Below are 108166 nucleotides of genomic sequence, written 5' to 3'. Positions count from 1 at the left end.
CGGTCAGGCGCTTTTCTTCCCTGACCAACGCGTCGATGTCGCTGACGCCATGTTCCATTGCGATGTCCACCCTTTTCAAGCGGTGATCCGAAAGATGCGGATCAGGCTTGGGCTGTCCCTTTTGTACGCAGGTTCAAGTAAGTATTTGTAAATACGACATTTTTTAGGTCGTTTCCTAAAAAGTCCATCGTCTTCAGCAAACCTGCGTTCGATCCGATTCAAACTTAGCCGATTAGGCCGGCCTACGGGGTGAAAACCTTCAGTTTGAGTTAATTCCACATCCACGCGGCAAGGTTTCGTTAATACCGTTGCAGAAGTGCAACACAAGGATTGCACCAAGACGACATCGGACACAAGGTGGGGGAGCCTCAAAGCCTGTTGGTGGTGAACGGTGCCGAGGCGTTGAGCGGCCGGAAAATCGGAATCGATTTGTGCTTCGCTGCCCACGATTCGGAAAGCATGATGTGTAGATTCAACGTGTTAGAGGACGCGATCGCTCTGATCGCCTGTCAGTTGCCGTAGCGCGAGGCGATGTCGCGCGACAGCGTTTCGCCTTCCTTCATGTAGCGGCTGATGGCTTCCGTCGCTGACGCAGTGCAGTGCGTGTAGGTGCCGAAGGACCGGTAGCCGCGGTTGAAGCTGGCGATGAAACGGGCACGCCGCTCGGGGTCGGGGTTTTCCGATTCGATCAGCTTTTCCACCTCGGCGCGCCACTGGTCGCCCTTCTCGCCGCACAGATTGCGCAGGAAATGCAGCGAGCCAAGCACCTCCGCCAACCGCATCAGTCCGGGTTCGAACGGCGCCTCTGCGCTAAGCGCCGGCCGTGCCCCGAGGGCCGTGCTGGCGGCGAGACAAGCAGCGAGGAACAGCGAGGCGCGGGTCATAAGTCTATGTGGCCAAACAATTTGTCGCCTGCAAGGCGATTCTCGGGGTCATGCCCCGGCATTGCTCAGCAATTCTTCGGCCACCGCAAACACCGAATCAGCGAGTGGCAGCGCCGCCATTTCGCTGAGCGTGTAGAAGGCAGCGGTCTCGGCGTCATCGCTGGCCACCGCCTCGCCACCGGCATAGGTGGCGCCGAATACCGTCAGGAGATAGTCGACCGGGTGGTCATCGCCGCTGCCGTCGATGTGAATTTCGCGAAGCGGCCGGTAAGCGGTTGCCCGCAACCCGGTTTCCTCCAGCAATTCGCGCTGTGCCGCCTGTTCCAGCGTCTCGCCTGCCTCGACCTTACCGCCCGGAAAAGCATAAAACCCTTGCGAGGGCTGCCGCGCCCGCTTGACCAGCAGCACCGTGTCGCCGCGGACGATGGCGACCGAGACCGCCGGCAGTTTCTTTCGCATCTCGTCCATGGATTCCGATCGTTCGCCTGCAACCGTTGTGGACCGGCTGGCTTCAGACAGCTTTAGCGGTTGCGCAACGCCGGTTCCATCGCCACTTTTGCACCGGAGCAGTTCAAACGGCAGGACCAATCGATCATGTGCGGACGCTTTGCCTTGACCGCCACGCCGGACCAGACCGCCGCCTTTCTCGGTTTGGCGGAGCTGGAGGATTTTCCGGCCCGCTACAACATCGCGCCGACGCAGCCGGTGCTGATGGCGCTCGCCGGCGCCCCGCGGGTACCGGGCTCGAACCTGCCCGACCGGCAGCCGATGCTGGTGCGCTGGGGGCTGATACCCGCCTGGGTCAAGGACACCAGGGAGTTTCCACTGCTGTTCAATGCGCGCTCGGAAGGGGCAGCGGAAAAGGCTTCATTCAAAGCCGCCATGCGTCATCGACGCGCTCTGGTGCCGGCATCCGGCTTCTATGAGTGGCGGCAAGCCAAGGAGTCGGGCGGCAAGAAGGGGCAGCCGTTCTGGATACGCCCGAAGCATGGCGGGCTTGTCGCCTTCGCCGCGCTGATCGAGACCTATGCGGAACCGGGCGGCTCGGAAATGGACACCGGCGCCATCCTGACCGTCAATGCCAATGCCGACATCGCCCATATCCACGACCGCATGCCGGTGGTGATCCATTCCGGGGATTTCGCCCGCTGGCTGGATTGCCGTACGCTCGAGCCACGCGACGTGGCCGATCTGCTGAGGCCGGCACAGCCTGATTTCTTCGAGGCGATTCCGGTTTCCGACCTCGTCAACAAGGTCGCCAACACCGGACCGGAGATTCAGGAGAGGGGCGTCGTCGGGCCGGAGCCCGAGAAGGTCAGGCGCCAGAAGCCCGGCGCGGACGACAGTCAGATGACCTTGTTCTAGCAGAGGCTGCTATCGCCGGGCGCATATTGGCGCCCGCATTTACCGGCCACCGGCCGGCTGCACACCAATTCAGGCAGCGCGCGGCGATACGATCTTCTGTGCCGGCTTTTTCTTCTTCGCGGTGTGGAGAAGGGCGGCGACGATCGCGGCCGGGCCGATCGCTCGGTACTGATTGGCAAGCGCCGGTTGCTGGGCGCGGTTGGATTCCTGCTTGGTTCGGAGCATGTCTTTCTTCCCTGGTAACATTTTCGTGTCTGCGTTTGCGGGCCGAATCCGACCGAATCGTGGCGTCTGGTGAACTAGCCGGCGAATGTTTCATGACTGTGCCGACATGTTTAATAAAATGTTTCAGCGCGCGATTACCTGTGATGCACCGACTCTTTTGCCGGAAGTTGCGACTTGACGGCAACACTGGGCAAGGCGATAAAGCCGCCCATGAAAACGTTTTCCGCCATTTGTGGCATTTGCATTATTGGCTAGCTTCGCGCTGGTCCGGACGTTTTCGCCTCATCTTCCTTCTAGAGTGGACAAACGCCCCGGCCAGCAGGCTGGAGTCCGATTTGCGCCTTGGTGCAAGGGGGACTCCCTGATCAACGGACCGGGAAGGCACGAATGTCTGACGCATCGAAGGGCCTGCAACTCTACAACACGCTGACGCGGAGCAAGGAGGGTTTCTTCCCGATCGATCCGCGCAATGTGCGCATGTATGTCTGCGGTCCAACGGTCTACGACTTTGCCCATATCGGCAATGCGCGACCGGTGATCGTCTTTGACGTGCTGTTCCGTTTGTTGCGCCAAGTCTACGGCGAAAAGCACGTCACGTATGTGCGCAACATCACGGATGTCGACGACAAGATAAACGCCCGCGCGCTACGCGATTTCGGCGACGAGATCGCGTCGGGAAAACTGTCGCTGAACGAGGCGATCCGGCGGGTCACCGAAAAGACCGCCGACCAGTTCCATAGGGATGTGGCGACGCTGGGGTGCCTGGAGCCGACGGTCGAGCCGCGCGCCACCGAGTTCGTCGAGCCGCGTGCCGATGGCAAGGCCGATATGATCACCTTGATTCAGCGCCTGATCGAACGCGGCCATGCCTATGTCGCTGCCGGTGAAGTGCTGTTCGACACCGTCTCGATGCCGGACTACGGCCAGTTGTCGAAGCGCAATCTCGATGAGCAGCAGGCAGGCGCCCGCGTCGCCGTCGACGCGCACAAGAAGAGCCCCGGCGATTTCGTGCTGTGGAAGCTGTCTTCGCCGGAAGAGCCGGGCTGGGACAGCCCATGGGGCAGGGGCCGGCCGGGCTGGCACATCGAGTGCTCGGCAATGTCGGCCGCCTATCTTGGCGAGGTCTTCGACATCCATGGCGGCGGCCTCGACCTGATCTTCCCGCACCACGAGAATGAGATCGCCCAGTCGCGTTGCGCCCACGGCACCGACGTGATGGCCAAGGTGTGGATGCACAACGGCTTCCTGCAGGTCGAAGGACAGAAAATGTCCAAGAGCCTGGGCAATTTCTATTCGATCAACGAGTTGCTGGAGACGGAGACTTTTGGCGGCCGCAAATGGCCGGGCGAGGTGCTGCGGCTGGCGATGCTGATGACGCATTATCGCGAGCCGATCGATTTTTCCGTGCGCAAGCTGGAAGAGGCGCAAAACACGCTGCGCAAATGGAAGCGGGCAGCCGATCTGGCACCGGCGGCGGCACAGCCTCTGCCGGCGGGAGTCGTCGAAGCCCTGTCGGACGATCTCGCCACCTATGCCGCCTTCCAACTGCTGACTCAGTTGGCCGGCGAGGCTGCCGACGGCAACGCCGCCGCCGCATCTCTGAAGGCAGCGCTTCTGTTTCTCGGCTTCGATGTTGCATCGGCCGATGTCGATGAGGGCGGTGTCGCCAAGGCGATCGCCAATCGCCTTGCCCTGATCGCCGCCAAGAACTGGGCCGAAGCCGACCGCATTCGCGACGAGCTTCTGGCGCAAGGCGTGCAGTTGAAGGACGGCAAGGATCCTGTCACCGGCGAGCGCGTGACGACGTGGGAGGTGAAGCGGTGAGGGTGGGGCTGGAAGTCAGGTTGGCGAAAGCGCTGATGACAGCCAATCTCCCCCCTTGCGGGGGAGATGTCCGGCAGGACAGAGGGGGGTGGGAAGGATCGCTAACCTCCCGCTTAATCCAACCGAAAACCAACCGAGGGACGTGGCTGCAATTGGTTGACAGGCCGGAGGGACAGCACCCCCCTCTGTCCTGCCGGACATCTCCCCCGCAAGGGGGGAGATCGGCCGTCATCCCTGACTTCGCCAATCACGAAGGCAGGGGTGCATGATGGGTCACGACCTCGTTCCGCTGCGCCAGCGCAAGAATGCAAAATCCATGCGTCGCGTCATGACCGATGCCGAGCTGAAGCTTTGGAACGAATTGCGCGCTCATCGGCTGATGGGGATGAGCTTTCGCCGGCAGGTACCGATCGGACCTTATATTATCGACTTCGCCTGTTCTGCCCATCGCCTCATCGTCGAGGTGGACGGCAGCCAGCATGCAGATGCCGAGCATTTGCGTCATGACGAGGCACGAAGCGCCTACTTGAAAGCGAATGGCTGGACCATCCTGCGCTTCTGGAACGACGACGTCATCCGCGATATCGACAATGTCTGCCAGCATATCGTGATTGTGGCCGGTCTGGCCGGCGCCGATATGCCGGCAAGCGAACCAGCAAGGGAGGCAGTTTCATGATCGACCATCTCGGCATCACCGTTTCCGATTTCGACGCCTCGAAGGCCTTTTACGACAAGGCGATGGCGCCGCTTGGCGCGTCGCTGCTCTACATGGTGCCGCAGGAATACACCGGCGGCGACAAGGTCGGCGGCTATGGCCGCGACCGGCCGGTGTTCTGGCTGCATGCCGGCAAGGACAAGCCGAAGGACCATCAGCACGTCGCCTTCACGGCGCGCAGCCGCGCCGAGGTTGATGCCTTCCATGCCGCGGCCCTCGCTGCCGGCGGCAGGGACAATGGCGGGCCGGGCCTGCGCCCGCACTATCACCCAGACTATTATGGCGCCTACGTCTTCGATCCCGACGGCAACAATGTCGAAGCCGTCTGCCATGCTCCGGAGTGACGCGCGATGAGCCTCGACAACCGGCCGGTCTATACAGGCGGCTGCCAGTGCGGCGCGGTGCGCTTCCGCGTCGAGGGCGCGCTGGGCGATGCCTCCATCTGCCATTGCCGCATGTGCCAGAAGGCGTTCGGCGCCTTCTATGCGCCGCTGGTCTCGGTGCGCGGCGCAAAACTCGACTGGACGCGCGGCCAGCCGAAATATTTCCGCTCGTCCAACCATGTCAAACGCGGCTTTTGCGCCGATTGCGGCACGCCGCTGACCTTCACCGCGCCGGACGGCGTCGGCCTCGCGATCGGCGCTTTCGATGAGCCGCAGGAGATCGCCCCGCTGATCCAGTGGGGCACCGAGGCAAAGCTGCCCTATGTCGACACCATCCCGCAATTGCCCAGCGAGGACACCTCGGCCGACCTGTCGTCGGCGCCCTATCTTGCCGACCTCGTCTCCTATCAGCACCCCGACCACGACACCGAACAATGGCCGCCGGAGGAAAAATCATGACCGAAACTGTTCGAACCGGCGGCTGCCAATGCGGCGCCGTGCGCTTCCGCATTCGCGGGGCGCTCGGCCGCCCCTCCATCTGCCATTGCCGCATGTGCCAGAAACAGTTCGGCTCGTTCTTCGGCGCATTGGTGACGGTGCCGAAGGACGGCGTTGAATGGGTGCGAGAGGAGCCGAGCTATTTCCAGTCGTCGGTCAACATCGATCGCGGATTCTGCGCCCGCTGCGGCACGCCGATGACCTACCGCCAGCCCGGCGGGCTCGAGATCGCCATCGGCGCCTTCGACGATCGCTCGGATCTCGCGCCACAGATCCAGGTCAACTACGCCGCGCGGCTGCCCTGGGTGGAGACGATCTTCGATAAGCCCGTTCATCAGGACCCCGATTACTACGCCCGGCAGGAATCGATCATCTCCTTCCAGCATCCCGACCACGAAACCTCAGACTGGCCAGCACACGGTTTGCAATTATGAGCAGTGAACTGCGCACGCTTTATCCCGAGATCGAGGCGTTCGAGTCCGGCATGATCGATGTCGGCGACGGACACCAGGTCTACTGGGAGCGCTCCGGTACCAGGGGCGCCAAGCCGGCGGTGTTCCTGCATGGAGGGCCGGGTGGCACCATCTCGCCAAAGCATCGGCGGCTGTTCGATCCGAAGCTCTACGATCTCGTCCTTTTCGACCAGCGCGGCTGCGGAAAATCAACGCCCAATGCTTCGCTCGACGCCAACACCACCTGGCACCTTGTCGCCGACATCGAGCGCCTGCGCGAAATGTGCGGCTTCGACAAATGGCTGGTGTTCGGCGGCTCCTGGGGTTCGACGCTGGCGCTCGCCTATGCCGAAACACACCCTGACCGCGTCAGCGAACTGGTGGTGCGCGGCATCTACACGCTGACCCGGGCAGAACTCGAATGGTATTACCAGTTCGGCGTGTCCGAAATGTTCCCCGACAAATGGGAGCGCTTCCTGGCGCCGATCCCGGAAACCGAGCGCGGCGACATGATGGCCGCCTACCGCAAGCGGCTGGTCGGCAGCGACCGCAAGGCGCAGATCGAGGCCGCCCGCGCCTGGAGCCTGTGGGAAGGCGAGACGATCACGCTGCTGCCCGATCCGGAAACCAGCACCCCGTTTGGAGAAGACGACTACGCCATCGCCTTTGCGCGCATCGAGAACCATTATTTCGTCCATGCCGGCTGGCTGGAGGAGGGGCAACTCTTGCGCGATGCGTACAAGCTGAGCGACATCCCCGGCACCATCGTCCATGGCCGCTACGACATGCCGTGCCCGGCGCGCTACGCCTGGGCGCTGCACAAGGCGTGGCCGAAGGCGGATTTCCATCTGGTCGAAGGCGCCGGCCACGCCTATTCGCAGCCGGGCATCCTCGATCGGCTGATCCGGGCGACGGACCGGTTTGCGGGGAAATGACGATGCCAAGCCCCACCCCCCTCTGTCCTGCCGGACATCTCCCCCTCAGGGGGGGAGATTGGCTTTCATGTCAGCTTTCGCAAATTTTCCACGCCGCAGAAGAGGGCAGGACATACCAACTGCCGATCTCCCCCCTTGAGGGAGGGATCCGCAGTTGGCCAGAGGGGGGTGTTCAAGCGCCCACGGGACAATGAAAAAACAACGCCTCTATCTCTTCGACACCACACTGCGCGATGGCCAGCAGACGCCGGGCATCGACTTTTCCGTCGAGGACAAGATCGCCATCGCCAAGCTGCTCGACGAGTTCGGCATCGACTATGTCGAAGGCGGCTATCCCGGCGCCAACCCGACCGACACCGCCTTCTTTGCCGAGCACCGGACAGCCAGCGCCAAATTCGTCGCCTTCGGCATGACCAAGCGGGCAGGGGTGTCGGCCTCCAACGATCCCGGTCTTGCAGCACTCGTCCAGTCGAAGTCGGACGCCATCTGCTTTGTCGCCAAGAGCTGGGACTATCACGTGCGCGTCGCGCTCGGCTGCACCAACGAGGAAAACCTCGAGGCGATCAAGGCCTCGGTCGAGGCGGCGATTGCGGCGGGCAAAGAGGCGCTGGTCGACTGCGAGCACTTCTTCGACGGCTTCAAAGCCAATCCCGACTATGCGCTGGCTTGTGCGAAAACAGCCTACGACGCCGGCGCGCGCTGGGTGGTGCTGTGCGACACCAATGGCGGAACGCAGCCGTCGGAGGTGCGCGCCGTCGTCGGCAAGGTTCTTTCGTCCGGCATCCCCGGTGACCATCTCGGCATCCATGCCCATGACGACACCGGCCAGGCGGTGGCGAATTCGCTGGCCGCGGTCGAGGCTGGCGTGCGCCAGGTCCAGGGCACGCTGAACGGCATTGGCGAGCGCTGCGGCAATGCCAATCTGATCTCGATCGTGCCGACGCTGGCACTGAAGCCGGCCTTTGCCGACCGTTTCGAAACCGGCATTTCGGCGGAGGCGCTGACCGGCATATCGAGGCTGTCGCGCGCCTTCGACGAATTGCTGAACCGCGCCCCGGAAGCGCAAGCGCCCTATGTTGGCGCGTCCGCCTTCGCTACCAAGGCCGGCATCCACGCCTCTGCTCTGGCCAAGGAGCCGGCAACCTATGAGCATGTCGAGCCGCATGCCGTCGGCAACCGTCGCCGCGTCATGGTCTCGGACCAGGGTGGCAAGGCCAATTTCCTCGCCGAGTTGAAGCGGCGCGGCATCGACATGCCCAAGGACGACCACCGGCTCGACGCGCTGATATCAGTGGTCAAGGAACGCGAGGCCGAGGGCTATGCCTATGAAGGCGCCGACGCCAGCTTCGAGCTGCTGGCGCGCAGGATGCTGCACGGCGTGCCGGAATTCTTCAACGTCACCTCCTTCCGCTGCATGGTCGAGCGCCGCTTCGACGCCAACGGCCAGCTGAAGACGGTCTCCGAGGCGATCGTCAAGGTGGTGGTCGACGGCGAGGAGAAGATGTCGGTGGCCGAGGGGCACGGCCCGGTCAATGCGCTCGACATCGCGCTGCGCAAGGATCTCGGCAAATTCCAGAGCGAGATCGCCGACCTCGAACTCGCCGACTTCAAGGTGCGTATCCTCAATGGCGGCACCGAGGCGATCACCCGCGTGCTGATCGAATCGCATGACGCGACCGGCGCCCGCTGGTGGACGGTCGGCGTCTCCGAAAACATCATCGACGCCTCGTTCCAGGCGCTGATGGATTCGATCGTCTACAAGCTGATGAAGAACCGCGACATGGCCGGATTGGTCGCGGCGGAGTGAGGCAATGGGCTTCTCGCTCAGTTGGATGGGCTTTCGCGACTACAGCATAAAGGAAGCTGCGGCCTTGTTCGGGCGCGAGATCGGTAATTCATCCGAAGGTTTCGACGGGCCGATAAACGCCTATGCCAGCGAAAAGAACTGGGCGATCGTCATTCTCCAGCCCTGCAGCTTTCCGAACCCACCTTACCAATATCTGGCGGCGATTTCCGAAGGGCGGGAAGTCACTATCGCGCACATAGAAGAGCATCTGATGTTTGCGCGCGCAGAACTATGGCGGGACGGAAAAAATATCTGGAAAGTCTGGCACAGCGGCGACAAGGACATCAGGGATCTGCATGCCCTGGGCGATCTTCCCGCGTCTTTCGAAGCGCTGAAGCAGCAGTGTTTTTCAAAACAGGATGGAGAAGATTCCAAACCTGCCGCGTTCGATTTTGTTTTTGACATTCCTGTCGATCTTGCGGTGGAACTGACGGGCTTCAGGCACGATCAAGGTGCACCGGACAGGGTGTTTTTCAAACTCAAGGAGAAGCCCGCTCAACGCTAAAATTGGGCGGCACTTGAACCATCACCAAAAGTCCATTGATCCATCAGAAATTTGCGATGGTCTTGGGCTGGCTGCTGGCGCATAGCGTTGGGCCATGGCCACACAAGCAATTCAGATCGAAGCAGACGCCAAGGCCCGTCGCGGCTTCCTGCTGGCGCTTGGCGCCTATCTCTTGTGGGGGATGCTGCCGTTCTACATGAAGGCGGTCGCGCATCTGCCGCTGGCCGAGGTCATCGCCCACCGCATCGTCTGGTCGGTGCCGATCGCCGCTGCCGTTCTGATCTGGGCCGGACGCACCGCCGATTTCAAGGCCGCAATTCGCTCGCCCCGCACGATTGCAATGGCGGCGCTGACGGCGGCGCTGATCTCGGTCAACTGGGGCATCTATGTCTGGGCGATCGCCGTTGACCGCACCGTCGAAACCGCGCTCGGCTACTACATCAACCCGCTGGTCAATGTCGTCGTCGGCGCGCTGTTGCTTGGCGAAAGGCTCGACAGGCTGCAGATCGCAGCGGTGGTGCTGGCGGCTGTTGCGGTCATGGTGCTGACCATCGAGGGCGGCAAACTGCCCTGGGTGTCGCTGGCGCTGGCGTTTTCCTTTGCGGCCTATGGCTTCTTCCGCAAGACGCTGCCGATCGGCCCGAGCCAGGGCTTCCTGCTCGAAGTGCTGCTGCTTTCCGTGCCGGCGCTCGGCTACATCATTTTCCTGATCGCCGACGGACAGGACCATTTTGTCTCCAGCAATGCTACCGACACCGCGCTGCTCATCGGTTGCGGCCCGGTCACCTCGGTGCCGCTGTTGCTGTTTGCGTTCGGCGCGAGGCTCTTGCGCCTCTCCACCATCGGCATCATGCAATATATCGCGCCGACCATCGTGTTCCTGATCGCCGTGCTGATTTTCAATGAGCCTTTCGGCACCACCCAGGCCATCGCCTTCGGTCTGATCTGGGCAGCCCTGGCGATGTATTCGTGGTCGATGTTCCGCGGCCGCGAAATCCGGCCGGCGGCGCCGGCTGCAAGGTAAGGGATTCCCGATGTACGTGCTGCATATCGCCAACAAGAACTATTCCTCATGGTCGCTGCGACCGTGGGTGCTGATGCGCACGCTGGACATCCCGTTCGAGGAGCAGCTGACGCCGTTCCCGACCGGATCGAGTTGGAGCCTCTACCGGCCGTTCTCGCCCAGCGGCCGGGTGCCGTGCCTGACCGAAGATGGCTGGGCGGTGTGGGATTCGCTTGCAATCACCGAATATCTCGCCGAGCGCCACCACGGTGTGTGGCCCGTCGAAGCCAGAGCGCGGGCCTGGGCGCGCTCGGCCGCCGCCGAAATGCATTCGAGCTTCACCGCCTTGCGCAATGCATGCCCGATGAATTGCGGCCTGCGCGTCGAGCCGTTTGCGATGTCGGAGGCGCTGAAGCACGACCTCTTCCGCCTCGGCGACTTGTGGAATGACGGCCTTGCCCGGTTTGGTGGGCCGTTCCTGGCCGGCGATCATTTCACCGCTGTCGACGCCTTCTTCGCCCCGGTGGCGTTTCGGGCGCAGTCCTACGGGTTGTCCTTCGACGGCGCGGCCGCCGCCTATCCGGCGCGCTTGCTCGATCTGCCGGCGATGCGCGAATGGTATGACGCAGGCCTTGCCGAGACATGGCGCGAACCCGACCACGAGGCGGAAGTCACCGCCGCCGGTACCATAGTTGAGGATCTTCGCGCGACAGCGTGAAAGGCAGCGCCTTACATCCCCCGGCCGAGCCGCCTGACAAACAGAAAGACGATCCCCGCGACAACCAGTGATATCAGCGATACCACCCAAAAACCCATCGGCGTGTCGACCAGCGGCAGGCCGCCGACATTCATGCCGAACAGGCCTGATATGATTGTCATAGGCAACAGCACCGCCGTCATCACCGACAGCATGTAGAGCAACTGGTTCGACTGCGTCGTCAGCTTGGCCATCAACTCGTCCTGCAACAGCCGGGCGCGCGCCTGCAATTGCTCGCCGTCATGATGCAGCGTGTGCGCGCGGTGCGAAAGCCGTGCCGCCATGTCGTTGATTGTGTCCGGCAGGTCGTTGCGGTGCGAATGGTCGAGATGGCGGAACAGGCTGGTCAGCGTCGCCATCTGCCGATGGATGACCACCAGATGCCGGCGCGCATCGACCAGCGCCTGCCGCTCATTGTGCCATGCGTCGCAGACGATGCGATCCTCGATGCCGTCGAGCGTGTCGCCGAGGCCGCCGAGCTCCGCCGCCATGCCGTCGAGCGACTGGCCCATGACCGCTTCGATCAATTCGGCCGGCGAGCGGAACTTGCGCGCCCCGTTCTCGATCGCCTTGCGGATATTGTCGACCGATTGCAGCGGCTGCTTGCGGGCGCCGATCAGCATCGTATCGTTGAGGGCGAACCGGAAATGGCCGAGCCCGCGCGCTTCCGCAGAATAGTCGTGGCGCAGGTCCGGCAGGTCGCCATAGAGCCAGTCATCCTCGAGGTCGATGTGGCAGCCATGGCCGGCGGACAGGAAGGCTTCGCGCACCGGCTGCGGCAGCGTCGGCTCGGTGGCGATCTCGTGGCGGGCCCGCATGTCGGAAAGCTGGTAGCTGCGCCATGTCCACTGCGCTTGCGCCGCATCTTTCGTCCGCGCGCCGTCGGCGGTGAAATGATAGATGAAGAACAGCCCGTGCTCGTCGGGCAGGTAAGGCGACAGGTCGGTGCCTTCCGGGTTGAGAGCGATGTTCATGGTCGCTTTTGCCAGGTTCTCGAATATGGCGGCGCGCGGCCGATTGCGAATTCCCTAGCACGGGCGAACCCGGTTTCGTGTGACGGTTTCTTGACAGCCGATCACAGTCTGTCGATCACCGGCAGACGGCCGGCGGCGCCATTCGCCGCCAGGCCAAGCGCCGAAACGTTGGTTCAGCGCTTCGGTCCGAAGCCGGGATAGGGGGCGAGCGGCACCACGGCGGCGATGTCCATCATGCCGGCCTTGACCAGCGGCAAGGTGCCGAGATGCTGGCGCACGTCCGCGTCGCTGCCGGCCTCGAACATCATGCCGCTGCCTGGAATGTCGCCGCGGTTCCAGACCTGGCGCACCGCGCCCTCGGCATAGAGCGTGCGGCGCTGCTCGGCCTCGCCGGGCAGCAGCGGCGCGAAATCGGCATCGGTGAACTTTTCGGTGTTGCGGGTGAGAAGGGCAAAGAACTGCATGGCGGTCTCCTGTGGTTGGAATGGCGAAACTATCGCTTCGACTGGCCAGACTGTCTAAGACTGACTAGGCTAAAGTTGAGACCTTGTGGGACTTAGTGCATGGAGGAAACATGCTCGACCTGCGCCAGATCCGCTATTTCGTCGCCGTCGCCGAAGCCGGCAATGTCGGCCGTGCCGCCGAAGCGCTGCACATCTCGCAGTCGCCGCTCAGCCGCCAGATCATGCAGCTAGAGGAGCAACTCGGCGTCACCCTGTTCGAAAGAGCCAAGCAGCGGGTTCACCTTAATGCCGAAGGCCGCGCCTTCCTGGTCGAGGCGCGCGCGCTGCTGGTCAATGCACGGCAGCTGGAGGAACTCGGCCGCAACCTTGCGAGCGGCGCCGTCGGCCGGCTTGCCATCGGCTATGTCGAGGGCGCGGTCCATGCCGGACTTGTCAGCCGGATGCTGCGGCAGTTCCGCCGCGACCGGCCGGATTTTCATCTGCAGTTGAGAAGCCAGCGTTCGGCAGCGCAAGTTGAGGGGCTACGCCAGCGCGTGCTTGATCTGGGATTCCTATATGGACCGCCCGCTGCCGACGACCCTGACATCGCCGGCATGCTCGTCAGGCGCGAGCCGCTGGTGCTGGCGATGCCGGAAGGCGATCCGCTTGCTGATATCGCCGACATCCAGCCGCACCATCTCGATGGCCGCATCTGGATCACCGTGGTGCGCCAGCCCGACGACACCAACCGCGGCCAGTTCCTGGCCGCTTGCGCCAAGGCCGGCTTCCTGCCCGACATTGCCTATGAAACGGCCGATCCGTTGACCTCGCTTGGTCTGGTCGGCGCCGGGCTCGGCCTGGCGACGGTGCAGGCCAGCTTACGCAGTGCCGCACCGCCTCAGATCGTGTTTCGCGAATTGCCGTGGCTCGAACGTACCGTCTCGATCCATCTCGCCTGGCGGCGCAACGACCGGCGTGCGGTGATCGCTGATCTGCGTAGGGCAGTAGGGCAGTAGGGCAGTAGGGCAGTAGGGCAGTAGGGCAGTAGGGGAAGCTCTCCAGCCAATTCACATACTGCCTTACTGCCCTATTCCCGTACTCCCCTTACATCTTGTCGATCACCGACTGTACGCCCTCGGTCGGCGCATCGACCGACGACCCTGCAACCATGATGGCGGCGACGATCGCTTCGGGGTCCTCGACCACCAGCGGCTTGACCCGCTGCGCGGTGTGGATGAAGCCCTCGCTCGACATATGGTCGAGCAGCGCCAGCATCGGATCCCAGAATCCCTTGATGTTGGCGAACACGATCGGCTTGCGGTGATGGCCGAGCTGGCCCCAGGTCATGATCTCGACGATCTCCTCGACCGTGCCGATGCCGCCCGGCAGCGCCACAAAGGCGTCGGATTTCTCGAACATCTTGTGTTTGCGCTCGTGCATGTTGTCGGTGATCACGAGCTCGTCGAGCCGGTCAAGCGCGGTTTCGGTTGCTTCCCTGTTGATGAGGAAGCGCGGAATGATGCCCGTTACTTTGCCGCCGGCCCGCAATGCGCCTTCAGCGACGGCCCCCATAATACCTTTGGTGCCGCCGCCATAGATCAGCCGCAGGCCGGACCTGGCAAGCGAACGGCCAAGCAGGTGTCCGGCCTTGGCATAGGTTTCATCGCGGCCTGGAGACGAGCCGCAATAGACGCAGACGGATCGAATCGTGTTCATACGATGATTGGTGATTGGGTCTGAAAGCGTGGTCAAGCCCCAGAGGGTAACAAGCCCGGGCTTTTTCTTGTCGGACTCAGCAAAACAGGCTAGACCGGCGTTAGGTGGCTAAGGGGCAGCAGGGACATATGGCAATTAATCCTCTGAAGGCGTTTCTGTTCGCGGCGGGTGGGACCGTAGCGGCCGCGGGAACCGCCTATGTATCGGGCGCACTCGACCCGTATCTCAATCAAACGCCGCCGGCTGAAATCGCGGCGTTGACGCCGCCGGCAGCCAAGCCGGCCGATCCGGGAACCGAAGGCCGGCTGCCGGCAGCGCCCGCCGATGCGACGGCACCGGCAGCACCTGCTCCTGGTACGGATGCCACGGCGCCGGCAGCGCCCGGTGCTGATGCGGCGGCTCCGGCAGCACCCGCAGCGCCGGCTACGACCGGCCCGATCGCGCCGAGCTTCGATATTGTGCGCGTCGAAGGCAACGGCTCCATTGTCGTCGCCGGCAATGCGGCGCCCAACGCCAAGGTCGAGATTCTCAACGGCTCGGTGGTTCTCGGCTCGGCAATCGCCGGCCCCGATGGCGCCTTTGTCATTGTTCTCGACGATCCGCTGAAGCCTGGCGATTATACGATCGCGTTGCGCTCGACGACCGGCGATGTCGTCACCCCCTCGGTGCAGACCGCTGTCGTTTCCGTCCCCAAGGATGCGGCCGGCCAGGTGCTGGCCATGGTCGAGGAACCCGGCAAGCCGGCCGAGCTGCTTACCGTCCCGGCGCCCGAGACGAAGCCTGCCGCGCCGGCAGCCGGCGACCAGGCGGCTGCTCCGGCCACCGAGGCGCCTGCCACCACACCACCAGCTACGGCAGCTGAGCCCGCTACGGCAGCTGAGCCTGCGGCACCGGCGCCGGCCGTGGGGGAAACCACGCCCCCACCAGCGACCGCAGCACCGGCAACGCCGCCCGCAGCTGTTGTGGCGGAACCCAAGATCGTCGTCGAGGCGGTCGAGATCGACGGCAACAAGATCTTCGTCGCCGGCCTCGCCGATCCCGGCCGCAAGGTGCGCGCCTATGCCAATGATATCCTGCTCGGCGACGCGCTGACCTCGCCCGACGGCCATTTCCTGGTCGAGGCGACGCGCGACATTCCGGTCGGCACCTACACCATCCATGTCGATGGCCTCGACGCCGACGGGGTGAAGGTGGTGGCCCGCGCCGCCGTGCCGTTCGAGCGTGAGCCGGGCGAGTCGGTCGCCGCCGTGGCGCCGGCCGCGCCCAAGCCCGCCGAAGTCAAGCCGGCTGCACCGGCGACCGCGGCCGAAGCGCCCGCCGGAACCGAGCCGGCCACGCCGCCTGCGGCCGCTGATGCGACAGCCCCTGCGGCACCCGCCGCCGACGCGCCGGCTCCTGCTGCCGAGGCTCCGGCCGAGGTGGCGGCAGCGACGCCGCCGGCCGATGTGCCTGAGACGGTGGCGCCCAAGCTCGAACATGCCGACGGCGCCGTCATCATCCGCCGCCATGACACGCTGTGGCGGATTTCGCGGCGGGTCTACGGCCACGGCGTCCGCTACTCGACCATCTACCTCGCCAACCAGGATCAGATCAGCGATCCCGACCGCATCTGGCCGGGGCAGGTATTCAAAGTCCCGGAAAAGTCGAAGGAAGGCGAAGCCGCCGACCTCAAGGCGATGGGCGACCAGATGACGACGCCTCCGGCCAAGACGAACTAGTTCTATGTCGATTGAAGCGACGGCGCCCGCCTCCATCACGAGGCGGGACGCCTGCTCTCCAGAACGGGGTGTCTTGATCCCGCGAGATCAGGTCGCGTGCCGACGAAGAGCGAGGACGCAGCTTGTCCTGGCTGGACGATACGGCCTTAGCGATCAGCGCTCCCAACGTGATCCGAACGCTGCCTCGGCTTCTGAAGCAATCGCAAGCCATAGTGCGCAACGAACATGCAGAGCCCGATGATCGCCACGTGGTGCACGAAAAAGGCTGCCGTCGATGTCTGGAAATCCCAGAATTCGATCGTCATCTGCATGAACAGTTTTGATCCGACATTTACCGCAAACAGGCTGTGAACGCCGTATGCGGCGATCAGAGTAGCCAACCCACGCAGAACAAAAGTGCGGATTTTGCTCTCGGCGGTTACGCCAAGCCTGCTGTGCACCACGCCCATGATCATCGACCAATGCAGCCCGAGATGGATGGCGGCTGTGACCAGCGCCAGATAAGCAGCAAGCGTATGGATTTGGCGTGCGGTGAAGCTGCTGGTCAAAGGCAGGAAGCTGAAGACCGTCTGCGAGATGATTACGCTGGTCACCAGCAACGCAATCATGGTGGCCAGCAGCGCGAGGTTGACCATCTTGGTGGCAATCCCACGCGCCTCGCGCCGGCCTTTTGTTATGGCACCGTACCAGCGACGGTTGAAGATGTTGTGGGCAATCAACAACAGGAACATGGCCGTGCCGATGATCTCATGCGTCGCGTTGTCTAGCCAGTAGTAGGCGAGGGCGGCCATCAGCAGGCCGGCTGCCACAAAATCCAGCACCAGACGCAACAGGAACAGGGGTCTCACGGCAGGTAGGCCCGCATTCGGTCGATTGTGAACATGAAGTCGTTGCTTCTCTGCGATGAGTGGCACGATTGGCATCGCGAAGGGTTCGAACTTGCCATCACCTGCATGGCCGTATCGAATTGCTGGAACTGCCAGTCGCCGGTCCGCCGCTCCTCGTCAAAGTCGAGGCCCCAGCCCTCGCCTTTGTGCATGACGAAGTAGCTGCTCAGTTCGTAGTTGGTCCAGATGCCCAGGACTATCTGCGTACCGGGTGGAAGTGGCTTGCCGGACTTCGCGATCTCTAGCGTTTCCGGAGTCGCGAACGCTTCCTCCTTGGAAGAGCCACGGTCGTAAGTCGCGTAGAGCACATACTTGTCGAAGTTCTCGGGAAATGTGACGCGGTTACTCTCTGCCCTGACACTCAGCCCGGACAGCGCAAGAATGCAGCCTGTGGCGACAATTAGGGGAAGACGTTTGACATCGATCATCGTGCTCATTGTCTCTCGTCGTCCTCTTGCCGATGCCACAGCATGTGGCCCGGGGAACAAATAGCGGAGGACGAGCATGCTGATTAGGCGCTATAATCCGCATGTAGTTAGAAACGAGGTTCATAAATGAGAAAAGGCGACTTCAGTGAGCTGGCCATGTTTATGGCGGTCGCCGAAGAAGGAAGCTTTACACGCGCAGCCGCAAAGCTTGGCCTTTCCCAGTCTGCCCTAAGCTATGCCGTCCGCATGCTTGAGGAGCGGCTGAAGGTCAGATTGATCTCGCGAACGACGCGCAGCCTGTCGCTGACTGACGCGGGAGAAAGGCTGCTTCATAGCCTGCGTCCGGCATTCGACCATATCGATAGTGAAATCGCTCAGCTTACCGCACTTCGCGACAAGCCTGCGGGCACGATCCGCATCACGACCTTCCGCCATGCCGCAAGAACGGTGCTCTGGCCTGCCTTGTTGAAGCTCCTGCCGGAGTATCCGGACATCGCTGTCGAGATCAATGTCGATGAAGGGCTTATCGACATCGTCGCCGGCCGGTTTGACGCCGGCATCCGCGTGGGGGAGCAGGTCCAGAAGGACATGGTAGCGGTTCGGGTGAGCGCGGATATCCGCATGGCGGTGGTAGGCTCGCCATCCTACTTTGCCGACCGGGAGGTCCCACAAACGCCGCGTGATTTGAGCAACCACAATTGCGTAAGCTACCGACAGAGCGCCGGGGGCGGGCTCTATGCCTGGGAGTTCGAGCGCGATGGTGTTGAGCTTGAGGTCCGGGTCAACGGGCCGCTCGTCATCAACGACAACGAGATGCTGGTAAATGCCGCGCTGGGCGGACTGGGACTGGTCTACACATTCGAAACGCAGGTTGCCCAGCATGTTGCAGACGGACGTTTGATCCGTGTGTTGGAAGATTGGTGCCCGCCATTCTCCGGCTATCACCTCTATTATCCAAGCAGGCGACAACATACGCCAGCCTTCGCCGTCCTGCTCGAAGCGCTTCGCTACAAGGGCTGATGGAGGCCGGGAATCTTGTCACGGCTCATTTATAAATCCCCTTTCTAACTGCATGCGGATTATACGGGCTAATCAGATAGGACGTTAAGGTCTACCTCCCTGTTCATCGACAACGGGAGTTAGATATGAGCAAGGTCTGGTTCATCACGGGTGCCGGCAGCGGCATCGGCGCCGCCACTGCCAGGGCGGCCCTGAAGGCAGGCGATCGGGTAGTCGCGACCGGCCGCAATCTCGACAAGGTCCGTAATGCCCTGAGCGATGTCGCAGGCGACAAGCTTGCGTTCGTTCAGTTGGACGTCGCCAACGAGGCACAGGCGAAGGCTGCGGTCGACGAGGCGATGAAGTCGTTCGGTCGCATCGACGTTCTGGTCAACAATGCGGGCTACAGCCTGCTCGGTAACTTCGAGGAATTGAGCACCGCTCAAATCGAGGGGCTGATCTCGACCAATCTGTACGGGGTGATCCATGTCATGCGTGCGGTCCTCCCCGTCATGCGCAAACAACGGTCAGGCCGGATCATCAACATCAGTTCACTGGCCGGGATAATGGGCTTCAAACACTGCGGGGCCTACAGCGCCGCCAAGTTCGCGGTCGAAGGCCTTTCCCTTTCGATGGCCGAGGAGGTCGAACAGTTCGGCATCAAGGTCGTGGTGGTCGCGCCGGGCTTCTTCCGCACGGACCTGCTAGATGCGCAGAACGCCAAATATAGCGCCAACACCATCGAGGACTACGCCGCTGAAGGCAGCGCCGAAGACATGTGGTCGAGCTATGACGGCAAGCAGCAAGGTGATCCCGCCAAACTCGGCGACGTCTTCGTGAAGCTCGCTGGGATGGAAAATCCGCCACGGCAGTTTCTGGCTGGCAGCGACGCCCTTGCGGCGTTCAAGCCGGCCCTCGAAGGGCACCTAGAGGAACTGCGCGCCTACGAGAACCTGTCCAGGTCGACAGATGGTTCTTTCTGATCACGGAAACCCTCAAAACCAAAGGAACTGGTACAGTGAAGAAACTCGTTATCGGCGCGGCCGCAGCCGCGGCCCTCACCATCGCTCTTGCCGCAACCGGCTATGCTCAGGACACGCAGGCGCCCGGCTACATGATCGCCAACTACACGATCAACGATCGGGCCGGGTTCAAAAAATACATGGAGGAGGCGGGTCCGCTGGCTCCGAAATTCGGTGGCAAGATCATCGTCTTCAATCTGAATGCGACCGCTGTGGAAGGCCAGCCAAAAAAGGTCATGGCCATCGCCGAGTTCCCGAGCCTGGCCGACGCCCAGCGCTTCTACAACTCGCCGGAATATACGGCCGCGCGGAAGTTCCGCGTCGCCTCGACCGAAGGCTCGGTCATCATCACCGAAGGCTTTGTCGCCCCGAAGCAATGACCACCGACTAGGGCGGGGTGCAACGATCATCGCACCCTACTCCTCAAATTGCCGCCGATATCGACGTTTCAACCATCAAGGAGACCCACATGGGCAACCAGCGCGACACTACCGTTCAGCAGGAAGGCGCGCCTTCGAATGGCCGCCGCCAGCTTCTGAAAGCCGGCGCGGCGCTCGCCGCTCTCCCCATCATCGCCGCCTCATCTGCAGTTGCAACGGCTGCGGACAACCAAACGACAACGGGTGCAACTATGACCGACGCAAAATCCCAAGACTTCATCAATGGCATAGCCGACCTGATGGCGCATTCGACCCGCACGCCGATCCTGCGGTGGCCGAACGAATACGGCCTGGACTACGAGGAGATTTTCTTCCCGGCGCTGGATGGCGTGACGATCGAGGGCTGGTTCATTCCTGCCGACTCCGACAAATTGCTCATCTTCAATCACCCCATGCCCTGCAACCGCTATGGCTATCCGGGCCATCTGGAGCCCTGGACCAATTTCGGCGGCTTCGAAGTCAATTTCCTGCCGGAATACAAGCTTCTACATGATGCCGGCTACAACATCATCACCTACGACATGCGCAACCACGGCCGTAGCGGAACAGGCAGCGGCGGCATCAATGGCCATGGTGTGCTGGAATATCGTGACGTGATCGGATCGTTGCGCTACGCGAAATCCCGGCCCGATACCAAGGACATGAAGACGGCCCTTTACAGCCGTTGCCTGGGGGCCAATGCCACCATCGTTGGCATGAAAAAGCACCCCGAAGAATTCGCCCACATCAAGGCGATGATAGCCTTGCAGCCGGTGTCGCCGGCGGTGTTCGTCCAGACGGCGATGGAGAACCAGAAAATCGCAAATGGTGTCAAACTGTTCGACGTGGCCTTTCACAAACAGACCGGCTTTCACCTCGCTGACGTCTGGCCAATGGAGTATGCCAAGGCGGTAACGGTTCCGACACTCGTCGCGCAGGTCCGCAATGATTTCCTGACCAAACTCTCCAATGTGCAGGAAATCTACGACACCATCTCCTCTCGGGACAAGAAACTCTTCTGGATCGAAGGGACGGACCAGCGTTTCGAAGGATACAACTACTTCGGCAAGAACCCACAGCTGGTGCTGGATTGGTTCGACACCCGCGTTTCATAACCTAGCAGCCGATCTGCCCATAAGGGCAGCTTGCCCTGGATACGGTCATCGTTTATCGCCGATGGACGATGACCGAATCCCCCCTCGAAGCTGATGGACGCCGCGCGGCCGACAAATGCGCGCCAGGCAATTACGTCCCCGACAGCCGCGCCGTTGCCGCCCGCATGGCTGCCCTTTCGCATCCGGCGCGCATCGAGATCCTCAAACATCTCTCGGCCAGCAGTTCCTGCTGCTGCCGCGAGGTCGTCGACCATCTCGACCTGGCGCAGTCCACCGTTTCCCAGCACCTGAAGATCCTGGTCGAGGCCGGGCTGGTGCGCTTTGCGCCCGACCGCCAGCGCTCTCGCTATGAGGTCGACCGCGCGGCGCTTGCCGATGTCTCCGCATCGGTCACGGCGCTCGTCAATTCCTGCTGCTCCGGCCGCTAGGCCATGATCCCGAACCGAAGATCCGCGTATAGCGAAAAGTGGAAACCGGTTTTCCGAAAAGATCATGGCCAATAAGACATAAGAAGAAGGCACCAGAAAATGGCCGAAAAAACCGTCTCCGCCGATTCCTCGACCCTCAGGACCTTGCGCAATCTGTGGCCGTATATGTGGCCGGCCGACCGCGCCGACCTCAGGGCGCGGGTCACCTGGGCGACGCTGTTGCTGGTCGTCGCCAAGCTGACGCTGGTGGCCGGTCCGTATTTCTTCAAATGGGCGACCGACGCGCTGGCCGGCGACGCCAGATCGGCGCCGCCGCTGCCGGCCTTCCTGCTGGCGCCGGTCATGCTGGTCATCGCCTACAACGTCGTGCGGCTGGTGCAGCTCGGTTTCAACCAGCTGCGCGATGCGCTGTTTGCCCGGGTCGGGCAACATGCGGTGCGCCAGCTCGCCTTCCGTACCTTCGTCCACATGCATGAACTGTCGCTGCGCTTCCATCTCGAGCGGCGCACCGGCGGCCTGTCGCGCATCATCGAGCGCGGCACCAAGGGCATCGAGACGATCGTGCGCTTCATCATGCTCAACACGGCGCCGACCATCCTCGAATTCGCGCTGACCGCCGGCATCTTTGCCGTCACCTATGGCTGGAAATACGTGGCGGTCGTCGCCGTCACGGTGCTGCTCTATGTCTGGTTCACCGTCAGGGCGAGCGACTGGCGCATCTCGATCCGCCGCGACATGAACGACAGCGATACCGACGCCAATACCAAGGCGATCGACTCGCTGCTCAACTACGAGACGGTCAAGTATTTCAACAATGAAGGCATGGAGGCCGAGCGCTTCGACCGCTCGATGGCGCGTTACGAGATTGCCGCGACCAGGATCTGGACCTCGCTCGGTTGGCTGAACTTCGGCCAGGGCATCATCTTCGGCCTCGGCACGGTCATCGTCATGTGCATGTCGGCGCTGGAAGTGCAGGCAGGCACGCAGACGGTAGGCGATTTCGTCTTCATCAACGCCATGCTGATCCAGCTTTCAGTGCCGCTCAACTTCATCGGCTTCATCTATCGCGAAATCCGTCAGGGGCTGACCGACATCGAGCACATGTTCGACCTGCTCGACGTCCCCCAGGAGATCGTCGACAGACCGGACGCGAAGCCTTTGGCCGTCGGCGCCGGCAAGGTCGAGTTCCGCGACGTGCATTTCTCCTACGATCCCAACCGCAAGATCCTGAAAGGCATCAGCTTCGAGGTGCCTGCAGGAAAGACGGTTGCCATTGTAGGCCCATCCGGCGCCGGCAAGTCGACGATTTCGCGGCTTCTGTTCCGCTTCTATGATATACAGAGCGGGGCCGTGCTGATCGACGGCCAGGATATCAGAGACGTGACCCAGGAGAGCCTGCGCGGGGCGATCGGCATGGTGCCGCAGGACACCGTGCTGTTCAACGACACCATCGCCTACAACATCAGCTACGGCCGCATCGGCGCCAGCGAGGAGGATGTGCGCAAGGCCGCCGAACTCGCCCAGATCGGCCCGTTCATCGAACGGTTGCCCGACGGCTATCGCTCGATGGTCGGCGAGCGCGGGCTGAAACTGTCCGGCGGCGAAAAGCAGCGCGTGGCGATCGCCCGCACCATCCTCAAGGCGCCGCCGATCCTGATGCTCGACGAGGCGACCTCGGCGTTGGACAGCCACACCGAGCAGGAGATCCAGGCGGCACTCGACCTCGTCAGCCAGGGCCGCACCACCATCGTCATCGCTCACCGGCTGTCGACGGTGATCACGGCCGACGAGATCATCGTGCTGCAGGACGGCCAGATCGCCGAGCGCGGCACCCATGCCGCCCTGATGCGCGAGCGCGGGCTCTATGCCTCGATGTGGGACCGCCAGCGCGAGGCCACCGAAGCCGAGGAGCGGCTGCGCATTGCGCGCGAAAGCGACGAGCTGGGCGTCGTCGTGCGCCGGCGGACTTCGGAGGTGAGCTAGCGTACGAACTGCCAATCTCCCCCACGAGGGGGGAGATTGGCAGCGTCATCCGTCGCGTCATCCATACGAAAAAATCCCCTTGACCTCAACTTAGGTTGAGCTCGCAAACCGTCTCTGAGCCCTTGCGAAGGCCATCGTTCGAGAACGGAGACAGATCGAAATGAGCGAAACAAATCAAAAGCATGGCAGCGTGTTCCGGGTCGACAAGTTTGTCGTCCCGGCTGCCGCTCGCGAAGAGATCCTCACCAAGGTCAGGACGACGCATGAACTGCTGCGCCGGCAGCAAGGCTTCGTCCAGGATTTCCTGCTCGAACAATTCTCGGGTCCGGGCGAATTCAACCTCGTCACCATCGTCGAATGGGAGAGCCAGGCGGCTGTCGACAACGTCGTACCGATCGTCAAGGCAGCGCATGAGCGCGTTGCCTTCAATCCGCAGGAGACGATCGCCCGGCTCGGCGTAAGGGCCGACATCGCCAATTATCAGCGGTTGCCCGAGCTGTAAGAAGGCCATCCCGCCCCTTGTGCCGGCGCCTCGACGCTGAGCACCTGGCCGGTGCGAGCGTCGCTGATCATGTGTTCGAAGCCGCGCCATTCGGCGGCGGTGATGAACAGCGTCTTGCTGTCCGGCCCGCCCAGCATGCAGGCAAAGCAGCCGCGATCGGCGTCGACGCTTTGCAGCATCCCTCCGCCTTCGTGCACCCGCACGCAATGCCGGTTGGGCACGTCAGCATACCAGACGGCGCCCTCGGCATCGATGCAGATGCCGTCGGGAAAGCCGTTGCCGAGATCGGCCCAGACCCGCCGGTTGGCAAGGCTGCCATCGGCGGCGATATCGAAGGCGGTCAGCCGGTTGGCGTGCGATTCGGCGACAATCAGCGTCCTGTTGTCAGGCGTCACCGCCATGCCGTTGGCAAAGGCGATGTTTTCGGCCACCTGCCGGATCGTCCCTTCAGGTGTGATCAGCACGATGGTGCCGGGGCCGAAATGCTGGCCGGCAGCCGGCGCCGGCCCGCCGCCATTGACGTAGATATTGCCGCGCCCGTCGACGACGATCTCGTTCCACGGGCTCTTTGACAAATGCCTGAGATCGGCATGGGTGACCAGCGTTCCGTCGGCTTCCTGCCGCAGCAGCAGCCCTTCACGGCCGGAGACGACAAGCAGGCGTCCATCCGGCAGCCAGTCGATGGAATAGGGCAGGACGGCCGGCACGGTCAGCACGATTTCACTGTTGCCTTCGGCATCCACAGCGACGATCTCGCCTGTGCCCCAATTGCAGACCCACAACCGCCCGCCATGCCAGCGCGGGGATTCACCGAAGGCGAGGCCATTCATGACGATACGCGCTGGTTTGGTTGCTGATTTCTGCGACGGCATTGCGAACTCCTCGGTTTGGTTTCGGCGGAGCGCTTCGCCTCCCATTGGTAGGTCGGTGCAAAGCGCCGTGTCATCCAAGGACGGGCGAGGGTGCCTCACTCCGACAGCAGCAATGGATTTTCCGGATGGTTGGATCGGTCCGGTCCGATATCGGGGCGGGTCCCACCTAAGGCCGGCCTAGCCGATTGTTGCGTTGCGGCGAGGGGGTGTTTCCGCTATTGAGGCCGGACCTGAAACAGGGATTGCCCCCATCTCATGAGCCTCGTCGACACGATCAAGAATGTGTTCGTTCCGATCCATCGCGAGGGCTATCCGTTCATCGCCGCCTTTGGTGCGGGCACACTTTTCCTCGGCTATTTCTCCTCGATCCTGTTCTGGGTCGGCCTCATCCTGACCGCCTGGTGCGTCTATTTCTTCCGCGATCCCGAGCGCGTCACGCCGGTCGACGACCGGCTGGTGGTAAGCCCTGCCGACGGCATCATCTCTGCGGTCGGCCCGGCCGTGCCGCCGCGCGAACTTGGCCTCGGAAACACCGAAATGACCCGCATCTCGGTGTTCATGAATGTCTTTTCCTGCCACGTGAACCGCGCCCCAGTGCGTGGCCGCATCTCCAGGATTGAGCATCGCCCGGGCAAATTCCTCAACGCCGAACTCGACAAGGCCAGCACCGAGAACGAGCGCAACGGGCTGATCATCGATAGCCCCAACGGCACGGTCGTCGCCGTGCAGATCGCCGGCCTGGTGGCGCGGCGCATCGTCTGCTGGGCCGAGACCGGCGGCAACATCGCCATCGGCGAGCGTTTCGGGCTGATCCGCTTCGGCTCGCGCGTCGACGTGTTCCTGCCTCTGGCTGCGACGCCGCGCGTTGCCGTCGGCCAGACGGCCGTCGGCGGCGAAACTGTGCTCGCCGAATTTGGCGGCGTAGCCGGAACGCCGCTGGTCAGGGTTTCTTAAGCGATGGGCGCGCCATTCAAGAAATTCGAGGCGCATGGCAGCGGCGGCCCGCGCATCCGCGAAATCCCGATGCGCATGGTGCTGCCCAACCTCGTCACCGTGCTCGCCATCTGTGCTGGGCTGTCCGGCATCCGCTTCGGCTTCGAAGGCCGCTTCGAGCCGGCGGTGGTGATGGTGCTGCTGGCCGCCTTCCTCGATGGTATTGACGGGCGCCTGGCGCGGATGCTGAAGGCGACTTCCAAATTTGGCGCGCAGATGGATTCGCTGGCCGACATCGTCAATTTCGGCGTCGCGCCCGCTTTGGTGCTGTACGCCTTCTTGCTCGACCGCGCCGGCTCGCCGGGCTGGATCGCGGTCCTTCTGTTTGCCATAGCCTGCGGGCTGAGGCTTGCCCGCTTCAACGTGCTGGACGAGGACAACGACCGTCCGATCTGGCAGAGCGAATATTTCGTCGGCGTGCCGGCGCCGGCGGGTGCCGTGCTGGTCATGCTGCCGCTTTATCTGTCGTTCCTGCGGGTCGGCATTGAGCCCAGCCGTCCCGCCGCCTTCGTCGCCACCGGCTTCACCATTCTGGTCGCCTTCCTGCTGGTCAGCCGTCTGCCGGTCTATTCCGGCAAGAGCCTGAAAGTGCCGGGCGACAAGGTGCTGCCGATCATCCTTGCCGTCGTGCTCTACGTCCTGCTGCTGATGACCTATCCCTGGTACACGCTGACCGCGTCGGTCGCCGGCTACCTGCTCTTCCTGCCGTTCAGCGTGCGCGCCTACACGAACCGCGCCAAGCGCGAAGGCGAGAAAGTGCCGCCCTCGGATATCGGCTGACGCTTACCTGACGCGGCTTTCCACGCCTGGTGCATGACACGCGGCCCTGTCGGAACCTGCCGGGCATCTTGACCGTTGTGTCTCAACGGGCGACCAGGAGCAGCCGTCGCGCGATGCTGGCAGGCATCTCTCACGGAAACGCTTCACCGAAGATCGCGCAAGCTTTCATCAGGGGCAGGACCTGAAGAAGAGCGAGGAGAAATGGCTGTCATCCTCATCGGTGCGTTGCTCACTGTCGCTGGCGTTGTTTACATAGCGGGCGCAGTCCTCGGGCGCGGGCGGCTCAGCGACCCCAGGCCCTCTCCCGCGACGCCGGATCGCCCGACACTTGAGCCGCGGCGGCGCGGGCTCGGTTTCTTCGGCCTGTCGCAGAACTGGCCGGGCTTGCTGATGATGGGGCTCGGCCTTATCCTGTTGCTGTCGGCGGTGGTCGTCTAGACGAGGTCTGCAAAACTCTTACGCCGCAGCGCTCAGCCCCAGCCGGTCGATCGCCAGCCTGCGGGTCGAGACGTAGTCGGTCTTGCCCGAGCCAAGCACCGGGATTTCCTCAACCTTGACGATGTCGTTGGGCACCATCAGTTCGGCCGCACCTGCCTGCTTGCCGAACTTGCGCAATTCATCGGGATTGGCGTCGTCGGCGGTGGTGACCAGCACGATGCGCTCGCCGCGCCGCTTGTCCGGCACTGCCACCGCCGCGTGGCGCTCTTCCGGCCACAGCGACTGCACCAGCATCTCGACTGCGCCCAGCGACACCATTTCGCCGGCGATCTTGGCGAAGCGCTTGGCGCGGCCGCGAATGGTGATGAAGCCTTCGCGGTCGACCGAGACGATGTCGCCGGTATCGTGCCAGCCGTCGAGCGGCTGCAATTCGCCCGGCCGGTCTGATGTCATGTAGCCCATCATCAGGTTCGGCCCGTCGAGCCACAACCGGCCGGCGTCGCTGATGCCCTCGACCGGTTCGAGCTTCATGCGCATCGCCGGCAAAAGCCGCCCCACCGTGCCGTCGCGGCCATGGATGGCGGTGTTGACGGCGACCACGGGTGCGGCCTCGGTCAGCCCGAACCCTTCGATGATCTCGGCCTCGAAGCGCTCGCGATAGACGCGGCGCGTCTCGGGCTTCACCGCTTCGGCGCCGGCGACGACGAAGCGCAGGCTGGAGAAATCGCCGTCCTTGGCGGTGCGCGCATAGTTGGCGAGGAACGTGTCGGTGCCGAACATGATGGTCGGCCGCACCTTGCGGGCGATCTCAGGGATGATCTTGTAGTGCAGCGGCGAGGGGTAGAGGAACAGTCTTACACCAGTCACCAGTGGCAGGATGGTGCCGCCCGTCAGCCCGAACGAGTGGAACACCGGCAGCACGTTGAGCAGGATATCGGAGGGCGCGATGGTGATGCGCGCTTCGGCCTGCATGGCGTTGGCGAGAAGGTTCTTGTGCGACAGCACCACCGCCTTGGGCGTGCCTTCCGAGCCCGAGGTGAACAGGATCACCGCTGGTTTGGCGCCGTTTTGCGGCTGCAGCGGCCAGCGCCACCGCAAGGCCGCCGCGAGCTTATCCAGCGCGGTGACGCTTTCCCGCACATCCTCCAGCCACAGCAGCCTGGCGCCGCCCTTCTCGACCGCCGCGACGATGTCGACGAGGTCGGCCTTCTCGATGAAGGCGCGGGACGACACAACGGTGCGTATCACCGCCGTGCGCACGGCGGCGGTGACGCTGGCCGGACCGGCGGTGTAGTTGATCATCGCCGCCACCCGGCCGGCCGACAGCAGGCCGACAAACGACAGCACCACGCCGTTGGCGTTGGGCAAAAGCAGCCCGACCGCTTCGCCCGGCGCCGTCACCGCCTCGAAGCGGCGGCCCAGCACCCGCGCGCCGATGAACATCTTGCGGTAGCTCAGCGCGCCTGAGATGACGTCCTCGATGATCGGATGCGAGGCGCCGACCCGGTCGGCGGCGTCGCGCATGGCCAGGAACAGGCCGCGATCAAGGTCAGTGCTGAAAAGCCGAGCCTCGGCGACACGGTCGAACAGCGCATTGGCGTTCGAGGCCTGGTCTGGGTTTCGCGCCGCCAGTTCGGCGATGGTCATCGGCTCCAGCACGCTGATCGACAGTTGCGGAAACCGGTGGCGCGGCGCCTTGTCCGCCGGCGTCAGCGATACCGGCAAACTCCGCGCACCGCCGACGAAGATCGGCACGATGCTGGCATCGGCCTGCATGGCGATGCGGGTGACGGCGCGAAACAGGCGAAATGTCTTGAGGTCAGGCTCGACGGCATCAGGCAGGTAGACGGCCAGCCGGCCCTTGCCCTTCAGCACCCTTACCAGCCGGCGGCTGACGAAGACATGTTCGGCGTTGAAGGCGATGGTGCGGCCAAGCTCGCGCCAGGGTTCCAGCCAGGGCGACCGCGCCGAGACATCGTCGAGTATGTGCAGCGTATCTTCCGGCAGCAGCGACAGCATCAGCGCCGGCTCGATGCGCGACTGGTGCGAGATGACGTAGATGACCGGCGCCGGTGCAGCACGCGCGATCTTCATGCGGTCGTCGGTGATCCGGTAGGCGAGCTTGAACGGCACGTAGAGCAGCGCCTGGGTAAAGCGCAGGCCGAGGCGGAATTTTTCCACCACGCCGATCAGCAGCCAGGCCACGACGAGACCCGCAAGCAGCGCCAGTGTCAGGACCATGCCGCTCTCTCCCAACGTCCTCCACGCCGCGGCTCTTTGGCGGCCGCTTCGGGGCAGAGCCTAGCGGAAGTGCGGGCAAGGTCAATGTGGAGCTTTCTCCTTCTCCCCGTTCACGGGAGAAGGTGCCCGAAGGGCGGATGAGGGGCGGCACTGTCTCTCAAGCCGCCTTCAATCTCCCGCTGATGAAACGAAACTCCTGCGTCTTGCCGCCATAGCCGTAGGCGGCGGCCGGCACTTCATGCACGAAGGCGTAGCTTTCCTCATGCACCTTGCCCAGCAGCCGGCCGAAAGCGGAGAAGATCGCCTGGAGATAGGCTTCCAGTTCGAGCTTGGTGTTGGTGCCGTCGACCACCTTGATGTCGAGCCAGAACGTGTTGGTGCCGTGCTCGGCCAGCGACTTGCCGCCGGCAAACCAGTGCTGCGGGTCGAAATAGCTGATGGCGACCGCGGTGATGGTCGGATCCTTGCGCAGATGCGTCGCGGTCAGTTCGGTCACTTCCCTGGCGATGGAGGCGGACAATGTGGCATCGGGCTTGCCGGTGACGCTGACATTGATGATCGGCATTTTCTTGTCTCCTGAGTTTGCGGCGTTCTGTTCGCCGTTGGGGAGATAATCTCACAGTCTATCAATCAAAAAAATCGAATTGTTTTTAACTTACACTTCGATAATATCGAACTATGCAAATGCTCGATCCAGACCTTCTCAAAACCTTCCTCGCCTTCGTCGACGGCGGCTCGCTGGCGCAAGCGGCGTCGACTGTCGGCCGTTCTCCGTCAGCGGTGACGGCACAGATGCAACGGTTGGAGGAGATCGTCGGCGAGCCGCTTCTGTTGCCGCAGGGACGCGGGCGCGGCCTGACGCCGGTTGGCGAGGATCTGATCGGCCACGCCAGACGCATCCTTTCGGTGCACAGCGAGGCGTGGCTGGCGCTGAAGGGCGCGCGTGCCGACGGTCGCGTCGCCATCGGCACGACGCAGGACTTCGCCGACAGCGGCCTGCCGGATCTGCTGCGGGCCTTTGCCGTCAGCCATCCGCGCGTCAGGATCGAACTGCGCGTCGGCCGCTCCGCCGAACTGGCAGCGGCGCTACAGGCCGGCTCGCTCGATCTTGTGATTGCGATGCGCCAAGCCGCCACGCCGGACGAGGTCGGTGTGCTCAGGGAGCCGATGGTGTGGCTCTGTTCGCAAAAGGGGTTGGTTTCGCGCCAGGACGAGGTTCCGCTGGCGTTGCTCGATCCGCATTGCGGCTTTCGCGACGCGGCGATCGCAGCACTCGATGCTTCCGGCCGCCGCTACCGTATCGCCGCCGGCAGCGCCAGTCTGGCCGGGCTGCGCACGGCGGTGAATGCCGGTATTGCGCTGACGTTGCGGACGGCGCGCTTCGCACATTCCGGCATTGTTGAAGCGCCGCGCGATTTTGGCCTGCCGCCGGTTCCGGTTGCCGAATTTGCCATCCGGCTGCGCGATGGCGCGGACCGGCCGGCGCAGGATCTTGCCGCGCTGTTCAGCGGCAATCTTGCTTTGTCCGTAGCGCCTGCCTGAACCCACAAAGAAAAAGCCGACCTTGCGGTCGGCTTCAAAGTAGGACGGGCCGAGGGGTTTGGGGGACTTGGGGGTGGCCCGTCACAGCATGAATGCCTGAGTCCGATAATGGTTCCGTGACTTCGAAAATTTTTTTCACGGACAGATTTTCCTGGGATCAGAGCGCCGCGCCCCGCCTGGCCACCAGCCAGTCGCGTCCGGCATGGGCGAACACCGCGCACAGCACGATGGCACCGCCGATCATGCTGGCGGCTGGCGCAATCTCGCCCAGGAACAGGAAGGCGAACAGGATGGCGAACGGCACTTCGGCGGAGCCGAGCAGGCCGGATTCGGCGGCAGGGATGAGCCGCGCGCCCTCCGTCCACAGGATAGAGGCCAGCGCGAAGGATGCGCCGAAGGTGGCCAGAAGCACGGCATCCCGGGCTGAGACCGCCAGCGGGTCGGTGACCAACCAGCCGAATACGAACAGCAGGAACGCCGACACAGCACCCGCCCAAACCACCGGCGTGTCGCGGAAAGCGCGCACCATGATCATGTAGAGCGCGCTGCCGATCGTCATCAGCAGCGCCAGCCCGTCGCCGAACAGATGGCCGGTGCCGAAGCCGGACCACACCATGATTGCCACGCCGCACAGCGACACCGCGGCGGCGGCAAGCGTCTGCATGCGGAACCGTTCGCCGACCAGCAAGAAGGCGAGCAGCGCAGTGACGAAGGGCGCGGTGGCATAGATGATCGCGACATTGGCGACGAAGGTGAATTTGAACGCCGAGATGAAGGCGATGCTGGCCAGCGCCCCTTCCACCGCGAGCAGCCAGCCGCGCCAGCCGAGCCGCATGCTTTCGCGTCCGCCGGAGCGGCGGCGGCGCCACAGCACATAGAGGCTGATCAGGATCGCGCCGACAAAGCCGCGCCAGCAGGTGATGGTCAGCGGGTCGGCATGGATCGACTTGGTCAAGACGCCGGTGAGGCCGAAGACAGCCGCCGACGACGACACCAGGATGATGCCAAGGGTGCGCTCGGCGGCGAGGTCTGTGGTGCCTGGCATATCTGCGGTTTCTGTCATGTCACCAGACTACGCTGCCCTGTCCTGACACCATCCCGTCAGCAGTCGCATCCTACAGCCGCTTGCGGAAATGCTCGCTGCCGATGATCAGCAGGCCGGCAGCAACGATCAGCGCCGCACCAAGGAACACTTCGCGGCGCGGCACGTCGCCCCAGATCAGGAAGCCGAGCGCAAAAGCCCACACCAGCGAGGTGTATTCGAAGGGCGCCACGATCGACACCGGCGCCCGCTTCATGCCTTCGAACAGCATATACTGCGCGACGCCGCCGAGCGCGCCGACGCTGAGCAAAAGCAGCAACTGCTCTTGGTTGGGCGCCTGCCACAAAAACAGCGCCGGCACCGCCGAAAACACCAGGAAGTAGAAGTTGTTGAGGATGAGCTGGATCATCGTGCGTTCCTGCATCGCGGTCTTGCGCAACAGCACGACGGCGATGCCCCACAAAAGAGCGGCGGCCAGCACCAGCAGCACCGGCACAGAGAGGCCGAGATGGGTCGGGTCGCAAGCGACGAAGACGCCGGCAAAACCGATGAGCACCGCCAGCCAGCGCAGCATCGGCACTTTTTCGCCGAGCATGATCACCGAAAGCACGGTGACGATGATCGGCGCGGCGTAATAGACGGTGGTGAGTTCGGCAAGCTGCAGGCTGCGCGCGGCGTTGTAGTAGCAGAGCCACGCCGCCAGCGTGAAGGCGCTGCGCACGAACATCGGCCGCACGATCGGCGAACGAGCCGTGTCAGCAAGCAAGCGGCGTCCGCCGATCGCCGTGCAAGCGACCAGGATAGTGATGCTGCGGAAGAACATGATCTGCCAGACGCTCATGCCGACGACCAGAAGCTTGATCGAGGCATCCTGCGTCGAGAACAGGAAATAGGCCGCACCGGTGAACAGGATGCCGGCAAGCACCCTTTCGCGGGTTTCGAGAATGGCGATATCGGCCATGCGGCGTCGGCCTGAAGATGCGAGAGACATGTTGCGGCCCGAAACACCAGGCACCGCGTGATCAGGCTACACGGGCGAAACCTTGCGCGGCGCTACGCCAGCGGCCGGCTTGCGTTGGGGCAGGGATTCCTTGGCGAGCCGCGCGTCGCGATGCTCACTGCGTCGCCTGGTAGAGTTCCGAAGCGGCCTCCTTCAGAGCGCGACGGCCGTCGGATCTGAAATACATCATGTGGCCACCCTCGATTACATCGAGACGGATGGGTCTGGCATTGGCGAGCGACGGGACTTGGTTCACAAGGTAGCGCGAGGCCAGATAGGGCGTGACGAGGTCGGTGTAGCCGTTGACGATCACGACGCCGAGCGCAGGGTTCAGCGAACGTGCTCGCTGCAAATCGTCCATCACGCCGGCATAGCCTTGCCGCGAGGTGCCGTAGTCCCAATTGTGGCTGATCTCCCCGTTGAGCAGCCGATAGCTGACATCGGTGTGGAAATTCAGTTCGTCGCGGGCATAACCGACGAAAGCCGAGGTCAGCACCGGCACGCTGCGGTCGAGCACCGGATCCGGGCCGGCGATGCGAGCGCTCTCGGGCGCGATGTCGGCCGTCGCGATCGTGCCGTCATAGGGGCTGAGCACCTTGCCGCTGGCGCGGGCAAACTCCCTTGCGAACAGGCCGGTCGGGATGCGGGCGAAATTCCGCTGGACGAGTTCGAGCGGCAGTCCGGTAATCTCCGCCACGCGCCGGCTCGCCAGCCGCCCGCCCTGCTCCAGCCCGCTGACGAGCGCCGTGAGGTAGTCGCCCAGCGCATAATGTTCGACCTCGGCGAGCTTCTCCCGCAGCGCATCGCCGCTGACGCCTTCGGCGCGCAGACGCACCGCCGCCATGGAGGGGAGTTCGAGCGCCCAATGCAGCGGCTCGAATTCGTCCGGCTGGACAAGCATGAACTCCAGCGCTGGCGAGATCAGCACGATGCCGTTCGGACTGATGCCGACATCCTCTTGCAGCGTCCTGGCCAGCAGTGCCGCCCGAAACCCGCCATAGCTCTCACCGGCGAGGAAGAGCGGCGATCCGGTGCGGCCGTTCTGTGCAATAAAGAGCCGGATGAAAGCGCCCATCGAACTGGCATCCTGGTTGACGCCCCAGAAGCTGCTCGTATTCTCGCCCTCTGCCTCGCGACTGTAACCGGTGCCGACCGGATCGATGAAGACGAGGTCGGTCATGTCGAGCCAACTGTCCGGATTGTCGATGAGTTTTTGCGGCGAAGGCAGGAACTCCCCGTTGGCCGCGGTGGCGATTACGCGCGGGCCGACCGCGCCGAGATGCAGGTAGGCGGACGCTGCGCCCGGACCGCCGTTGAACACGAAGGTGATGGGGCGCTGCGGCCCCTTCGCGGCGTCGCCCAGCGGCTGCAGCGTGTAGGCGACATAGAAGATCTCCGCCGTGACCTCGCCCTTGCCGGAAAGCAGCGACAGCGTGCCGGCCTTTGCCTGATAGTCCAGCTTGCGCCCGGCGACGGTGATCGAATGGCTGGTGGTCTGCGGCGGCGGCAGCAGCGACAGCACGCCGCCTGCAGGCGCCGGGCGCTCCGCCGTTTCAGCGAGGCCAGGCTGCGCAAAAGTGGCAAGCATCAGCAGGGTAAGCGAGATCAGTTTCAGCTTGAGCAGCATGATGCCTCCACGGGAACGCCTCCCGATAGGTATGGTCGGGGCGATCGAAGTCAAAGAGAATGACGGCAGGTCAGAGGGGGGGCGCTGTCCCTTTGCCGTATCCAAGGGCCAACAGCCACCTTGGATTCGCTCACATGCAGCGGCAGACAGTGCTATCAAGGCACGAAAGACCACGAGAAGGATTGGGCATGGACGCCACAGCACTGAAGGCCATGCAGGCGCCGCTGAAGGACGCCTATCGCGTCGATGCTGCGCGCGCTCTGATCACGCTTCGGGCCAAAGGTTCGATCGACGACCAGTCGATCGCCTGCAAGGTCGAGACGGGCAGGGCGCTGGCGGTGGCCGGGCTGCATCCGGCGACCGGTGGCTCCGGGCTCGAACAGTGCTCGGGCGACATGCTGCTGGAGGCGCTGGTGGCTTGCGCCGGCGTGACGCTGAAGGCGGTGGCGACAGCGCTGGAGTTCAAGTTGGGAGCTGTGACGGTCGAGGCCGAAGGCGATCTCGACTTTCGAGGCACGCTTGGCGTAGCCAAGGATGCGCCGGTCGGCTTCCGTGCCATCCGGCTGAATTTCAGCCTCGATACCGACGAGCCGCAAGAGCGCATCGATGCGCTGATCAAGCTGACCGAGCGCTATTGCGTGGTGTTCCAGACCATCAACAGCAAGCCGGAATTGACGGTGTCAGCGCAGCGCTGACAATCTCCCCCTTGAGGGGGAGATGGCCGGCAGGCCAGAGGGGGTCGGTTCGACTGGGCTCAATGGCCTGCGGCAGCTGGAAGTTGGGGCCTGCGGCAGCTGGAAGTTGGCGCTCTACGCGCGGCGACCCCCTCTGTCGCCTTCGGCGACATCCCCCCCTCAAGGGGGGAGATAAAAATTACTGCGCCGCTGGTTCTTCGGCGTCGCCTTCGTCTGCGAATGGCGAGGCGCTAGGCACGCACTGCACCGACCAGCCGGCCGGCGTGGGCTGCTTCTGGTATTCGGTGACGGCCGACGTGCACTGTTCGCGGGTGTCGAAGGTGCTTGGCAGCACCACCATGCCGCCTTGCGGCCCGGCGATCACCAGATACCAGACCAACGCTACGCTCGGAGCAGCCATGGATTTCCTCGCTCTGCTTGTTGTGGGAGTCGGGCGACCCTATCAACTCCGGGCGGACGGCGAAAGCGCAGCCGGGGGGCGCTGCCGCGCCACGGCATCACAGCCGCGTGATGTCAGGCCTAACTCCGGCGCCGGTCAGTTCGCGGCAAAGCAGTAGAACAGGCCGTCGCCGCCAGTGCCTCTCAACGCCTCCTGGCTGCAGCCGCCGCGCGAGGCATGCGAGGAATTCCAGGATTTGGCGGGCGCCGAATCGTCGAGGCCGACGCGATCATGATGGCCCACCATCGCCACGCCCTCGGCCCCGCTCATCGTCCAGTCGCCGCAGGTCTGGTCGGCAACCTTCGTGCCGTCGGGCTTGGAGCCGGTCAGCACGTCGTGCCGGTTGGGCTTGTCGCCACGGCCGTTGACCACCTCGCCCTTCTCGTTCAGCGCCGTCTCCTTGGTGATGGCGTTGGCGTCGCTGTGCAGCGAGGCGACATCGTCGGCGATCTTTACGCCCTTGGCATTGACCCACGGCCCCTTGCCGATACGGTCGCGTGCGTCCGCGTCGCTGGTCGACAGATAGGCAGCCCAAGTCTTGCCGGTGACGCCGGCGGCTTCAGCCAGCGACCCGCAATGGGCGTCGGCGCCCTTGAGGCCACCGAGATCGGCGCCCTTGCCGGGGCCGACGCTGGTGACGAAGAAACTCATCGCTGCATCCTGCGAGGAGGCAGCACCGGCGGCAGCCAAGAGGGCGGTGGCGGTGACGAGAAGCAATCTGCGCATGACGGTCCTCCGTTGTTGAGTGATTTTCGAATGGTACATTCGAACAACGTCGGCGGTGGCGCAATTCTTCCGGCAAAAATGTCTGGGTGGCTATTCCGGCTGCCGGTAGGCAACGAAGCGGTTGTGCTTGGCCTGGAAGATCAGCCCGGTTTCCTTCAGCGTCGGGCTGGCCAGCGGAACAATGCGCTTGGCGATTTCCGAGGGGTGCGGCAGCGTTTCCGGATCCTCGCCGGGCACCGCTTGCGCCCGCATGGCGGTGCGGGTGGCGCCGGGATCGGCGGCGTTGACCCGGAGCGGCAAGTTCTCCGCCTCATGCGCCCAGGAGCGCATCATGGCCTCGACCGCCGCCTTCGACGCCGCATAGGGGGCCCAGAACGCGCGCGCCGAATGCGCGGCGTTGGAGGAAAGCAGAATGGCGCGGCCGGCATCGGAAAGCCTCAGTAGCGGGTCGACCGAGCGGATCAGCCGCCAGGTCGAGGTGACGTTGATGGTCATCACCTTCTCGAAGGTTTTCGCCTCGACATGACCGATTGGCGAGATGACACCGAGCACGCCGGCATTGGCGACAAGGATGTCGAGCTTGCCCCAGCGCTCGTGGATGGCGCCGCCCAGCCGGTCGATGCCGGCCATGTCGGCGAGGTCAAGCGGAACCAGCGTCGCTTCGCCCTTGCCGGTCTTGGCGCGTTCGGCCTTGATCTGGTCGTCGAGTTCTTCCAGCCCGCCGACCGTGCGGGCAACGGCAATGACATGAGCGCCGGCGGCGGCAAGCTCTCTGGCGATGAAGTAGCCGATGCCGCGCGAGGCGCCGGTGACGACCGCGATGCGGCCGGAAAGGTCGAGGGCAGGGGTCATAAGCTATTTCTTGGGTTGCTGGTCTAAAAACGACAGCTGAAGGAAGGAAATCAACTGCTTGGCGGAATTCTCATCAAGAGGAACAAAAACCGTCGAATCACCGCCAATGGCTTTGACGACGACGTATCTGTTGAGGGTCTCGCTTGACTGTCTGACTTGGCAAAAAAGAAACCCGTTGCCGAGAGGCGTATTAATATCGGCCTGGGCGTCTATCTGATCTTTGAGCAAGGATTTCGAAAACGAGAATGAATCACTGAGGTTCTGCCACAAGCCCCTTCGAGTGCTCATGTCTCACCTCCCTCCGGAGCTGGAAATCCTACGCCCCGCTTGTCGCCAGCAGCGACAGCGTGCGCACATTGTCGTGGCCTTCGAAGTCAAGCAGGCGGGTCGGGTATTGGCCGGTGAAGCAGGCGTCGCAGAATTGCGGCTGCTCGTTGTCGCGGCCGGCCTCGCCGACGGCGCGGTAGAGCCCGTCGATCGACAGGAACCCGAGCGAGTCGACACGGATGAACTCGGCCATTTCCTCGATCGACATGCGCGATGCCAAAAGCTTGGACTTCTCCGGCGTGTCGACGCCATAGAAGCAGGAGGCGCGCGTCGGCGGCGAGGCGATGCGCATGTGCACTTCCTTCGCGCCGGCATCGCGCACCATCTGCACGATCTTCTGGCTGGTGGTGCCGCGCACGATGCTGTCGTCGACCAGCACGACGCGCTTGCCCTCGATCATGCGGCGGTTGGCGTTGTGCTTGAGCTTGACGCCCATATGGCGGATCGAATCGCCCGGCTGGATGAAGGTGCGGCCGACATAGTGGTTGCGGATGATGCCGAGTTCGAAGGGAATGCCCGCGGCCTGTGAGAAGCCGATCGCTGCCGGCGTGCCCGAATCCGGCACCGGCACGACGATGTCGGCCTCGACCGGGCTTTCTTGCGCCAGCTCAGCGCCGATGCGCTTGCGCACCTCGTAGACGTTGCGGCCTTCGACCGAGGAATCCGGCCGGGCGAAATAGACATATTCGAAGATGCAGAAGCGGGTTTTCTGCGGCTCGAACGGGAACAGGCTCTCGATGCCCTTGGCTGTGACGACGACCATCTCGCCGGGCTTCAGGTCGCGCACGAACCGTGCGCCAATGATGTCGAGCGCGCAGGTTTCGGACGCCAGGATCCAGGCGCCGTCGAGATCGCCCAGCACCAAGGGGCGGATGCCCAGCGGATCACGGCAGCCGATCATCTTCTTCGACGTCATCGCCACCAGCGAGAAGGCGCCTTCGACCTGGCGCACCGCATCGATGAAGCGCGAATTCAAATCGCGTTCCTTGCTGGTGGCGACCAGATGCAGAAGTGTTTCGGTGTCGGAGGTCGACGAGAAGATCGCGCCCTGCTTCTGCAACGCGCGCTGCACGGTCATGGCGTTGGTCAGGTTGCCGTTATGGGCGACGGCGAAGCCGCCATCGGCGAGCTCGGCGAAGAAGGGCTGTATGTTGCGCAGACCGGCGCCGCCGGTGGTGGCATAGCGGGTGTGGCCGATGGCGCGGTTGCCTTGCAGGCTGTCGATGACACGCTGCTTGGTGAAGGTGTCGCCGATCAGGCCGACATGGCGTTCGACGTGAAATTGGCTGCCGTCATAGGAGACGATGCCGGCCGCTTCCTGGCCGCGGTGCTGCAGCGCATGCAGGCCGAGCGTGACGATGGCCGCGGCGTCCTGCCGGCCGAAAATGCCGAACACGCCGCATTCGTCATGAAAGTGGTCGTCGGCTTCGGCGGAAAGCACGTCGTCTGCGTCTGCCTTCGAGTCTGCCATTGGGGGCTCAAGCTCCGCTAAAATCGCCATATAAGGTGATAGTGCGTCGAAAGCAACGCATGCCGTACGCCGTTCACATGATCGTCAGTCCGGAGCAAAGCATCCTTTGCTCTTGATGGCGCCCGTTTGGCGAGCGCCATCTTGTCCATATCAGTTTGCCGGCGCAGCCGGTGCCGGATTGGCCGGGGCCGGAGCGCTCTCGGCCGGCGGCGCATCGGTTTCGCTGTCGTCAGGCGCCGGCGCATCGGCATCGTCGCCGGTTGCCGGCGCATCCGCTGCCGGTGCATCGGCTGCTGGCGGCGTCTCGGGCGCGGCCGGCTGATTCGGGTTGAGCTTCTTCAGGATGGCGTTTTCCGGATCCTCGGGCAGCAGGCTTTCAAGCTTGGCGCCGATCTCCTCCAGCAGCGGCCGCGACTTGGCGTTGGCGACCCAGGCGGGGGCCTTGGCGCCGGCCAGCCAGTTGAAGAACAGCAGCGCGACAGCAACGACCAGGATGCCGCGCGCCGCGCCATAGAGGAAGCCGAGCGTGCGGTCGAGCGCGCCGATCCTGGAATCGATGATCCAGTCGGCGAGCTTCATGGTGATGACCGAAACGACGATCAGCGCGACGATGAAGACGACGCCGGCGGCTGCCGCCATGGCGGCTTTTTCATTGTCGATATAGGGCTGGATGTAAGGCAGCACCGGCTTGTAGAAGAAGAAGGCTGCTGCTGCCGCCGCCGCCCAGGAGACGACGGACAGGACCTCGCGTGAAAAGCCGCGAACCATTGCGAGCATCGCCGAGACCAGGGTGAAGCCGACGAGAATTCCGTCAAGCAGTGTAATCGGCATGTCTTTCGCCCCACTCCGATCTCTTTTTCACGACTCGGGCGAGCCGCGTCACTCTTCTTCGTCGGCGCGGCTGCGCCGTGAGCCCGCTATTCGCGCCACGAGATCGGCCAGCTCGGTGGGTTGGAAAGCGCGGGCTCCGATCCCCCCGGCCCCGATACCACCAACAACGTCCTCGCTGCCCAAGGGCAGAACCGCGCTTCCGAAACCCAGCTTTTCGGCTTCCTTGAGGCGCTGTTGCGCATGCGCAACTGGCCGCACGGCCCCCGAAAGGCTGATTTCGCCGAAATAGACGCAATCAGCGGGAAGGGCAAGTCCGGTGAGCGAGGAAACCAGTGCTGCCGCCACCGCCAGGTCGGCGGCGGGTTCCGAAATGCGGTAGCCGCCGGCGACATTGAGATAGACGTCATGGGTGCCGAAACGCACCCCGCAATGGGCTTCGAGAACGGCGAGGATCATCGACAGCCGCGCCCCGTCCCAGCCGACGACGGCGCGGCGCGGCGTGCCCAGCGACGACGCCGCCACCAGTGCCTGGATCTCGACCAGCACCGGCCGCGTGCCTTCCATGCCGGCGAAAACCGCCGCACCCGGCGATTTCGCATGGCGTTCGCCGAGGAAAAGCTCGGACGGATTGGCAACCTCGCGCAGGCCCTTGTCCGACATTTCGAAGACACCAATCTCGTCGGTCGGCCCGAAGCGGTTCTTGACCGTGCGCAGGATGCGGTAGTGGTGACCGCCTTCGCCCTCGAAGTAGAGCACCGCGTCGACCATGTGCTCGACGACGCGCGGGCCGGCGATCTGGCCTTCCTTGGTGACATGGCCGACCAGCACGATGGCCGCGCCTGTGGATTTCGCATAGCGGATCATCGCCTGGGCGGAGGCGCGCACCTGGGTGACGGTGCCGGGCGCCGAATCGGCCATGTCGGTCCACAAGGTCTGGATCGAATCGAGGATCACCAGGTCCGGCCGCTTGCCGTCGGCTATCGTTGCGAGGATGTCCTCGACATTGGTCTCGGCAGCAAGCTCCACGGGCGTGTCGGCGACGCCGAGCCGCTGCGCGCGCAGCCTGATCTGGGCGACCGCCTCTTCGCCCGAGACGTAGACGATGCGGTGGCCTTTGGCCGCCAGTGCCGCCGCCGCCTGGGTGAGCAGCGTCGACTTGCCGATGCCGGGATCGCCGCCGACCAGAAGAGCCGAGCCGCGGACGAAACCGCCGCCGGTGGCGCGGTCGAGCTCGCCGATGCCGGAGACGATGCGCGGCGCATCCTCTATGTCGCCGGACAGCGTGGTCAGTACCACCGCGCGGCCCTTGCGTGCGTTGCGGGTGTTGGCCGGGCCGGAGCCGATGCCGCCCGATGTGCCTTCCTCGACCAGCGTGTTCCACTCGCCGCAAGCATCGCATTTGCCGGCCCAGCGCTGATGCACCGATCCGCAATTCTGGCAGATGAACTGGACGCGCGATTTGGCCATCAGATTGATGCTGGTTGGAAGCGGCGGAGGCTTGGCGATCCTGCCCACCCCCCTCTGTCCTGCCGGACATCTCCCCCGCAAGGGGGGAGATTGGATATCGCTGCCGTTTTCGCCAACCGCCGACGTTGCAGGAGGGGCGACGCCCGCAAAGCTGCCGATCTCCCCCCTTGCGGGGGAGATGGCCGGTAGGCCAGAGGGGGGTGTGACGGAGCGCGAGGGTAGGTCAAAAGCTACTCAAACCGATCCGGCAAATGATGTTCCTCGGCCAGGTCGGAGAAGCGGGTGAACTCGCCCTGGAAGGCGAGGCTGACCGAGCCCGTTGGGCCGTGGCGCTGCTTGGCGACGATGACCTCGGCCTTGCCGCGCATCTCGTTCATCTCGTTTTCCCACTTGATGTATTCGTCGGTGCCGGGCTTCGGCTCGCGGTTCTTCAGATAATATTCCTCGCGGTAGACGAACATCACCACGTCGGCGTCCTGCTCGATCGAGCCCGATTCGCGCAGATCCGAAAGCTGCGGGCGCTTGTCGTCGCGGCTTTCGACCTGACGCGACAGCTGCGACAGCGCGATGATCGGCACCGCCAGTTCCTTGGCCAGCGCCTTCAGCCCGGTGGTGATCTCGGTGATTTCCTGCACGCGGTTCTGCGAGGCCTTGGCGCTCGAGCCCTGCATGAGCTGGATATAGTCGATGACGATGACGTCGAGGCCGCGCTGGCGCTTCAGCCGCCGCGCGCGTGCCGCCAGCTGAGCGATCGAGATGCCGCCGGTCTGGTCGATGAACAAAGGCAGTTTCTGCATGGTCTGCGAACAGGCGACCAGCTTTTCGAAATCCATCTCGCTGATCTCGCCGCGGCGGATTTTCGACGACGGGATTTCGGTCTGCTCGGAAATGATGCGGGTGGCGAGCTGTTCCGACGACATTTCCAGCGAGAAGAAGCCGACAACGCCGCCATTGGCCGCCTTGAACGACCCGTCGGCCTGCTGCGCCGGCACATAGGCCTCGGCAATGTTGAAGGCCATGTTGGTGGCAAGCGACGTCTTGCCCATGCCGGGGCGGCCGGCGATGATGATCAAATCGGACGACTGCAACCCGCCCATGCGGCGGTCGAGATCGCGCAGGCCGGTGGCAACGCCCGACAGGTGCCCGTCGCGCATATAGGCGGCATTGGCCATGTCGACGGCGGTTTTCACGGCATCGGTGAAGCTCTCGAAGCCGCCATCGTAGCGGCCGGTCTCGGCCAATTCGAACAGGCGCCGCTCGGCATCCTCGATCTGCTCGGACGGCGACATGTCGACCGGCGCGTCATAGGCGATGTTGACCATGTCCTCGCCGACGGTAATCAGCGCGCGCCGCGTCGCCAGGTCATAGATGGCGCGGCCATAATCGGTGGCGTTGACGACGGTGACGGCTTGAACGGCCAACTGCACGACATATTGCGCCACCGTCATGTCGCCGACCTTTTCGTCGGCCGGCAGGAAGGTCTTCAGCGTGATCGGCGTCGCCACCTTGCCCATGCGGATGAGTTCGGCCGAGACCTCGAAGATCCTTCGGTGCAGCGGCTCGTAGAAATGGCCGGACTTCAAAAAGTCGGAGACGCGGTAGAAGGCATCGTTGTTGACGAGGATGGCGCCGAGCAGCGCCTGCTCGGCCTCGATGTTGTTCGGTGCCTCGCGATAGAGCGGTGTTTCCGCCACGCCGAATTTTCGCGCTGCTTCTGCCATGATGTCCCCGATTTCGATCCCGCTTCTCGATATCAGAACGGGACAAGTCGGTGATGACTTATCTGCACCAGTACCTGCCCAATCAGCCTTGATGCCCACAATTCACAGCCAGGGCTTTTCGGTGGAAAGAATCCTGATTGACTCGAATCGAGATGGCGAGCCTAGCGTCTTCGAAACAAGAACAAAACAGGAAAATTGGCCGCGAGCCCGACTTGCCCGCCGATCGGATGATTGGCGGCGCGAACAGTTCGTGCTGGAATGCCTCGGCCGGCATGGGTGAGCAGGGAGAAGTGTCGTGACGGTTGGACGTATGGCCTTTTCGGGAGTGTTGCTGACGGGCATCGCGATGTTCTGCACGACGGCGTGGGCGCAGAGCCTCCCGGTCAAAGATCAGGTGGAGCTGTTTGCGGCGGCAAAGCAGGGGCTGAGAACCGGAATTGCCCGCAAGACCAGGGAAGTCGACGCCCGTCCGGCGCTGCCCGGCGAAGTGATCGTCACCAGGATCAAAGGCGAAGGCATCGAGACCATCTCGAAGCCGGCCGCGGCCGGAGACTGGGTTGTGCGCAACCGCTGTCCCGAAACCGGCAACGAGGAGATATTGGTCAAGGCGGAGAAATTTCCGACCCGCTACGGCGAGCCGCAGTCCAAGCCGGATGCGCAGGGCTACCGCGCCTTCAAGCCGCTCGGCGGCGACATGGGCTATTTCATCGTCTCCAAGGAGATCGGTGACTTCACCTTCACCGCGCCCTGGGGCGAAGCGATGGTTGCCAGAACCGGCGACGCCATCGTTCAGGTGCCTTCGGATCCGAGCGACACCTACAGGATTGCCGCGGCGTCCTTCGCTTGCACCTATGAGATTGTCACCCCGGCCAAATGAACCGACGGTCAATCGCCAAACGCATCGCCCCAGTCCAGCCGCCGTGCGACCTTGAACCTCTCGCCATCGCGTTTGGTGAACAGTTTTTCGCCGGCACTGCCGTCCGGTTCGCAGAGTTTCAGCAAGACCTTGCCAGAACCCGATTTCGGCGGCGCGATCACCCGCGCTTCTTGGGAAGATGCTGGCTGTCGGGAGGCGGCAACAAAAATAAACTTCTCGTCCTCCCACGGCACGTCGGCGTCCTTGGCCAGCCGGTGCAGGCGCGAGCGGGCGACACGACGGGCGAAATGGCACCAGTCGGGCGGGCTGATAGGGCAGGGCGCGTCATGCGGGCACGGAGCAAGAACATGGGCGCCGGCCGCGATCAGTTGCCGGCGCACGGCAAGGATGCGCTGCCATCCGGCCGGCGTGCCCGGCTCGACGATCAACAGCGTGTCAGTGGTCAACTGCCAGAGCCGGTCGATGAGCCTCGGCAGCGATGCAGGTGCGATCTCGTCCAGCACATAGGCGCAGGTGACCAGATCGGCGGGCTTCAGATCGGCAAGGTCGATGGTGACGTCGCCGGCCAGCCAGCTGATGTTGGCGGTCATCGCGTCCGCGGCGAGCATCTCGCCGACCCGGCGCACGGAGGCACTGGCTTCCAGCAGCACCGCCTGTTCGAGGTCGGGCCAGAGATCGACCGTGGCCCAAAGCACCGTACCAGGGCCGGCCCCGACATCGAGCAAGGTCTTTGGCGCATAGTCCGGCCGGGCCTCGCTCAGCGCGTCGAGGCTGGCGCGGACGGCGGCATAGGTCGCCGGCAGCCGCGTCGCCAGATAGGCTCTCACCGCCATGTCTTCGGCCATGTGCAGGCGGCCGTCGCGCAATTCGGCGCGGTAGCGGTCCGACAGCGTTTTTGCTGCCTGCTTGAGCACCGGCAGCGGCACTTTTTCGAGGATGCGCTCGACGCCTTGTCGCAGTGGAACAGGCAGTTCCACGGCTCAGGCTCCGCGTGGTGCGAGCAGGATGACCGAGGCGCCGACGATGCAGAGTGCGGCCCCGGCAAGGTCCCAGCGGTCGGGACGCACACCTTCCACCAGCCACAGCCAGCCTAGCGAGGCTGCGATGTAGATGCCGCCATAAGCGGCGTAGGCACGGCCGGCGGCTGACGTGTCGACCAGCGCCAGCAGGAAGCCGAACACGGCCAGCGAGACGAGGCCGGGCGCCAGCCACAGCGGCGATTTCTCCAGCCGCCACCACGCCCAGAACGAAAAGCAGCCGGCGATTTCGGCAAGCGCAGCAGCGATGTAGAGGAGATAGCTCATCAAAAAGGTCTCGCGAGAACGAGACCTTTTTCATGTTTGGGCAGACAATGGCAAGAACAATGGCCGATTGGCCCGCCAGGCCTTCTATTCCGGATCGGCAACCTTGCGGCGACGCGTCGGCTTGGCGACGGGCTGCTCCTGCCGATGCCCCAGGTCGCGCATGTCCAGCGCCTTCTCGCATTTGGCCATGTAGTCGCGCGCCATCGGCAGCGTGTCGTTCTTCTTGGCGATCTGGATCTGGAAGATCACCAGGTCCTGCCAGCGGAAGGCGGCTTCCGAGGCGGCCAGATAGAATTCCCACATGCGGCAGAAGCGCTCGTCATAGATCGCCTTGGCCTTTTCGCGGTTGGCGGCAAAGCGCTGGCCCCAGTGCTTCAGCGTATCGGCATAGTGCAGCCGCAGGATCTCGATATCGGTGACGATGAGGCCCGACTTCTCGATCGCCGGCATCACCTCGGAAAGCGAGGGGATGTAGCCGCCCGGGAAGATGTATTTGCGGACGAAAGCGCTGGTCGCCCACGGCACGCCGGAGCGGCCGATCGTGTGCAAGAGCATGACGCCGTCGGGCTTCAGCAGCGTCGCCGACTTGTCGAAGAAGGTGCGGTAGTGATTGACGCCGACATGCTCGAACATGCCGACCGAAACGATCCGGTCGAAACGCTCGTTGAGTTCGCGGTAGTCCTTCAGATCGAAGTGCACCCGGTTTTCCAGGCCTAGCGCATGGGCGCGGTCGGTGGCGACGCCATGCTGCTCGGTGGATAGCGTCACGCCCTGCACGTCGACGTCGAACGCCTTGGCGAGATAGATGCCGAGCCCGCCCCAACCGGAGCCGATGTCGAGCACCGTCTGGCCGGCCTTCAGCCTGAGCTTGGCGGCGATATGGCGTTTCTTGGCCGCCTGAGCCTCGTCGAGCGTCATGTCCGGCTGCTCGAAATAGGCGCAGGAATACTGCATGTCGTCGTCGAGGAAGAGCCGGTAGAGGTCTCCCGACAGATCGTAGTGGCGCTGCACGTTGCGGCGCGCCCGCGCAGCGGTGTTGATCTGCTGCAGGCGCCGGAAGGCGTGGCGCAGGCCCTCGATCGCCTTCGACCAGGTGGCGTCGATGCCGCCACTGCCCATGTTCTGGAAGGCGATGCGCATGACACCCAGCACGCCGCCCTCGAGAATATCGAGTTCGCCGTCCATATAGGCTTCCGGCACGGCCAGCATCGGGTCGAAGGTGATGGCGCGCTCGGCATGCGCGGTCTTGATGTGCATGTGCACCGGCTCACCGCTGCCGTCGCCGAAAACCACTGTCGCACCCTTCGGGCCGGTAACCCTGAGATTGCCGGTGCGCACCAGGCGATCGAGAACGCGTTTGAGCAGAATATTCATGACCAATTGTCCCCTTTCGGTCAGACAGGCTGTCTTATTCTGCAACAATATATGGGGTTCGAAAAGTTCCGTTTGGCACAAAAATGCCCGGGCGAGAGGCCCGGGCATTGGTCCACAAAGGCTGGATAACGACAAAGTGATTAGAGCGTTGTGATTAGAGCGTAGCTCCAACCCCTGCGCCGTATGATCAGGCGTTGTCTTCGCCGCCCTCGAACTCGGTGTTCGGGTCGAAGAAGTTTTCCGGCCGCGCATTGTCGTTGATGTCGTCGCCATAGATGGCTTCGGCGGTCGTCAGCGTCTCGCCCTTCGACTGACGCTCGGCTTCGTCGGCCGTGCGGGCGATGTTGAGCGTGATGGTGACCTCGACTTCCGGATGCAGCGCGATCGCCACATTGGTGAGGCCGATGGTCTTGATCGGCTGGTTGAGCAGGATCTGGTTGCGGTTGACCGAAAAACCTTCCGCAGTCAGCAGGTCGGCGATGTCGCGGGTCGACACCGAACCGTAGAGCTGGCCAGTTTCACCAGCCGAACGCACGGCGATGAAGCTCTTGCCGTCGAGCTTTTCGGCAACCTGGGAGGCTTCCGACTTGCGCTCGAGGTTGCGGGCTTCGAGCTGGGCGCGCTGGCCTTCGAACTTCTTCTTGTTGGCTTCGTTGGCGCGCAGCGCCTTGCCCTGCGGCAGCAGGAAATTACGGGCGAACCCGTCCTTGACCTTGACGGTATCGCCCATCTGGCCGAGGCGGGAAACGCGTTCGAGAAGAATGACTTCCATGGTTTTGTTCCTTCAGTTTGGGTGCCAATCCATGGGATCGGCGCCGAATTGTCTGGAACAGGTCAGGAAGCTGAGTGGCGTTGCCGCCTGTGTCGCTGTCCTGCCTGTCGCGGCAGTTAGGGGCGTATCAGCCCCAACCCGGGATTTGATGTTCGATCCGGTCGCGCCCGTCGCGGCCGATGAAAAAAGCGGGCGGCGAACCGCCCGCTCGAAAGTCTTAGCGAACCACGTAGGGCAGCAGGCCGAGGAAGCGGGCGCGCTTGATCGCCTTGGCGAGTTCGCGCTGCTTCTTCTGGCTGACGGCGGTGATGCGCGACGGCACGATCTTGCCGCGCTCGGAAATGTAGCGCTGCAGCAGGCGGACGTCCTTGTAGTCGATCTTGGGCGCATTGGCGCCGGAGAACGGGCAGGTCTTGCGGCGGCGATGGAACGGGCGCCGGGTCGGGATCTGATTGATGTCGACCATTATTCTGCACCCCCTTCAAAGCCTTCGCGCGGACGGCGCGGACCACGATCGGCACCGGCGTCGCCGAATGAGCGCGGCGGACGATCGCCACGGTCGCCGCGGTCACGGTCGCCGAACGAGCGCGGACCACGATCGCCACGGTCACGGTCGCCGAAGCCGCCGCGTTCCGAGCGCTCTTCGCGCTTCTGCATCATGGCCGACGGGCCTTCCTCATGCGCCTCGACCTTGACGGTCAGGAAACGCAGCACGTCTTCGGACAGGCCCATCTGGCGCTCCATCTCGTTGAGCGCGGCCGGCGGGCAGTTGAGGTCCATAAGCGTGTAGTAAGCCTTTCGGTTCTTGTTGACCCGGTAGGTGAGGGACTTCAATCCCCAGTTCTCGACCCGGCCGACGGACCCGCCATTCGCGGAGATGACACCCTTGTACTGTTCGACAAGCGCATCGACCTGCTGCTGCGAGAGGTCCTGCCGGGCAAGAAACACATGTTCGTAAAGAGCCATTATGTATCAGTGCCTTTCTTCGTTTCTCTCCCGGTTCCCGGCGGCAAAAGCCTCTGCAACTTCTCTGACCCGCTGATCCCTTGAGGGGCGGGGAAGAAAGGAGCATTACGAGACGGTCGAGAGCGGAGACACGGGAGGCGGAAGCGCTTCTGGCTTCACACGAAGGTGTTGCAAACCCACGGCCCTCCGTTCAGCCCCCAGCAAGGACCGGCAGATTGCGGGCGTCTATACAGCAATCCGGCTGGAAGGCAAGCGCAAGCGGCGTTCCAGGCAGCGTCCTTGGCGTCGCAGGGCCGAAAAACGCCGGCTCAGCTTGTGTGGGTGACGGGCTTGTCCAACGTTTCGGGGAAGAAGTCGGGCGCCGCGCGCCGCTTGCCGAACATCATGTCGTATTGCAGCAGGCGGAAATCGTTGATCGCCGGATCTATCTTTTTCTGTCGCGCCCAGTCGGGCGTGGCAGCGCCCGTCGGCGTCAGAAGCAGGTTGCGGTCGACGACGCGGTAGCGCTCGCGCAAGGCGCCGAGGAAGCCGGTGTAGTAGGGGTGGCTGATGCCGGCCATGGTCAGGATATGGTAAGGCAGGAAGGCCGGGCTGACCGCGCCCATATCCTCGGCCGGACCGGTGCGGTTCGACCACAGGATCAGCGGTGTCTGGTGATGCTCGAGGGCGGCCTCAGGCGACGGTTCCTTGCGCGGCGCGACATTGTCCTTCATGAAACCGGTCTCGACATAGACGGGTCCGAGCGGCGGCAGATGGTCGCCGAAAAAGGCGATGACCGTCGGCCGCTCGCGTTTCTTCGCCCATTCGATCAGTCGCTCAAGGCCGCGGTCGGCGTCGGCAGAGCCTTCCGCGTAGCTCAACAGCGATTCACGCGCCCACGGGCTGATCGGCGCCTCGACCTTATGGGTCGGATTGTAATAGCGATACGGCTCGTAGGGGCCGTGGTTCTGCAGGCTGACGGCGAAGAAGAACACCGGATCGGCGCTGGCGTCCGCCTCGCGGATGATCTCGTCGGTCATCGCCGCGTCCGATGCTAGCGGTCCGCGCTTTTGCAACGGCGGCAACGTTTCCTCGGACTTGAAGTCGTTGAAGCCGAAGTCGGCGTAGACCGCGCCCCGGTTCCAGAACCAGTTGGTGCCGGGGTGGATGGCGCGCGCCCTGTAGCCCTGGCTTTTCAGGAACGTCGCCATCGAAGGGGTCGCTGAGCGCACATATTGCTGGTAGGGAATGCTGCCCGCCGGCAGGAAGGCATTGGAAAAGCCGGTCAGCGCCTCGAATTCGATGTTGGCGGTCATGCCGCCGAATTCGGGTGAGAACATATAGCCGGAGCGCAGCGCCCGCACATTTGGGATCGGATCGGGCGTGATGGTGACGCCGGGCAGCTTGGTCGCATCCCAGAACGATTCGCTCATGACGATGATGATGTCGGGCTTCTCGTCGGGCATCGAGGCCGTCACCGCGGGTCGGTCGATCGCCGCGATCGCCTTGTCGGAATAGCCAGGCGGCGCCGAGACATGGGCCATCGGCACGTTGAGCGCGAAGGCCAGAGCAAAGCCATTGGAGGCGTAGTTTTCCTTCTGGTCCCACATGATCGGGATGATCTGCAGCCGGTCGCGGGTCCACGAAAAGGTGGCGTAGTCCATGATCGAGACGACGAAGGCGAGCAGCGGCACGGTCAGCGTCAGCCGGGCGAGGCGGCCCTTGTGGCTGAGCGCTGGCACCCGGCGGCGCCACAGCCGCCAGCCATAGACCAGCAGCGCCAGGCCGCCGACAATGCCGACTGCCATGATGATGGCGGTTCCCGGGCGGTCACGCACCAGCAGCGGCATCAGCGCCATGATCTGGCGCGAATAGAGGAAATCTGTCGGATAGAGCGGATCGCCAAGATAGAGCGACTTCTGGTGGCCGACGACGGCCAGCGCCAGCGTCAGCGGCGCGACGATCATCAGGCTCTGGTAGCTGCGGCCGAGCACGGCGTCGAGGCCGATGAGGACCAGCGCAAAGATGAGGATGGTGGTCCAGCCCGGCTTGAAGGGCTGCAGGAAGAAGCCGACGGTGCCGGCAAAGTCGCCGCGCACGATCAATTCGATCGCAAACACGAGGATGGCGGCAGCGAGCAGGCTGAGGAGGCCATAGCGGATTACGGGCCATTTCCGCCCCGGCAGATAGCCGGTGGCCGGATCGCCTTCCAGAAACTGTGGCGCGGCATTGCCTGCGCCTTTCCTAGTCATTGCCACCTTAAAATCCCCGGCCCGTAACGCACGCGTCACTGAATTGTCATCGAACTGTCACGCAAAGCTAGCGCCTGTGGCGAAAATAAGAAGAGCCAGCAAACGAATCGTGAGCGATTTTCATCATGAGTGATCGCCAAAAAGCCTTTTGGATCAGACACTCGGCCAGCAACGCCGACGTCAGGCCGGGCCACAGTGGACTTGACTTGGCTGCCCGCCTTGCGTCACAGGCAAGGAAAACCAGCCGTTTGGGAGCCGCACATGGCCGTCGCATTCACCTTTCCGGGACAGGGCAGCCAGGCTGTCGGCATGGGCAAGGACCTTGCCGACGCCTTTGCGGAATCGCGCCGGATCTTCGAGGAAGTCGATGAGGCACTTGGCGAAAACCTGTCGAAGCTGATCTGGGAAGGGCCGGAAGAGACGCTGACGCTGACCGCCAATGCCCAGCCGGCGCTGATGGCGGTATCGCTAGCGGCGATCCGGGCGCTGGAAGCGCGTGGCTTTTCGCTGAAGGACAAGGTCGCCTATGTCGCCGGCCATTCGCTCGGCGAATATTCGGCACTTGCCGCCGCCGGTTTCGTGTCCGTCGCCGATGCCGCCCGGCTGTTGCGCATCCGCGGCAACGCCATGCAGGCGGCGGTGCCGGCCGGCGAGGGCGCGATGGCGGCGATCATAGGGCTGGAGCAGGCGGATGTCGAAGCCGCTTGCGCGGAAGCCGCCAAGGGCTCGGCCAAGGTTTGCCAGATAGCCAACGACAATGGCGGCGGCCAGTTGGTCATCTCCGGCGCGAAGGCCGCGGTCGAACTGGCGGCGAAGCTGTGCACGGAAAAGGGCGCCAAGCGGGCGCTGATGCTGCAGGTCTCGGCACCCTTCCACTCGGCACTGATGGCGCCCGCCGCCAATGTCATGCGCGAGGCGCTGGCCGGCGTGACGAAGAACGCGCCGGTCGTTCCCGTCGTCTCCAACGTGTCGGTGACCCCGTCCAGCGATCCCGACGCGATAGCCAGCCGGCTGGTCGAACAGGTGACCGGCCGCGTGCGCTGGCGCGAAACGGTGGAGTGGTTCGGCGCGAACGGTGCTACGACGCTTTATGAAGTGGGCGCCGGCAAAGTGCTGTCGGGACTGGCGCGGCGCATCAACCGCGACATCGCCACCGGCGCCGTCGGCACGCCGGCCGATGTCGAGGCGGCTCTGGCAGCGTTGGGGTGACCCGCTCGTCCGCATAGAGGCTCCCCGGGCTTGAATTGCCGGCCTCATCGCGATACATGAATACATGTATTCACAAGGAGAGCAGTATGCCCACCTCGATCCGACTTGCTCCCGAAATCGAAGAGCGTCTGGATTTTCTGGCGAACAAGACCGGCCGCAGCAAGGCTTACTATCTGCGCGAGCTCATCGAACGTGGGCTCGAGGACGTGGAGGACTATTACCTCGCGGCCGAAGTCCTGGAGCGGATCAGGAGCGGCGAGGAGGAGGTCGTGAAAGCCGAGGATTTCTGGCGTGGCCTGGACGCTTGAATATGCCCGCTCGGCGCGCAAATTCGTCGAAAAGTTGGATCCGCAGACACGTCATCGTATTCGCGACTTCATCGAGAACCGTATTGCCGTCCTCGATAATCCGCGCGAACTCGGCAAGCCGCTGAAGGGCCCGCTAGCGACCTTCTGGCGATATCGCGTCGGCGACTATCGGATCATTTGCGATGTCCAGGATGACCGGCTCGTCATTCTGGTGGTAACGATAGGCCACCGCGGCGACGTATACAGATAGAGGCTCGCTGGCTGAGTTTTCGGGAAAAAAGAGGATATGACATGTTCGAACTGACCGGCCGCAAGGCGCTCGTCACCGGCGCATCGGGGGGCATCGGCGAGGCGATCGCCCGGGTGCTGCATGCGCAAGGCGCCATCGTCGGCCTGCACGGCACGCGCGTCGAGAAACTGGAGACGCTGGCCAATGAGCTCGGCGACCGGGTCAAGCTGTTCCCGGCCAACCTTTCCAATCGCGACGAGGTCAAGGCGCTCGGTCAGAAGGCGGAGGCCGATCTCGAAGGTGTCGACATCCTGGTCAACAATGCCGGCATCACCAAGGACGGGCTGTTCGTGCGCATGGCGGATGCCGACTGGGATTCGGTGCTCGAGGTCAATCTGACCGCCGTCTTCCGGCTGACCCGCGAACTCACGCATCCGATGATGCGGCGCCGGCACGGCCGCATCATCAACATCACGTCCGTGGTCGGCGTCACCGGCAATCCCGGCCAGACCAACTACTGCGCTTCCAAGGCCGGCATGATCGGTTTTTCCAAGTCGCTGGCGCAGGAGATCGCCACCCGCAACATCACCGTCAACTGCGTCGCCCCGGGCTTCATCGAATCGGCAATGACCGACAAGCTCAACGACAAGCAGAAAGAGGCGATCATGGCGGCGATCCCGAGCCGGCGCATGGGCACCAGCGCCGAAGTGGCGTCGGCCGTCGCCTATCTCGCTTCCAACGAAGCCGCCTACGTCACCGGCCAGACCATTCACGTCAATGGCGGCATGGCGATGATCTAACAGTTGCGGGAAACACCCCATTTCGCCTTGGACGCGCGCCAGTTTTCGTGTAATGCGGCCCGCAACCCGGCGGTTCGGGCAAAAACCGGTCTGTCGCCATTGCGTTTCCGGCAGGACCATCTTTCAGCTTGATTAGCGGCATTCTGCCCGCTAACGAAGACAAACAAACAAAAGACGAGGATGCCCCAAATGAGTGACACCGCAGAGCGCGTCAAGAAGATCGTCATCGAACATCTTGGCGTGGAAGCCGACAAGGTGACGGAGCAGGCAAGCTTCATCGATGATCTGGGCGCGGACAGCCTCGACACGGTCGAACTCGTCATGGCGTTCGAAGAAGAATTCGGCGTCGAGATTCCCGACGATGCGGCCGAGACCATCCTGACCGTCGGCGATGCCGTGAAGTACATCGACAAGGCTTCGGCCTGAGGCTTTTCGCAGGCAATACCGGGGAGGACCTGCGATGAGGCGTGTCGTCGTCACGGGCCTTGGCCTGGTTTCGCCGTTCGGTATGGGCTTCGAGCACAGCTGGAAGGCCCTTCTGACCGGCCGCAGTGCGGCCAAGCGCGTCACCGAGTTCGAAGTGGAGGATCTTGCCTGCAAGATCGCCCACGTCATTCCTCGCGGTGACGGCTCCAACGGCACGCTCAATCCCGAAGCTGTGCTCGAGCCGAAGGAACTGCGCAAGATCGGCGACTTCATCCTTTACGGGATTGCGGCCGCCGACGAAGCGCTCAAGGATTCCGGCTGGGAGCCCCAGACCGAGCAGGAGCGCTGCGCGACGGGCGTCATGATTGGCTCCGGCATCGGCGGCCTTGAAGGCATCGCCGAGAACGCCATCATCCTGAAAGAGCGTGGCCCGCGCCGCATCAGCCCGTTCTTCATCCCTGGAAACATCATCAACCTCGTATCCGGGCAAGTGTCGATCCGGCACGGGCTGAAAGGGCCCAACCACGCCGTCGTCACCGCTTGCTCGACCGGCGCGCACGCCATTGGCGACGCCGCCCGGCTGATCATCTTCGGCGATGCCGACGTGATGCTGGCCGGCGGCGCCGAATCGCCGGTGACGCGGCTTTCGCTCGCCGGCTTTGCCGCTTGCCGGGCGCTGTCCACCGAGCGCAACGACACGCCGGAGAAGGCATCGCGTCCCTATGACCGCGACCGCGACGGCTTCGTCATGGGCGAGGGTGCCGGCGTCGTCGTGCTGGAAGAGCTCGAACACGCCAAGGCGCGCGGCGCCAAGATCTATGCCGAGGTCACCGGCTATGGCCTGACCGGCGACGCCTATCACATCACCGCGCCCGCCGAAGACGGCGACGGCGCCTTCCGCTGCATGACGGCGGCGCTGAACCGGGCAAAGCTGACGCCATCCGATATTGACTACATCAACGCCCACGGCACCTCGACCATGGCCGACACGATCGAGCTCGGCGCCGTCGAGCGGCTGGTCGGCAATGCCGCGTCCAAGATTTCGATGTCGTCGACCAAGTCGTCGATCGGCCATCTCCTGGGTGCGGCCGGTGCCGCCGAGGCGATCTTTTCGATCCTCGCCATCCGCGACAACATCGCGCCCGCCACCATCAATCTGGACAACCCGGAGCGCGAAACCGCGATCGACCTGGTGCCGAACACGCCGCGCTCCCGCCAGGTCGACGTCGCACTGTCCAATTCCTTCGGCTTCGGCGGCACCAACGCCTCACTCATCTTCCAGCGCTACAATGGCTGACCGGTTCGCAAACAGCCTGTCGTCAATTTTGCCATATTCGCCCCTACTCTGCCCAAGGGGATTCGTCGCAAGAGATGGTAGGGCGCTATGAACACAAATCCGGCGGGCAACGGAGAATTCGGGCAGCGACAGGCTGCGCCTGGTCCGATCGTGCCGAAGACGGCCAGCGAGGCATTGCGGCCTGAAGCCGGCACGCCGCCGCCCAGGCGCTCGCGCGCCTCGCGCAGCCAGATCGTCGTGTTCATGAACTTCGTCATCTCTTCGGTGGTGCTGATGGTTCTGGCGGCCGGCGTTGCGCTCTATTTCGGCAGGCAGGAATTCTACGAACCCGGTCCGTCGGCCAATGGCGACACCTTCCTGGTCAAGCCGAACACCGGCGTCCAGGACATCGCCGAACAACTCGAGCGGCGCGGACTGATCAGCGACGCCCGCGTCTTCCGCCTTGGCGTGCGCGCCTTCGGCAACGATTCGGCGCTGAAGGCGGGCGAATATGAGATCAAGCCGCAGGCCTCGATGCGCGACATCATGGAAATGCTGAAGAGCGGCAAGTCGGTGATGTATTCGCTGACCATTCCCGAGGGTCTGACGGTCGAGCAGGCGATGGAGCGCATTGCCGATCAGGCCGCGTTGACCGGCGACATGCCGGCGGCCATGCCGCTGGAGGGCAGCCTCGCCACCGATACGCTGCGCTTTACCCGGGGTGCTACGCGCCAGCAGATGATCGACAAGCTTCTGGCCGACCAGAAGAAGCTGGTCGACGACGTCTGGCAGCGGCGCGCCCCCGACCTGCCTTTGGCCAATGTCGACGACTTCGTCACGCTGGCATCGATCGTCGAGAAGGAGACTGGCAAGGGTGATGAGCGCTCGCGCGTAGCCGCCGTCTTCCTCAACCGGCTGGCCAAGGGCATGCGGCTGCAGTCCGATCCGACCATCATCTATGGCCTGTTCGGCGGCAAGGGCAAACCCGCAGACCGCCCGATCTATCAGTCGGACATCGAGAAGCCGACGCCCTACAACACCTATGTGATCAACGGCCTGCCGCCGACGCCGATCGCCAATCCCGGCCGCGCAGCACTGGAAGCCGTCGCCAATCCGTCGAAGACTGATGACCTCTATTTCGTCGCCGACGGCACCGGCGGTCACGTTTTTGCGGCGACGCTCGACGAGCACAACGAGAACGTCGCCCGCTACCGGGTGCTGCAGAAGAAGCAGGCCGAGGATGCCGCCAAAGCCGGAGCCGCCAAGGTGGAAGGCCAGACCGATGCTCCCGCCGATGCTGGCGATGGCGACGCCGGTGGCGATGCAGGGGCCGCGCAGTAGCGCCTGACGATTTTGAAATTGTCCCTTGTGCGTCCGTTTGAACGCGCCAGGGACGCTCTAACACTTTGAAAGAGCGCCCAGCGCCGTATTGAGCGCGCATGGGCGCTCCGGCATATTGAAGCCGTGCATGATCCGGTCTGCAGCCGCATTCGGGATCATGCCGCCAGGGGGACGTGCGGGAACTATGAATTTGCAGAGCATGACCGGTTTCGCGCGCGCTGTGGCCGAACATGACGGCACGTCGATCGCCTGGGAGGTCAAGTCGGTCAACGGCAAGAGCGTCGAGGTCAGGCTGCGGCTGCCGCAAGGTTTTGAGCGGCTGGAGCCGGCCGTCAGGCAGACGGTGCAGAAGCGCTTTGCACGTGGCAACTTCCAGGCGACGCTGACCATCGGCCGCGCCGCCGGCACGCAAGCGCAGCCGGTGGTCAACGAAGCCTTCCTGAAAGATCTGGCGGGGCTTGCCAAGCGGCTGCAGGAGCAGTTCGGGGTCGCACCTGCGACAGCCGACGGGCTGCTTGCGTTGCGCGGCGTGCTCGACATCCCCGAAAGCAGTGAAACCGAAGAGGCGCGGGCCACGCTCGACACGGCGATACTGTCGGCACTGGAAGTGGCGCTGGGCGGGCTGGAGCAGTCGCGCCAGGGCGAGGGCGCGGCACTGCGTTCGCTCTTGTCCGGCCACATCGACGCCATCGAGGTGCTGACGCTGCAAGCAGAGGCTGATCCGTCGCGCGAGCCGGCGGCGATCCGCTCGCGGATCGCCGAGCAGGTCGCGCTGTTGATGGATGTGTCAGCCAATCTCGACGCTGGCCGCCTGCACATGGAAGCGGCGTTCCTTGCCACCAAGGCAGACATCCGCGAGGAGATCGACCGGCTGAAGACGCATGTGGTGTCGGGCCGGGCGCTGCTGGCAAATGGCGGCGCCGTCGGCCGCAAGCTCGATTTTCTGGCACAGGAATTTAACCGCGAATCGAATACGCTGTGCTCGAAGTCGAACGCTGCGGCAGTGACCGCCATCGGGCTGGAGCTCAAGGCAGTGGTCGACCAGTTTCGCGAACAGGTCCAGAATCTGGAGTAAACCCCGATGGCCGCCAAGGATGTAGGTTCCCGCATTCGCCGTCGGGGCCTGATGCTCGTGCTTTCGTCGCCGTCCGGCGCCGGCAAATCGACGATTGCGCGCAACCTGCTGGAAAGCGATTCCAGCCTGGAACTATCGGTCTCCGTCACCACGCGGCCGCGCCGCGGCAGCGAGATCGAGGGTGTCCACTATCACTTCCGCACCATGCGCGAGTTCGAGCGGCTGCGCGATTCCGACGAACTGCTCGAATGGGCCGAGGTGCACGGCAATTGCTACGCGACACCGCGCGAGCCGGCCGAACTGGCGCTGGCGCAAGGCCGCGACATGCTGTTCGACATCGACTGGCAGGGCGCGCAGCAGCTCAAGGAGAAGATGCGCGCCGACATCGTCTCGATCTTCATCCTGCCGCCATCGATGAAGGAACTGAAGGCACGGCTGAAGCGCCGCGCCGAGGACCAGGAATCTGTGATCGAGACACGGCTGAAAAACGCCCGCAACGAGATCGAGCACTGGAAGGAATACGACTTCGTCATCATCAACGACGATCTCGACCGCGCCTTCGCCGAGGTGCGCGGCATCGTCACCGCCGAGCGGCTGAGGCGCGACCGCCGGCCCGGCTTGTTCGATTTCGTCTCAGGGCTGCTCGACGAGAAGACGGGTTGAACTATCCGACCAGGGATTGCAGGCCGCGACAAGCCGCCTTTGGCGTCGATACGTCTAGTTAGGACGGGCGGAGGTCAGGCCAAAACGTGTGCAGAGGCCAGGGACGCTGTCGAAGTCCAGGTCCAGTTGGTATTTCCGCAGCAGCTCGGCGGATTTCGTCCTGTCCGGCCAGATCGGAGCCAATTCGCGGAAATAATCCTCGAAACCTGCCGGCGAATACACCTCGATGATTTCGCATGGCACATCGCCCGCGTTCCAATATGTGTGCCACTGACCGCGCGGTTTGAACACCCATGTGCCCGGTTCGGCGATGACGACATCGTCGCCGAGCAACGCACCGAGTGTGCCGGTCAGCAGGAAGGAATACTCATCCTCGCGATGGTGCCGGTGCAACGGCGCCGCCAGCGCGCGCGGCGCCAACGGATGCTGGATGACGGAGAAGCGCCGGTCCGTATGGACGCCGTCGATCTTCCAGTTGATGCCGAAACCGCCCAGGTTGAAGCGAGCACCGGCCCCGGGTGGAATGACCACCGGAGCCGAATACGGGGCTGGCGTCGAAGGCGGGAGGATGGTGGGGACAGTTTTCACCTGGCCAAGCTTGGTGGTTCCAACGTTCGAACTGGACAATGCGTGTACCATTTCATCCTCCCAGAAATGAGTGTACATGGCCGTTCATCCATTTATAGGTGATGTGCAGACTCCTGTCAATATCGGTGATCACATGAGTTCATTGAAAGAGAAAAAGCGCCCCTATCGATTGCAGCGCCGCGCCGCGAAGCAGGCCGAGACCCATCTCGTCCTCGCTCGCGCGGCTTTCGACCTGCACAGTTCGATCGGTCCAGCGCGAACGACTGTCAGCGCTATCGCCGAGAAGGCGGGCGTGCAGCGGCTGACGGTCTACAGGCACTTTCCCGACCAGGATGCGATCTTCTCGGCCTGCACAGCCTACTCCTTCGCCGAGGACCCGCCTCCCAACCCGGAGACCTGGCGCTCAGTCGCCGAACCGGAGACCCGGCTGCAGACGGCGCTGTTCCAGCTCTACGGCTACTACAGCCGCAAGCGGCGGCTCCTCGCCAATCTCTATCGTGACGCCGAGGTGCCCGTTGTAGCCGCGGCACTCGTCCGCCGACGGGAAGTCCTGGGCAGGGGTGTTGCAATCCTGGCGGAGGCTTGGCCCGGAATGGATGTCAAAACCGACCGTCTCCTTGTCGCCGCGATCGGTCACGCGGTGGACTTCACGACGTGGCAGTCGCTTGTCGAGACCCAGGGGCTGTCGGAAGAGGAAGCAGTGGGGACCATGCTCAGCCTCGTCCGCAGCGTCAGGTCAGGGGGTGTCGGGCTTGCCTGACACACAGCTGGCAGGCATCAAACCGCGTTGGTCAGCCGCACGAATTCCTCGACGCTCAAGGTCTCCGCCCGCCGCGTCGGATCGATGCCGGCGCGGGTCAGCAGGGCCTCGCCGCCGAGGCTTTTCACGCTCTGCCGCAGCATCTTGCGGCGCTGGCCGAAGGCGGCCTCGGTGACGCGGCCGAGTTTCTTCACCTCGGTGGGCAGCGGCCTGTCGCGCGGCACCAGATGCACCACCGAGGAGGTGACTTTGGGCGGCGGCGTGAACGCTTGCGGCGGCACGTCGAAGGCGATCCTCGCCTCCGTCCGCCAGCCGGCCAGCACGCCGAGCCGGCCATAGGGGTCGCTGCCCGGGGGGGCGACGATGCGCTCGGCCACCTCGCGTTGGAACATCAGCGTCATCGAGGCATAGAAGGGCGGCCACTCGGCGACAGTCAGCCAGCGGATCAGCAGCTCGGTGCCGATATTGTAGGGCAGGTTGGCGACGATCTTCACCGGGCCCCTGCTTCCAGGCATATCAACGCCTGACGCCGCTTCGGCAAGGGCAGCGAAATCAGTCTTCAGCGCATCGCCGGCGATGATCTCGAGCCGGCCCGGATAGTGGTCCGATACCTCTGCCAGCGCCGCCAGGCAGCGCTCGTCGCGCTCGATGGCGACGACGCGTCGGGCGTCGGCAAGCAGCAGCGCCCTGGTCAGCCCGCCGGGGCCGGGGCCGACCTCGATCACCGTGCAGTTGGTCAGGTCGCCGGCGGTACGCGCGATCTTGCCGGTCAGGTTGAGGTCGAGCAGGAAATTCTGGCCGAGCGCCTTCTTCGCCTGCAGCCCATGGCGCTCGATCACCTCGCGCAGCGGCGGCAGCCCGTCAATGCTCATAAGGTTGGGCTCATAAGGTTGGGGCTCATGCGGCCACAGCCTTCGTCCCAGTGTCGGCAAGCCGTCGGGCGAGCCTCAGCGCCGCGATCAGGCTGTCGGCGCGCGCTATGCCCTTGCCGGCAATGTCGAAGGCAGTGCCGTGGTCGGGCGAGGTGCGGATGAAGGGCAGGCCAAGCGTGACGTTGACCGCCTCGTCGAAGGCCAGCGCTTTGGCCGGGATCAGCGCCTGGTCGTGATACATGCAGATCGCCACGTCGTAGCCGGCCCGCGCCCGCGCGTGGAACAGCGTGTCGGCCGGTAGCGGCCCGAAGGCGTCGATGCCTTGCGCCCGCAACATGTCGATTGCCGGGCGGATGATGCGCTCGTCCTCAGCGCCCATCGCGCCGCCTTCGCCGGCATGCGGATTGAGGCCGGCAATGGCCAGCCTCGGCCTTGCTATGCCGAAGCGACTTGCAAGATCGGTGGCGGTGATGCGGCCGGTCGCGACGATCAACTCTGTGGTCAGCGCCTTCGGCACTGCGGCTAGCGCAATGTGGATGGTGACCGGAACCGTGCGCAATTCGGGACCCGCCAGCAGCATCACCGGCATCACCTCGATGCCGGTGTGGAGCGACGCCAGATGCGCCAGATATTCGGTGTGGCCGGGAAAGCCGAAACCGGCATCGTAGAGCGGTTTCTTGGCGATCGGGCACGTGACGATGGCTGCGGCACGGCCGCCAAGGCAGTCGGCCACGGCGCGGTCGATGGCCTCGATGGTGCCGGCGGCGTTGACCGCGTCCGGCCGGCCGGGACTGTCCGTGAAGCGGGCGGCCAGCGGCACGACGGGCAGGGCGCGGTGAAAGACCCGCGTCGCCTCAGCGGGCGTCGTCTCCACGATTGCCACATTGGCGCCGAGCCGATGCGCCCGCGCGGCAATCAGCGCCGGATCGGCGAGAAGATAAAACGGTGGGACTGCGGCGCTGTCGCGGGCCTGCCACGCGGCAATACTGATCTCCGGCCCGACGCCGGATGGGTCGCCAACGCTCAACGCCAGCGGAAGCTCTGCCTCACGCACGGCTAGGTTTCAGCGTTGGACGATGCGGGCTTTCTTCCGCAACTCCTCGACATACTTGGCGGAGAGCTCGTCGGCATTCTTGTCGCCGCCGCCTTCGCTCTGGAACACCATCTGGGCGACCTTGTCGTCGGAGACCTCGCGCGACGAACAGATGCCGATGAACTCGACACCGCGGTCGGTCTCGCGCGTGGGGGTGGCGCCGCCGACCTTGGTGGCCTTGATCTGCTCGGCCCATTCCGGCGGCAATTGCGGCGCCAGGACTCGGCCAAGTTCGCGAACGGTAACGTCGACCAAGCCCTTGGCGAATTCGCGCGTGGTGTTGCAGCCGTTGAAACGGACGCGCATGGCGTCGGCTTCGCGCTTGCGCTTGCCAAGCGTTGCGCTGCGCTCTGCCGCCGGCACCACAAAGATGACCTGCTGCAGCATATATTCAGTGGCGCTCGGCTTTGCGCCACCTTTTTCGAGCATCTTGTTGACGAGGTCCTGTTCACTGACCGCCCCGCCGCCATCGCCCGAGCGGGAACGCGCGGTCAGCGCCTGGTTCCAGGCCATCTGGGCGCGGATGAATTCCTTGAAATGCTCCTTGCCGACGCCGGACTTCGCCATGACGCCGTCGAGCTGCTTGAGCTGCATCTTGTTGTTCGTGGCAAAGCGCTGATAAGCGACGTTGACCTGGGCGTCGCTGATGCGGATGCCGAGGCGCTTGGCCTCGGCCACGCGCAGCGTCTGGTCGACCATTTCCTGCGCGGCGTCGCCCTTCTTGCGCTGCAGGCGCAGGAAGGCGGCGCGATGCGCGATGTCGCCGGAGGTGATCGGTACGTTGTTGACGACGTACTTGATCTCGCTGGCGAATGCCGGCGCCGTCACGATTGTGATCGAGACCGAAGTCGCCGCCACCAGCAGCGCCAACCCTGCCGAAAAGAGGTATTTCCTCATCGAAAGCATCCCAATTGTATCGCGGTTCCGGCCCAGTTCCATGCCGGCTTCAGGTTCCCGAACTCCGTGCCCGCTTTATGCGGCAAAACGATGTCGTCAACCGGCCGTCTGCTACTGGATGGTGTCGATGGCGCTTTGTGACGAGCCGAAATCGCCGAGCGTGCGGAACGACAGGTTGAAGCCGATATTCTGCGACACTTCCTTGGTGGTCAGGTCGCGGGATTCCGAGAACGTCATCAAATAGGTGAAGCATGAATCATTGTAGGCAAAGCCAACCCCGTCCTTGACCAGGACGCTTTGCTGCAAATCATAGGTGCCGGTGCCGAAGACACGCCAGTTTTCGGCAAGGTGCGTCGAGGCGCCGAGCGTGACCTCGTGGCGGTCGGTGTCGAAGCCATAGAGCGGCTGCGCCTGGATGAAGGCATATTTGGCGCTGAGCGACACCGGCAGGCCGGAATAGGCAGCCTTCACTTCGGCGCGGCGGATCTCGAAGCTCTGCTCGTCGAAACGGCCGCTGAGCGAGCCGGAGAAGCCGCTGGGGCTGTTGAAGCCGACGAGGCCGACATAGTCGGAGGTCGAGGTTTCCAGGCCCGAATAGGCACCGACATTGACCAGGTCCGGTGCGGCGAAGGAGTTCTGGCCGCCAAGCTGATAGGATTGGCCAAACAGCGCGTTGGTGCTCCAGCCATTGTCGTAGGCGCCGGAATAGCGGAACCCGACATTGGCGCGGCTACCGCCTTCCATGCGGTCGTAGCCGGAGAACTTGTCGCGCTCGAACAGCGACGTGGCGTCGAAGACGAAGCTCTGCGCGTCCTCATTGGGAACGGCGAGGCCGCCGACATACTGCTCGTTCGGACGCACGAACACCTGCGCCGTTGGCTCGATGATGTGGCTGGAGCCGGGCATCGAGAACAGCACAGGCCAGCGCATTTCGAGCCCGGCGGTCGCCATGTAGCGCGCCAGCGAGGTGTGCATGTCTTCGTCGACGCCGAGATTCGTTGCCATCTGTTCGATGGCGGCGAGCGAGGCCGAGTTTGCATTGACATAGCCGGCGTCGCCGCGCAGCGCCAGCAGCGGCGTCAGCTGCAGTCCGCCACTGGTGGTGAAGGTGCGCTTCCATTCGGCTTCTGCGGTGAGGCGGCTGGATTGGCCCTCGATGCCGCGCACATTGTTGATGGACGTGGCGTCGGCCGAATCCGCCAGGCCCGTGTCGATCCTGTCGCGGCTGATGACCCGTGCGTTGACGTTGAACGACAACTGCCCGCCGGCCACCGCCATGTCGGGAATATAGGCGTAGTCGAGCGAGGGAAGCACCCAGGGCTGCTGGGAGGCGCGCGCCGTTGAATCGCTGGAGAGCGTATTTTCTTGCACCGTGAAACGCATGGCGCGCACGTCGAAATAATTGCGGCCGTCGAGGCCGGTCAGGTAGATCGTGGACTGATGCACGGCGTCGTTGAAGCCGTCGATGGTGTAGGTGCGCGAGAAGTTCTTGTCGGTCTGCAGCAGGATGTCCCAGCCGAAGTCCCAACGCGGATTGATGGCGAACTGGCCCTTGGTGCCCATCATGCCGCGGAACTTGTTCGGATCGCCCGCAGCACCGGAATTGACGTTGTACCCGCTCTCATCGACGAAGGCGTCGGGGGCCTCTTGCCGGATCCCTGCGATCTTCAAATTGTACTGGCCGTTGTTGAAGCGCTGGCGCCACTCGGCCTCGCCGAGGAAACCCTGCTTGGTATAGCCGCTGCCGGCGACGGTAAGGTCGTAGGTCGGCGACAAGGCGAAATAATAGGGGACTTTGACGCCGAAGCCGAGATCGGTGTTGTAGGAGATGCTGGGGATCAGGAAGCCGCTCTTGCGCTTGACCGTGGGGTCGGCGATCTCGAAGGCCGGCAGATAGGCAAGCGGAAAGCCGAAGAACTCGAAATTCGCGTTCTCGAAGCGGACCGTCTTCTTCTCGCCGTTCCAGATGATCTTGCGCGCCTTGACGCGCCATGTCGGCGCCTTGTCCGGCTTGTCCTCGCACGGTTCGCAGGCCGTGTAGACGCCGTTATGGAATGTCGTCAGCACGCCGCCCATGCGTTCCGCACTTTCGGCGGCGAAATAGGCCTTTTCGGGGGTTTCGACGCGCAGCGCGTTGACGAAGCCATCGGCGAAATCGTCGGTGATGTCGATATGCTGCGAATAGATCTTGGTGCCGTCGCTGTTGACGACTTCGACGTTGCCGCTGGCGACGAGGCGCTTGGTGTTGCGGTCGTACTCGACCCGCTGGGCGACGAGGCGATTGCCGCCATAGTCGATCTGGACGCCGCCGACTGCGGTGACCGTCTGGTTGTCGTTGTTGTAGACCAGCGTGTCCGCGGCCAGCAGCATCTGGGTGCCGGACGGAACATTCGTCGCCATGTCGGTGATGTCCTGCGCCAGCGCAGGGGCCGTCGGGACAGCGCAGGCGAGCAGGCATGCCAAGGCGCTCGCCCCATAGAGGCGCGCCAAACCGGCCTGCCTATGGCTGCGCAAAACCGCCCCCCTCACTAGCCGTCTTCCTTGTATAGCAGGAATGTCACCCCGAAGAACATAGCCACGACAACCGGAACCCATGCAGCCACGGCGGTGGGCACGAATCCCGCCACGCCGAATGCCTTGACCAGCACCGAAACGACATAAAGCAGAAAGCCGGCCAGGACGCCACCCAGAATCATCGTCGCGGACTGCCCCATTCTCGCAAATCGCATTGATACTGTTGCCGCAATCAGCGTCATGGCGACGAGCAGGAACGGCAACGCCACCAGCGAATCAAACTGCATGGCGAAGGCATTTGCCTTGAGGCCGAAGGAACGGGCAACCTCGATCTTGCCTGGAAGGTCGTAGAAGGGGATGGTTTCCGGACGCGCCAGGCGCTCCTGCACGAACTCCGGCTTGAGATTGGTCTCCACCCGGTCGGAGGCCAGCGAGCGGATGTTGCCGTCCTTGAAGACCTTGACGTCCTGCAGCTCCCAATAGCCGTCGCGCAGAAAAGCCCTCGCCGCGTCCTTGCGTTCGACGATGTCGCCTTGCGGAGAGATGACGAAGAAGACCGCGTCGGACATCTCCAGGCCCTGGTTGAGGATGGCGCGGGCGCCGATGATGGTATCGCCGGAACTGGTTTTCTGCCGGATCCATGGCGTGGTGTCGGCGCCAACGGTGTTCGAGTTGCCGGAACGCAGCTGGGTTTCGATCTGTTCGGACCAGGAGAATGCGTGCGCGGCGACCGGATTGAGCACGCCGACCGACAGCGCTCCGAACAGCAGCGCCCCGATGCAGCACGGCAACAGGAACTGCCACGCCGAAACGCCGGCCGAGCGCGCGATGACCAGCTCGTACTTGCGGTTGAGCGACACCAGCGTCGCCATCGCCGAGAACAGGCCGACGAACGGCACCGTCTGCAGCATGATCATCGGCATCCTCAGCGCCGAAATGGCGAATGCGGTGCCGTAGGTGAAACCTGGCAGGCCGGTGATGCGGCCGGAAAGCTCGGTGAAATCGATCAGGAACACCAGCGCCAGCAGGCCAACGAAGAACCACGCCGTGATCGACACATAGCGAAAGAAGAAGTAGCGGCCCAGAGTCCAGCCCATCAGCGTGTCCAGCCCATCAGCCGATTCCCTGTCCGGAAGCGCCGCGCCTGGCCAAGCGCAGCTTGAGAGCTGTCCAGCCATCGCTGACGCGGCCGGCAAAGTTGGTCATCCAGTCGGCCCAGGCGACCGGCAGCTCCATGGTCCGGTTGGAGACGATGAACCAGGTGGCGACCACAGAGGCCACGATCGGCACGCCGTAGACCATATAGGCATATTGCGGGATCTTGTCGGCCTTCCCCGCGGCGAAGAAACCAAGCCAGCGTACGAACAGCGCAATGACGATGGCGGTGATCAGCGGGTGGATGCGCGCCTCGCGGTGCGAGCGGGCGTCGCCGGCCACCGCCAGCGCGATCAGCGCGAACACCAGCGAATAGGACCATTCGGAAAAGCGCTGATCGAGCTCGGCCTTGTAGCTGCCGGGCTTGCGCTGGAACATCTTGTCATTGGCGTCCGGATTGAGCAGGTACTGGGTCGTTCGGTCCTTCGGCAAAAGCAGGACGCCCGACGAGGCCGACATGAAAGCGGAGAGGTCGAAGGCGTAGGAGGTGAAGCGGATGACCGAGAGGTCGCCGGTCAGCGACTTGCGGTGGATGACGCCGTCTTTCATCATCAGCACCTTCTCGTCGCCACGTTCGACGACGCTGCCGGTCTTGGCGTAATAGATGAGGTTTGCGCCTTCCTCGCGCGAATCGGCGACGAAGATGCCGCCGAGCCGGTTGTCGGGAAGCCGTTCGCCGACCTGCAGGAACAGGCCTTCGTCGATCTTGCGGAAAGTCCCTTCCTGGATGATCAGCGACAACAGATCGGCGCGCGACGACGCCACCAACTGGCGGTTCTTCTGCCGCGCATAGGGGTCGATGCCATTGTCGACGGCGAAGGAAAAGACGGCCGCCCCCAGCGCCAGCAGCAGGATCGGCCTGACCACTGCCCAGCGCGAAGCGCCGGCGGCATTGATCACCGCCAGTTCCGAATCGCTATTCATGACGCTGAGCGTCTGGGCCACCGCCACCACCAGCGCGAACGGCACCACGATCGGGACGATCGACGGGATGATCAGCGCCGCGACCTCGAAGAAGGTCAGCGCCGACTGGCCGCTGTCGGTGACGAGATCGATGCGGGCGAGCACCTGCGTCGTCCACACGATAGCCAGCGTCCAGATCAGCGCAGCCAGGAACACCGCCAAAGCGCGACGCATGATGTAGCGTTCAACGACCTTCATTTAAGGCTTTTCTCGATTTTGCCGAACGGCATCATGCCTGCGCACAAACTATCCGTCCGGCGAGGCCCGCACAACTGGCTCCATCGGGCGGTTCTACCAAGCGCTTTCATCCGGCGGTCGATCCGGTTCCCGTCCCACATCGCCCGTCCCGCGGGCCGGAGTGTCGGCGGCAATGAATAAGAAAGGGAGAACATGGATGGTTAACAACAGGTTGCGGCAAAAAGCGGGGCCGGGCCGCGACGAATCGCCATCGATTCCGTGTGGCATATGGGATGCGATTTCGGCAAAGTCTTGCCAAATGCAGGAAAACGACCAAATGTCGCGCACACTTCCCCGCAAAGCTTGGCCATTCCCCGAAAGCAGGACCTGATGAATTCGAGACCCTCCATCGCCTTCGCCAAATTCGCCGCACCCAAAAAGGGCAGCGTCTTCGTTCTGGCGGCCGACGATGGCGGTCTCGGCGAACCGGCAAAGGCCTGCGATCCGGCCAAGACGCTCGACCGGGCGTTCCCGGTAGCCGACTTCACCGGCAAGTTCGCCAGCCTGGTCGAAGTGCTGGCGCCGGAAGGGACACCGCTCGACCGGCTGCTGGCGATCGGCGCCGGCAAGGTCTCCGGCCTCGATGACTATGCCTGGCTGAAGCTTGGCGGCACCATTGCCGCGTCGCTGCGCAAGGCGACCGAAGTGGCGGTCGTGCTCGATGTGCCGGGCGCTGCCATTGGCGGCAAGCAAGCGGCGAGCGTCGCCGCGGGCATCCTTTTGCGCAGCTACGCCTTCGACAAGTACAAGACGAAGAAGGACAGGGACGACGGCCAGAATGGCAAGGCGGCCGAGCCGAAGAAGCCGGTCAAGGTGACCATCCACACCGCCGATCCGGCGGCGGCGAAGAAAGCCTTTGCCGATGAGGTGGCGATCATCGACGGCGTGCTGCTGGCGCGCGACCTGGTCAACGAACCGGCCAACGCACTGGGACCGGTGGAATTCGCCGCGCGCGCCAAGGAGTTGGAGGCGCTCGGCGTCAAGGTCGAGATCCTCACCGAGAAGGAAATGAAGAAGCTCGGCATGGGCTCGCTGCTCGGTGTCGCGCAAGGCTCGCCGCGCGGCGCCCGCATGGCCGTCATGCAGTGGAACGGTGGCAAGGCCAAGGACAGCCCGGTCGCCTTCGTCGGCAAGGGCGTCACCTTCGATACTGGCGGCAATTCGATGAAGCCGGCTTCCGGCATGGAGGACATGAAGGGCGACATGGGCGGTGCCGCCGCCGTCACCGGGCTGATCCACGCGCTTGCCGCGCGCAAGGCCAAGGCCAATGTCGTTGGCGTCATCGGGCTGGTGGAAAACGCTGTCGACGGCAATGCGCAGCGCCCTGGCGACATCGTCACCTCGATGTCGGGCCAGACCATCGAGGTGCTCAACACCGACGCCGAGGGCCGCCTCGTTCTGGCCGATGCGCTGTGGTACTGCAACGACCGCTTCCAGCCAAAATTCATGGTCAACCTTGCGACGCTGACCGGCGCCGTCATGGTCGCGCTCGGCCAGCATTATGCCGGCCTGTTTTCCAACAATGACGAATTGTCGGACCGGTTGACGGCAGCCGGGCAGGCGACGCAGGAACGGCTGTGGCGCCTGCCGCTCGGCGCCGAATACGACAAGCTGATCGATTCCAAGAATGCCGACATGAAGAACATCGGCGGCCGCTATGGCGGCGCCATCATCGCCGCGCAGTTCCTGCAGCGCTTCGTCAAGGAGACGCCGTGGGCGCATCTCGACATTGCCGGCACCGCGATGGGTTCGCCGCCGAGCGAGATCAACCAGTCATGGGGTTCCGGCTTCGGCGTCCGGCTGCTCGACCGGCTGGTGCGCGACAACTACGAGGGATGAAGCCTTAAATCTTTGTTTTTACGCAATTCCTGACGGAAAACCGTTACACACTTTTCCTGGAATTGATCCCGAGGCACAGCCATGGCCGATGTCCTGTTCTACCACCTGACCGAATCGACGCTGGAGGATGCGCTGCCCGGTCTGCTCGAGCGCAGCGTCGATCGCGGCTGGCGCGCCGTGGTGCAGACCGGCACCGAGGAGCGGCGCGACGCGCTCGACCAGCATCTGTGGACATTCAGGGACGATTCGTTCCTGGCCCATGCGACCGATCGCGAAGCCCATCTGGCCGAGCAGCCGATCCTGCTGACCACCGGCCAGGAGAATCCCAACGAGGCAAAGATCCGTTTCCTCGTCGATGGCGCGATGCCGCCGGAGCTCGGCGGCTATGAACGCGCCGTGTTCCTGTTCGACGGCCATGATGCGGCCCAGGTCGAAGCGGCGCGCACGCACTGGAAGACGATGAAGGATGCCGGCCACGCGGTGACCTACTGGCAGCAGACATCGGACCGCCGCTGGGAGCGCAAGGCTTAGGGCAGGGACGCCCAACTTCAGTTTGCCCGTCATCCAACTGTCATGTTATGGCGCTAAACATCCTTAATTCCAGATTTATGGATACATGGACAAGACGACAGCCCTTCTCGCGCTTGCAGCGCTTGGCCAGGACACCAGGCTGGAGGTTTTCCGGCTGCTGGTGCGCACCGGGCCAGGTGGGTTGCCGGCTGGCGAGATCGCCGCGCGGCTCGACATCGTCCAGAACACCATGTCGGCGCATCTGAAAATCCTCGACCGTGCCGGGTTGGTCCGTGCCGAGCGTGAGGGGCGCATCATCCGCTATGTCGCCGACATGACCGGTTTTCGCGATTTGCTAGCCTACCTCATGGAGGATTGCTGCAACGGCGCGCCCGAGCTTTGCCAGCCGGTCATCCAGGCGGTGACCTGCAAATGCTAGACCATCATCCCGAACCGCAGGTCAGCGAAGCAAAAGTGGAACCCGGTTTTCGGAAAAGATCATGGTCAAACAATAAGATAGGAGGAAGCCATGAGCGATCAGATCTACAATGTCTTGTTTCTCTGCACTGGTAACTCGGCACGGTCGATCCTCGCCGAGGCGATCCTGAACCGTGTCGGCGCCGGCAGGTTCAAGGCTTTTTCGGCCGGATCGCACCCGAAAGGAGAGGTTCATCCTTTCGCGCTCCAACTGCTGAAGACCCTCAATCACGACACGTCCTTCGCCCGGTCGAAGGACTGGCAAGAGTTTGCTGTGTCCGGCGCGCCGGAGATGAATTTCGTTTTCACGGTCTGCGACAACGCGGCCAACGAAGCCTGCCCGATCTGGCCAGGCCAGCCGATGACGGCGCATTGGGGCGTGCCCGACCCAGCTGCCGTCGAGGGCACCGACGCGGAGAAGCACCTGGCGTTCGCCGATGCCTACCGCATGCTCAACAACCGGATCTCGATCTTCACCAGCCTGCCGATGAACACGCTCGACAACCTCGCCTTGCAGAAGCGGCTGGACGAAATCGGCCGCAATCTTCCCAAGGCCGGCTAGCAGCATGATTGTTGACTTGTCCCGCCGCCTCGTCGCCGAAGCGCTTGGCACCGCGATCCTGGTCGCTACGGTTGTCGGATCGGGCATCATGGCCGACCGGCTGACCGACGATGTGGCGCTGGCCCTGCTCGGCAATACAATTCCGACAGGGGCGATCCTGGTGGTGCTGATCACCATCCTCGGCCCGATCTCCGGCGCGCACTTCAATCCGGCGGTGACGCTGGTGTTTGCTCTGCGGCGGGAAATCGAGACAAGGACAGCACTTGCCTATGTCGCCGCTCAAATCGCCGGTGGCATCGCAGGCACTTTCCTGGCGCACGCCATGTTCGACCTGCCGATTCTGCAGATATCCCAAACCGTGCGAACCGGAAACGGGCAATGGATCGCCGAGCTGGTGGCCGCCTTCGGTCTGGTGTTCACCATCCTGGCCGGCCTGCGTTTTCGCAGTGACGCCATCCCCTGGCTGGTCGGGCTCTACATCACATCAGCTTACTGGTTCACCGCCTCGACCTCGTTTGCCAATCCTGCGGTCGCCATCGCGCGCGCCTTCTCCAACACCTTCGCCGGGATCCGGCCGCTCGATGTTCCGGCCTTCATCGTCGCCGAACTCATCGGAGCACTGCTGGCCATGGCGCTGGCCGGCTGGCTGCTTTCCGAACCCAAACCCGTGCCAGAAATGAAAGCTGCGCAATGACCATCACCATCTATCACAACCCGGCTTGCGGCACCTCGCGCAACACGCTGGCCATCATCCGCCAGTCCGGCGAAGAGCCGGAGGTGATCGAGTATTTGAAGAACCCGCCGTCGCGCGAAAAGCTCATCGAACTGATCGCGGCAATGGCAATGACGCCGCGCGACTTGCTGCGCGAGAAGGGCACGCCTTACGCCGAGCTCAACCTTGGCGATCCCAAATGGAGTGACGACGAGATCCTCGATTTCATGCTGGCGCATCCGATCCTGATCAATCGGCCGATCGTGGTGACGCCACTCGGCGTCGTTCTGGCGCGGCCCTCGGAAGCGGTTCTCGACATCCTTCCAAATCCCGATATCGGCCCCTTCACCAAGGAAGACGGCGAGGTCGTCATCGATGTCGAGGGCAATCGGGTCGTCTGAGTCGGAGTCTTATTTCGATATTTATCGAAATAGGACTTGACGGCGCCGATCGGCGGCGTATTCTATTTCCATGAAACTCGAACAAGCAGCCAAACAGCTCGAAGCGCTCGGCAACCCGACGCGGCTTAACCTCTATCGCATCCTGGTCAGGGCAGGCGAGGCAGGCAGGCCGGTCGGCACTCTGCAGGAAAGTCTCGGCATTGCCGCCTCCACGCTGTCGCATCATCTGCATCGGCTCATCCTGACCGGGCTGGTCAGCCAGGAGCGGCAGGCGACGACGCTGATCTGCCGTGCCAACTACCCCATCATGCAGGATCTGATCGGCTTCCTTGCCGACGAATGCTGTGCCGACGCCGCCTGCAATCCCGCCACCGGAGAAGCGGCGGCATAATTTTTTGCCTGTTATTTTGATAATACCGGAAGGATGGAATCTACGGCCATGCAAGACGATCTCCCTGTTGCGGTCATTGGCGCCGGTCCAGTTGGTCTGGCGGCAGCCGTCCATTTGCTGGCTCGGGGGCTGCCAGTGAAGCTGTATGAGGCAGGCAGCGGCGTTGCGTTCAACCTCAGGGATTGGGGTCATGTCAGGGTGTTCACGCCCTGGCGCTATTGTGTCGACCAGACGGCGAGAGAGTTGCTCGAGGCCCATGGCTGGCGCATGCCGGAGGCCGAAGTGTTTCCGACTGCCGATGAGCTTGTCGCGCGCTATCTCGAGCCGCTTGCGGCCCTCCCGCAGCTCGCGCCGTCGATTGAAACCGGTGCCCGCGTCGTCGGCATCTCGCGCTGGGGTGCCGACAAGGTGCGGAGCAAGGGGCGTGAGACGCGGCCCTTCATGCTGGTGGTCGAGACCGCCAATGGCAAAAGACGCGACAGCGCCCGCGCCGTCGTCGATGCCTCGGGCACCTGGCAGATGCCAAATCCGCTCGGCGCAGGCGGTATCGCCGCCGAAGGCGAATCCGAGTTTACCGATCGTATCGCCTATGGCATCCCCGACATCCTCGACCGTGATCGCGCCGTCTATGCGGGCCGCACGACGTTGGTTGCCGGTTCTGGCCACTCGGCCGCCAATGCCTTGCTCGACCTCGCCAGGCTGGCGGATGTCGAGCCCGGTACCGCCTTCACCTGGGTAACGCGCGGCACCGATCTCGTGCGCATCTATGGCGGCGGCGATGCCGACCAACTGCCGGCGCGTGGCGAGCTCGGCGCCGACGTGCGCGACCTCGCCGAAAGCGGCCGCGCCACGCTGGTCACCGGCTTTGCCGCTGTCGCCATCCGCATGGCTGATGGCCGCCTGATCGTCGAAGGCGAGACGAAAGAAGGCTTGAGGCAGGTCGGTCCCGTCGACCGCATTATCGCCGCAACCGGGCAGCGGCCCGACCTGTCGCTGACCAGGGAGCTACGGCTCGACCTCGATCCGTGGCTTGAAAGCGTCAAGGCGCTGGGGCCGCTGATCGATCCCAACGAGCATTCCTGTGGCGACGTGCCGCCGCATGGTCACCGCGAGCTCAGCCATCCCGAGCCTGGTTTCTACACGGTCGGCATCAAGAGCTATGGCAGGGCGCCGACGTTTCTGCTGCTGACCGGCTATGAGCAGGTCCGTTCGGTGGCGGCGGCAATCGCAGGCGACATCGTGTCCGCCGATGCGGTGCAACTGGTGCTGCCTGAAACCGGGGTCTGCACGGTGCCGGTGCGTGCCATCGCACCGGCTTCCCAAGGCTGTTGTGGTGGCCCGGCGCCGGCGCAAGCAGATGGCTGCTGTGTCGCCGACGTCGAGGCAAAAGCGGTCGGCAAGAGCGGTTGCGGCTGCGGCGTGGCGAAATCGAGCCAGATGGAAGCTGCCGAGTGAGTGACCGCAAGGTTCCCGCCTCTGCCATCTGGGCGCTTGGCATCACCCAGATCGTCGGCTACGGCACGCTCTATTACAGCTACGGCATCCTTGCGCCCGCGGTGGCCACGGAATTGGCCTGGTCGCAGAAATGGGTGTTCGCCGTGCTTTCGGCATCGCTGCTGGCAAGTGCCGTTCTGGCGCCGATCGCCGGGAGCCTGGCGGACAGATTTGGCGCCGCGCGCCTTATGGTGCCGGGATCCCTGGCAGCGACGGCCGCGCTGCTGCTGTGCGCGCTGGCGCCCGGACGCATCGGCTTCGCCGTCGGGGTCCTGGCGATGGAACTGGCCTCGTGCTTCGTGCTCTACAGCACGGCGTTCGTCGCCATCGTGCAACTGGGGGGGCGCGGTCGCAGCATCACCCATCTCACCTTGATCGCCGGATTTGCCTCGACACTGTTCTGGCCACTGACGACGGTGCTGCACGACCATCTCGGCTGGCGCGAGGTTCTTGCCATCTTCGCCGCGCTCAATCTCGGCATCTGCTTGCCGATCCACTGGTGGCTCGCACGGTTTTCCCGCAGCATCGGCAAGGAGGACAGGATCGTCCCTGCCACTGTCGGCGTCTCGGTGTCTCGGCCGCGCCATGGCTGGTCACCGATCTTCGTTCTCATGCTGGCAGGCTTTGCGATCGAGGGATTCATGCTGTCCGCCATCCTTGTCCAGATGGTCCCGCTGCTGACAGCGGTCGGGCTTGGCGCGGTAGGTGTCCTCGTTGCAAGCCTGTTTGGCCCCTCGCAGGTGGCAAGCCGCCTAGTCAACATGCTGTTCGGCCATGGCCTGTCTCAGACATGGCTAGCGTTCGGCGCGACCACCGCATTGGCTGGCGGTCTTGCGGTGCTGCTTGTCACAGCACCTTCGGTCTCCGGCGCCATCCTGTTCGCCCTGCTGTTTGGTCTCGGCTCGGGTCTGATGAGCATCGTCAGCGGCACGCTGCCGCTCGAATTGTTCGGCCACGCGCGTTACGGTGCCTATGTCGGCTGGATCACGGCGGCGCGTCAGTTCTGTTCCGCCTTCGCACCGTTCGGTCTTACCTTCATGATGGCCGGCGTCGGCGTCTTTCCGGCGCTGTGGCTCAATGTCCTGGTCGGATTGTTTGGAGTTGCGGCGTTTGCCGGCATAGCCGTGATCAGCCGGAGCCAGAACAAATCGCACAAGGCTGGTGCTGCGGATGAGGCTGCCGCGACGTTTGGTGCCGAGATCGTCTGACGAGCGCCCTTGGTCAGGGTAGGCGATGGCCCGCTTCTCCGGACCATCGCCGCCCTGTCTCCAAAGGGTTACTCCCCGCCCATCTCCTTCTTGAATGTGTCGAAATCGACCTGCATGCCGTTGAAGATGGTGCTCCAGTGGCGGGTCAGCGCCGCCATTGCCACCGCCTCCTGGATCTCCTCGTCGCTGGCGCCGGCGCGCTTGGCGTCCTGTGTGTCCGACCAGATACAATAGGTGCACGGGATCTGTGCGGCCACCGCCAGCGAGATCAGCGCCTTGACCTTCGGCGGGAGCGCCGTCTTGTCGCTGAGTTGGATGGCCTTGACCTCGGCCCAGGCACCGGGCAGACCGGCTTTCGGAAACTGCTTCACGAAGCTAGGCACGCCACCCATGGTCGACTGGATGTCCTTGATGGTTGCGTCATACTCGTCGGCATGGGCAGGCGCCGGCAGCGCCAGCGCGCAGGCGGCAGCGGCGAGCAGGGTCGCACGGCGGATGGAAGACGGCACGGATGAAAGAATGCGGTAAGCAGACATGACATTCTCCTCTGGTCTTTGTTAGCCTTACGATGTAAGGTAATGCGGAAAATGAACCTTACAGTGTAAGTTGTCAAGCGGCTCATGGACTCATCCATCAAAAAAAGCAAAACGCGCGGCCGGCTGTCCCGCGAGATGATCGAGGATGCAGCTTTCGAGGTGATCGAGAGCGAGGGCCTCGCTGGCTTCTCGACGCGCAAGCTGGCATCAGCACTCGGCTGCGAGGCGATGAGCATCTACCACCACTTTCCCTCGGTGGCGCATCTGCACGAGGCGCTGGTCGACCGGCTGGTCGGTTCGCTCAAAATACCCGACGCCGATCTGCCATGGCGCCAGCGCGCACGCATCGTCATGCAGGATTTTCGCCGCATCGGCCGCGAGCACCCCGCCTTCGCGCCATTCCTCGTCACCTACCGGATGAACTCGCCGACCTGCCTTGCTTGGCTGAACAGCGTCATCGGCCTGTTCGAAGCCGGCGGCTTCGGCCCCGAGATGAGCGCGCGCCTGTTCCGCACCACAGGCTATTATCTGAGTGGCGCGATCCTCGACGAGACCGCCGGCTATGCCAAGGGTCCGTCGGCGGTCACCACCGTTAGCGACGAGCAACTGGCGCAGGATTTTCCCAAGGTCTTGGCAGCAGGACGTTATTTCGGCACCGCCGAATTCGACAAGACATTCGATCTCGGCCTCGACATGCTGCTGGACGAGATGGAACGCATCCGCGACGGCGTCAACATAAGGTAATCACGTGCATGCGCTTTCTGTTTCTCCTGATCCTGCTTGCCGGCACCGGCATCGGTGTCGTCTATCCTTGGGCGATGAGCAATTTCTCCGGCCATGAGATCGGCTCTTGGCGGGTCTACGAGCAGGGCCGCTTCAAGCCGGTGACGGTGCCGCTGGCCGCGCGCGACGCGCCGGTGCGGGTGCTGGTCGACTTGACCGCCCGGGCCGAGCGCATCGTCGTCTCGCAGCAGCGCACCGTTCTGACGCTGACCGCCGCTACGGGTGGCAGGACGGTGCTCGCCTCGACGCTTGCCTTCAACCATTCCGACAATCCGCGTCAGGCCAGCCCGCAATTGCCCGACAAGATCTTTCGCGACGAGGCCGGCGTGATCGCGACGGTCGGCCCCGGCGCCTACATCTTCACGGTCGGTCCGGGTGACGCCGACGGCATCGAAATGCGGGCGGTGGACCTCGTGCTGCGCTCGGGTGCCGGCGAGGTCGACAGCCGAGCGCGGCCGGTCGGCTTTTCGCTGATGGCCGCCGGCCTAATCGGCCTGGTGCTGGCGTTGCGCTTTGGTGGTGGCGGCGGCCGGCCGGAGAACCCGAATTCGCAGCCGCCACCGCCACGCTGGGGCAGGGGCTCCAATTGAATTATCGCCACGCCTATCACGCCGGAAATTTTGCCGATGTCGTCAAGCATGTCGTGCTGAGCCGGCTGCTTGAATATCTGAAGCAGAAGGACAAGGCGTTTCGCGTCATCGACACCCATGCCGGCATCGGCCGCTACGATTTGTCGTCGACGGAGGCGGAGAAGACCGGCGAATGGCAAGGTGGCATCGGCCGCCTGGTCGATGCCGCGCTCGGAAAGCCTGCGGCGGCGCTGCTGGCACCCTATTTGGACGCGGTGCGTTCGCTCAATCCCGAGGGCGGCGTCCAGAAATATCCGGGCTCGCCGCTGATCGCCAGGCATCTCATGCGCAAGCAGGACCGGCTGTCGGCGATCGAACTGCACCCCAAGGATGTCGCGAAACTGAAGACGCTGTTCGCCAGCGATTTCCAGACCCGGGTGATCGAACTCAACGGCTGGCTGGCGCTCGGCGCGCATCTGCCGCCCAAGGAAAAGCGCGGCCTGGTGCTCATCGATCCGCCGTTCGAGGAGGAGGGCGAGTTCGAGCGCATGGTCGACGGGCTGCAAAGAGCGCACAAGCGGTGGCCGGGCGGCATCTATGCGCTGTGGTATCCGATCAAGGACCGCAAGGCGATCATCGCCTTCAGGAAGGCGCTGAAGCAATCAGGCATCCCGAGGTTGCTCGACATAGAGTTCGAGATCAGGCCGGCTTCGCGAGAGCCCAGCCTCGACGGCAGCGGCATGCTGGTGGTCAACCCGCCGTTCACGCTGGAAGGCGAACTGCGCACGCTGTTGCCAACCTTGCACAGGCTGCTTGCCTTGGAAAAACCGGCGCACTGGTCGCTGGAATGGCTGGCTGGGGAGTAGAGCGGTCGACGCGGTGGTCCCACGTCGAGCCCAAGTCAAAGGTGCGCCGGCAGGCGCGAAAAAGCCCGCGCTCCTGAGGGGTCGGGAAGGCGGGCTCTTTAACGACCCAAGGCTTGCGCTTCAGGTCCGGATGTAAACGTGCCAGAACCCTTATGGTTCCATGTAGGAGGTCCGGCTTTGGCCGAAGGCAATTACAAAGTAAGAACCATCGTCAGCGCAACCGCTTGACCGCGCGCGAGCGAATCCGCACAGTGTGCGCAATCGACCATAAGAGGCTGCCATGACTCGCTTCGCCAAATCCGCCCTTGCCGCACTGATCGCCCTTTGCACTCCGCTCGGCACGTCGCTGGGCGTCACCCAGGCGGTGCACGCCGCCGACCTTGGCGTTTATGCCGACGATGATGGTAGCGTCTGCGGCCAAGCCTGGGTTCTGAACAAGATCACCAGCCGCTTCTCCTACCAGGTGCATCATGTGCCGCATCTGCCCGATGTCTCGATCACCGATTTCCAGCGCATCCATCAGCACCGCTATTTGCCGGCCAACGAAACCTGGCCGATCGGCCGCCGCTATTGCGGCGCCACGGTCAGCCTCTCCGACGGCAACGCCCGCACCATCTGGTATCTGATCGAGGAAGGCCAGGGCTTCGCCTCGATGGGCGACAATGTCGAATTCTGCGTTTCGGGCTTCGACCGCTGGATGGTCTACAACGGCCGCTGCCGCGTCCTGCGCTAGACGCAGTCTTCCGCACCTGCGGCCAGATCGGCCGCAGCGCTTCGGTCTTGCATTTTGCCGGCAGCAGCCCAGTCGCGAAGGCAGCATCAAGCTGGATCGGTTGACAGAAGGCACTATCATGACTTAAAAAGAGACAGACCTGTCTCATCACTTTGGTGATTGCATGACGCCATCGCCCACATCCGACAAACGTCAGCACGTCGTCGAAACGGCCTACACTCTGTTCAAGCGCGCCGGCTTCCATGCCACCGGCATCGACCGCATCATCGCCGAGGCGGATGTGGCCAAGATGACGATGTATCGGCACTTTCCCAGCAAGGATGAACTGATCGTCGAGGTGCTGGACTATCGCGCCAGGCGTTTTGACCGTCAGCTCGACCGCCTCGCAGAAGAGAAGGCCACGCCGCAGCAGAAGATCGGAAAAATCTTCGACTGGCACGAGCGCTGGTTTCGCAGCGCGGATTTCCATGGCTGCCTGTTCGCGCATGCGCTGGCCGAGTTCGGCGATCCGGAGCATCCGGTGTTCAAGGCTGTCGCCAGGCAGAAGAACGGCCTCAGGCGACGTATGCAATCCATTCTCGAGGGTGCGATACCGCGTGGGCGGGCAGAGAGCGCCGCGGCGGCACTGTTGATGCTGATCGAAGGCGCGACCCTGATGGCCCAGATGGGGCAGGCGGACACCGCCATCCGCGATGCCCGCAAGGCGGCCTTGGGCATCATCGCTGCGTCGCGCAGGCCGCAATGAGCCCGTTGGTCATCGGGCTCGCGCTGTTTGCCGCGATTTTGCACGCAACCTGGAACGCCTTCCTGCGGACCGGCTCCGACAGGCTGTGGACCGTCACCGTCATGAGCTTTTCCAGCACGGCGGCTGCCATTCCCTTGGCGATCTTTCTCGCCCTTCCAGCGGCCCCGGCCTGGCCCTATGTCGTGCTCTCGGCCTGCCTGCAGGTCGGCTACAGCGTGTTCCTGGTGGCTGCCTACAAATATGGTGAGCTGGGGCAGGTCTATCCGATCGTTCGCGGCAGCGTGCCGCTGCTGGTTACGCTCGGCGGGTTTTTTCCTCGCCAACCAGCAGCTCACCATGCCGCAGACCCTTGGCGTCGCGCTGGTCGCCGGCGGCATCATGGGTCTTTCGCTCGGCAGGGGGAGGGCAGCAGCCACATCGATACTCTATGCGCTGGCAACGGGAGCGATCATTGCCGCCTATGCGACGGTCGATGCGATCGGCGTTCGCGCGGCGGGTAACGCCGGCGCCTACACCGCATGGGTTCTGCTGATCTACGGCGCCTTGCTGCCGGCGACCTTTGTCGCCTGCCGTGGCCGGCTCACTGTGGACCTGCGCGCGCCGGAAACATGGAAGGCGCTCGGCGGCGGCCTGTTCGCACTTTTGGCCTATGGCGTCGTGGTCGCGGCCTTCGCGCTCGGCCCGGCCGGGCCGATCACCGCGATCCGCGAAACCAGTGTCGTCTTCGCTGCCTTCATCGAGCGGCTGTTTCTCGGCGAGATGCTGACGCCCAGGCGTGTCGGCGCCTGCGTCGTCGTCGCACTCGGAGCCATCTGCCTCGGCTACCAGCCGTGACGCCGTCTCACCGTTGCGTGCTTCTGTGCCGTTCGGCAAGGTAGGCGCAGATCAGCTCGACCAGCTGCTGCTGCAACTCGGGTGAGTCCAGCATGTCCCGTCGCGCTGCATTGTGAATCACGCCCTCGACTGCGGAGGACAGCACGCGCGCGACGGTTTCGATGTCGGCGCTCTTTCTCGGTTTGCGATAGACGGCGACGGCCGCTGCATAGTGACTGAGATAGCGCGACTGGAACGACGCATGCGCGGCCCTCGAGCCGCGATCGCCCGGCGCCTCGTCGAGCAGCACCTGGTGCAACGTCGGATGGATGCTGTGCGCCGCGATCATGCCGCGCACCAGCTGCTGCGCGAATCTTTTGAGCGGCTTGTCCCCTTCCGCCGATTCGGCAATGACCGATAGCACTTGGTCGAAGTGACGGCGCCGGATTGCCTCGACCAATGAAAGCTTGTCGGGGAAATACTGGTAGAGCGAGCCGATGCTGGCGCCGGCTGCCTCGGCCACCTTGTTGGTGGTGAAGCCGGCCCATCCGAGATCGCTCAGAACGTGAGCACCCGCCTCGATGATCGCCTCGACGGTCGCTCTGGAACGCGCCTGGCGCGGCTCCTTACGCATGCGCGAGCGCGGCTTTGCAATGCGAGTAGACATGTCTGCTCCAACCCCGCAAGAATATAGACAACATACTCACATTTTCCGGAAGGGGATACCGATCATGAGTGCCTTGGTTTTGCTTCGCAGTCTCTTCGCCTATCAGAGCTGGGCCAATGACGAGTTGCTGGAGAAGCTCGCGAACCTGGATCCGCAGGCGCACGCCAAGGAGCGCCACACCGCGATACGGCTTCTCAATCACAGCCACGTGGTGTCAAAAATATTCGCGGCGCATCTCACCGGCGCGCGCCACGGCTACAGCGCCGACAACACCGAGGAAACGCCGGCTCTCGACGTGCTGCGCACCGATGTCGCGGCGATGGATTGCTGGTATCTGGACTATCTGGAAGCCGTCTCGCTGCGGCTTTGTCCGAACCCGTGCCGTTCATTTTCACCAATGAAGACAAGGGCTTGATGTCGCGCCAGGAAATGCTGACCCATGTCGTTCTTCACGGCGGCTATCATCGCGGCGAGATCGGCCGCATCCTGGCTGGGCTTTCCATCTCGCCGCCATGGGACACCTTCGCCGTCCATCTCCACCGGGCCGAGCCGGAGCGCCGGCTGCAAACGGTACGCGAGCCGCTCGGCGCCTGAAACGTTTTTTCGCGAGCGAGGTGATCTCTTGGGTATATGAGCTTAAAGCTCACTTTATTCGTATGCCGCAAGATGATGCAACGACGCGCCTGTCCTGTTGCTTTCGTCTTCGCGCTTGTTCGTCACGCTGGACAAGACGAAGCGTGCGATCCGGCAACTCTTCATGATCTTTGCGAGCGGCTGCCGATGTCTGCGGTCGACGCCGCTCGAAAAAACCTGAGCGTGTCGACAAGATCAACCAAGATAGAGTGCGAAGAATTTTCGCCGCAGACTTCGTTGCGCGATCAAAGATTCAGCACGATCGCTTTGCGGTCGTAACCGAAATTTAATCTGCTAAAATCACTGTAATGCTTCGCTGGCTAGACACGCGCGAGTCAGATATGCATTGACGCGCCGGGTCATTAACGGCCATCGGCACAACTAAAGGGGCATCGCATGGCTAAGCAGTTATCCAAAGCGCCGGCGTCCAAGGCACCGGCAAAGAAAGCACCAGTAAAAGCAGTGGCGGCGAAGGCTGCGGCTGCAGTGAAGAAAGCAGCACCTGCTGCCAAGCCGAAGGCCGCCGCGGCCAAGGCAAAAGCAGCGCCGGCCAAGAAGCCGGCTGCAAAGGCTGCAGCAAAACCTGCAGTGAAGAAAGCAGCACCGGCCAAGGCCAAGGCAGCACCGGCCAAGAAGCCGGCTGCAAAGGCTGCGGCAAAACCTGCAGCGAAGAAAGCAGCGCCTGCCAAGAAGCCGGCTGCGAAGGCAGCACCAGCAAAGAAGGCGGCAGCAGCGAAGTCTTCGGCACCAGTGAAGAAAGCAGCTCCCGCTGCCAAGCCGAAGGCAGCAGCGAAGAAGCCCGCCAAGAAGTAGTCGCGTTTCTTCGATCGCCAGGGGACAGTGCCGAGACGGTCAAGGGCGGATGTCGGAACAGACGCCACCGCTCTGATCGGTTCGGTGCTCGGAAGGCGAGAATAGAGGCGGACGGAGGATATCTTTTCGCAGCTCCCAGGACTTCGCCGTCAGGCGAAGTCCGGTGGGGCTTTTTTTGTGCCGCCGACCGCAGATCAAGTCTTGGCACAAGGCATGGTCTTTGTTGTTGACCGCCAGACTGCGTGCCGTCCACTGTCGGCTCTGCAAGGAATTCGAACCAGCCGCTTGGGTAGCAAAGTGACTTTGGAGCTCACGATTCGCAGAGCCAACGAGGACGATGCGGAAGCCGTGAGCCGCGTGATCCTGGCAGCTCTGCGAGAGACCAATGCGAAAGACTATTCGCAGGACATCATCGCTCGTGTGGAGAAGAGCTTCAGCCCGTCCGCTGTCCTGGCGCTCATGAGGAGGCGAAGGGTTTCTGTCGCGGTTGTGCGTGACAGGATCGTTGGAACAGCCAGCCTGGATGGAAGCACCGTTCGATCCGTATTTGTGGATCCTGAACTGCAGCGCCGTGGCATCGGGCAACGACTCATGGCGGAGGTCGAAGAGGCGGCGCACGCGGACGGTGTAACCGTCCTGGCCGTGCCGTCCTCCGTCACGGCAGAGCCATTTTACGCCAAGCTCGGGTTCAAGGCGGTCCGAGACAGTTACCATGGTGATGAACGCACCATCATCATGGAGCGCTCCTTGGAGGAGCAATAGCGCCGCCTTGCCAAACCCGCCACCCGCTGGCGTCTGGGTTTTCTGCTTCTGGCCGTTGCTCGACTGCGCCTGATCGGTCAACACTGCCCCCACCAGCAAACAGGAACCCGATCATGCCCAAGCTGCTCTACGCGTCGTCCTCTCCCTACAGCTCCAAGGTGCGCATGGCCGCAGCCTATGTCGGCGTCGCCATCGATCTCGTGCCGATCAAGACGGAGGAAAAGCCGGCCGAACTCGTTGGCGCCAATCCACTCGGCAAGATCCCGGTGCTGGTGCTCGACGACGGCCGCTCGATCCACGACAGCCGCGCGATCACCCAGCATCTCAACCGGGTGTCGAAGAACGTGCTGTTTCCGCGCAATGCCGACAAGCGGCTCGAGGCGGAAGTGCTGGAGGCGCTGGCCGACGGCATCTGCGATTGCGCGCTGTCGATGGTCTATGAGCGGCGCGTGCGGCCGGAAGACATGGTCTACCAGCCATGGCTGGACAAGCAGTGGGCGAAGATTACCGCGGCACTTGATCTGCTCAACGCCAATCCGCCGAAACTGCCAAAGAAGATCACCGTCGGCCAGATAGCGCTGCGCGCCTGCCTTGGCTATCTCTCGCTGCGTTTTGCCGGAAAATGGGAAAAGGGTCGCGGCCGGCTGACGCGCTGGGCGGCGCGCTTCGACGAGAAATTTCCTGAGCTGAAGCCCGCCGTTCCGGGCTAAGCGACGACTTGGTCTTCGACGTCGGAGATTGGCGAAAGCCGAAGTGACGTCCAATCTCCCCCGCAAGGGGGAGATCGGCAGCTCGCACCTCACCCCCAACTTGAGACCCAACAAGGTCGCAAAGCGACGCGCCTGAGCTGATCGCGCAACTTATGTTGCAATGCATCGGCGCACGCAGGAGGGAGCAATGGGATTTCTGGCGGGGCATTGCATGTGCGGGGCCGTCACCTGGACATACTCCGGAGACATCACGCGCAATCTGGTTTGTCACTGCACCGATTGTCAGCGCGCCACGTCCTCCCCCTTCACGGCATTCGTGGGGATGAGACCGGAGCACCTGATCTGGACCGGCGACATCGTGCATTACGAGAGCAGCCCCAGGACGTTTCGCGGATTCTGCCCGTCCTGCGGCTCAAGGCTCTATTTCCGCTCCGACAGATGGCCCACAGAGATTCATGTTCACGCTGCCACGATGACCGATCCGGACGACTACAGGCCGGACGCACAGGTCGTCATGCGCTCGCGGGCGAAGTGGCTCGACCGGCTGCCGTCGATTCCGGCCCATGATGGTTTCCAGCAAAAGCCGTCAGTTCACCCACCTGCCGAGACACTTTGAAGTCTGGCGCCAGGATGGCAGCGAAGCTCGGCCGCGGGGAGGGCCCGGCTCACTGTTTTCTGCGAGTTTGTTGCCGTCTCGCACAAAGTTCTCGAAACCGGCAAGCTCCTGGGCTAGAAAGGTTTTCAGGAATGGCGGCGTGAAAACCCAGCGATGAACATGACCGACGACGACAGCCCGAATGGCGCACGCAACTCGATGTTCACGCCGCCCGGCGGCGATGGCGCCGGCGCGGAGCGGGCAGGGCGCCCGCGCAAGGCGCTGCTGTCCTCTTCGATGGTCGGCTCGACCAATCGCGGCCGCGTGCTGCAGGCCCTGTTCGATCTCGGGCCCACCAGTCGTGCCGATCTGGCGCGCCTTGCCGGCGTCAACCGCACCACCATTTCCGGCATCGTGCAGCCGCTGATCGACGACCAGGTGCTGATCGAGAGCGATCCTACTCCCGCCAATCCCGGCGGCGGCAAGCCCGCGCGGCCATTGTGGTTCTCGCCCAATGCCCGGCCGATCTGCGGCGTGCTTTTGATGCCGGACGCCGTGCATGCCTGCGTGGCGACGCTCGACGGCAAGATCGAATCGGAGCGCAAGATGGCGCTGCCCGACGGCAGGGGGCCGGTTCAGCCGATCATCGAGACGATCGCCGAGTGCGTCGGCGATACACTGGCCAGGGCGCGGCGCACGCCCTTCGGCATCGGCGTTGCCGTCGGCGGCATGGTCGATACCGATCGCGGCTCGATCGTCACCGTCAATCTCGCGCCGGCGCTCGACCGCTATCCGCTCGCCGACGAGCTCGGCCGACGCTTCGGCCTGCCGGTCAAGCTCGACCACCATCCGCGCGCCTTGCTGGTCGGCGACCGCTGGTTCGGCGCCGGGCGCGGCGTCAGGCAGTTCGCGGTCGTCTACACCGGCGAGGTGCTGGGTGGGGCGCTTTATTTCGATGGCCACCTCTACCGTGGCACGGCAGGCGCTGGCGGCGAGCTCGGCCACACCTTCGTCCAACTCGACGGCGAGCTCTGCCGTTGCGGCAGGCGCGGCTGCTGGGATACCATCGCCACGTTGAGCTGGCTGCGGCGCGAGGCCGCCATCGCGGCTCTGCCCGAACCCGACCTGATCGATTCGGCCCGTCTCGTCGATATGGCGGCGCGCCGCTTGCCGGGGGCGGCTCAGCTGCTCGACCGCTACGCCCGCAACGTCGCCGTCGGCATCGCCAATCTGCAGCAGACGGTGGCGCCCAACATCTTCATCTTGCATGGTGATGTCGTGCTCGGCGGCGATCGCATGCTTACCGCGATCGCCGATCACGTCCGCGCCATGGTTCCCTCGCGCCCCGGCGGCGTTATCGAATTCATCGCCGGCGACGCCGGCGATGGCGCCGCCCTTCTGGGCGCGGCCGGCCTGGTCATCTCGGAGTTGTTGCAGCTTCCAATCTGACCAGGCTTGCCGGTCAGATTAACATGCCGCCGGAGACCTCGATCCGCTGCGCATTGACCCAGCGGTTGTCCTCCGAAAGCAGCGAGGCGATCATCGGGCCGATGTCGTCGGCGACGCCAGGGCGCCCGAGCGCGGTGATCTGTGCCACCATGCGCTGCGCATCTGGATTGTCGCGCACGCGTCCGCCGTTGAAATCGGTGGCGATCGCACCTGGCGCGACAGTGTTGGCGGTGATTCGGCGGGGCGCAAGCTCCTTGGCAAGGCTGCGCGTGAACACTTCGATGCCCCCTTTCATCATGGCATAGGCGGCTGTGCCGGCCATCGAGAAGCGTGCCAGGCCGCTCGACAGGTTGATGATGCGGCCGCCATCGGCAATCAGCGGCAATAGTTTCTGCGTCAGGAAGAAGACGCCTTTCAGATGCACCGCCACCAGCGCGTCGAAATCCGCCTCGCTGGTCTCGGCAATATCCTTGTGAAATCCGGTGCCGGCATTGTTGACGAGGAAGTCGAAGCTGTCGCGGCCCCAGATATCGCGGAGCACGCCTTTCAGCTTCTCGGCAAAGCCGTCGAAGCTCGCCGTCGCACCTGTATCGAGCTGCAAGGCCACCGCCTTGCCGCCTTCGGCTCCGATCGCTGCGACGACCGCTTCGGCGGCGTCGGCCTGGGAATGGTAGGTGATCACCACATCAACGCCCTTGCGGGCAAGATTCTCAGCGGTGTTGCGGCCCAGGCCCCGGCTGCCGCCGGTAACGAGGGCGATTTTGCGCGTGTTCATGTCCAAAATCCTTTCAAGGTTGATCATGGACACCGATGTAATCCGTCTATAGATTGAAACAATCCATCTTGTTTTAACATATGCGTTCCGAAAATAAGAACAATGGACCGATTTGACAGCATGCGCCTGCTGGTTCGCGTCGTGGAGCGGCAGAGCTTCAGTGCCGCGGCATCCGACCTTGGCGTGCCGCGATCAAGCGCCACCACGGCGATCAAGCAGTTCGAGCAGCGGCTCGGCGTTCGCCTTTTGCAGCGGACCACCCGCCACGTCACCCCGACGCTGGAGGGCGAGATCTACTACCGACGCTGCAAGGCGATCCTCGCCGAGATCGAGGACGCCGAAGCGGCGCTGACCGGCAGCGAGGTTCGCGGGCTGCTGCGCATCGACGTGCACGGGCCGATGGCGCGTACCTTCATCCTTCCCGAATTGCCGGCCTTCCTCGGGCGTCACCCGGCCCTCACGCTTTACCTCGGCGAAGGCGACCGCTTCGTCGATATCGTGCGTGAGGGCTACGACTGCGTCATCCGCGCCGGCGAGATCGCCGACAGCGATATGATCGTGCGCCGGCTGGGCCTGGCCCAGGAGGCGACGTTCGCCAGCCCCGCCTATATCGAGCGCCACGGCATGCCGCGCTCCCTTGACGATCTCAAGGGACACGAGATGATCGGCTTCGCCTCTTCGCGCACCGGACAGGTGCTGCCACTCGAATTCACCGTGGCGGGAGAGGTTCGGACCATGACGCTACCGGTCCGCATCACCGTCACCAACTCCGAAAGCTATGCCGAGCTAGCACGTTTGGGCTTCGGCCTGATGCAGGCGCCCCGCTATCGCTATTCCAAAGACCTCGCGGCGGGCAGGCTGGTGGAAGTGCTGCCCGAGCACCCGCCGACCCCATTGCCGATCTCCGTGCTCTATCCCAGGAGCCGCCAGCTTTCGCCGCGCGTGCGCGTCTTCATCGACTGGCTCGTCGAAATCGTCGCACCGGAACTCTAGACGCGCCGCGCTTTCGAGACCTATCCGGCAAGGCCCGGATAGGCCTGGAACCAGGGCTGCATGCGCTCGAACTGTGCCGCCATGGCCAGCACGCTTTCGTCGGTGTGCCGCCGCCCGATGATCTGCAGGCCGACCGGCAGGCCCTGCACCGTCAGGCCGGCCGGCACCGAGGCCGCGGGATGGCCGGTGTAGTTGATCGGATAGGTCATGCACCAGCCGATCAGCGGATCGACCGCTTCGCCATTGATCGATGTCGGCCCGATCGTGTTGCCGTCGGTGGCGTTCTTCACCGGGGGGATGGCCAGCGTCGGCGAGACGATCAGGTCATGGGTTTCGAACACATCCTCGAGCCCGTCATAGACGCCGGTGCGCAGGAGATCGTCGAGTGCGTGGTCGACGGCGGACACCTTGTAGGCGCCCTCCAGCATGGCCAGGAATTGCGGGGTCAGCACCGCGGCGTGTTCGCCCATCAGGTCGATGCCTTCCTGTTTCCAGTAGACGGCGATCGCCGCGTAGTGGATCGAGATCGTGCGCACCCACAGCGCCGCCAGCTCCTTGTGATCGGCCTTGAAATCGAGCTCGACCTCGTCGACCTCGATGCCGTTGCGCCGCATCGTGTCGACCGCATTGGCGACGACGGCGGCGACTTGAGGGTGGACCGGGAAATTGCCGAGACGCGGGCTGTAGGCGACGCGCAGCTTGCGTGTCGGCCCGCTGGCGCCGCCGATATAGTCGACACCGTCGTCGGGCAGGCTGAGCGGATCGCGGCTGTGCGGGCCGGCCATGATGCTGGTCATCAGTGCGGCGTCGGCAACGGTGCGCGCCAGCGGTCCAATGTGGACCAGCGGATGCCCCCACAGGAACCCGTCGGGTCGCGTCACCGAAGGGACACGGCCGAAGGAGGGCTTGAAACCGACGGTGCCGCTGAACGAGGCCGGGATGCGCACCGAGCCGCCGCCGTCGGTGCCTTGCGCCAGCGCCGCCATGCCGTCGGCGACCGCCGCGGCACTGCCGCCCGACGAGCCGCCGGAATTGTAGCCGATTGCGAAGGGCGTGCTGGTCGGCCCGAAGCGCAGATTGTCGGTGATGCCCTTGTGGCCGAACTCCGGCGTATTGGTCTTGCCGAGCACGATGGCGCCGGCATCGAGCAGGCGCTCGACCGCCGCAGCACTGGTCTTCGGCACCCGGTTCTTGACCGCCAGCGACGCCATCGACGTCGGCACGCCGGCGACATCGTCGAGATCCTTGATGCCGACCGGCACCCCGTGCAGCGGCCCGAGCGGACCGCCGGCCATGACAGCCTTTTCGGCGGCGCGCGCGGCATCCATCGCCTGGTCGCCGAGAACCAGCGTATAGGCATTGACGAGCGGGTTGCGCGCCTCGATGCGGCGCAGATAGGCCTCGGTCACTTCGACCGGCGACAGGTCGCGGCGCCGGATACGAGCCGCCAGTTCAGTGGCCGGCAGGAAACAGAGCTGCGTCAGGTCGGTTGTAGAAGTCATGAAAGCCATTCCGTCTATTTGATGAACACTGGATTTGCCGAGCCGCCGGTGCCCTTGCTGACCTTGGCCGGGCTGGCGCAGTAAAAACCTTCGTAGCGGCGGTCCGCGGCGCAGTCGGCGGCCAGCGCGTCGAGCGACGCCATCTCGGTGAAGACGACGCCGAGATTGCGCATCAGCGCCGCATGCAGCACCAGCATCAGGCCGGTCTCGGGCTCGTAGGTGGTTTCGTTGGCCAGTGTGTCGGTGACCAGGCTGGGGATCTGCATCTCGTCGAACCAGCGCACGAGGTCGAGGCTGAAGGTCAGCCCGGGCTCCCAATAGTTTTCACCGATCCTCTCGCGTCCCGCCGCCAGCGCGCCGACCCAGCCGGTGCGGATGAGCAGGATGCTGCGCGGCGCGATGTCGACGCCTTGCGCCCGCGCACAGTCCATCAGGTCGTGATGCGTGAACGTCTCGGCGCGCTCCAGCGCCGGCTTGCCGCGGAAGCGGGCGATGTCGAGCAGCACGCCGCGGCCGACGATGCCGCGCTCGGCGATCGGCATGATGCCGGCCTTGGTCATGCCGCCATTGGTGCTGCTTGCCGGAAAACCGTTCCACAGCGTGTCGTCGAACCACATATGGCCGAGCGCATCGCAATGCGTGCCGGCCTGAGCGAAGCCGGTGACGTAGTCGTCGGCGAATTCGAGGCCGCCGGGAAGAGCGTGCCAGTGACCGTTCTCGAAGCCGGCCTTGTCAGCGACCATGAAATGTTTCGCCGGCCAGCGGCCGGGAAACACGGCGTCGCCCTCGTGGGTGGCGATCGGCACGCCGAGCGTGAAGGTGCGGCCGTGCCGCACCGCCGCCATACCGCGTTTGACCTCGTCTGATGTCAGATAGTTGAGCGCGCCGATCTCGTCGTCGACGCCCCAGTGGCCCCAGCGATTGGGCGCATCGGCCAGCAGCCGGCGCAGCGTCATGCCGTCGGTCGCGCCGCTCATGCGCCAGTCTCGGCGATGGTGGGGCGGCGGGGCGTCATCGGCTCGCGGGCGCCGGTGATGTAGGCGACGACGTCCTCCATGTTGGTGCCGGAACTCTCGAGATCGGCGACCTTGCGGCCCCGGCGCATCACCACCACGCGGTTGCACACCTGCCAGAGGTGGTCGAGATTGTGGGTGACCATGACGATCGTCAGCCCTTGGGCGCCGAGCCGTTTGATGAGGTCGAGCACCTCGCGCGATTCGCGCACGCCCAGCGCCGCTGTCGGTTCGTCGAGCAGCAGCAGCTTGTGGCCCCAGAAGGCGCCGCGCGCGATCGCCACCAGTTGGCGCTGGCCGCCGGACATGCGGTCGACCGGCTTCGAGCGCACGCCGGGAATGTCGATGTTGAGTTGCTCGAGGCCGCGCGTGGCGGTGTCGCCCATCGACTTGCGGCGGATCCAGCGCAGCAGCGCCGGGCCGCGGCCAAGCGCCAGCTCGCGGCCGAGGAAGAAGTTCTCGGCCGCGGTGAAGGTGCCGATCAGCGACAGGTCCTGATAGACGGTCTCGATGCCGAGGCGTTGCGCCTCGGCCGGTGGCGACAATTTCTGCGATCGCCCTTCGAGGATGACCTCGCCGGACGTCGGATCATGCGCGCCGGCCAGGATCTTGATCAGCGTCGACTTGCCGGCGCCATTGTCGCCGACCAGGCCGATGATGTCGCCCTTGACGATCTCAAGCGAAACATCGTCGAGCGCCTGGATGCCGCCGAAGCTGCGGCATATATGGCGCAGGCTGAGCAGCGTTGCTTGCGCCATGGCCTAACCCCTCCCGTAGCGGCGGCCGATGCCGCCGAGCGCGACGGCGACGACGAGCAGGCTGCCGGTGAACAGGAACTGGGTGAAGATCGGCGCGCCGATCATCGCCAGCCCGTTATTGCCGACGGCGACCGTCAGCACGCCGATCAAAGTGCCGAGGATGTGGAACTGGCCCTCTCGCAGCGCCGCCGAGCCGAGGAAGGCGGCCGAGAACGAGGTCAGCATGAAGCTGTCGCCCGCCGTCACCTGGCCGGAGCCGAGATTCGAGGCCATCAGCACGCCGCCGATGGCAGCACAGGTGCTGGCGATGGCGAAGGCGACGATTCGGCTGCGGTCGACGGCGACACCGGCGCGGCGCGCCGATTCCGGGCTGACGCCGATCGCCTTGATGTGCTGGCCCTGCACCGTACGATTGAGGATCACCCACAGGACCGTGAGCACGACGGCCATGATGATGACGAGATGCGGCACCCCGGCGATCCGGCCGATGGCGATGTTGGTGAACTCGCGCGACTGCGTGAGCTGCAGCGGAATCCCGCCCGAATAGGCGTAGTTCAGGCCGACGACGATGGTGCCGGTACCGAGCGTGGCGATGAAGGCATTCACGCCGATCTTGGAGACGACGATGCCGTTGACGATGCCGATGAGCGTGCCGAGGCCGACGACGAGGACGATGGCGAGCGGGATCGACAGCCCGCTATAGCTCAAGAGCCCGACCACGAGCAGCCCGCAGAAGCTTGCGACATAGCCGATGCTGAGGTCGAAATCGCCGGCCACCAGCGGCACGGTGAGCCCGGCCGCAACAATGGTGCCGATCGCCATATCGTTGATGATATTGCGGAAATTGCCGATTGTCGCGAAAGTCCCCGGCTGCAGAACCGAGAAGATCACCAGCATCGACGCCAGCACGATGATGGTGCCGTAGGTGCCGAGCAGGCGCATCAGAAGCGCCCGCCGGTCGCGCGTGCCGGGAGGGAGATACCCGGCCTGCGTGACCGGCAAGGCGCCCTCCGCCGGGGCGGAGGTTTCGGGCAGGGAATGGTCAGCGGGCATGACAGCTCTGTTCATGATGGAACTCGGGTCCGGCAGGGCAAGCCCTGCCGGACCTCAATCTGCAGCGTTTACTGCGGATTGTCCTTCATGAACTGGTCGACATTGTCCTTGGTGACGAGCGTGTAGCCAGGCACGAAGGATTTCGGCTTCCACTGGTCGCCGGCCGCCAGGATGTCGGGGATCTGGTCGACCAGCATCTTGCCGGCCGAAGTCAGGTCGACGCCGAGCGTGGCGGTCATCGTTCCGTCCTTGACCGCCTGGACGGCCGGCGCGGTGGCGTTGAAGGAATAGACCTTCACATCGCTGCGGCCGTTCTGCTTCAGCGCCGCGATCGCGCCCATGGCGTTGTCGTCATAGCAGTTGAAGATCGCGAATGGCCCCTTGGCGTCGGCATTGGCGGCGAGCCAGGCGCTGGTCGCGGCCTGCGAGGATTCGGCCGCACCCGGGATGCTGATCTCGTGCGATGTCGCCTTGAGCCCCGGATTTGCCGCGACCGCCGCATCGAAGGCGTCGGCTCGCTCGCGGCACGGAATGCCGGGGTGATAGGTGAGGTCGAGCAAGGTGCCGGTGGTGCCGACGTCCTTCAGCATCAGGTCGATCAGCGGCGGCGCCGCACCGGTGCTTGCCGAAAGCGCGATGCCGTCGGCCATGCCGCCGCCGGCCGAAAGCACCGGGATCTTTGCGTCCGCCGCGGCCTGCAGCCCGGCGGCGAGGCCGGTCGAGTCGAACACCGTGACGATGATGGCGTTCACCTTCTTGGTCGCCAGCTGCTTGATGCTGGTGATCGCCTGCGACGGATCACCGTTGGCATTGAGCGTCTCCACCGACCAGCCCTTGGACTGAGCCTCCTTCGTCATGGTGTCGACCATCTGGTTGGTGTCGACGTCGGAAGTCGAGAAGGTGATGATGCCGATTGTCAGCTTGTCGTCGGCGGCCAGCGCCGCCGGCGCGAAAGATGCCGCGACGAGCGCCGCGGTCGAGAGTTTTTGAAAGCGGTTCACTGTGCATATCCCCTGTTGACGGAGTGTTCCGGCTCATATCCCGACCGCGCATCGGCCCAGCTTGGGGCGCTGTCTGCAGGGTCGTCACAGGTGGTCCTGTTTGTTCGTGCGAGCCACGTACTAACTATAGCCACAAGCCCTGACGCCGCGCAACGGCAAATTTTAAAACGCATCTGGGGGACTTTTCCGCCGGCGGCGCGCCGCGACGAGGCAACAGGGGAGTTGTCGCCGGGCAAACAAAAAAAGCCGGGCGCGAGGCCCGGCTTTTTCGTGTCATGGCTTTTAGATATTTTAGAACTTCATACCGACGCCGAAGGTGACGCGGTTGTCGGTGGCCTTGACGTTGCCGATGCCACCGCCGAAGTCCTTGTCGCCGTAGTCGGTGTAGCGGTACTCGACACGGCCGAACACATTGTCAGTGATCTTGATGTCGGTGCCGACACCGGCGGTCCAGCCAAGCATGGTGGCGCTATCGCTGGTGCCAAGCACTGTATCTTCTACCTTCAGGCTCCTGCCGGCGAGACCACCGGTACCATAGAGCAGGATTTCCGGGGTCACGGCGTAGCCGAGGCGGGCACGCAGCGAACCATCGAAGCCGGCCTTGGAATTCACACCGGCTTCATCGCCTTTGACGCCGTTGTAGCCGAGTTCGGCTTCAGCGCCGTAGACGAAGTTCTCCTGCTGCCACTGGTAGCCGCCGAAGACACTGCCGACGAAACCCTTGGTGCCGACGTCCACGTCGAAATCCCTTTCCTTGGTATGGCCGCTAAAGCCATAGCCAACGTTGAGACCGGCATAGGGGCCGGCCCAGGAGGCGACGGGAAGCTCCGCGATCGGCGTGGGCGCCGGCGGCTCTTCCGAGACGACGTCCGCGGCATAGGCAGTTCCACTGAGGGCGAAGAGCCCGAGCGCTACCGCAAGTGGTCGCGCAAATTTAAGATTGGCTTGCATTGTTCTTTACTCCTTAAGCCACAGGACACAGGCTTGTTTGTCATGAGCGCCATCGACCCGTCCGGGGGGTGAAACGGATCTGGCGTTCAACGGTTCCAAATGTCGTGTCAAAATGCGGCTGAAGCGAACCTGAACTTGGGTCATTCCCCGGCACGAATGAGGCTGAACCTTGACGTTGCATCTTCGCAACAGCGAGATGTCAGCAAGCTGCTCATGCTGCGCTGCACACGGCTTGGTGCAAGGGGTCCAGCGCCCTATATTGCGGGTCGGTTCAACCTGAGTCTTGGCAGGCTCGGGTTGCCGATCGGGCAGCTTCGCCACAATGCTGCCCCAGGTGGAAACGGCATTTAACCCCTGGCGAGCCATATTTGCCGGCGGGCCGCAATCGCGGCTGCCGATTGAGGATTGACAGATGAATGAAGCGGCCGGGACCGCACTGGTGACGGGCGGAGCAAGGCGGATCGGCAAGGCGATCGTCGAAGATCTTGCCGCGCATGGTTTTGCCGTCGCCATCCACGCCAACAAATCGCTGGCCGAGGCGGAGGTGCTGGCCGCCCGGATCAGGGACGCAGGCGGCCGCGCTGCGGCAATTGCCGCCGACCTCACCGACATGGACGCCGTCGGCGACCTGGTCGGTCGCGCCGAGGCAACGCTCGGCCCCATCAGGCTGCTGGTCAACAACGCCTCGCTGTTCGTCGACGACAGCATTCTGGATTTCGACTGGCAGGCCTGGGACCGCCATTTCGCCGTCCATGTGAAGGCGCCGGCGCTACTGGCGCAGAACTTCGCCCGCGCACTGCCGGAAGGGCAGGAGGGGCTGATCGTCAACATCATCGACCAGCGTGTCTGGCGGCCGACGCCGCGCTATTTCTCCTACGCGCTGTCGAAATCGGCACTATGGAGGGCAACCGAGATGATGGCGCAGGGACTGGGGCCGCGCATCCGTGTCAACGCCATTGGTCCCGGCCCGACCCTGAAGAACGCCCGCCAGGACGATCATGATTTCGCCGCGCAGGTCGACGGGCTGATCCTGAAGCGCGGCCCGCAATTGTCGGAATTCGGTGCCACCATCCGCTATCTCTGGGCGGCGCACTCGATCACCGGCCAGATGATCGCGCTCGATGGCGGCCAGCATCTTGCATGGCAGACGCCCGATGTGACAGGCATGACGGAATGAGTCCCGTAGAGCAGAAACACAAATCGCGCGGCGGCGCCGACGACCTGCCCCCTGAAATCGACCTCGAGGACGAGGCCGCAGACGAGACCGTCGCGCCGGCGGGTCCGGACGTCGCCTTCACCGCCATCGACTGGACGCCGCATGCCGGCGATGCCGACGGCATGGTCGGCGCCGAGGTCATCCAGACACTGGTCAAGCGGCTGCCCAACGCGCCCGGCGTCTACCGCATGATGAACGCCGCCGGCGACGTGCTCTATGTCGGCAAGGCGCGCAGCCTGAAGAAGCGGGTGACCAACTACGCGCAAGGGCGTTTCCACACCAACCGCATCGGCCGCATGGTGCGCGAGACCTCGACGATGGAGTTCGTCGTCACCCGCACCGAGATCGAGGCGCTGCTGCTTGAGGCCAATCTTATCAAGCGCTTGCGGCCGCGCTTCAATGTTCTGATGCGGGACGACAAGTCGTTCCCCTATATCCTGCTCACCGGCGACCATGTCTCGCCCGGCATCTACAAGCATCGCGGCGCGCGCTCGCGCAAGGGCGACTATTTCGGTCCCTTCGCCTCGGCCGGCGCCGTCGGCCGCACCATCAATTCACTGCAGCGCGCCTTCCTGCTCAGGAGCTGCACCAACTCCTTCTACGAGAATCGCACGCGGCCTTGCCTGCTGTTCCAGATCAAGCGCTGCGCCGGCCCGTGCACCGGCGAGATCTCGCATGGCGACTATGCCGAACTGGTCGGCGAGGCGAAGGATTTTCTGTCGGGCCGCAGCCAGAAGGTGAAGACCGAAATTTCCGCCGCCATGCAGCAGGCCTCGGAGAACCTCGATTTCGAGCGCGCCGCCATCTATCGCGACCGGCTGGCGGCATTGTCGCATGTGCAGAGCCACCAGGGCATCAACCCGGCCACCGTCGACGAGGCCGATGTCTTCGCCATCCATCAGGAAGGCGGCCAGGTCTGTATCCAGGTGTTCTTCTTCCGCACCGGCCAGAACTGGGGCAACCGCGCCTATTTCCCCAAGGCCGATCCGGCGCTGGAGGCTTCGGAAGTGCTGGGCTCGTTCCTGGCGCAGTTCTATGACGACAAGCCAACGCCGCGCACCATCCTGCTGTCGCATGGCGTCGAGGACCAGGAATTGCTGGCCGAGGCGCTTTCGACCCGCGCCGGCCGCAAGGTGGCGATCTCGGTGCCGCAACGCGGCGAGAAGAAGGATTTGACCGACAACGCACTGCAGAATGCCCGTGAGGCGCTCGGCCGGCGGCTGGCCGAAACCTCGACGCAAGGCAGGCTGCTCACCGGCTTTGCCGAGACCTTCGGCCTGGCAAAACCGCCGGTGCGCATCGAGGTCTACGACAACTCGCACATCATGGGCACCAATGCCGTCGGCGCCATGGTTGTCGCCGGGCCGGAAGGGTTCGTGAAGAATCAGTACCGGAAATTCAACATCCGCTCGACCGAGATCACCCCGGGCGACGACTTCGGCATGATGCGCGAGGTGATGGAGCGGCGCTTCTCCAGGCTGTTGAAGGAACATGGCGATGTCCCGGCGGGCGATACGGCTCCAAGCGAGCCGGGCGACGATATCGAGGACGACATTTCGGGCGGCTTCCCGGCCTGGCCCGACGTCATCCTCATCGACGGCGGCCAGGGCCAGATGTCGGCGGTGCGCAAGATCCTCGCCGATCTCGGCATCGAGGACCGTGTCGTGGCGATCGGCATCGCCAAGGGCCAGGACCGCGACGCCGGCCGCGAACGCTTCTTCGTCAGGGGCAGGGACTCGTTTTCGCTGCCCGTACGTGATCCCGTGCTTTATTTCGTCCAGCGGCTGCGTGACGAGGTCCACCGTTTCGCCATCGGTTCGCACCGCGCCCGCCGCAAGAAGGAGATGATCAAGAGCCCGCTCGACGAGATCAGCGGCATCGGCCCCGGCCGCAAGCGCGCCCTGCTGATGCATTTCGGCACCGCCAAGGCGGTCAGCCGCGCGGCAATGGAGGATCTGATGGTGGTCGACGGTATTTCCGAGCAGGTGGCAAAGCTGGTCTACAATCATTTTCATGAGAGCTGATGCATGTCGCCCAAAGTGTGAAGCGGTTTTGGGATAGCGACATGCATGAAAACAAGGATTGTCGGCTATTTTCGGTTGGTCCATCGACACTCGCCTGTTGACCCCCCACATTCGCTTCTGATTTGAGTACGCAGGAAGAAAGAGTTCCCCGCACATGGCCAAGCGCGCGTTCAACCTGCCCAACATGCTCACCTACGCCCGCATCATCGCGGTGCCGCTGGTCGTGTTGTGTTTTTTTCTCGAAGGGCACCTGAAATCGAGCGATTTCGCCCGCTGGTTGGCGCTGATCATCTTCCTGCTGGCGTCGATCACCGATTATCTCGACGGCTATCTGGCGCGTGCCTGGCAGCAGACCTCCAACATCGGCAAGATGCTCGACCCGATCGCCGACAAACTGCTGGTCGCCACTTGCCTGCTGCTGCTGGCAGCCGACACCGATCGCCATGCCGGCATCGCTGGCTGGTCACTGTGGGCGGCGATCATCATCCTGTGCCGCGAAATCCTGGTCTCGGGCCTGCGCGAATATCTGGCGGCGCTGAAGGTCTCGGTGCCGGTGACGCAGCTGGCCAAATGGAAGACCGCCATCCAGATGGTCGCCATCGCCTTCCTGCTCGCCGGCCCTGCCGGCGACAAGATCTTCCCGCTGACCACCCAGACCGGGCTGGTGCTGCTGTGGATCGCGGCGCTGGTCACGCTCTACACCGGCTATGATTATTTCCGCGCTGGCCTCAAGCACATCATGGACGAGTGAGATGACGAAGCTCATCTATTTCGCCTGGGTGCGCGAGCGGATCGGCAAGCCGGAAGAGGATGTCGACCTGCCTGACGGCATCGAAACCGTCGCCGACCTGTTGCGCTGGCTGAAATCGCGCGGGGAGGAATACGAGCACGCGCTGGAGTATCCCGATGTGATCCGCGTCGCCATCAACCAGGAACATGTCGAGCACCGCGAGAAGATCGCCGGCGCGCACGAGATCGCGCTGTTCCCGCCGATGACCGGGGGCTGAAACCGTGTCCGGCGTGGTGCCGATGGTGCGCATCCAGGCGCAGGATTTCGACGTCGCCGCCGAGATCGCCAGGCTGACCGCCGGCCGCGCCGACATCGGCGCTATCGTGACCTTCTCCGGCCTTTGCCGCGACGAGCAGGGCGCCTTGTCGGCGCTGGAACTCGAACACTATCCCGGCATGGCCGAGGCCGAGATCACCCGCATCGCCGCCGAGGCGGTTCAGCGCTGGCCGCTGCAGGGCCTCACCGCCATCCATCGCCACGGCAAGATCGCCCCCGGCGAAAACATCGTACTCGTGGTGGCGGCTTCCGCCCACCGGCAGGCGGCGTTCGAGGCTGCGAATTTTCTGATGGACTATCTGAAATCGCGCGCGCCCTTCTGGAAGAAGGAACACCGTGCCGACGGCTCCGAGGGCGGCTGGGTTGATGCCAAGGAAGCCGACGACAAAGCCGCCTTGCGCTGGAAGGCGCCGCCGTCCGAATAAAATCTCGCCGCAGCCATGCATTGACCGCAATCCCTTGGCCAAATCGGGTTCGGCAAAGGGAGATGGTCATGCTGGACAGGATCGCCGAATTCTTCATCTTCGGGTTCGTGCCGCTGGTTGTCGGCATACTCGCCGTTCCGGAACTGTCCGTAGCCGCCGAGAGAACCCTGAAGGGCGAGGTGATGTACCGCGAGCGCATCGCGCTGCCGCCCAACGCCGTGCTGTCCGTGCAGCTTGCCGATGTGTCGCTGGCCGATGCGCCGGCGGCTGTCATCGGCGAGCGCAAGGTGGCGCCGGCCGGCCAGGTGCCGATCAAGTTCGAGATCAGCTTCGATCCCCAGGTGATCCGGCCTGATATGACGTATGCGCTGCAGGCGCGCATCACCGTCGACAACAAGCTGATGTTCATCTCCGACACCCGCCATCAGGTCGACCCGCTGAGCGATGCGCCGCAGACCATCATGCTGAAGATGGTGGCGCAGAATGACGCGGCCGCGGTGTTCGGCCAGAGCTGGCTGATCGAATATATCGACGGCATCGGCGTGATTGCCGAGCCGCAGGCGACGTTCCGGATCAGCGAGGCCGGCAAGGCCGGTGGCAGCGGCCCTTGCAACGTCTACTTCGCCACCGCCAAGGTCGACGGTTCGACGATCGCCATCAGCGACATAGGCTCGACCTTCAAGGCCTGCGCGCCCGAAATCATGGCCGAGGAAAAGGCGCTGTTCGAAGCGCTGGCCAAGGCCGCTTCCTACCATGTCGACGCCGGCAAGCTGGTGATATCGGACAAGGACGGTCGCGATATCCTGCGCTTCAACGCCGCGAGTTAGGTCGTAGACTCAAAAGCACGCAGCCACAGCCGCATTGAGGCGAGTTGAACCATGGCGAGGACGTTGGCCGCCAGCTTGTCATAGCGGTTTGCGACGCGGCGGAACTGTTTCAGCTGAGTGAAGAAGCGCTCGATCAGGTTGCGCTGCCATCTGCAGACAGTGCCTTCCCGTCATGCAAGATGCTTGCTGAACAGGTCGACCACGCTCTGGGGCGCGGTATCGTCGAAAAACCGCTTGAGGTTCTGCGCGGTCTCTCGGGCAACCTCGCTGCTTCGGGGGAAGAGGCCGTTTTCATACGCGGCGAGTGCGGCTTCGATGTCATCGGGATTGGCAAGGAGCGCTTGGGCAAGCTCCGCGCCATCATACATGGCAAGGTTGGCACCTTCGCCTGCAAAAGGAGACATCAGATGCGCTGCATCGCCGAGTAAAGTTAAGCCTGGCACCCGGTTCCATCGATGTCCGACCGGGAGCGCATAGATCGGTCGAAGCACTGGTTCGATTTCGCTTCCCGTTATGAGGGCAGTTAGCTGCGGAGCCCATCCTTTGAATTGCTCAGCGATACGAGCCAAGCCAGCTTTTGCGTCGCTGAAATCGAAGGAAGCGACCCAGTCTTCTGGCTTATTCAAGGCCACGTAGATGTGCAGAGTTCCGTCTGCATTGCGATGCGCTAGGATGCCTTTGCCCGGAGCAACTGCCATGAGCGTGCCGCTGCCGATCGCATCCGCGCTTGCCTTGTGGCGCGTGTCACCATCGAAAAGGAATGTCTCGACGAAACAGGTGCCCGTGTAGGCGGGGTTTGAATCTGAAAGAAGCGGACGGACCTTCGACCACGCGCCATCGGCGCCTACGACAACGTCGCAAGTAACCGTGGAGCCGTTCGCGAAGGTAACTTCGTGTCGTCCGCCCCCGATCGCTGCCACAGACGTAACCTTATGATCCCAATGGATCATTCGGGCCGGGATCGAATTGATAAGCATCTTCCGAAGATCGCCCCGGTCCACTTCGGGGCGCTCGCCGGTGTGGCTGCCAGGTCTGTCGAATAAAACGTTGCCGTCTTTATCGACAATGCGTTTTGCATCTTCGCCTGGGCGGACCAGTCGAAGAAATGAACTAAACAGACCTGCGGCCTTGAGGGCGATCTGACCATTATACTCGTGAATATCGAGCAGCCCTCCCTGCGCTCTCGCGTCAGCCGAGACTTCAGCTTCATAGACCGTAGCTGCGACGCTATGAAAATGTAGAACGCGGGCAAGTGTGAGGCCACCAAGTCCTGCGCCGATGATTGCAATCGGATTTCGCATGTTCGCGCTCCTATTGTCGCAGTCAGCGTCTGTTGCTGACGGCTACCATTAGCCCGATGTGTCGTCGGGCAGTTGCTTTCGGAGACGCTGGCCGAACCATGCGAAGCGCATAGTTGACGTGTATTCGACTAACCTGCCGAGCGTGTCACGCTGAGATCAGGCAGTCGTTTTTCGCGACGGCGGTGAAGTTAAATCGGTTCGCCGCGCGAAGCAAGATTCATCGCCTGGTGGGGCCGGCTAAGGCTTTTCGGCGCGCCCATTTATGGGTTCACGGCCTAGTTCCCGGTTCGAACCGACGGTTCGACGTCGTCCAGGTCACGCCAGCGCGGCCTGCTCCCGCACCATGGTCTTGACGATCTCGATGGTCTGGTCGTCGGCCGGAAACAGCATTTCCAGGGCGAGCTCCGCCAGCGTCACGTCGTCGGGCGTGCCGAAAACGTGGTGGTGTTGAGGAAGGACACTGTGCCGAGACGCGTTGCGATGCGCAGCGGTGTGGCCAGCCGCTGCGACGCCTCCAGGCCCTCCAATGCTTCGGAATTGGCTGGTGCCGGATAGGTCATCACCTCGGCCAGCGGGCCCTGGATGTTCGCGTCGGCACGCGCCTCGATCTGCTGACGCAGCACCTGCACCGTGTGGGCGCGCCACTCTCCGAAGTTCAGGATGCGGGGACCCATGCCGGCCGGATGCAAGATGAGACGTACGGCATTGACGGGAGTGCGCATGAGTTCGGCCGAGCAGCCCTCATAGAGCTGCGGCAACGCCGAATTTGACAGCACCACGTTCCAATGACGGTCGACCGCGAAGGCCGGATAGGGCTTGTGTGCCTGCAACACGCTGTCGATGGCCTTCACGGCCGCCTCCAGCTCCGCCAGTGAGCGCTCGGGGAAGGCAGGGGCAAAGCCCGCGGCGAGCAGCAGCGTGTTCTGGTCTCGAAGCGGCACGGCAAGGCACTCGGCCAGGCGGGCAATCATCTCGCGGCTTGGCTGCGAGCGACCGGTCTCGAGATATGACAAATGCCTGGTCGAACTCTCTGCCGCCAGCGCGAGATCGGTCTGCGTCATCCGGCGCCGTTCGCGCCAGCGTCGAAGCAGCACGCCGAAAGGGATTTGATGCACTGTCATCGGCGGAGCCTAACGCGCGCTGCCGCATCGGTTCAATGACCTCTGTGGTCAAATTCACCGTGATCGAGCCGTCGCTTTTTGACCTCCGAGGTCATGGATTTTTGTCTCCCTCCAGCCGAATTCTCCATCACGTGAGGTGCCTCAACGCCTTCACGCCAGATGTTCAACGGAGTGAGAACCATGAGCGAGACCAGGAATATCGATGCCCAGACCTTGGCCGACCGCTATGTCGCCGTGTGGCACGAGACTGACGAGCACCGTCGCCGCGACGCCATTGCCGCGCTGTGGGTGCCTGATGGCCAGCACTATGTCGGGGAGCGCGCCGCGCGCGGCTACGAGGCGCTCGAAGCGCGCATTCGCGGGTCGCATGAAAAAACGTCAGGGATGACGGCAACCGGTTCCGCGCTGTCTCGAATGCCCGGCTGCTGCGTGACGTCGTCACCGTTCTACTGGGAAATGCTGCCGGCCGATAGCGAGACCGTGCTGGCGACCGGTCTCGAAATTCTGACCGTCGACGCAGAGGGGCGCATCCTCGTCGACTACCAGTTCGTCCCGGCCAGACCGTGATCGCGGAAAACACCGATCTTATCGAGGAGACAAAAATGCCTTTCATCACCGCAACGGACGGCACAAGACTCTTTTGGCGGGAATGGGGGCAGGGTCAGCCGATCCTGTTCCTGAGCAGCCTCGGCTTCGGCAGCCAGATGTGGGACTACCAGATGATCGCCTTCGCCGAACAGGGGTTCCGTTGCATCTGCTTCGACCGCCGCGGTCATGGCCGCTCCGACCATCCTGCCGCCGGCTATGACCACGACAGCTTCGCCGACGATATCGCCACGCTGATTAGGGAACTCGACCTCTCCGGCATCACTCTGGTCGGTCATTCCATGGCGGGCGGCGAGGCGGTCCGCTATCTCACCCGGCACGGCAGCGGCCGCGTGGCGCGGCTCATCATGCTGGCGCCGATGACGCCGAAGCTTTTGAAGTCAAACGACAATCCGGGCGGTGCGCCGAGGGAAGGCTTCGAGGCTTTGTGGGCTCTGTGGAAGAACGACTATCCGAAATGGGTGGCGGACAACATCGCGCCTTTCTTCATTCCAGAAACGTCGCCCGGCATGATGGTCTGGGGAAGCACACTGGTGCAGGTTTCCGTTCCGGTGGCGCTGGCTTGCAGCCGTGACATGGTCGAGCAGGATTTTCGCGCCGAGCTCAGGCAGATCGCGCTTCCCGTTTTGCTGATCCACGGCGACCGCGACCGCTCGGCGCCGATCGAGCTCACTGGAATACCGTCGGCGAGCCTCATCCCCGACTGCCGCTTCCTGGTCTACGAGGGCGCGCCGCACGGCATGATGTTCACGCATATGGACCGGCTGCATGCCGACATGCTGCAGTTCGTGCGCGAGACCTAGACCGTTCGGCCAATGAAAAAGGCCGGCGAAAGCCGGCCTTTTCGGTTCAGTCGTGGCAGTGTCGGATCAGCCGACGATCTCGGTGTCCGAGAACCAGTACTTGATCTCCTGCGCGGCGGTTTCCGGCGCATCGGAGCCGTGCACGGAATTCTCGCCGATCGACAGCGCATGCACCTTGCGGATGGTGCCTTCGGCGGCGTTGGCCGGGTTGGTGGCGCCCATCACTTCGCGGTTCCTGGCAATCGCGTTCTCGCCTTCCAGCACCTGAACGATGGTCGGCGCCGAGGACATGAACTCCACCAACTCGCCGAAGAACGGGCGCTCCTTGTGCACGGCATAAAAACCTTCGGCTTCGCGGCGGCTCATCCACACCCGGCGCGAGGCGATGACGCGCAGGCCGGCCTCTTCCAGCATCTGGGTGATGGCGCCGGTGAGGTTGCGCCGGGTCGCATCCGGCTTGATCATGGAAAAGGTGCGTTCGAGCGCCATGGGGTCGTCCTTGTCTGAGAATGGAATTGAGGGTGGCGGGCTCTATACAAGCCGCCCGGCCCATTGCCAAGGGGAGGAGGCTGATCCTGTCCTGGTCAACGCGTGATGACCATCGAAGGCCGCCGGAACTCCCAGCCTTCCCGTTCCAGTGTTGGCACGGCGTGTTCCTCCGAGGGGTAGCCGACGCAGAAGTAACCGATCAGCGTCCACTCAGGCGGTGCGTCGAGGATCGTCGCCATCTCTGCCGGGTCCAGGATCGAGACCCAGCCCATGCCTATGCCTTCGGCGCGCGCCGCCAGCCACAGGGTGTGGACCGCCATGACGGCCGAATATTCGATGGTGGCAGGCATGGTCAGGCGGCCAAGTCCGTGCCCTTGCTCGGTTGTGCGGTCGGCGAAAACCGCGAACTGACAGGGCGCCTCGTTCAGGCCGGCGAGCTTCAGGCGGGCATAGAGCGCGGCGCGCTCGCCGCAGAGCGATGTCAGCGCCTGCGCATTGCAGCGTTCAAAGCAGGCTTTGACGGCCTCACGGCACTCAGCGCTCTCGACCACGACAAAGCGCCAGGGTTGGCTGAGCCCGACGGAAGGGGCAATGCTGGCGAGGTCGAGCAGCCGCTCCAGCGCGCCTTCGGGCAGCGGCGTCGGTTTGAACCGCCGCACATCCCGGCGCCACAGGAAGAGGTTGACGAGCTCGGCGCGAAAACCGTCGGCAAATTCCGGGCCTGACGTCATGGCTCTATCGTCTCGGACCAGCGTCACTATGCTGCCGCCGCGACCTTGCGGCCGAGCCCGCCATAGAGGTCGAGGCAGCGTTCGAACCATTGCGCTACGGTGTCGTTGTCGTCGAGCAACCGGTAGGGCGAGGCGATGCGCGCCCATTGCAGTGCGCCGAAGACGATGTAGTCGGCAAACAGCGGCGATTGGCCGCCGATGAACGGCTGGTAGCCAAGCATCGAGCGCAGCGGCTCCAGCGAGGCGCGAAATCCGGCAAGCCCGGCGTCGCGAGTGGCGAAAACATCCTCCAGTTTTTTGCCGAAACGCTGCTCGCGATTCTGACGGAAATAGGCGGCGTTCGCCTCGTCCTGCATGGCGTGGAGGTCCATGATCGCGGCTGACGTCACATAGGGATGGATGGTCAGTTGCGACCAGCGCTCGATGAAGCGTGCCGCGGCCTTGCCGCCGTCGCCGCAAAACAGTGTCGGCCGCTCGGGGTAGGCCTCTTCGAGATAGAGCGCGATGGCGAAGGAATCGGCGACCACGCTGTCGCCGTCGCGGATCACCGGAACGAGTTTCGAGATACCGCCTTCGACATGAGGGACTTCGAGAAAGCGCGTCGGCACGCTGGAGATGTCGAGCCCTTTGTGGGCGATTGCCATCGCCGCCTTCCAGCAATGCGGGCTGAAGGGGCGGGTGGCGTCGCGTCCGACGAGCTCATAGAGCACAATGGTCATTGGCGAGAACGTTCCTGCGGTTGGAGCAAAAGGATCCTCTGATGGAGCATTCTGTTTCCATCACTGCATCCTTTGCTCTAGGTAAGCCGGGATTCGATGTGAGGCGGGTGAAAATGATGAAACAGCATTTCATGATGTTTGCGGCCTATAATCAATGGGCCAATGGCCGCATCTACGATGCCGCCGCAGACCTCAACGACGAAGAATTCAACCGCAATGTCGGCGCCTTCTTCGGTTCGATGATGGGCACGCTCAATCATCTGCTTACCGCCGATCGCATCTGGATGAAGCGCTTCACCGGCGAAGGCGATGCGCCGGCCAGCCTCGACGCGATCATGCACCGCGCCTTGCCCGTTTTGCGGATGGCGCGCGAGTCCGAAGACAGAAGAATCATCGACTGGGTCGGCGGCCTCAGTGACAAGGCGCTGTCGGGCCGCTTCACCTACATGACCATCTCCGACATGCGCACCGTCTCGCAGCGGTTGGCGCCGGCGCTGGATCATGTCTTCAACCACCAGACCCATCACCGCGGCCAGGCGCACGCGATCCTGACGATTCTGGGCCGGCCATCGGTGCCGCTCGACCTGATGCTGTTCCAGCGTACCGAAGAAGGGCGCATATACGCTTGATCGCGCCTGCGTCTGCTCGATGAACATGCGCCTCTTTGACGGGCGGTTAACCACATTCGAGTTGAAAGCAAAGTCTTAGGACTTCGTTTGCGTTACCGCGTCAAAATGGCAGGTCTAGTGGGAGCAATGGCATGCGGATCGATTTGTCCCCCACGAGCTGGGGCAGGGTCATAGCGGTCACCATCGTCGGCACGGCGATCTGCATCGGCGCCGCGTTCTTCGTTGATTCCTATAATTTTCCCCATCTGTCGCCTGAGGCGCTGCGGTGGGCGAAGCTCACCGATCTGCTTTTGCCGCTCGTGCTGGGCGGCTCGTTCTTCTTTTTCCTGATGTTCAAGATGCGCCAGCTGGCCATCGCCCAGAGGGAACTGACCATTGTCGCGGCGACCGATAGCCTGACGTCGGTGTTCAACCGCGGCGCCTTTTCAATGCTTGTCGAAGCCTATCTCGACCGGGCGCGCAGCCACACGGTCGTCAATGCCGGCGCCTTGCTGATCGTCGACGCCGACCATTTCAAGACCATCAACGATCGCCTCGGCCATGACTGCGGCGACCAGGCGCTCAAGCTGATCGCCAAGACGATCCAAAGTCAGCTTCGTGGTGCCGACATCGTCGGGCGCATTGGCGGCGAGGAATTTGCAATCTTCCTTCCCGGAGCCGACCCGGCGCAGTCCTGGCTGGTTGCCGAGGGGATCAGGCGGCGAATTCGCGAGGCGGAGTTTTCCCCGGATGGGCGACCTTGTCCGCTCTCGGTGAGCATTGGCGGCGTCGCGTTCAGCGGACCCACCACCTATGCCGACATGTTCCTGTTGGCGGACAAGCACCTCTACAAGGCCAAGTCGAACGGGCGCGACCAGGTCAGCTTTGAAACGACAGGATTGCGCGGTCTGCCGGCCGTCGACCCGGCAACGTTCCATTGAACACCTGCCAGGGCTACTCCATGTCGGGCACGTCGCCGCTGACGAACAGCACGGTCGGCGGGCCATAGTCGCCGAGCGCGGGGTCGGCGTCCCGGCTCCAGGCGATCACGCCGACATGTTTTGCGGCCAGCGCCCTGGCGGTGCGGATGGCGCGATCCTCGCTCTGCTGGTCGGCCGGCCCGAAGGCGGGGAACAGTTCGCCGTCCTCGCCGCGGTCGAAAGCGACGACGACGATCAGCTTTGGGTTCTTTTGGCCATCAGACATGTTGGGAACCTATCATATCGTTGCGAATTGAGTCGCGTTCGGGTTCAGCTTCTGGTGAGATGATTCCCATGCGGGATCAGCATTTCGACGAGCCGGTTCGTGTCGCGCTCGGCAGGTCGGGGAACATCGTCTTTACCGTCGAGCGCGTCGCCCAGGCGGCCGACATCCTGCTCAATCGCTGGCCCGCCAAGACGGGCCGCTATCACATTGCCGCCCGCAAGGCCTGCCTCGCTGCGCTGGAAGGGTTGAGGGAGGCCCGTTACGCCCGTGCGGCGTTCATCAACGCGGCAATCGAGGCCGACATCCTGGTCGAGCGCGACAGGGTGGTTTGATCAAACCTAACAGCCCACGCCGGAGCGCGGGCTATTTCAATTCCTGAGTTAGGGCAGCCGTCAGGCGGCGTAGCCGCCAAAGCCGCGAGCCACAGGCTTGACCGAGATGACAGGCGCGGCCGCGGGCCACAGAATGCCTGCCGTGACAGCAAAAGTGATGAGGGCGTCGCGCGCGGCGTCGGTCGAGATGTCGCCGTCGCGTGCGGCCTCGCAAGCCCTGACGGCGGCGCCATAGCTCAGGCGCCGGCGCGACGGCGGGAATTCGGTCAGGAACTGGTGCATGTCGAACAGCGAAGCGAGCATGCGCTTGTGGCCGGCGCCCACGGTCACCGCAACCGGGGTGAAGAACATCCTGTCGTGCATTCTGGCCTCTCTGGATGGGCGGAGATGGCGGCGGACGCCGCTCTCCGATCAGGGGTCGGACGCCGGGAAACGCGGATTGCGGCGGGAGGTTCCATGACGCGGAAATTTGTTTTTGCCCGCACCGATTCGCGCCGGCGCATCCGCACCAGGGGCAGGCGACTGTTTCTATTTCCACATGCCGCGCATGCGGGCGCCGAGGTCGACGCGCACCTGTGGCTGGCGGCGCGGATCGTCCTGCGCATGGACACTTGCCCATGACGTCTGCTCGAAGGCGCCGAGGATCGAGGCCGGGATGAAGCGGGTGCGCGAGGCATAGACGTGGCGGTCGCCGCGCGCCGCCTGGCCGTGCGTGAAAAAGCGCTGCGGCGTCACCAGATGCAGGCCGTCCTTGGCCCGCGTCATCGCCACGTAGAGCAGCCGGCGCTCCTCATCGATGTCCTCCTTGGTGCCGACGCCGAGATCGGCCGGGATGCAGCCATCGACAGTGTTGAGCACGAAGACGTTCTTCCACTCCTGGCCCTTGGCCGAATGGATGGTCGACAGGATCAGATAGTCCTCGTCGCGATGCGGCGGCCCGGCCTGGTCGCTGGTCGCATCCGGCGGATCGAGCGTCAGTTCGGTCAGGAAGCGCTCGCGCGAGGCATAGCCCGAGCCGATCTGTTCGAGCTGCAACAGGTCCGCCCGGCGCGTCGTCGCGTCCTCGTGGATGCGTTCGAGATGCGGCTCGTACCAGAGACGCACCTGTTCGAGGTCGGCCGGCCATTTCGCGCCTGCGCGCAGGCCGGAAAACAGCGCGACGAATGCCGGCCAGTCTTCCGCCGCGCGCTGCGGCGGGCGGAAGCGAGCCAATCCCATCGCCTCGTCGAGCGACGTCGCCATGGTCTCGACGATCTGCGACGCCGCCGAAGGACCGATGCCGGGCAGAAGCTGCAGCACCCGGAAGCCGGCGACGCGATCGCGCGGGTTCTCGGCAAAGCGCAGTACGGAAAGCACAT

General features: G+C 63.7%; 123 protein-coding genes and 3 pseudogenes (2 of these 126 running past the window's edge). 70 read left to right on the top strand and 56 right to left on the bottom strand.

Going from position 1 to position 108166, the window contains the following annotated elements; all coding sequences use genetic code 11:
• The 3 genes from LHFGNBLO_RS29620 to LHFGNBLO_RS29610 form a co-directional block, all read right to left on the bottom strand.
• Positions 1-58 carry the 5' end (the start) of a hypothetical protein gene (locus tag LHFGNBLO_RS29620; protein WP_258603005.1) on the bottom strand. The gene continues 200 nt to the left of window position 1, outside the view, so 58 of the gene's 258 nt are visible here — the first part of the coding sequence; the start codon lies at positions 56-58; its stop codon lies beyond the left edge, outside the window.
• Between the two features lie 451 nt (positions 59-509).
• Positions 510-884 (bottom strand): TIGR02301 family protein, encoded by a 375-nt coding sequence (locus LHFGNBLO_RS29615; RefSeq protein WP_258603003.1) that lies wholly within the window; start codon positions 882-884, stop codon positions 510-512.
• A 48-nt stretch (positions 885-932) separates the two neighbouring features.
• The gene (locus LHFGNBLO_RS29610) at positions 933-1352 is read right to left on the bottom strand and encodes an NUDIX hydrolase (RefSeq protein WP_258603002.1); all 420 of its coding nucleotides are present in this window, start codon (positions 1350-1352) and stop codon (positions 933-935) included.
• 126 nt (positions 1353-1478) lie between these two features.
• Here LHFGNBLO_RS29610 and LHFGNBLO_RS29605 point away from each other — a divergent pair, with 126 nt between their 5' ends.
• Complete coding sequence (locus LHFGNBLO_RS29605; RefSeq protein ID WP_258603000.1) at positions 1479-2249, top strand: SOS response-associated peptidase; 771 nt, start codon at positions 1479-1481, stop codon at positions 2247-2249.
• 69 nt (positions 2250-2318) lie between these two features.
• Here the strand turns inward: LHFGNBLO_RS29605 and LHFGNBLO_RS29600 are convergent, their stop codons facing one another.
• The gene (locus LHFGNBLO_RS29600; RefSeq protein ID WP_258602998.1) at positions 2319-2474 is read right to left on the bottom strand and encodes a hypothetical protein; all 156 of its coding nucleotides are present in this window, start codon (positions 2472-2474) and stop codon (positions 2319-2321) included.
• A gap of 387 nt (positions 2475-2861) precedes the next feature.
• Between LHFGNBLO_RS29600 and cysS the strand changes: the two genes are divergently transcribed.
• From cysS to LHFGNBLO_RS29550, 10 genes are all read left to right on the top strand, one after another.
• Positions 2862-4298, top strand: a complete 1437-nt coding sequence (gene cysS, locus LHFGNBLO_RS29595; RefSeq protein ID WP_258602996.1) for a cysteine--tRNA ligase — start codon at positions 2862-2864, stop codon at positions 4296-4298.
• Positions 4299-4566: 268 nt separating this feature from the next.
• Complete coding sequence (locus LHFGNBLO_RS29590; protein ID WP_258609956.1) at positions 4567-4974, top strand: endonuclease domain-containing protein; 408 nt, start codon at positions 4567-4569, stop codon at positions 4972-4974.
• Positions 4971-5357, top strand: a complete 387-nt coding sequence (locus tag LHFGNBLO_RS29585; protein WP_258602993.1) for a VOC family protein — start codon at positions 4971-4973, stop codon at positions 5355-5357. The genes LHFGNBLO_RS29590 and LHFGNBLO_RS29585 overlap by 4 nt, the downstream gene beginning before the upstream one ends.
• A gap of 6 nt (positions 5358-5363) precedes the next feature.
• On the top strand, positions 5364-5855 hold the full coding sequence (locus LHFGNBLO_RS29580; protein WP_258602991.1) for a GFA family protein: 492 nt from the start codon (positions 5364-5366) through the stop codon (positions 5853-5855).
• Positions 5852-6328, top strand: a complete 477-nt coding sequence (locus LHFGNBLO_RS29575) for a GFA family protein (RefSeq protein WP_258609954.1) — start codon at positions 5852-5854, stop codon at positions 6326-6328. The genes LHFGNBLO_RS29580 and LHFGNBLO_RS29575 overlap by 4 nt, the downstream gene beginning before the upstream one ends.
• A complete protein-coding gene (gene pip, locus LHFGNBLO_RS29570) occupies positions 6325-7281 on the top strand; it encodes a prolyl aminopeptidase (RefSeq protein WP_258602989.1) in 957 nt (318 codons plus the stop codon). The genes LHFGNBLO_RS29575 and pip overlap by 4 nt, the downstream gene beginning before the upstream one ends.
• A gap of 190 nt (positions 7282-7471) precedes the next feature.
• Positions 7472-9088, top strand: coding sequence for a citramalate synthase (gene cimA / locus LHFGNBLO_RS29565; protein ID WP_258602987.1), 1617 nt, complete (start codon positions 7472-7474; stop codon positions 9086-9088).
• A gap of 4 nt (positions 9089-9092) precedes the next feature.
• On the top strand, positions 9093-9632 hold the full coding sequence (locus LHFGNBLO_RS29560; protein ID WP_258602985.1) for a hypothetical protein: 540 nt from the start codon (positions 9093-9095) through the stop codon (positions 9630-9632).
• Positions 9633-9726: 94 nt separating this feature from the next.
• A complete protein-coding gene (gene rarD, locus LHFGNBLO_RS29555) occupies positions 9727-10656 on the top strand; it encodes an EamA family transporter RarD (protein ID WP_258602983.1) in 930 nt (309 codons plus the stop codon).
• 10 nt (positions 10657-10666) lie between these two features.
• Complete coding sequence (locus tag LHFGNBLO_RS29550) at positions 10667-11353, top strand: glutathione S-transferase family protein (protein WP_258602981.1); 687 nt, start codon at positions 10667-10669, stop codon at positions 11351-11353.
• 11 nt (positions 11354-11364) lie between these two features.
• Here LHFGNBLO_RS29550 and LHFGNBLO_RS29545 read toward each other — a convergent pair whose 3' ends face one another.
• Positions 11365-12366, bottom strand: a complete 1002-nt coding sequence (locus tag LHFGNBLO_RS29545; RefSeq protein WP_258602979.1) for a transporter — start codon at positions 12364-12366, stop codon at positions 11365-11367.
• Positions 12367-12539: 173 nt separating this feature from the next.
• Entirely contained in the window at positions 12540-12830 is a 291-nt protein-coding gene (locus LHFGNBLO_RS29540) for a muconolactone Delta-isomerase family protein (protein WP_258602977.1), read from the bottom strand.
• A gap of 110 nt (positions 12831-12940) precedes the next feature.
• Between LHFGNBLO_RS29540 and LHFGNBLO_RS29535 the strand changes: the two genes are divergently transcribed.
• Positions 12941-13825, top strand: coding sequence for a LysR family transcriptional regulator (locus LHFGNBLO_RS29535; RefSeq protein ID WP_258602976.1), 885 nt, complete (start codon positions 12941-12943; stop codon positions 13823-13825).
• Positions 13826-13913: 88 nt separating this feature from the next.
• On the opposite strand, the gene LHFGNBLO_RS29530 is transcribed toward LHFGNBLO_RS29535, so the two are convergent.
• Positions 13914-14525 carry a TIGR00730 family Rossman fold protein gene (locus LHFGNBLO_RS29530; protein ID WP_258602972.1) on the bottom strand — a complete coding sequence of 204 codons (612 nt, stop codon included), beginning with the start codon at positions 14523-14525 and terminating at the stop codon, positions 13914-13916.
• A gap of 128 nt (positions 14526-14653) precedes the next feature.
• Here LHFGNBLO_RS29530 and LHFGNBLO_RS29525 point away from each other — a divergent pair, with 128 nt between their 5' ends.
• Positions 14654-16243 (top strand): LysM peptidoglycan-binding domain-containing protein, encoded by a 1590-nt coding sequence (locus LHFGNBLO_RS29525; protein WP_258602970.1) that lies wholly within the window; start codon positions 14654-14656, stop codon positions 16241-16243.
• Between the two features lie 146 nt (positions 16244-16389).
• On the opposite strand, the gene LHFGNBLO_RS29520 is transcribed toward LHFGNBLO_RS29525, so the two are convergent.
• Both LHFGNBLO_RS29520 and LHFGNBLO_RS29515 read right to left on the bottom strand, forming a co-directional pair.
• Positions 16390-17091 carry a DUF4405 domain-containing protein gene (locus LHFGNBLO_RS29520; RefSeq protein WP_258609952.1) on the bottom strand — a complete coding sequence of 234 codons (702 nt, stop codon included), beginning with the start codon at positions 17089-17091 and terminating at the stop codon, positions 16390-16392.
• Complete coding sequence (locus LHFGNBLO_RS29515; RefSeq protein ID WP_258602969.1) at positions 17088-17567, bottom strand: cytochrome P460 family protein; 480 nt, start codon at positions 17565-17567, stop codon at positions 17088-17090. The genes LHFGNBLO_RS29520 and LHFGNBLO_RS29515 overlap by 4 nt, the downstream gene beginning before the upstream one ends.
• A 117-nt stretch (positions 17568-17684) precedes the next feature.
• Between LHFGNBLO_RS29515 and LHFGNBLO_RS29510 the strand changes: the two genes are divergently transcribed.
• The 7 genes from LHFGNBLO_RS29510 (at position 17685) to LHFGNBLO_RS29480 (ending at position 24026) form a co-directional block, all read left to right on the top strand.
• Complete coding sequence (locus LHFGNBLO_RS29510) at positions 17685-18578, top strand: LysR family transcriptional regulator (RefSeq protein WP_258602967.1); 894 nt, start codon at positions 17685-17687, stop codon at positions 18576-18578.
• Positions 18579-18703: 125 nt separating this feature from the next.
• Complete coding sequence (locus tag LHFGNBLO_RS29505; protein WP_258602965.1) at positions 18704-19540, top strand: SDR family oxidoreductase; 837 nt, start codon at positions 18704-18706, stop codon at positions 19538-19540.
• Between the two features lie 35 nt (positions 19541-19575).
• Positions 19576-19959, top strand: coding sequence for a DUF1330 domain-containing protein (locus LHFGNBLO_RS29500; protein ID WP_258602962.1), 384 nt, complete (start codon positions 19576-19578; stop codon positions 19957-19959).
• An 89-nt stretch (positions 19960-20048) separates the two neighbouring features.
• On the top strand, positions 20049-21113 hold the full coding sequence (locus LHFGNBLO_RS29495) for an alpha/beta hydrolase family protein (RefSeq protein ID WP_258602960.1): 1065 nt from the start codon (positions 20049-20051) through the stop codon (positions 21111-21113).
• A gap of 68 nt (positions 21114-21181) precedes the next feature.
• Complete coding sequence (locus tag LHFGNBLO_RS29490) at positions 21182-21541, top strand: ArsR/SmtB family transcription factor (protein WP_258602958.1); 360 nt, start codon at positions 21182-21184, stop codon at positions 21539-21541.
• A gap of 99 nt (positions 21542-21640) precedes the next feature.
• Positions 21641-23524, top strand: a complete 1884-nt coding sequence (locus LHFGNBLO_RS29485) for an ABCB family ABC transporter ATP-binding protein/permease (RefSeq protein ID WP_258602948.1) — start codon at positions 21641-21643, stop codon at positions 23522-23524.
• Between the two features lie 160 nt (positions 23525-23684).
• The gene (locus LHFGNBLO_RS29480; RefSeq protein ID WP_258602947.1) at positions 23685-24026 is read left to right on the top strand and encodes an antibiotic biosynthesis monooxygenase; all 342 of its coding nucleotides are present in this window, start codon (positions 23685-23687) and stop codon (positions 24024-24026) included.
• Here LHFGNBLO_RS29480 and LHFGNBLO_RS29475 read toward each other — a convergent pair.
• The gene (locus tag LHFGNBLO_RS29475) at positions 24005-24898 is read right to left on the bottom strand and encodes an SMP-30/gluconolactonase/LRE family protein (RefSeq protein WP_258602942.1); all 894 of its coding nucleotides are present in this window, start codon (positions 24896-24898) and stop codon (positions 24005-24007) included. The genes LHFGNBLO_RS29480 and LHFGNBLO_RS29475 overlap by 22 nt on opposite strands.
• A gap of 255 nt (positions 24899-25153) precedes the next feature.
• Between LHFGNBLO_RS29475 and LHFGNBLO_RS29470 the strand changes: the two genes are divergently transcribed.
• From LHFGNBLO_RS29470 to LHFGNBLO_RS29460, 3 genes are all read left to right on the top strand, one after another.
• The gene (locus LHFGNBLO_RS29470; protein WP_258602940.1) at positions 25154-25852 is read left to right on the top strand and encodes a phosphatidylserine decarboxylase; all 699 of its coding nucleotides are present in this window, start codon (positions 25154-25156) and stop codon (positions 25850-25852) included.
• A gap of 3 nt (positions 25853-25855) precedes the next feature.
• Positions 25856-26671 (top strand): CDP-alcohol phosphatidyltransferase family protein, encoded by an 816-nt coding sequence (locus LHFGNBLO_RS29465; protein WP_258602938.1) that lies wholly within the window; start codon positions 25856-25858, stop codon positions 26669-26671.
• A gap of 201 nt (positions 26672-26872) precedes the next feature.
• The gene (locus LHFGNBLO_RS29460) at positions 26873-27109 is read left to right on the top strand and encodes a hypothetical protein (RefSeq protein WP_258602937.1); all 237 of its coding nucleotides are present in this window, start codon (positions 26873-26875) and stop codon (positions 27107-27109) included.
• 18 nt (positions 27110-27127) lie between these two features.
• On the opposite strand, the gene LHFGNBLO_RS29455 is transcribed toward LHFGNBLO_RS29460, so the two are convergent.
• Positions 27128-29350, bottom strand: a complete 2223-nt coding sequence (locus LHFGNBLO_RS29455; protein ID WP_258602930.1) for an AMP-binding protein — start codon at positions 29348-29350, stop codon at positions 27128-27130.
• Between the two features lie 157 nt (positions 29351-29507).
• Positions 29508-29915: a tautomerase family protein gene (locus tag LHFGNBLO_RS29450; protein WP_258602928.1), complete on the bottom strand. Its 408-nt coding sequence runs from the start codon at positions 29913-29915 to the stop codon at positions 29508-29510.
• A 113-nt stretch (positions 29916-30028) separates the two neighbouring features.
• Between LHFGNBLO_RS29450 and LHFGNBLO_RS29445 the strand changes: the two genes are divergently transcribed.
• Entirely contained in the window at positions 30029-30892 is an 864-nt protein-coding gene (locus LHFGNBLO_RS29445; protein WP_258602926.1) for a LysR substrate-binding domain-containing protein, read from the top strand.
• A 157-nt stretch (positions 30893-31049) separates the two neighbouring features.
• Here the strand turns inward: LHFGNBLO_RS29445 and LHFGNBLO_RS29440 are convergent, their stop codons facing one another.
• The 3 genes from LHFGNBLO_RS29440 to LHFGNBLO_RS29430 form a co-directional block, all read right to left on the bottom strand.
• Positions 31050-31937, bottom strand: coding sequence for a DMT family transporter (locus LHFGNBLO_RS29440; RefSeq protein ID WP_258602924.1), 888 nt, complete (start codon positions 31935-31937; stop codon positions 31050-31052).
• 70 nt (positions 31938-32007) lie between these two features.
• Entirely contained in the window at positions 32008-32895 is an 888-nt protein-coding gene (locus LHFGNBLO_RS29435; protein WP_258602910.1) for a DMT family transporter, read from the bottom strand.
• A 154-nt stretch (positions 32896-33049) separates the two neighbouring features.
• Positions 33050-34561: a S10 family peptidase gene (locus LHFGNBLO_RS29430; protein WP_258602909.1), complete on the bottom strand. Its 1512-nt coding sequence runs from the start codon at positions 34559-34561 to the stop codon at positions 33050-33052.
• Between the two features lie 188 nt (positions 34562-34749).
• Here LHFGNBLO_RS29430 and LHFGNBLO_RS29425 point away from each other — a divergent pair, with 188 nt between their 5' ends.
• Positions 34750-35256 (top strand): OsmC family protein, encoded by a 507-nt coding sequence (locus LHFGNBLO_RS29425; RefSeq protein ID WP_258602907.1) that lies wholly within the window; start codon positions 34750-34752, stop codon positions 35254-35256.
• A gap of 178 nt (positions 35257-35434) precedes the next feature.
• On the opposite strand, the gene LHFGNBLO_RS29420 is transcribed toward LHFGNBLO_RS29425, so the two are convergent.
• From LHFGNBLO_RS29420 to LHFGNBLO_RS29385, 8 genes are all read right to left on the bottom strand, one after another.
• Positions 35435-35656 (bottom strand): hypothetical protein, encoded by a 222-nt coding sequence (locus LHFGNBLO_RS29420; RefSeq protein WP_258602906.1) that lies wholly within the window; start codon positions 35654-35656, stop codon positions 35435-35437.
• Positions 35657-35791: 135 nt separating this feature from the next.
• Entirely contained in the window at positions 35792-36421 is a 630-nt protein-coding gene (locus LHFGNBLO_RS29415; protein ID WP_258602905.1) for a hypothetical protein, read from the bottom strand.
• Positions 36422-36511: 90 nt separating this feature from the next.
• On the bottom strand, positions 36512-37273 hold the full coding sequence (locus LHFGNBLO_RS29410; protein ID WP_258602903.1) for an SDR family NAD(P)-dependent oxidoreductase: 762 nt from the start codon (positions 37271-37273) through the stop codon (positions 36512-36514).
• A 3-nt stretch (positions 37274-37276) separates the two neighbouring features.
• Positions 37277-37561 (bottom strand): hypothetical protein, encoded by a 285-nt coding sequence (locus LHFGNBLO_RS29405; protein ID WP_258602891.1) that lies wholly within the window; start codon positions 37559-37561, stop codon positions 37277-37279.
• A 28-nt stretch (positions 37562-37589) separates the two neighbouring features.
• Positions 37590-39071 (bottom strand): amidophosphoribosyltransferase, encoded by a 1482-nt coding sequence (gene purF, locus LHFGNBLO_RS29400; RefSeq protein WP_258602889.1) that lies wholly within the window; start codon positions 39069-39071, stop codon positions 37590-37592.
• A gap of 150 nt (positions 39072-39221) precedes the next feature.
• Positions 39222-39902 (bottom strand): CvpA family protein, encoded by a 681-nt coding sequence (locus LHFGNBLO_RS29395; protein WP_258602886.1) that lies wholly within the window; start codon positions 39900-39902, stop codon positions 39222-39224.
• A 48-nt stretch (positions 39903-39950) separates the two neighbouring features.
• Complete coding sequence (gene radA / locus LHFGNBLO_RS29390; RefSeq protein ID WP_258602879.1) at positions 39951-41369, bottom strand: DNA repair protein RadA; 1419 nt, start codon at positions 41367-41369, stop codon at positions 39951-39953.
• A gap of 230 nt (positions 41370-41599) precedes the next feature.
• A complete protein-coding gene (locus LHFGNBLO_RS29385; protein WP_258602871.1) occupies positions 41600-43090 on the bottom strand; it encodes a replicative DNA helicase in 1491 nt (496 codons plus the stop codon).
• Between the two features lie 295 nt (positions 43091-43385).
• Here LHFGNBLO_RS29385 and LHFGNBLO_RS29380 point away from each other — a divergent pair, with 295 nt between their 5' ends.
• Complete coding sequence (locus LHFGNBLO_RS29380; protein WP_258602860.1) at positions 43386-43967, top strand: hypothetical protein; 582 nt, start codon at positions 43386-43388, stop codon at positions 43965-43967.
• Positions 43968-43975: 8 nt separating this feature from the next.
• Here LHFGNBLO_RS29380 and LHFGNBLO_RS29375 read toward each other — a convergent pair whose 3' ends face one another.
• The 7 genes from LHFGNBLO_RS29375 to LHFGNBLO_RS29345 all read right to left on the bottom strand — a co-directional run bounded on the left by LHFGNBLO_RS29375 (position 43976) and on the right by LHFGNBLO_RS29345 (position 50614).
• Entirely contained in the window at positions 43976-44944 is a 969-nt protein-coding gene (locus LHFGNBLO_RS29375; RefSeq protein WP_258602858.1) for a small ribosomal subunit Rsm22 family protein, read from the bottom strand.
• Positions 44945-44947: 3 nt separating this feature from the next.
• Positions 44948-45271 carry a YnfA family protein gene (locus LHFGNBLO_RS29370; RefSeq protein WP_258602852.1) on the bottom strand — a complete coding sequence of 108 codons (324 nt, stop codon included), beginning with the start codon at positions 45269-45271 and terminating at the stop codon, positions 44948-44950.
• Between the two features lie 84 nt (positions 45272-45355).
• On the bottom strand, positions 45356-46645 hold the full coding sequence (locus LHFGNBLO_RS29365; RefSeq protein WP_258602850.1) for an SAM-dependent methyltransferase: 1290 nt from the start codon (positions 46643-46645) through the stop codon (positions 45356-45358).
• 187 nt (positions 46646-46832) lie between these two features.
• Complete coding sequence (gene rplI, locus LHFGNBLO_RS29360; RefSeq protein ID WP_258602848.1) at positions 46833-47417, bottom strand: 50S ribosomal protein L9; 585 nt, start codon at positions 47415-47417, stop codon at positions 46833-46835.
• A gap of 217 nt (positions 47418-47634) precedes the next feature.
• Positions 47635-47883, bottom strand: coding sequence for a 30S ribosomal protein S18 (rpsR, locus tag LHFGNBLO_RS29355; RefSeq protein ID WP_006203718.1), 249 nt, complete (start codon positions 47881-47883; stop codon positions 47635-47637).
• A complete protein-coding gene (gene rpsF / locus LHFGNBLO_RS29350) occupies positions 47883-48383 on the bottom strand; it encodes a 30S ribosomal protein S6 (protein ID WP_258602846.1) in 501 nt (166 codons plus the stop codon). Before rpsF ends, rpsR begins: the two co-directional genes overlap by 1 nt.
• A gap of 308 nt (positions 48384-48691) precedes the next feature.
• The gene (locus tag LHFGNBLO_RS29345; protein WP_258602844.1) at positions 48692-50614 is read right to left on the bottom strand and encodes an LTA synthase family protein; all 1923 of its coding nucleotides are present in this window, start codon (positions 50612-50614) and stop codon (positions 48692-48694) included.
• Positions 50615-50875: 261 nt separating this feature from the next.
• On the opposite strand from LHFGNBLO_RS29345, the gene fabD reads away from it, so the two are divergent.
• The 9 genes from fabD (at position 50876) to gmk (ending at position 57941) form a co-directional block, all read left to right on the top strand.
• Positions 50876-51823 carry an ACP S-malonyltransferase gene (gene fabD, locus LHFGNBLO_RS29340; RefSeq protein WP_258602842.1) on the top strand — a complete coding sequence of 316 codons (948 nt, stop codon included), beginning with the start codon at positions 50876-50878 and terminating at the stop codon, positions 51821-51823.
• Between the two features lie 86 nt (positions 51824-51909).
• Positions 51910-52131, top strand: coding sequence for a ribbon-helix-helix protein, CopG family (locus LHFGNBLO_RS29335; RefSeq protein ID WP_258602840.1), 222 nt, complete (start codon positions 51910-51912; stop codon positions 52129-52131).
• Positions 52115-52381, top strand: coding sequence for a type II toxin-antitoxin system RelE family toxin (locus LHFGNBLO_RS29330; RefSeq protein ID WP_258602833.1), 267 nt, complete (start codon positions 52115-52117; stop codon positions 52379-52381). The genes LHFGNBLO_RS29335 and LHFGNBLO_RS29330 overlap by 17 nt, the downstream gene beginning before the upstream one ends.
• A gap of 41 nt (positions 52382-52422) precedes the next feature.
• Positions 52423-53160: a 3-oxoacyl-[acyl-carrier-protein] reductase gene (gene fabG / locus LHFGNBLO_RS29325; protein ID WP_258602830.1), complete on the top strand. Its 738-nt coding sequence runs from the start codon at positions 52423-52425 to the stop codon at positions 53158-53160.
• A gap of 189 nt (positions 53161-53349) precedes the next feature.
• Positions 53350-53586 carry an acyl carrier protein gene (locus LHFGNBLO_RS29320; RefSeq protein ID WP_056109445.1) on the top strand — a complete coding sequence of 79 codons (237 nt, stop codon included), beginning with the start codon at positions 53350-53352 and terminating at the stop codon, positions 53584-53586.
• Positions 53587-53620: 34 nt separating this feature from the next.
• Positions 53621-54883 (top strand): beta-ketoacyl-ACP synthase II, encoded by a 1263-nt coding sequence (gene fabF / locus LHFGNBLO_RS29315; RefSeq protein ID WP_258602821.1) that lies wholly within the window; start codon positions 53621-53623, stop codon positions 54881-54883.
• Positions 54884-54970: 87 nt separating this feature from the next.
• Positions 54971-56203, top strand: a complete 1233-nt coding sequence (gene mltG, locus LHFGNBLO_RS29310) for an endolytic transglycosylase MltG (protein ID WP_258602813.1) — start codon at positions 54971-54973, stop codon at positions 56201-56203.
• Positions 56204-56387: 184 nt separating this feature from the next.
• Complete coding sequence (locus LHFGNBLO_RS29305; RefSeq protein WP_258602812.1) at positions 56388-57278, top strand: YicC/YloC family endoribonuclease; 891 nt, start codon at positions 56388-56390, stop codon at positions 57276-57278.
• A gap of 6 nt (positions 57279-57284) precedes the next feature.
• Positions 57285-57941, top strand: a complete 657-nt coding sequence (gene gmk, locus LHFGNBLO_RS29300; RefSeq protein WP_258602807.1) for a guanylate kinase — start codon at positions 57285-57287, stop codon at positions 57939-57941.
• A 54-nt stretch (positions 57942-57995) separates the two neighbouring features.
• Here the strand turns inward: gmk and LHFGNBLO_RS29295 are convergent, their stop codons facing one another.
• Positions 57996-58580 (bottom strand): cupin domain-containing protein, encoded by a 585-nt coding sequence (locus tag LHFGNBLO_RS29295; protein WP_258602798.1) that lies wholly within the window; start codon positions 58578-58580, stop codon positions 57996-57998.
• An 82-nt stretch (positions 58581-58662) separates the two neighbouring features.
• On the opposite strand from LHFGNBLO_RS29295, the gene LHFGNBLO_RS29290 reads away from it, so the two are divergent.
• Positions 58663-59289 (top strand): TetR/AcrR family transcriptional regulator, encoded by a 627-nt coding sequence (locus LHFGNBLO_RS29290; protein WP_258602791.1) that lies wholly within the window; start codon positions 58663-58665, stop codon positions 59287-59289.
• Between the two features lie 17 nt (positions 59290-59306).
• Here the strand turns inward: LHFGNBLO_RS29290 and rsmA are convergent, their stop codons facing one another.
• The 6 genes from rsmA to lptF form a co-directional block, all read right to left on the bottom strand.
• Positions 59307-60161, bottom strand: a complete 855-nt coding sequence (gene rsmA / locus LHFGNBLO_RS29285; RefSeq protein ID WP_258602790.1) for a 16S rRNA (adenine(1518)-N(6)/adenine(1519)-N(6))-dimethyltransferase RsmA — start codon at positions 60159-60161, stop codon at positions 59307-59309.
• 25 nt (positions 60162-60186) lie between these two features.
• A complete protein-coding gene (pdxA, locus tag LHFGNBLO_RS29280; protein ID WP_258602789.1) occupies positions 60187-61215 on the bottom strand; it encodes a 4-hydroxythreonine-4-phosphate dehydrogenase PdxA in 1029 nt (342 codons plus the stop codon).
• A 9-nt stretch (positions 61216-61224) separates the two neighbouring features.
• Positions 61225-62160, bottom strand: coding sequence for a peptidylprolyl isomerase (locus LHFGNBLO_RS29275; RefSeq protein ID WP_258602788.1), 936 nt, complete (start codon positions 62158-62160; stop codon positions 61225-61227).
• A 102-nt stretch (positions 62161-62262) separates the two neighbouring features.
• Entirely contained in the window at positions 62263-64680 is a 2418-nt protein-coding gene (locus LHFGNBLO_RS29270) for an LPS-assembly protein LptD (protein ID WP_258602786.1), read from the bottom strand.
• Entirely contained in the window at positions 64680-65765 is a 1086-nt protein-coding gene (lptG, locus tag LHFGNBLO_RS29265) for an LPS export ABC transporter permease LptG (protein WP_258609950.1), read from the bottom strand. The genes LHFGNBLO_RS29270 and lptG overlap by 1 nt, the downstream gene beginning before the upstream one ends.
• A gap of 13 nt (positions 65766-65778) precedes the next feature.
• Positions 65779-66981: an LPS export ABC transporter permease LptF gene (lptF, locus tag LHFGNBLO_RS29260; protein ID WP_258602785.1), complete on the bottom strand. Its 1203-nt coding sequence runs from the start codon at positions 66979-66981 to the stop codon at positions 65779-65781.
• Between the two features lie 369 nt (positions 66982-67350).
• Between lptF and LHFGNBLO_RS29255 the strand changes: the two genes are divergently transcribed.
• From LHFGNBLO_RS29255 to arsK, 9 genes are all read left to right on the top strand, one after another.
• Positions 67351-68859, top strand: a complete 1509-nt coding sequence (locus tag LHFGNBLO_RS29255; RefSeq protein WP_258602784.1) for a leucyl aminopeptidase — start codon at positions 67351-67353, stop codon at positions 68857-68859.
• Between the two features lie 81 nt (positions 68860-68940).
• Positions 68941-69390: a DNA polymerase III subunit chi gene (locus tag LHFGNBLO_RS29250; RefSeq protein WP_258602782.1), complete on the top strand. Its 450-nt coding sequence runs from the start codon at positions 68941-68943 to the stop codon at positions 69388-69390.
• Between the two features lie 85 nt (positions 69391-69475).
• Complete coding sequence (locus LHFGNBLO_RS29245; protein WP_258602780.1) at positions 69476-69808, top strand: ArsR/SmtB family transcription factor; 333 nt, start codon at positions 69476-69478, stop codon at positions 69806-69808.
• A gap of 90 nt (positions 69809-69898) precedes the next feature.
• Positions 69899-70408, top strand: a complete 510-nt coding sequence (locus tag LHFGNBLO_RS29240) for an arsenate reductase ArsC (protein WP_258602778.1) — start codon at positions 69899-69901, stop codon at positions 70406-70408.
• Positions 70409-70412: 4 nt separating this feature from the next.
• Complete coding sequence (locus tag LHFGNBLO_RS29235; protein ID WP_258602776.1) at positions 70413-71102, top strand: aquaporin; 690 nt, start codon at positions 70413-70415, stop codon at positions 71100-71102.
• Positions 71099-71521 (top strand): arsenate reductase (glutaredoxin), encoded by a 423-nt coding sequence (arsC, locus tag LHFGNBLO_RS29230; RefSeq protein ID WP_258602774.1) that lies wholly within the window; start codon positions 71099-71101, stop codon positions 71519-71521. The genes LHFGNBLO_RS29235 and arsC overlap by 4 nt, the downstream gene beginning before the upstream one ends.
• A gap of 70 nt (positions 71522-71591) precedes the next feature.
• On the top strand, positions 71592-71912 hold the full coding sequence (locus LHFGNBLO_RS29225; RefSeq protein ID WP_258602772.1) for an ArsR/SmtB family transcription factor: 321 nt from the start codon (positions 71592-71594) through the stop codon (positions 71910-71912).
• Positions 71913-71960: 48 nt separating this feature from the next.
• Positions 71961-73367, top strand: a complete 1407-nt coding sequence (locus tag LHFGNBLO_RS29220; RefSeq protein ID WP_258602730.1) for an NAD(P)-binding protein — start codon at positions 71961-71963, stop codon at positions 73365-73367.
• Positions 73364-74614 (top strand): arsenite efflux MFS transporter ArsK, encoded by a 1251-nt coding sequence (arsK, locus tag LHFGNBLO_RS29215; protein ID WP_258602729.1) that lies wholly within the window; start codon positions 73364-73366, stop codon positions 74612-74614. Before LHFGNBLO_RS29220 ends, arsK begins: the two co-directional genes overlap by 4 nt.
• Positions 74615-74682: 68 nt before the next feature.
• On the opposite strand, the gene LHFGNBLO_RS29210 is transcribed toward arsK, so the two are convergent.
• Positions 74683-75150, bottom strand: coding sequence for a carboxymuconolactone decarboxylase family protein (locus tag LHFGNBLO_RS29210; protein ID WP_258602728.1), 468 nt, complete (start codon positions 75148-75150; stop codon positions 74683-74685).
• An 84-nt stretch (positions 75151-75234) separates the two neighbouring features.
• Here LHFGNBLO_RS29210 and LHFGNBLO_RS29205 point away from each other — a divergent pair, with 84 nt between their 5' ends.
• The 5 genes from LHFGNBLO_RS29205 to LHFGNBLO_RS29185 all read left to right on the top strand — a co-directional run bounded on the left by LHFGNBLO_RS29205 (position 75235) and on the right by LHFGNBLO_RS29185 (position 78846).
• A complete protein-coding gene (locus LHFGNBLO_RS29205; RefSeq protein ID WP_258602727.1) occupies positions 75235-75894 on the top strand; it encodes a TetR/AcrR family transcriptional regulator in 660 nt (219 codons plus the stop codon).
• Positions 75895-75902: 8 nt separating this feature from the next.
• Positions 75903-76523: a hypothetical protein gene (locus LHFGNBLO_RS29200; protein WP_258602726.1), complete on the top strand. Its 621-nt coding sequence runs from the start codon at positions 75903-75905 to the stop codon at positions 76521-76523.
• Positions 76520-77368: a 23S rRNA (adenine(2030)-N(6))-methyltransferase RlmJ gene (locus LHFGNBLO_RS29195; RefSeq protein ID WP_258602725.1), complete on the top strand. Its 849-nt coding sequence runs from the start codon at positions 76520-76522 to the stop codon at positions 77366-77368. Before LHFGNBLO_RS29200 ends, LHFGNBLO_RS29195 begins: the two co-directional genes overlap by 4 nt.
• Before the next feature lie 280 nt (positions 77369-77648).
• Positions 77649-78101, top strand: coding sequence for a hypothetical protein (locus tag LHFGNBLO_RS29190; RefSeq protein WP_258602724.1), 453 nt, complete (start codon positions 77649-77651; stop codon positions 78099-78101).
• Between the two features lie 163 nt (positions 78102-78264).
• On the top strand, positions 78265-78846 hold the full coding sequence (locus tag LHFGNBLO_RS29185; protein ID WP_258602723.1) for a TetR/AcrR family transcriptional regulator: 582 nt from the start codon (positions 78265-78267) through the stop codon (positions 78844-78846).
• Here the strand turns inward: LHFGNBLO_RS29185 and LHFGNBLO_RS29180 are convergent.
• Positions 78818-78976: a hypothetical protein gene (locus LHFGNBLO_RS29180; RefSeq protein WP_258610047.1), complete on the bottom strand. Its 159-nt coding sequence runs from the start codon at positions 78974-78976 to the stop codon at positions 78818-78820. The genes LHFGNBLO_RS29185 and LHFGNBLO_RS29180 overlap by 29 nt on opposite strands.
• On the opposite strand from LHFGNBLO_RS29180, the pseudogene LHFGNBLO_RS29175 reads away from it, so the two are divergent.
• Positions 78909-79680: pseudogene (locus LHFGNBLO_RS29175) on the top strand (EamA family transporter). The gene LHFGNBLO_RS29180 and the pseudogene LHFGNBLO_RS29175 sit on opposite strands and share 68 nt — an antisense overlap.
• 7 nt (positions 79681-79687) lie before the next feature.
• Here LHFGNBLO_RS29175 and LHFGNBLO_RS29170 read toward each other — a convergent pair.
• Positions 79688-80326, bottom strand: a complete 639-nt coding sequence (locus LHFGNBLO_RS29170; protein ID WP_319944189.1) for a TetR/AcrR family transcriptional regulator — start codon at positions 80324-80326, stop codon at positions 79688-79690.
• A 64-nt stretch (positions 80327-80390) separates the two neighbouring features.
• Between LHFGNBLO_RS29170 and LHFGNBLO_RS29165 the strand changes: the two genes are divergently transcribed.
• The 7 genes from LHFGNBLO_RS29165 (at position 80391) to LHFGNBLO_RS29140 (ending at position 85288) form a co-directional block, all read left to right on the top strand.
• Positions 80391-80741 carry a hypothetical protein gene (locus LHFGNBLO_RS29165; RefSeq protein WP_319944188.1) on the top strand — a complete coding sequence of 117 codons (351 nt, stop codon included), beginning with the start codon at positions 80391-80393 and terminating at the stop codon, positions 80739-80741.
• Entirely contained in the window at positions 80741-80920 is a 180-nt protein-coding gene (locus tag LHFGNBLO_RS33505) for a DinB family protein (protein ID WP_319944187.1), read from the top strand. The genes LHFGNBLO_RS29165 and LHFGNBLO_RS33505 overlap by 1 nt, the downstream gene beginning before the upstream one ends.
• A 435-nt stretch (positions 80921-81355) precedes the next feature.
• Complete coding sequence (locus LHFGNBLO_RS29160) at positions 81356-81772, top strand: hypothetical protein (RefSeq protein WP_258602722.1); 417 nt, start codon at positions 81356-81358, stop codon at positions 81770-81772.
• 213 nt (positions 81773-81985) lie between these two features.
• Positions 81986-82534, top strand: a complete 549-nt coding sequence (locus LHFGNBLO_RS29155; RefSeq protein WP_319944186.1) for a GNAT family N-acetyltransferase — start codon at positions 81986-81988, stop codon at positions 82532-82534.
• Between the two features lie 113 nt (positions 82535-82647).
• Complete coding sequence (locus LHFGNBLO_RS29150) at positions 82648-83244, top strand: glutathione S-transferase family protein (protein WP_258602721.1); 597 nt, start codon at positions 82648-82650, stop codon at positions 83242-83244.
• Positions 83245-83431: 187 nt separating this feature from the next.
• Positions 83432-83860, top strand: a complete 429-nt coding sequence (locus tag LHFGNBLO_RS29145; protein WP_258602720.1) for a GFA family protein — start codon at positions 83432-83434, stop codon at positions 83858-83860.
• 153 nt (positions 83861-84013) lie between these two features.
• On the top strand, positions 84014-85288 hold the full coding sequence (locus tag LHFGNBLO_RS29140; RefSeq protein WP_258602719.1) for an ROK family protein: 1275 nt from the start codon (positions 84014-84016) through the stop codon (positions 85286-85288).
• Positions 85289-85301: 13 nt separating this feature from the next.
• On the opposite strand, the gene LHFGNBLO_RS29135 is transcribed toward LHFGNBLO_RS29140, so the two are convergent.
• The gene (locus LHFGNBLO_RS29135; protein WP_413774655.1) at positions 85302-86063 is read right to left on the bottom strand and encodes an SDR family NAD(P)-dependent oxidoreductase; all 762 of its coding nucleotides are present in this window, start codon (positions 86061-86063) and stop codon (positions 85302-85304) included.
• Between the two features lie 102 nt (positions 86064-86165).
• Between LHFGNBLO_RS29135 and LHFGNBLO_RS29130 the strand changes: the two genes are divergently transcribed.
• The gene (locus LHFGNBLO_RS29130; protein WP_258602718.1) at positions 86166-87056 is read left to right on the top strand and encodes a LysR family transcriptional regulator; all 891 of its coding nucleotides are present in this window, start codon (positions 86166-86168) and stop codon (positions 87054-87056) included.
• Between the two features lie 20 nt (positions 87057-87076).
• On the opposite strand, the gene LHFGNBLO_RS29125 is transcribed toward LHFGNBLO_RS29130, so the two are convergent.
• The 6 genes from LHFGNBLO_RS29125 to LHFGNBLO_RS29100 form a co-directional block, all read right to left on the bottom strand.
• Positions 87077-88558 (bottom strand): amidase, encoded by a 1482-nt coding sequence (locus tag LHFGNBLO_RS29125; protein WP_258602717.1) that lies wholly within the window; start codon positions 88556-88558, stop codon positions 87077-87079.
• Between the two features lie 14 nt (positions 88559-88572).
• On the bottom strand, positions 88573-89535 hold the full coding sequence (locus LHFGNBLO_RS29120; protein WP_258602716.1) for a cyclase family protein: 963 nt from the start codon (positions 89533-89535) through the stop codon (positions 88573-88575).
• Positions 89532-90329, bottom strand: a complete 798-nt coding sequence (locus LHFGNBLO_RS29115; RefSeq protein ID WP_258602715.1) for an ATP-binding cassette domain-containing protein — start codon at positions 90327-90329, stop codon at positions 89532-89534. The genes LHFGNBLO_RS29120 and LHFGNBLO_RS29115 overlap by 4 nt, the downstream gene beginning before the upstream one ends.
• A gap of 3 nt (positions 90330-90332) precedes the next feature.
• Positions 90333-91397 carry an ABC transporter permease gene (locus LHFGNBLO_RS29110; RefSeq protein ID WP_258602714.1) on the bottom strand — a complete coding sequence of 355 codons (1065 nt, stop codon included), beginning with the start codon at positions 91395-91397 and terminating at the stop codon, positions 90333-90335.
• 53 nt (positions 91398-91450) lie between these two features.
• Entirely contained in the window at positions 91451-92383 is a 933-nt protein-coding gene (locus LHFGNBLO_RS29105; protein WP_258602713.1) for a sugar ABC transporter substrate-binding protein, read from the bottom strand.
• Positions 92384-92674: 291 nt separating this feature from the next.
• A complete protein-coding gene (locus LHFGNBLO_RS29100) occupies positions 92675-93334 on the bottom strand; it encodes an outer membrane protein (RefSeq protein ID WP_258602712.1) in 660 nt (219 codons plus the stop codon).
• A gap of 412 nt (positions 93335-93746) precedes the next feature.
• Here LHFGNBLO_RS29100 and LHFGNBLO_RS29095 point away from each other — a divergent pair, with 412 nt between their 5' ends.
• The 6 genes from LHFGNBLO_RS29095 (at position 93747) to LHFGNBLO_RS29070 (ending at position 98892) form a co-directional block, all read left to right on the top strand.
• Positions 93747-94511 carry an SDR family oxidoreductase gene (locus LHFGNBLO_RS29095; RefSeq protein ID WP_258602711.1) on the top strand — a complete coding sequence of 255 codons (765 nt, stop codon included), beginning with the start codon at positions 93747-93749 and terminating at the stop codon, positions 94509-94511.
• The gene (gene uvrC / locus LHFGNBLO_RS29090; protein WP_258602710.1) at positions 94508-96574 is read left to right on the top strand and encodes an excinuclease ABC subunit UvrC; all 2067 of its coding nucleotides are present in this window, start codon (positions 94508-94510) and stop codon (positions 96572-96574) included. The genes LHFGNBLO_RS29095 and uvrC overlap by 4 nt, the downstream gene beginning before the upstream one ends.
• A gap of 154 nt (positions 96575-96728) precedes the next feature.
• Positions 96729-97325 carry a CDP-diacylglycerol--glycerol-3-phosphate 3-phosphatidyltransferase gene (pgsA, locus tag LHFGNBLO_RS29085; protein ID WP_258602709.1) on the top strand — a complete coding sequence of 199 codons (597 nt, stop codon included), beginning with the start codon at positions 96729-96731 and terminating at the stop codon, positions 97323-97325.
• 1 nt (position 97326) lies between these two features.
• Entirely contained in the window at positions 97327-97581 is a 255-nt protein-coding gene (gene moaD, locus LHFGNBLO_RS29080; protein ID WP_258602708.1) for a molybdopterin converting factor subunit 1, read from the top strand.
• 22 nt (positions 97582-97603) lie between these two features.
• Positions 97604-98065, top strand: a complete 462-nt coding sequence (locus LHFGNBLO_RS29075; RefSeq protein WP_413774736.1) for a molybdenum cofactor biosynthesis protein MoaE — start codon at positions 97604-97606, stop codon at positions 98063-98065.
• A 68-nt stretch (positions 98066-98133) separates the two neighbouring features.
• Positions 98134-98892 (top strand): YbaY family lipoprotein, encoded by a 759-nt coding sequence (locus LHFGNBLO_RS29070; RefSeq protein WP_258602706.1) that lies wholly within the window; start codon positions 98134-98136, stop codon positions 98890-98892.
• On the opposite strand, the pseudogene LHFGNBLO_RS29065 reads toward LHFGNBLO_RS29070, so the two are convergent.
• The 3 genes and pseudogenes from LHFGNBLO_RS29065 to LHFGNBLO_RS29055 form a co-directional block, all read right to left on the bottom strand.
• Positions 98889-99038: pseudogene (locus LHFGNBLO_RS29065) on the bottom strand (IS5/IS1182 family transposase); the annotation flags it as partial. The gene LHFGNBLO_RS29070 and the pseudogene LHFGNBLO_RS29065 overlap by 4 nt on opposite strands.
• A gap of 24 nt (positions 99039-99062) precedes the next feature.
• Entirely contained in the window at positions 99063-100193 is a 1131-nt protein-coding gene (locus tag LHFGNBLO_RS29060; protein WP_258602705.1) for an FAD-dependent oxidoreductase, read from the bottom strand.
• A gap of 315 nt (positions 100194-100508) precedes the next feature.
• A pseudogene (locus LHFGNBLO_RS29055) lies at positions 100509-101314 on the bottom strand (helix-turn-helix domain-containing protein).
• A 180-nt stretch (positions 101315-101494) separates the two neighbouring features.
• On the opposite strand from LHFGNBLO_RS29055, the gene LHFGNBLO_RS29050 reads away from it, so the two are divergent.
• Complete coding sequence (locus LHFGNBLO_RS29050) at positions 101495-101881, top strand: hypothetical protein (protein WP_258602704.1); 387 nt, start codon at positions 101495-101497, stop codon at positions 101879-101881.
• Between the two features lie 35 nt (positions 101882-101916).
• Entirely contained in the window at positions 101917-102723 is an 807-nt protein-coding gene (locus LHFGNBLO_RS29045) for an alpha/beta fold hydrolase (protein WP_258602703.1), read from the top strand.
• Positions 102724-102789: 66 nt separating this feature from the next.
• Here the strand turns inward: LHFGNBLO_RS29045 and ndk are convergent, their stop codons facing one another.
• The 3 genes from ndk to LHFGNBLO_RS29030 all read right to left on the bottom strand — a co-directional run bounded on the left by ndk (position 102790) and on the right by LHFGNBLO_RS29030 (position 104662).
• On the bottom strand, positions 102790-103212 hold the full coding sequence (gene ndk, locus LHFGNBLO_RS29040) for a nucleoside-diphosphate kinase (protein WP_258602702.1): 423 nt from the start codon (positions 103210-103212) through the stop codon (positions 102790-102792).
• 95 nt (positions 103213-103307) lie between these two features.
• Positions 103308-103943 carry a 5,6-dimethylbenzimidazole synthase gene (gene bluB / locus LHFGNBLO_RS29035; protein WP_258602701.1) on the bottom strand — a complete coding sequence of 212 codons (636 nt, stop codon included), beginning with the start codon at positions 103941-103943 and terminating at the stop codon, positions 103308-103310.
• A gap of 26 nt (positions 103944-103969) precedes the next feature.
• Positions 103970-104662 carry a glutathione S-transferase family protein gene (locus LHFGNBLO_RS29030; protein WP_258602700.1) on the bottom strand — a complete coding sequence of 231 codons (693 nt, stop codon included), beginning with the start codon at positions 104660-104662 and terminating at the stop codon, positions 103970-103972.
• Between the two features lie 116 nt (positions 104663-104778).
• Here LHFGNBLO_RS29030 and LHFGNBLO_RS29025 point away from each other — a divergent pair, with 116 nt between their 5' ends.
• Positions 104779-105291, top strand: a complete 513-nt coding sequence (locus LHFGNBLO_RS29025; RefSeq protein ID WP_258609942.1) for a DinB family protein — start codon at positions 104779-104781, stop codon at positions 105289-105291.
• 131 nt (positions 105292-105422) lie between these two features.
• Complete coding sequence (locus LHFGNBLO_RS29020; protein WP_258602699.1) at positions 105423-106211, top strand: GGDEF domain-containing protein; 789 nt, start codon at positions 105423-105425, stop codon at positions 106209-106211.
• Positions 106212-106224: 13 nt separating this feature from the next.
• Here the strand turns inward: LHFGNBLO_RS29020 and LHFGNBLO_RS29015 are convergent, their stop codons facing one another.
• The gene (locus tag LHFGNBLO_RS29015) at positions 106225-106476 is read right to left on the bottom strand and encodes a hypothetical protein (RefSeq protein WP_258602698.1); all 252 of its coding nucleotides are present in this window, start codon (positions 106474-106476) and stop codon (positions 106225-106227) included.
• A 68-nt stretch (positions 106477-106544) separates the two neighbouring features.
• Between LHFGNBLO_RS29015 and LHFGNBLO_RS29010 the strand changes: the two genes are divergently transcribed.
• Positions 106545-106808, top strand: coding sequence for a DUF982 domain-containing protein (locus tag LHFGNBLO_RS29010; RefSeq protein ID WP_258602697.1), 264 nt, complete (start codon positions 106545-106547; stop codon positions 106806-106808).
• Positions 106809-106868: 60 nt separating this feature from the next.
• Here LHFGNBLO_RS29010 and LHFGNBLO_RS29005 read toward each other — a convergent pair whose 3' ends face one another.
• Together LHFGNBLO_RS29005 and LHFGNBLO_RS29000 are read right to left on the bottom strand one after the other, a co-directional pair.
• Entirely contained in the window at positions 106869-107171 is a 303-nt protein-coding gene (locus LHFGNBLO_RS29005; protein ID WP_258602696.1) for a DUF982 domain-containing protein, read from the bottom strand.
• Between the two features lie 165 nt (positions 107172-107336).
• Positions 107337-108166: the end of an ATP-dependent helicase gene (locus LHFGNBLO_RS29000; RefSeq protein ID WP_258602695.1), read on the bottom strand. The gene runs 1249 nt beyond the window's last position; 830 of the gene's 2079 nt are visible here — the last part of the coding sequence; the start codon falls outside the window, past its right edge; the stop codon is at positions 107337-107339.

Source organism: Mesorhizobium sp. AR10 (genome assembly GCF_024746795.1).
In the GTDB taxonomy this organism is placed as follows: Bacteria; Pseudomonadota; Alphaproteobacteria; order Rhizobiales; family Rhizobiaceae; genus Mesorhizobium.
Note: the sequence above shows the minus strand (reverse complement) of the source record. Positions and strands in the feature narration are given on the sequence as shown.

Coding starts and splice junctions, on each gene's coding strand:
- LHFGNBLO_RS29110 (WP_258602714.1), bottom strand. CDS start 91,397: ATGAACAGAGCTGTCATGCCCGCTGACCATTCCCTGCCCGAAACCTCC.
- LHFGNBLO_RS29590 (WP_258609956.1), top strand. CDS start 4,567: ATGGGTCACGACCTCGTTCCGCTGCGCCAGCGCAAGAATGCAAAATCC.
- LHFGNBLO_RS29240 (WP_258602778.1), top strand. CDS start 69,899: ATGAGCGATCAGATCTACAATGTCTTGTTTCTCTGCACTGGTAACTCG.
- LHFGNBLO_RS29445 (WP_258602926.1), top strand. CDS start 30,029: ATGCAAATGCTCGATCCAGACCTTCTCAAAACCTTCCTCGCCTTCGTC.
- LHFGNBLO_RS29050 (WP_258602704.1), top strand. CDS start 101,495: ATGAGCGAGACCAGGAATATCGATGCCCAGACCTTGGCCGACCGCTAT.
- LHFGNBLO_RS29370 (WP_258602852.1), bottom strand. CDS start 45,271: ATGAGCTATCTCCTCTACATCGCTGCTGCGCTTGCCGAAATCGCCGGC.
- LHFGNBLO_RS29075 (WP_413774736.1), top strand. CDS start 97,604: ATGGTGCGCATCCAGGCGCAGGATTTCGACGTCGCCGCCGAGATCGCC.
- LHFGNBLO_RS29015 (WP_258602698.1), bottom strand. CDS start 106,476: ATGTCTGATGGCCAAAAGAACCCAAAGCTGATCGTCGTCGTCGCTTTC.
- LHFGNBLO_RS29295 (WP_258602798.1), bottom strand. CDS start 58,580: ATGGTACACGCATTGTCCAGTTCGAACGTTGGAACCACCAAGCTTGGC.
- LHFGNBLO_RS29120 (WP_258602716.1), bottom strand. CDS start 89,535: ATGAGCGGCGCGACCGACGGCATGACGCTGCGCCGGCTGCTGGCCGAT.
- LHFGNBLO_RS29010 (WP_258602697.1), top strand. CDS start 106,545: ATGCGGGATCAGCATTTCGACGAGCCGGTTCGTGTCGCGCTCGGCAGG.
- LHFGNBLO_RS29550 (WP_258602981.1), top strand. CDS start 10,667: ATGTACGTGCTGCATATCGCCAACAAGAACTATTCCTCATGGTCGCTG.
- LHFGNBLO_RS29290 (WP_258602791.1), top strand. CDS start 58,663: ATGAGTTCATTGAAAGAGAAAAAGCGCCCCTATCGATTGCAGCGCCGC.
- LHFGNBLO_RS29160 (WP_258602722.1), top strand. CDS start 81,356: ATGGCTAAGCAGTTATCCAAAGCGCCGGCGTCCAAGGCACCGGCAAAG.
- LHFGNBLO_RS29560 (WP_258602985.1), top strand. CDS start 9,093: ATGGGCTTCTCGCTCAGTTGGATGGGCTTTCGCGACTACAGCATAAAG.
- rarD (WP_258602983.1), top strand. CDS start 9,727: ATGGCCACACAAGCAATTCAGATCGAAGCAGACGCCAAGGCCCGTCGC.
- LHFGNBLO_RS29030 (WP_258602700.1), bottom strand. CDS start 104,662: ATGACCATTGTGCTCTATGAGCTCGTCGGACGCGACGCCACCCGCCCC.
- LHFGNBLO_RS29205 (WP_258602727.1), top strand. CDS start 75,235: ATGGACTCATCCATCAAAAAAAGCAAAACGCGCGGCCGGCTGTCCCGC.
- LHFGNBLO_RS29170 (WP_319944189.1), bottom strand. CDS start 80,326: ATGTCTACTCGCATTGCAAAGCCGCGCTCGCGCATGCGTAAGGAGCCG.
- moaD (WP_258602708.1), top strand. CDS start 97,327: ATGACGAAGCTCATCTATTTCGCCTGGGTGCGCGAGCGGATCGGCAAG.
- LHFGNBLO_RS29255 (WP_258602784.1), top strand. CDS start 67,351: ATGAATTCGAGACCCTCCATCGCCTTCGCCAAATTCGCCGCACCCAAA.
- LHFGNBLO_RS29150 (WP_258602721.1), top strand. CDS start 82,648: ATGCCCAAGCTGCTCTACGCGTCGTCCTCTCCCTACAGCTCCAAGGTG.
- LHFGNBLO_RS29135 (WP_413774655.1), bottom strand. CDS start 86,063: ATGAACACGCGCAAAATCGCCCTCGTTACCGGCGGCAGCCGGGGCCTG.
- cysS (WP_258602996.1), top strand. CDS start 2,862: ATGTCTGACGCATCGAAGGGCCTGCAACTCTACAACACGCTGACGCGG.
- rpsF (WP_258602846.1), bottom strand. CDS start 48,383: ATGGCTCTTTACGAACATGTGTTTCTTGCCCGGCAGGACCTCTCGCAG.
- LHFGNBLO_RS29485 (WP_258602948.1), top strand. CDS start 21,641: ATGGCCGAAAAAACCGTCTCCGCCGATTCCTCGACCCTCAGGACCTTG.
- LHFGNBLO_RS29610 (WP_258603002.1), bottom strand. CDS start 1,352: ATGGACGAGATGCGAAAGAAACTGCCGGCGGTCTCGGTCGCCATCGTC.
- LHFGNBLO_RS29545 (WP_258602979.1), bottom strand. CDS start 12,366: ATGAACATCGCTCTCAACCCGGAAGGCACCGACCTGTCGCCTTACCTG.
- LHFGNBLO_RS29190 (WP_258602724.1), top strand. CDS start 77,649: ATGACTCGCTTCGCCAAATCCGCCCTTGCCGCACTGATCGCCCTTTGC.
- LHFGNBLO_RS29455 (WP_258602930.1), bottom strand. CDS start 29,350: ATGGTCCTGACACTGGCGCTGCTTGCGGGTCTCGTCGTGGCCTGGCTG.
- LHFGNBLO_RS29305 (WP_258602812.1), top strand. CDS start 56,388: ATGAATTTGCAGAGCATGACCGGTTTCGCGCGCGCTGTGGCCGAACAT.
- uvrC (WP_258602710.1), top strand. CDS start 94,508: ATGAGTCCCGTAGAGCAGAAACACAAATCGCGCGGCGGCGCCGACGAC.
- LHFGNBLO_RS29070 (WP_258602706.1), top strand. CDS start 98,134: ATGCTGGACAGGATCGCCGAATTCTTCATCTTCGGGTTCGTGCCGCTG.
- LHFGNBLO_RS29450 (WP_258602928.1), bottom strand. CDS start 29,915: ATGCCGATCATCAATGTCAGCGTCACCGGCAAGCCCGATGCCACATTG.
- LHFGNBLO_RS29045 (WP_258602703.1), top strand. CDS start 101,917: ATGCCTTTCATCACCGCAACGGACGGCACAAGACTCTTTTGGCGGGAA.
- LHFGNBLO_RS29440 (WP_258602924.1), bottom strand. CDS start 31,937: ATGCCAGGCACCACAGACCTCGCCGCCGAGCGCACCCTTGGCATCATC.
- LHFGNBLO_RS29585 (WP_258602993.1), top strand. CDS start 4,971: ATGATCGACCATCTCGGCATCACCGTTTCCGATTTCGACGCCTCGAAG.
- LHFGNBLO_RS29430 (WP_258602909.1), bottom strand. CDS start 34,561: ATGCTGCTCAAGCTGAAACTGATCTCGCTTACCCTGCTGATGCTTGCC.
- pgsA (WP_258602709.1), top strand. CDS start 96,729: ATGGCCAAGCGCGCGTTCAACCTGCCCAACATGCTCACCTACGCCCGC.
- LHFGNBLO_RS29210 (WP_258602728.1), bottom strand. CDS start 75,150: ATGTCTGCTTACCGCATTCTTTCATCCGTGCCGTCTTCCATCCGCCGT.
- LHFGNBLO_RS29165 (WP_319944188.1), top strand. CDS start 80,391: ATGAGTGCCTTGGTTTTGCTTCGCAGTCTCTTCGCCTATCAGAGCTGG.
- LHFGNBLO_RS29020 (WP_258602699.1), top strand. CDS start 105,423: ATGCGGATCGATTTGTCCCCCACGAGCTGGGGCAGGGTCATAGCGGTC.
- rsmA (WP_258602790.1), bottom strand. CDS start 60,161: ATGAGCATTGACGGGCTGCCGCCGCTGCGCGAGGTGATCGAGCGCCAT.
- LHFGNBLO_RS29185 (WP_258602723.1), top strand. CDS start 78,265: ATGACGCCATCGCCCACATCCGACAAACGTCAGCACGTCGTCGAAACG.
- rpsR (WP_006203718.1), bottom strand. CDS start 47,883: ATGGTCGACATCAATCAGATCCCGACCCGGCGCCCGTTCCATCGCCGC.
- LHFGNBLO_RS29580 (WP_258602991.1), top strand. CDS start 5,364: ATGAGCCTCGACAACCGGCCGGTCTATACAGGCGGCTGCCAGTGCGGC.
- LHFGNBLO_RS29490 (WP_258602958.1), top strand. CDS start 21,182: ATGACCGAATCCCCCCTCGAAGCTGATGGACGCCGCGCGGCCGACAAA.
- LHFGNBLO_RS29465 (WP_258602938.1), top strand. CDS start 25,856: ATGGGCGCGCCATTCAAGAAATTCGAGGCGCATGGCAGCGGCGGCCCG.
- LHFGNBLO_RS29095 (WP_258602711.1), top strand. CDS start 93,747: ATGAATGAAGCGGCCGGGACCGCACTGGTGACGGGCGGAGCAAGGCGG.
- LHFGNBLO_RS29225 (WP_258602772.1), top strand. CDS start 71,592: ATGAAACTCGAACAAGCAGCCAAACAGCTCGAAGCGCTCGGCAACCCG.
- LHFGNBLO_RS29615 (WP_258603003.1), bottom strand. CDS start 884: ATGACCCGCGCCTCGCTGTTCCTCGCTGCTTGTCTCGCCGCCAGCACG.
- arsC (WP_258602774.1), top strand. CDS start 71,099: ATGACCATCACCATCTATCACAACCCGGCTTGCGGCACCTCGCGCAAC.
- LHFGNBLO_RS29245 (WP_258602780.1), top strand. CDS start 69,476: ATGGACAAGACGACAGCCCTTCTCGCGCTTGCAGCGCTTGGCCAGGAC.
- LHFGNBLO_RS29470 (WP_258602940.1), top strand. CDS start 25,154: ATGAGCCTCGTCGACACGATCAAGAATGTGTTCGTTCCGATCCATCGC.
- LHFGNBLO_RS29460 (WP_258602937.1), top strand. CDS start 26,873: ATGGCTGTCATCCTCATCGGTGCGTTGCTCACTGTCGCTGGCGTTGTT.
- pip (WP_258602989.1), top strand. CDS start 6,325: ATGAGCAGTGAACTGCGCACGCTTTATCCCGAGATCGAGGCGTTCGAG.
- lptF (WP_258602785.1), bottom strand. CDS start 66,981: ATGAAGGTCGTTGAACGCTACATCATGCGTCGCGCTTTGGCGGTGTTC.
- LHFGNBLO_RS29345 (WP_258602844.1), bottom strand. CDS start 50,614: ATGACTAGGAAAGGCGCAGGCAATGCCGCGCCACAGTTTCTGGAAGGC.
- LHFGNBLO_RS29515 (WP_258602969.1), bottom strand. CDS start 17,567: ATGAGCACGATGATCGATGTCAAACGTCTTCCCCTAATTGTCGCCACA.
- fabG (WP_258602830.1), top strand. CDS start 52,423: ATGTTCGAACTGACCGGCCGCAAGGCGCTCGTCACCGGCGCATCGGGG.
- LHFGNBLO_RS29395 (WP_258602886.1), bottom strand. CDS start 39,902: ATGCCGATTACACTGCTTGACGGAATTCTCGTCGGCTTCACCCTGGTC.
- LHFGNBLO_RS29320 (WP_056109445.1), top strand. CDS start 53,350: ATGAGTGACACCGCAGAGCGCGTCAAGAAGATCGTCATCGAACATCTT.
- LHFGNBLO_RS29530 (WP_258602972.1), bottom strand. CDS start 14,525: ATGAACACGATTCGATCCGTCTGCGTCTATTGCGGCTCGTCTCCAGGC.
- LHFGNBLO_RS29505 (WP_258602965.1), top strand. CDS start 18,704: ATGAGCAAGGTCTGGTTCATCACGGGTGCCGGCAGCGGCATCGGCGCC.
- LHFGNBLO_RS29525 (WP_258602970.1), top strand. CDS start 14,654: ATGGCAATTAATCCTCTGAAGGCGTTTCTGTTCGCGGCGGGTGGGACC.
- LHFGNBLO_RS29410 (WP_258602903.1), bottom strand. CDS start 37,273: ATGACCCCTGCCCTCGACCTTTCCGGCCGCATCGCGGTCGTCACCGGC.
- LHFGNBLO_RS29115 (WP_258602715.1), bottom strand. CDS start 90,329: ATGGCGCAAGCAACGCTGCTCAGCCTGCGCCATATATGCCGCAGCTTC.
- LHFGNBLO_RS33505 (WP_319944187.1), top strand. CDS start 80,741: ATGTCGCGCCAGGAAATGCTGACCCATGTCGTTCTTCACGGCGGCTAT.
- LHFGNBLO_RS29025 (WP_258609942.1), top strand. CDS start 104,779: ATGAAACAGCATTTCATGATGTTTGCGGCCTATAATCAATGGGCCAAT.
- LHFGNBLO_RS29475 (WP_258602942.1), bottom strand. CDS start 24,898: ATGCCGTCGCAGAAATCAGCAACCAAACCAGCGCGTATCGTCATGAAT.
- radA (WP_258602879.1), bottom strand. CDS start 41,369: ATGGCCAAATCGCGCGTCCAGTTCATCTGCCAGAATTGCGGATCGGTG.
- LHFGNBLO_RS29335 (WP_258602840.1), top strand. CDS start 51,910: ATGCCCACCTCGATCCGACTTGCTCCCGAAATCGAAGAGCGTCTGGAT.
- cimA (WP_258602987.1), top strand. CDS start 7,472: ATGAAAAAACAACGCCTCTATCTCTTCGACACCACACTGCGCGATGGC.
- LHFGNBLO_RS29600 (WP_258602998.1), bottom strand. CDS start 2,474: ATGCTCCGAACCAAGCAGGAATCCAACCGCGCCCAGCAACCGGCGCTT.
- LHFGNBLO_RS29535 (WP_258602976.1), top strand. CDS start 12,941: ATGCTCGACCTGCGCCAGATCCGCTATTTCGTCGCCGTCGCCGAAGCC.
- LHFGNBLO_RS29155 (WP_319944186.1), top strand. CDS start 81,986: ATGGTCTTTGTTGTTGACCGCCAGACTGCGTGCCGTCCACTGTCGGCT.
- LHFGNBLO_RS29420 (WP_258602906.1), bottom strand. CDS start 35,656: ATGGCTGCTCCGAGCGTAGCGTTGGTCTGGTATCTGGTGATCGCCGGG.
- LHFGNBLO_RS29140 (WP_258602719.1), top strand. CDS start 84,014: ATGAACATGACCGACGACGACAGCCCGAATGGCGCACGCAACTCGATG.
- fabF (WP_258602821.1), top strand. CDS start 53,621: ATGAGGCGTGTCGTCGTCACGGGCCTTGGCCTGGTTTCGCCGTTCGGT.
- LHFGNBLO_RS29540 (WP_258602977.1), bottom strand. CDS start 12,830: ATGCAGTTCTTTGCCCTTCTCACCCGCAACACCGAAAAGTTCACCGAT.
- LHFGNBLO_RS29130 (WP_258602718.1), top strand. CDS start 86,166: ATGGACCGATTTGACAGCATGCGCCTGCTGGTTCGCGTCGTGGAGCGG.
- ndk (WP_258602702.1), bottom strand. CDS start 103,212: ATGGCGCTCGAACGCACCTTTTCCATGATCAAGCCGGATGCGACCCGG.
- LHFGNBLO_RS29220 (WP_258602730.1), top strand. CDS start 71,961: ATGCAAGACGATCTCCCTGTTGCGGTCATTGGCGCCGGTCCAGTTGGT.
- purF (WP_258602889.1), bottom strand. CDS start 39,071: ATGGCAGACTCGAAGGCAGACGCAGACGACGTGCTTTCCGCCGAAGCC.
- LHFGNBLO_RS29005 (WP_258602696.1), bottom strand. CDS start 107,171: ATGCACGACAGGATGTTCTTCACCCCGGTTGCGGTGACCGTGGGCGCC.
- LHFGNBLO_RS29060 (WP_258602705.1), bottom strand. CDS start 100,193: ATGCGAAATCCGATTGCAATCATCGGCGCAGGACTTGGTGGCCTCACA.
- gmk (WP_258602807.1), top strand. CDS start 57,285: ATGGCCGCCAAGGATGTAGGTTCCCGCATTCGCCGTCGGGGCCTGATG.
- LHFGNBLO_RS29480 (WP_258602947.1), top strand. CDS start 23,685: ATGAGCGAAACAAATCAAAAGCATGGCAGCGTGTTCCGGGTCGACAAG.
- mltG (WP_258602813.1), top strand. CDS start 54,971: ATGAACACAAATCCGGCGGGCAACGGAGAATTCGGGCAGCGACAGGCT.
- LHFGNBLO_RS29100 (WP_258602712.1), bottom strand. CDS start 93,334: ATGCAAGCCAATCTTAAATTTGCGCGACCACTTGCGGTAGCGCTCGGG.
- bluB (WP_258602701.1), bottom strand. CDS start 103,943: ATGACGTCAGGCCCGGAATTTGCCGACGGTTTTCGCGCCGAGCTCGTC.
- LHFGNBLO_RS29435 (WP_258602910.1), bottom strand. CDS start 32,895: ATGGCCGATATCGCCATTCTCGAAACCCGCGAAAGGGTGCTTGCCGGC.
- LHFGNBLO_RS29250 (WP_258602782.1), top strand. CDS start 68,941: ATGGCCGATGTCCTGTTCTACCACCTGACCGAATCGACGCTGGAGGAT.
- fabD (WP_258602842.1), top strand. CDS start 50,876: ATGGCCGTCGCATTCACCTTTCCGGGACAGGGCAGCCAGGCTGTCGGC.
- LHFGNBLO_RS29145 (WP_258602720.1), top strand. CDS start 83,432: ATGGGATTTCTGGCGGGGCATTGCATGTGCGGGGCCGTCACCTGGACA.
- LHFGNBLO_RS29405 (WP_258602891.1), bottom strand. CDS start 37,561: ATGAGCACTCGAAGGGGCTTGTGGCAGAACCTCAGTGATTCATTCTCG.
- rplI (WP_258602848.1), bottom strand. CDS start 47,417: ATGGAAGTCATTCTTCTCGAACGCGTTTCCCGCCTCGGCCAGATGGGC.
- LHFGNBLO_RS29605 (WP_258603000.1), top strand. CDS start 1,479: ATGTGCGGACGCTTTGCCTTGACCGCCACGCCGGACCAGACCGCCGCC.
- LHFGNBLO_RS29415 (WP_258602905.1), bottom strand. CDS start 36,421: ATGCGCAGATTGCTTCTCGTCACCGCCACCGCCCTCTTGGCTGCCGCC.
- LHFGNBLO_RS29385 (WP_258602871.1), bottom strand. CDS start 43,090: ATGGCAGAAGCAGCGCGAAAATTCGGCGTGGCGGAAACACCGCTCTAT.
- LHFGNBLO_RS29275 (WP_258602788.1), bottom strand. CDS start 62,160: ATGCTTTCGATGAGGAAATACCTCTTTTCGGCAGGGTTGGCGCTGCTG.
- LHFGNBLO_RS29235 (WP_258602776.1), top strand. CDS start 70,413: ATGATTGTTGACTTGTCCCGCCGCCTCGTCGCCGAAGCGCTTGGCACC.
- LHFGNBLO_RS29495 (WP_258602960.1), top strand. CDS start 20,049: ATGGGCAACCAGCGCGACACTACCGTTCAGCAGGAAGGCGCGCCTTCG.
- LHFGNBLO_RS29365 (WP_258602850.1), bottom strand. CDS start 46,645: ATGAATATTCTGCTCAAACGCGTTCTCGATCGCCTGGTGCGCACCGGC.
- LHFGNBLO_RS29125 (WP_258602717.1), bottom strand. CDS start 88,558: ATGACTTCTACAACCGACCTGACGCAGCTCTGTTTCCTGCCGGCCACT.
- LHFGNBLO_RS29180 (WP_258610047.1), bottom strand. CDS start 78,976: ATGGCAGCCGCCGTGCTGGAAAAGCTCATGACGGTGACGGTCCACAGC.
- LHFGNBLO_RS29425 (WP_258602907.1), top strand. CDS start 34,750: ATGGACGCCACAGCACTGAAGGCCATGCAGGCGCCGCTGAAGGACGCC.
- LHFGNBLO_RS29575 (WP_258609954.1), top strand. CDS start 5,852: ATGACCGAAACTGTTCGAACCGGCGGCTGCCAATGCGGCGCCGTGCGC.
- LHFGNBLO_RS29510 (WP_258602967.1), top strand. CDS start 17,685: ATGAGAAAAGGCGACTTCAGTGAGCTGGCCATGTTTATGGCGGTCGCC.
- LHFGNBLO_RS29200 (WP_258602726.1), top strand. CDS start 75,903: ATGCGCTTTCTGTTTCTCCTGATCCTGCTTGCCGGCACCGGCATCGGT.